The 112693-nt window shown below is 67.5% G+C and carries 105 protein-coding genes and 3 pseudogenes (2 of these 108 cut by a window edge); 49 read left to right on the top strand and 59 right to left on the bottom strand.

Annotated elements, in window-relative coordinates; genetic code table 11:
• Positions 1 to 143, top strand: the 3' end of a protein-coding gene (locus ACZ432_RS11460) for a sugar phosphate nucleotidyltransferase (RefSeq protein ID WP_426962289.1). It extends 883 nt beyond the left edge of the window; the window shows 143 of its 1026 coding nt (coding positions 884-1026); its start codon lies beyond the left edge, outside the window; its stop codon occupies positions 141 to 143.
• A gap of 49 nt (positions 144 to 192) precedes the next feature.
• Here ACZ432_RS11460 and ACZ432_RS11455 read toward each other — a convergent pair whose 3' ends face one another.
• Positions 193 to 1011 (bottom strand): hypothetical protein, encoded by an 819-nt coding sequence (locus ACZ432_RS11455; protein WP_426962290.1) that lies wholly within the window; start codon positions 1009 to 1011, stop codon positions 193 to 195.
• A gap of 400 nt (positions 1012 to 1411) precedes the next feature.
• On the opposite strand from ACZ432_RS11455, the gene ACZ432_RS11450 reads away from it, so the two are divergent.
• From ACZ432_RS11450 to ACZ432_RS11425, 6 genes and pseudogenes are all read left to right on the top strand, one after another.
• Complete coding sequence (locus ACZ432_RS11450) at positions 1412 to 1759, top strand: hypothetical protein (protein ID WP_426962291.1); 348 nt, start codon at positions 1412 to 1414, stop codon at positions 1757 to 1759.
• A complete protein-coding gene (locus tag ACZ432_RS11445) occupies positions 1752 to 2264 on the top strand; it encodes a metal-dependent hydrolase (RefSeq protein WP_426962292.1) in 513 nt (170 codons plus the stop codon). The genes ACZ432_RS11450 and ACZ432_RS11445 overlap by 8 nt, the downstream gene beginning before the upstream one ends.
• Before the next feature lie 796 nt (positions 2265 to 3060).
• Positions 3061 to 3542 (top strand): annotated as a pseudogene (locus ACZ432_RS11440) (NUDIX hydrolase).
• 88 nt (positions 3543 to 3630) lie between these two features.
• Complete coding sequence (locus ACZ432_RS11435) at positions 3631 to 3903, top strand: ribbon-helix-helix protein, CopG family (protein WP_426962293.1); 273 nt, start codon at positions 3631 to 3633, stop codon at positions 3901 to 3903.
• Positions 3904 to 3912: 9 nt separating this feature from the next.
• Positions 3913 to 4212, top strand: coding sequence for a type II toxin-antitoxin system RelE family toxin (locus tag ACZ432_RS11430; protein WP_426962294.1), 300 nt, complete (start codon positions 3913 to 3915; stop codon positions 4210 to 4212).
• A 172-nt stretch (positions 4213 to 4384) separates the two neighbouring features.
• Entirely contained in the window at positions 4385 to 4867 is a 483-nt protein-coding gene (locus ACZ432_RS11425; protein WP_426962295.1) for an NUDIX hydrolase, read from the top strand.
• Between the two features lie 154 nt (positions 4868 to 5021).
• Here ACZ432_RS11425 and ACZ432_RS11420 read toward each other — a convergent pair.
• From ACZ432_RS11420 to ACZ432_RS11405, 4 genes and pseudogenes are all read right to left on the bottom strand, one after another.
• Positions 5022 to 5363 (bottom strand): annotated as a pseudogene (locus tag ACZ432_RS11420) (type II toxin-antitoxin system PemK/MazF family toxin).
• Complete coding sequence (locus ACZ432_RS11415) at positions 5360 to 5719, bottom strand: MarR family transcriptional regulator (RefSeq protein ID WP_426962296.1); 360 nt, start codon at positions 5717 to 5719, stop codon at positions 5360 to 5362. The pseudogene ACZ432_RS11420 and the gene ACZ432_RS11415 overlap by 4 nt, the downstream one beginning before the upstream one ends.
• A 182-nt stretch (positions 5720 to 5901) precedes the next feature.
• Complete coding sequence (locus ACZ432_RS11410) at positions 5902 to 6831, bottom strand: transcription initiation factor IIB (RefSeq protein WP_426962297.1); 930 nt, start codon at positions 6829 to 6831, stop codon at positions 5902 to 5904.
• A gap of 549 nt (positions 6832 to 7380) precedes the next feature.
• Positions 7381 to 8181, bottom strand: a complete 801-nt coding sequence (locus tag ACZ432_RS11405) for a hypothetical protein (protein WP_426962298.1) — start codon at positions 8179 to 8181, stop codon at positions 7381 to 7383.
• A gap of 115 nt (positions 8182 to 8296) precedes the next feature.
• Here ACZ432_RS11405 and ACZ432_RS11400 point away from each other — a divergent pair, with 115 nt between their 5' ends.
• Entirely contained in the window at positions 8297 to 8773 is a 477-nt protein-coding gene (locus tag ACZ432_RS11400; protein WP_426962299.1) for an ArsR family transcriptional regulator, read from the top strand.
• Here the strand turns inward: ACZ432_RS11400 and ACZ432_RS11395 are convergent.
• Both ACZ432_RS11395 and ACZ432_RS11390 read right to left on the bottom strand, forming a co-directional pair.
• The gene (locus tag ACZ432_RS11395; protein ID WP_426962414.1) at positions 8770 to 9705 is read right to left on the bottom strand and encodes an ArdC-like ssDNA-binding domain-containing protein; all 936 of its coding nucleotides are present in this window, start codon (positions 9703 to 9705) and stop codon (positions 8770 to 8772) included. The genes ACZ432_RS11400 and ACZ432_RS11395 overlap by 4 nt on opposite strands.
• Before the next feature lie 83 nt (positions 9706 to 9788).
• Positions 9789 to 10136, bottom strand: coding sequence for a hypothetical protein (locus ACZ432_RS11390; protein WP_426962300.1), 348 nt, complete (start codon positions 10134 to 10136; stop codon positions 9789 to 9791).
• 314 nt (positions 10137 to 10450) lie between these two features.
• On the opposite strand from ACZ432_RS11390, the gene tnpA (ACZ432_RS11385) reads away from it, so the two are divergent.
• Together tnpA (ACZ432_RS11385) and ACZ432_RS11380 are read left to right on the top strand one after the other, a co-directional pair.
• Positions 10451 to 10840, top strand: coding sequence for an IS200/IS605 family transposase (gene tnpA, locus ACZ432_RS11385; RefSeq protein WP_426962301.1), 390 nt, complete (start codon positions 10451 to 10453; stop codon positions 10838 to 10840).
• Positions 10837 to 12072 carry an RNA-guided endonuclease InsQ/TnpB family protein gene (locus tag ACZ432_RS11380; protein WP_426962302.1) on the top strand — a complete coding sequence of 412 codons (1236 nt, stop codon included), beginning with the start codon at positions 10837 to 10839 and terminating at the stop codon, positions 12070 to 12072. Before tnpA (ACZ432_RS11385) ends, ACZ432_RS11380 begins: the two co-directional genes overlap by 4 nt.
• A 240-nt stretch (positions 12073 to 12312) precedes the next feature.
• Here the strand turns inward: ACZ432_RS11380 and ACZ432_RS11375 are convergent, their stop codons facing one another.
• From ACZ432_RS11375 to ACZ432_RS11355, 5 genes and pseudogenes are all read right to left on the bottom strand, one after another.
• Entirely contained in the window at positions 12313 to 14586 is a 2274-nt protein-coding gene (locus ACZ432_RS11375; RefSeq protein WP_426962303.1) for a phospholipase D-like domain-containing protein, read from the bottom strand.
• Between the two features lie 236 nt (positions 14587 to 14822).
• The gene (locus tag ACZ432_RS11370; RefSeq protein WP_426962304.1) at positions 14823 to 15218 is read right to left on the bottom strand and encodes a DUF7567 family protein; all 396 of its coding nucleotides are present in this window, start codon (positions 15216 to 15218) and stop codon (positions 14823 to 14825) included.
• A 67-nt stretch (positions 15219 to 15285) separates the two neighbouring features.
• Positions 15286 to 15450, bottom strand: a pseudogene (locus tag ACZ432_RS11365) (DUF7568 family protein); the annotation flags it as partial.
• A 152-nt stretch (positions 15451 to 15602) separates the two neighbouring features.
• Positions 15603 to 16547 carry a transcription initiation factor IIB gene (locus ACZ432_RS11360; protein ID WP_426962305.1) on the bottom strand — a complete coding sequence of 315 codons (945 nt, stop codon included), beginning with the start codon at positions 16545 to 16547 and terminating at the stop codon, positions 15603 to 15605.
• Positions 16548 to 16614: 67 nt separating this feature from the next.
• Positions 16615 to 17142: a hypothetical protein gene (locus ACZ432_RS11355; RefSeq protein WP_426962306.1), complete on the bottom strand. Its 528-nt coding sequence runs from the start codon at positions 17140 to 17142 to the stop codon at positions 16615 to 16617.
• A 195-nt stretch (positions 17143 to 17337) separates the two neighbouring features.
• Between ACZ432_RS11355 and ACZ432_RS11350 the strand changes: the two genes are divergently transcribed.
• Positions 17338 to 17574, top strand: coding sequence for a hypothetical protein (locus ACZ432_RS11350; protein ID WP_426962307.1), 237 nt, complete (start codon positions 17338 to 17340; stop codon positions 17572 to 17574).
• A 243-nt stretch (positions 17575 to 17817) separates the two neighbouring features.
• Here ACZ432_RS11350 and ACZ432_RS11345 read toward each other — a convergent pair whose 3' ends face one another.
• The 11 genes from ACZ432_RS11345 to ACZ432_RS11295 all read right to left on the bottom strand — a co-directional run bounded on the left by ACZ432_RS11345 (position 17818) and on the right by ACZ432_RS11295 (position 27862).
• Positions 17818 to 18498 (bottom strand): hypothetical protein, encoded by a 681-nt coding sequence (locus tag ACZ432_RS11345; protein ID WP_426962308.1) that lies wholly within the window; start codon positions 18496 to 18498, stop codon positions 17818 to 17820.
• A 193-nt stretch (positions 18499 to 18691) separates the two neighbouring features.
• Entirely contained in the window at positions 18692 to 21319 is a 2628-nt protein-coding gene (locus ACZ432_RS11340) for a BGTF surface domain-containing protein (protein WP_426962309.1), read from the bottom strand.
• A 470-nt stretch (positions 21320 to 21789) separates the two neighbouring features.
• Positions 21790 to 22521, bottom strand: coding sequence for a homing endonuclease associated repeat-containing protein (locus tag ACZ432_RS11335; protein ID WP_426962310.1), 732 nt, complete (start codon positions 22519 to 22521; stop codon positions 21790 to 21792).
• Between the two features lie 332 nt (positions 22522 to 22853).
• Positions 22854 to 23702: a DNA-binding protein gene (locus ACZ432_RS11330; protein ID WP_426962311.1), complete on the bottom strand. Its 849-nt coding sequence runs from the start codon at positions 23700 to 23702 to the stop codon at positions 22854 to 22856.
• Between the two features lie 678 nt (positions 23703 to 24380).
• Positions 24381 to 24608 (bottom strand): hypothetical protein, encoded by a 228-nt coding sequence (locus ACZ432_RS11325; RefSeq protein WP_426962312.1) that lies wholly within the window; start codon positions 24606 to 24608, stop codon positions 24381 to 24383.
• Positions 24605 to 24775: a hypothetical protein gene (locus ACZ432_RS11320; RefSeq protein ID WP_464378867.1), complete on the bottom strand. Its 171-nt coding sequence runs from the start codon at positions 24773 to 24775 to the stop codon at positions 24605 to 24607. The genes ACZ432_RS11325 and ACZ432_RS11320 overlap by 4 nt, the downstream gene beginning before the upstream one ends.
• A gap of 37 nt (positions 24776 to 24812) precedes the next feature.
• Positions 24813 to 25424 carry a hypothetical protein gene (locus tag ACZ432_RS11315; RefSeq protein WP_426962313.1) on the bottom strand — a complete coding sequence of 204 codons (612 nt, stop codon included), beginning with the start codon at positions 25422 to 25424 and terminating at the stop codon, positions 24813 to 24815.
• A gap of 69 nt (positions 25425 to 25493) precedes the next feature.
• The gene (locus ACZ432_RS11310; RefSeq protein ID WP_426962314.1) at positions 25494 to 26069 is read right to left on the bottom strand and encodes a DUF7437 domain-containing protein; all 576 of its coding nucleotides are present in this window, start codon (positions 26067 to 26069) and stop codon (positions 25494 to 25496) included.
• 48 nt (positions 26070 to 26117) lie between these two features.
• Positions 26118 to 26453, bottom strand: a complete 336-nt coding sequence (locus tag ACZ432_RS11305) for a DUF7558 family protein (RefSeq protein ID WP_426962315.1) — start codon at positions 26451 to 26453, stop codon at positions 26118 to 26120.
• Positions 26453 to 26743: a hypothetical protein gene (locus tag ACZ432_RS11300; protein ID WP_426962316.1), complete on the bottom strand. Its 291-nt coding sequence runs from the start codon at positions 26741 to 26743 to the stop codon at positions 26453 to 26455. Before ACZ432_RS11300 ends, ACZ432_RS11305 begins: the two co-directional genes overlap by 1 nt.
• Before the next feature lie 192 nt (positions 26744 to 26935).
• Positions 26936 to 27862 (bottom strand): DUF955 domain-containing protein, encoded by a 927-nt coding sequence (locus ACZ432_RS11295; RefSeq protein ID WP_426962317.1) that lies wholly within the window; start codon positions 27860 to 27862, stop codon positions 26936 to 26938.
• An 87-nt stretch (positions 27863 to 27949) separates the two neighbouring features.
• Between ACZ432_RS11295 and ACZ432_RS11290 the strand changes: the two genes are divergently transcribed.
• Positions 27950 to 28759: a transcriptional regulator TbsP domain-containing protein gene (locus ACZ432_RS11290; protein ID WP_426962318.1), complete on the top strand. Its 810-nt coding sequence runs from the start codon at positions 27950 to 27952 to the stop codon at positions 28757 to 28759.
• A 228-nt stretch (positions 28760 to 28987) separates the two neighbouring features.
• Here ACZ432_RS11290 and ACZ432_RS11285 read toward each other — a convergent pair whose 3' ends face one another.
• Entirely contained in the window at positions 28988 to 30268 is a 1281-nt protein-coding gene (locus tag ACZ432_RS11285; RefSeq protein ID WP_426962319.1) for a PD-(D/E)XK nuclease family protein, read from the bottom strand.
• A 796-nt stretch (positions 30269 to 31064) separates the two neighbouring features.
• On the opposite strand from ACZ432_RS11285, the gene ACZ432_RS11280 reads away from it, so the two are divergent.
• The 3 genes from ACZ432_RS11280 to ACZ432_RS11270 all read left to right on the top strand — a co-directional run bounded on the left by ACZ432_RS11280 (position 31065) and on the right by ACZ432_RS11270 (position 38063).
• Positions 31065 to 34550, top strand: coding sequence for a type IV secretory system conjugative DNA transfer family protein (locus tag ACZ432_RS11280; RefSeq protein ID WP_426962320.1), 3486 nt, complete (start codon positions 31065 to 31067; stop codon positions 34548 to 34550).
• Between the two features lie 918 nt (positions 34551 to 35468).
• Positions 35469 to 36737, top strand: coding sequence for an RNA-guided endonuclease InsQ/TnpB family protein (locus ACZ432_RS11275; protein WP_426962321.1), 1269 nt, complete (start codon positions 35469 to 35471; stop codon positions 36735 to 36737).
• A gap of 75 nt (positions 36738 to 36812) precedes the next feature.
• Positions 36813 to 38063 carry a hypothetical protein gene (locus ACZ432_RS11270; RefSeq protein ID WP_426962322.1) on the top strand — a complete coding sequence of 417 codons (1251 nt, stop codon included), beginning with the start codon at positions 36813 to 36815 and terminating at the stop codon, positions 38061 to 38063.
• An 18-nt stretch (positions 38064 to 38081) separates the two neighbouring features.
• On the opposite strand, the gene ACZ432_RS11265 is transcribed toward ACZ432_RS11270, so the two are convergent.
• Entirely contained in the window at positions 38082 to 39449 is a 1368-nt protein-coding gene (locus tag ACZ432_RS11265) for a response regulator (protein ID WP_426962323.1), read from the bottom strand.
• Positions 39450 to 39554: 105 nt separating this feature from the next.
• Between ACZ432_RS11265 and ACZ432_RS11260 the strand changes: the two genes are divergently transcribed.
• Together ACZ432_RS11260 and ACZ432_RS11255 are read left to right on the top strand one after the other, a co-directional pair.
• Entirely contained in the window at positions 39555 to 40226 is a 672-nt protein-coding gene (locus ACZ432_RS11260) for a winged helix-turn-helix domain-containing protein (protein WP_426962324.1), read from the top strand.
• A gap of 120 nt (positions 40227 to 40346) precedes the next feature.
• Positions 40347 to 40595, top strand: a complete 249-nt coding sequence (locus ACZ432_RS11255; RefSeq protein ID WP_426962325.1) for a hypothetical protein — start codon at positions 40347 to 40349, stop codon at positions 40593 to 40595.
• Positions 40596 to 40605: 10 nt separating this feature from the next.
• Here the strand turns inward: ACZ432_RS11255 and ACZ432_RS11250 are convergent, their stop codons facing one another.
• Positions 40606 to 41352, bottom strand: a complete 747-nt coding sequence (locus tag ACZ432_RS11250) for an SDR family NAD(P)-dependent oxidoreductase (RefSeq protein ID WP_426962326.1) — start codon at positions 41350 to 41352, stop codon at positions 40606 to 40608.
• Between the two features lie 444 nt (positions 41353 to 41796).
• Positions 41797 to 43350: a thermosome subunit alpha gene (gene thsA / locus ACZ432_RS11245; protein WP_426962415.1), complete on the bottom strand. Its 1554-nt coding sequence runs from the start codon at positions 43348 to 43350 to the stop codon at positions 41797 to 41799.
• Positions 43351 to 43547: 197 nt separating this feature from the next.
• Between thsA and ACZ432_RS11240 the strand changes: the two genes are divergently transcribed.
• Positions 43548 to 44378, top strand: coding sequence for an amidohydrolase family protein (locus tag ACZ432_RS11240; protein ID WP_426962327.1), 831 nt, complete (start codon positions 43548 to 43550; stop codon positions 44376 to 44378).
• 422 nt (positions 44379 to 44800) lie between these two features.
• Here the strand turns inward: ACZ432_RS11240 and ACZ432_RS11235 are convergent, their stop codons facing one another.
• The 3 genes from ACZ432_RS11235 to ACZ432_RS11225 all read right to left on the bottom strand — a co-directional run bounded on the left by ACZ432_RS11235 (position 44801) and on the right by ACZ432_RS11225 (position 47270).
• Positions 44801 to 46045 carry an RNA-guided endonuclease InsQ/TnpB family protein gene (locus ACZ432_RS11235; protein ID WP_058365539.1) on the bottom strand — a complete coding sequence of 415 codons (1245 nt, stop codon included), beginning with the start codon at positions 46043 to 46045 and terminating at the stop codon, positions 44801 to 44803.
• 6 nt (positions 46046 to 46051) lie between these two features.
• Positions 46052 to 46456, bottom strand: a complete 405-nt coding sequence (tnpA, locus tag ACZ432_RS11230; RefSeq protein ID WP_058365538.1) for an IS200/IS605 family transposase — start codon at positions 46454 to 46456, stop codon at positions 46052 to 46054.
• Between the two features lie 232 nt (positions 46457 to 46688).
• Positions 46689 to 47270 (bottom strand): TM2 domain-containing protein, encoded by a 582-nt coding sequence (locus ACZ432_RS11225; protein WP_058365537.1) that lies wholly within the window; start codon positions 47268 to 47270, stop codon positions 46689 to 46691.
• A gap of 94 nt (positions 47271 to 47364) precedes the next feature.
• Between ACZ432_RS11225 and aspS the strand changes: the two genes are divergently transcribed.
• A complete protein-coding gene (gene aspS / locus ACZ432_RS11220) occupies positions 47365 to 48678 on the top strand; it encodes an aspartate--tRNA(Asn) ligase (protein ID WP_426962328.1) in 1314 nt (437 codons plus the stop codon).
• A 106-nt stretch (positions 48679 to 48784) separates the two neighbouring features.
• The gene (locus tag ACZ432_RS11215; RefSeq protein ID WP_426962329.1) at positions 48785 to 49639 is read left to right on the top strand and encodes a pantoate kinase; all 855 of its coding nucleotides are present in this window, start codon (positions 48785 to 48787) and stop codon (positions 49637 to 49639) included.
• A gap of 35 nt (positions 49640 to 49674) precedes the next feature.
• Here ACZ432_RS11215 and ACZ432_RS11210 read toward each other — a convergent pair whose 3' ends face one another.
• The 5 genes from ACZ432_RS11210 to ACZ432_RS11190 all read right to left on the bottom strand — a co-directional run bounded on the left by ACZ432_RS11210 (position 49675) and on the right by ACZ432_RS11190 (position 53357).
• Positions 49675 to 49965: an amphi-Trp domain-containing protein gene (locus ACZ432_RS11210; RefSeq protein ID WP_426962330.1), complete on the bottom strand. Its 291-nt coding sequence runs from the start codon at positions 49963 to 49965 to the stop codon at positions 49675 to 49677.
• 117 nt (positions 49966 to 50082) lie between these two features.
• Positions 50083 to 50472 carry a type II toxin-antitoxin system VapC family toxin gene (locus ACZ432_RS11205; protein ID WP_426962331.1) on the bottom strand — a complete coding sequence of 130 codons (390 nt, stop codon included), beginning with the start codon at positions 50470 to 50472 and terminating at the stop codon, positions 50083 to 50085.
• Between the two features lies 1 nt (position 50473).
• Entirely contained in the window at positions 50474 to 50710 is a 237-nt protein-coding gene (locus ACZ432_RS11200; RefSeq protein WP_426962332.1) for an antitoxin VapB family protein, read from the bottom strand.
• A 72-nt stretch (positions 50711 to 50782) separates the two neighbouring features.
• The gene (locus ACZ432_RS11195) at positions 50783 to 51586 is read right to left on the bottom strand and encodes an MBL fold metallo-hydrolase (protein WP_426962333.1); all 804 of its coding nucleotides are present in this window, start codon (positions 51584 to 51586) and stop codon (positions 50783 to 50785) included.
• Entirely contained in the window at positions 51576 to 53357 is a 1782-nt protein-coding gene (locus tag ACZ432_RS11190) for a radical SAM protein (protein WP_426962334.1), read from the bottom strand. Before ACZ432_RS11190 ends, ACZ432_RS11195 begins: the two co-directional genes overlap by 11 nt.
• Before the next feature lie 122 nt (positions 53358 to 53479).
• Here ACZ432_RS11190 and ACZ432_RS11185 point away from each other — a divergent pair, with 122 nt between their 5' ends.
• The 3 genes from ACZ432_RS11185 to ACZ432_RS11175 all read left to right on the top strand — a co-directional run bounded on the left by ACZ432_RS11185 (position 53480) and on the right by ACZ432_RS11175 (position 54789).
• The gene (locus ACZ432_RS11185; protein ID WP_426962335.1) at positions 53480 to 53731 is read left to right on the top strand and encodes a PLD nuclease N-terminal domain-containing protein; all 252 of its coding nucleotides are present in this window, start codon (positions 53480 to 53482) and stop codon (positions 53729 to 53731) included.
• A 478-nt stretch (positions 53732 to 54209) separates the two neighbouring features.
• Complete coding sequence (locus ACZ432_RS11180) at positions 54210 to 54365, top strand: DUF7559 family protein (RefSeq protein WP_176696635.1); 156 nt, start codon at positions 54210 to 54212, stop codon at positions 54363 to 54365.
• Position 54366: 1 nt separating this feature from the next.
• Positions 54367 to 54789, top strand: a complete 423-nt coding sequence (locus ACZ432_RS11175) for an Hsp20/alpha crystallin family protein (protein WP_426962336.1) — start codon at positions 54367 to 54369, stop codon at positions 54787 to 54789.
• Between the two features lie 20 nt (positions 54790 to 54809).
• On the opposite strand, the gene ACZ432_RS11170 is transcribed toward ACZ432_RS11175, so the two are convergent.
• Genes ACZ432_RS11170 through ACZ432_RS11160 form a run of 3 tightly spaced genes read right to left on the bottom strand, consistent with a single transcriptional unit; the run spans position 54810 to position 57678 of the window.
• Positions 54810 to 55784 carry a metal ABC transporter permease gene (locus ACZ432_RS11170; protein WP_426962337.1) on the bottom strand — a complete coding sequence of 325 codons (975 nt, stop codon included), beginning with the start codon at positions 55782 to 55784 and terminating at the stop codon, positions 54810 to 54812.
• Positions 55781 to 56617 carry a metal ABC transporter ATP-binding protein gene (locus ACZ432_RS11165; RefSeq protein ID WP_426962338.1) on the bottom strand — a complete coding sequence of 279 codons (837 nt, stop codon included), beginning with the start codon at positions 56615 to 56617 and terminating at the stop codon, positions 55781 to 55783. Before ACZ432_RS11165 ends, ACZ432_RS11170 begins: the two co-directional genes overlap by 4 nt.
• Entirely contained in the window at positions 56614 to 57678 is a 1065-nt protein-coding gene (locus ACZ432_RS11160; protein WP_426962339.1) for a metal ABC transporter substrate-binding protein, read from the bottom strand. Before ACZ432_RS11160 ends, ACZ432_RS11165 begins: the two co-directional genes overlap by 4 nt.
• Positions 57679 to 57814: 136 nt before the next feature.
• Between ACZ432_RS11160 and ACZ432_RS11155 the strand changes: the two genes are divergently transcribed.
• The 4 genes from ACZ432_RS11155 to ACZ432_RS11140 are packed head-to-tail and all read left to right on the top strand — an operon-like array spanning position 57815 to position 61858.
• Positions 57815 to 58543 (top strand): cob(I)yrinic acid a,c-diamide adenosyltransferase, encoded by a 729-nt coding sequence (locus tag ACZ432_RS11155; protein WP_426962340.1) that lies wholly within the window; start codon positions 57815 to 57817, stop codon positions 58541 to 58543.
• Between the two features lie 3 nt (positions 58544 to 58546).
• The gene (locus ACZ432_RS11150; protein ID WP_426962341.1) at positions 58547 to 60286 is read left to right on the top strand and encodes a cobyric acid synthase; all 1740 of its coding nucleotides are present in this window, start codon (positions 58547 to 58549) and stop codon (positions 60284 to 60286) included.
• 22 nt (positions 60287 to 60308) lie between these two features.
• Complete coding sequence (locus tag ACZ432_RS11145) at positions 60309 to 61109, top strand: nucleotide-binding protein (protein ID WP_426962342.1); 801 nt, start codon at positions 60309 to 60311, stop codon at positions 61107 to 61109.
• Positions 61106 to 61858, top strand: coding sequence for a hypothetical protein (locus ACZ432_RS11140; RefSeq protein WP_426962343.1), 753 nt, complete (start codon positions 61106 to 61108; stop codon positions 61856 to 61858). Before ACZ432_RS11145 ends, ACZ432_RS11140 begins: the two co-directional genes overlap by 4 nt.
• Before the next feature lie 174 nt (positions 61859 to 62032).
• On the opposite strand, the gene ACZ432_RS11135 is transcribed toward ACZ432_RS11140, so the two are convergent.
• Positions 62033 to 62854 (bottom strand): helix-turn-helix transcriptional regulator, encoded by an 822-nt coding sequence (locus tag ACZ432_RS11135; RefSeq protein WP_426962344.1) that lies wholly within the window; start codon positions 62852 to 62854, stop codon positions 62033 to 62035.
• A gap of 87 nt (positions 62855 to 62941) precedes the next feature.
• On the opposite strand from ACZ432_RS11135, the gene ACZ432_RS11130 reads away from it, so the two are divergent.
• Complete coding sequence (locus tag ACZ432_RS11130; protein ID WP_426962345.1) at positions 62942 to 63445, top strand: universal stress protein; 504 nt, start codon at positions 62942 to 62944, stop codon at positions 63443 to 63445.
• A 63-nt stretch (positions 63446 to 63508) separates the two neighbouring features.
• On the opposite strand, the gene ACZ432_RS11125 is transcribed toward ACZ432_RS11130, so the two are convergent.
• Both ACZ432_RS11125 and ACZ432_RS11120 read right to left on the bottom strand, forming a co-directional pair.
• A complete protein-coding gene (locus ACZ432_RS11125) occupies positions 63509 to 64321 on the bottom strand; it encodes an SAM hydrolase/SAM-dependent halogenase family protein (protein WP_426962346.1) in 813 nt (270 codons plus the stop codon).
• A 2-nt stretch (positions 64322 to 64323) separates the two neighbouring features.
• Positions 64324 to 64839 carry a nicotinamide-nucleotide adenylyltransferase gene (locus tag ACZ432_RS11120; protein WP_058365518.1) on the bottom strand — a complete coding sequence of 172 codons (516 nt, stop codon included), beginning with the start codon at positions 64837 to 64839 and terminating at the stop codon, positions 64324 to 64326.
• A gap of 170 nt (positions 64840 to 65009) precedes the next feature.
• Here ACZ432_RS11120 and lonB point away from each other — a divergent pair, with 170 nt between their 5' ends.
• From lonB to ACZ432_RS11105, 3 genes are all read left to right on the top strand, one after another.
• On the top strand, positions 65010 to 67247 hold the full coding sequence (lonB, locus tag ACZ432_RS11115) for an ATP-dependent protease LonB (protein WP_426962347.1): 2238 nt from the start codon (positions 65010 to 65012) through the stop codon (positions 67245 to 67247).
• Between the two features lie 48 nt (positions 67248 to 67295).
• Complete coding sequence (locus tag ACZ432_RS11110) at positions 67296 to 68072, top strand: CPBP family intramembrane glutamic endopeptidase (protein ID WP_426962348.1); 777 nt, start codon at positions 67296 to 67298, stop codon at positions 68070 to 68072.
• Positions 68073 to 68257: 185 nt separating this feature from the next.
• A complete protein-coding gene (locus ACZ432_RS11105) occupies positions 68258 to 70861 on the top strand; it encodes a DNA topoisomerase I (RefSeq protein ID WP_426962349.1) in 2604 nt (867 codons plus the stop codon).
• A 60-nt stretch (positions 70862 to 70921) separates the two neighbouring features.
• Here the strand turns inward: ACZ432_RS11105 and ACZ432_RS11100 are convergent, their stop codons facing one another.
• From ACZ432_RS11100 to ACZ432_RS11085, 4 genes are all read right to left on the bottom strand, one after another.
• Positions 70922 to 71314 carry a permease gene (locus tag ACZ432_RS11100; protein ID WP_426962350.1) on the bottom strand — a complete coding sequence of 131 codons (393 nt, stop codon included), beginning with the start codon at positions 71312 to 71314 and terminating at the stop codon, positions 70922 to 70924.
• 103 nt (positions 71315 to 71417) lie between these two features.
• Positions 71418 to 72155 carry a hypothetical protein gene (locus ACZ432_RS11095; protein ID WP_426962351.1) on the bottom strand — a complete coding sequence of 246 codons (738 nt, stop codon included), beginning with the start codon at positions 72153 to 72155 and terminating at the stop codon, positions 71418 to 71420.
• Positions 72156 to 72243: 88 nt separating this feature from the next.
• Positions 72244 to 73101, bottom strand: coding sequence for an aldo/keto reductase (locus ACZ432_RS11090; RefSeq protein ID WP_426962352.1), 858 nt, complete (start codon positions 73099 to 73101; stop codon positions 72244 to 72246).
• A gap of 85 nt (positions 73102 to 73186) precedes the next feature.
• Positions 73187 to 74419, bottom strand: coding sequence for a digeranylgeranylglycerophospholipid reductase (locus ACZ432_RS11085; protein ID WP_426962353.1), 1233 nt, complete (start codon positions 74417 to 74419; stop codon positions 73187 to 73189).
• A gap of 186 nt (positions 74420 to 74605) precedes the next feature.
• Here ACZ432_RS11085 and ACZ432_RS11080 point away from each other — a divergent pair, with 186 nt between their 5' ends.
• Positions 74606 to 75220: a DUF6517 family protein gene (locus ACZ432_RS11080; RefSeq protein WP_426962354.1), complete on the top strand. Its 615-nt coding sequence runs from the start codon at positions 74606 to 74608 to the stop codon at positions 75218 to 75220.
• 92 nt (positions 75221 to 75312) lie between these two features.
• Here ACZ432_RS11080 and ACZ432_RS11075 read toward each other — a convergent pair whose 3' ends face one another.
• Positions 75313 to 76176 (bottom strand): 2-oxoacid:ferredoxin oxidoreductase subunit beta, encoded by an 864-nt coding sequence (locus tag ACZ432_RS11075; RefSeq protein ID WP_426962355.1) that lies wholly within the window; start codon positions 76174 to 76176, stop codon positions 75313 to 75315.
• Positions 76177 to 76179: 3 nt separating this feature from the next.
• Positions 76180 to 77937, bottom strand: coding sequence for a 2-oxoacid:acceptor oxidoreductase subunit alpha (locus ACZ432_RS11070; RefSeq protein WP_426962356.1), 1758 nt, complete (start codon positions 77935 to 77937; stop codon positions 76180 to 76182).
• A gap of 397 nt (positions 77938 to 78334) precedes the next feature.
• On the opposite strand from ACZ432_RS11070, the gene ACZ432_RS11065 reads away from it, so the two are divergent.
• The gene (locus ACZ432_RS11065) at positions 78335 to 78985 is read left to right on the top strand and encodes an FAD-dependent oxidoreductase (protein WP_426962357.1); all 651 of its coding nucleotides are present in this window, start codon (positions 78335 to 78337) and stop codon (positions 78983 to 78985) included.
• 489 nt (positions 78986 to 79474) lie between these two features.
• Here ACZ432_RS11065 and ACZ432_RS11060 read toward each other — a convergent pair whose 3' ends face one another.
• From ACZ432_RS11060 to ACZ432_RS11045, 4 genes are all read right to left on the bottom strand, one after another.
• The gene (locus ACZ432_RS11060; protein ID WP_058365507.1) at positions 79475 to 80074 is read right to left on the bottom strand and encodes an NUDIX hydrolase; all 600 of its coding nucleotides are present in this window, start codon (positions 80072 to 80074) and stop codon (positions 79475 to 79477) included.
• A gap of 117 nt (positions 80075 to 80191) precedes the next feature.
• Positions 80192 to 80770, bottom strand: a complete 579-nt coding sequence (locus ACZ432_RS11055) for a DUF7109 family protein (RefSeq protein ID WP_426962358.1) — start codon at positions 80768 to 80770, stop codon at positions 80192 to 80194.
• On the bottom strand, positions 80767 to 81864 hold the full coding sequence (locus ACZ432_RS11050; RefSeq protein ID WP_426962359.1) for a glycosyltransferase family protein: 1098 nt from the start codon (positions 81862 to 81864) through the stop codon (positions 80767 to 80769). Before ACZ432_RS11050 ends, ACZ432_RS11055 begins: the two co-directional genes overlap by 4 nt.
• A gap of 81 nt (positions 81865 to 81945) precedes the next feature.
• Positions 81946 to 83103 carry an MFS transporter gene (locus ACZ432_RS11045; protein WP_426962360.1) on the bottom strand — a complete coding sequence of 386 codons (1158 nt, stop codon included), beginning with the start codon at positions 83101 to 83103 and terminating at the stop codon, positions 81946 to 81948.
• A gap of 148 nt (positions 83104 to 83251) precedes the next feature.
• Here ACZ432_RS11045 and ACZ432_RS11040 point away from each other — a divergent pair, with 148 nt between their 5' ends.
• The gene (locus tag ACZ432_RS11040; RefSeq protein ID WP_426962361.1) at positions 83252 to 83422 is read left to right on the top strand and encodes an HVO_0758 family zinc finger protein; all 171 of its coding nucleotides are present in this window, start codon (positions 83252 to 83254) and stop codon (positions 83420 to 83422) included.
• A gap of 186 nt (positions 83423 to 83608) precedes the next feature.
• On the opposite strand, the gene ACZ432_RS11035 is transcribed toward ACZ432_RS11040, so the two are convergent.
• Positions 83609 to 84718, bottom strand: coding sequence for an aldo/keto reductase (locus tag ACZ432_RS11035; protein WP_426962362.1), 1110 nt, complete (start codon positions 84716 to 84718; stop codon positions 83609 to 83611).
• 617 nt (positions 84719 to 85335) lie between these two features.
• Here ACZ432_RS11035 and dapA point away from each other — a divergent pair.
• From dapA to ACZ432_RS11000, 7 genes are all read left to right on the top strand, one after another.
• The gene (gene dapA / locus ACZ432_RS11030) at positions 85336 to 86247 is read left to right on the top strand and encodes a 4-hydroxy-tetrahydrodipicolinate synthase (RefSeq protein ID WP_426962363.1); all 912 of its coding nucleotides are present in this window, start codon (positions 85336 to 85338) and stop codon (positions 86245 to 86247) included.
• Complete coding sequence (gene dapB / locus ACZ432_RS11025) at positions 86244 to 87077, top strand: 4-hydroxy-tetrahydrodipicolinate reductase (protein ID WP_426962364.1); 834 nt, start codon at positions 86244 to 86246, stop codon at positions 87075 to 87077. Before dapA ends, dapB begins: the two co-directional genes overlap by 4 nt.
• A 30-nt stretch (positions 87078 to 87107) precedes the next feature.
• Positions 87108 to 87947, top strand: coding sequence for a 2,3,4,5-tetrahydropyridine-2,6-dicarboxylate N-succinyltransferase (locus ACZ432_RS11020; RefSeq protein WP_426962365.1), 840 nt, complete (start codon positions 87108 to 87110; stop codon positions 87945 to 87947).
• Positions 87944 to 89356 (top strand): diaminopimelate decarboxylase, encoded by a 1413-nt coding sequence (gene lysA / locus ACZ432_RS11015; RefSeq protein WP_426962366.1) that lies wholly within the window; start codon positions 87944 to 87946, stop codon positions 89354 to 89356. Before ACZ432_RS11020 ends, lysA begins: the two co-directional genes overlap by 4 nt.
• Entirely contained in the window at positions 89353 to 90264 is a 912-nt protein-coding gene (dapF, locus tag ACZ432_RS11010; protein ID WP_426962367.1) for a diaminopimelate epimerase, read from the top strand. The genes lysA and dapF overlap by 4 nt, the downstream gene beginning before the upstream one ends.
• 113 nt (positions 90265 to 90377) lie before the next feature.
• On the top strand, positions 90378 to 91526 hold the full coding sequence (locus ACZ432_RS11005) for a M20/M25/M40 family metallo-hydrolase (RefSeq protein WP_464378866.1): 1149 nt from the start codon (positions 90378 to 90380) through the stop codon (positions 91524 to 91526).
• A 144-nt stretch (positions 91527 to 91670) separates the two neighbouring features.
• Positions 91671 to 92330, top strand: a complete 660-nt coding sequence (locus tag ACZ432_RS11000; protein WP_426962369.1) for a cyclase family protein — start codon at positions 91671 to 91673, stop codon at positions 92328 to 92330.
• Between the two features lie 39 nt (positions 92331 to 92369).
• On the opposite strand, the gene ACZ432_RS10995 is transcribed toward ACZ432_RS11000, so the two are convergent.
• Positions 92370 to 92999 carry a hypothetical protein gene (locus ACZ432_RS10995; protein ID WP_426962370.1) on the bottom strand — a complete coding sequence of 210 codons (630 nt, stop codon included), beginning with the start codon at positions 92997 to 92999 and terminating at the stop codon, positions 92370 to 92372.
• 320 nt (positions 93000 to 93319) lie between these two features.
• Entirely contained in the window at positions 93320 to 96409 is a 3090-nt protein-coding gene (locus ACZ432_RS10990) for a PKD domain-containing protein (RefSeq protein ID WP_426962371.1), read from the bottom strand.
• Positions 96410 to 96557: 148 nt separating this feature from the next.
• On the opposite strand from ACZ432_RS10990, the gene ACZ432_RS10985 reads away from it, so the two are divergent.
• Positions 96558 to 97430, top strand: coding sequence for an SDR family oxidoreductase (locus tag ACZ432_RS10985; RefSeq protein ID WP_426962372.1), 873 nt, complete (start codon positions 96558 to 96560; stop codon positions 97428 to 97430).
• A 47-nt stretch (positions 97431 to 97477) separates the two neighbouring features.
• Here ACZ432_RS10985 and nreA read toward each other — a convergent pair whose 3' ends face one another.
• A complete protein-coding gene (gene nreA, locus ACZ432_RS10980) occupies positions 97478 to 98737 on the bottom strand; it encodes a DNA repair protein NreA (RefSeq protein ID WP_426962373.1) in 1260 nt (419 codons plus the stop codon).
• Positions 98738 to 98895: 158 nt separating this feature from the next.
• Between nreA and metG the strand changes: the two genes are divergently transcribed.
• The gene (gene metG, locus ACZ432_RS10975; RefSeq protein ID WP_426962374.1) at positions 98896 to 101058 is read left to right on the top strand and encodes a methionine--tRNA ligase; all 2163 of its coding nucleotides are present in this window, start codon (positions 98896 to 98898) and stop codon (positions 101056 to 101058) included.
• Positions 101059 to 101128: 70 nt separating this feature from the next.
• Here the strand turns inward: metG and ACZ432_RS10970 are convergent, their stop codons facing one another.
• Together ACZ432_RS10970 and kynU are read right to left on the bottom strand one after the other, a co-directional pair.
• Positions 101129 to 102829, bottom strand: coding sequence for an acyl-CoA mutase large subunit family protein (locus ACZ432_RS10970; RefSeq protein ID WP_426962375.1), 1701 nt, complete (start codon positions 102827 to 102829; stop codon positions 101129 to 101131).
• A 237-nt stretch (positions 102830 to 103066) separates the two neighbouring features.
• Entirely contained in the window at positions 103067 to 104518 is a 1452-nt protein-coding gene (gene kynU, locus ACZ432_RS10965; RefSeq protein ID WP_426962376.1) for a kynureninase, read from the bottom strand.
• A gap of 138 nt (positions 104519 to 104656) precedes the next feature.
• Here kynU and ACZ432_RS10960 point away from each other — a divergent pair, with 138 nt between their 5' ends.
• The 3 genes from ACZ432_RS10960 to ACZ432_RS10950 all read left to right on the top strand — a co-directional run bounded on the left by ACZ432_RS10960 (position 104657) and on the right by ACZ432_RS10950 (position 108943).
• Complete coding sequence (locus ACZ432_RS10960; RefSeq protein WP_426962377.1) at positions 104657 to 104827, top strand: hypothetical protein; 171 nt, start codon at positions 104657 to 104659, stop codon at positions 104825 to 104827.
• Between the two features lie 114 nt (positions 104828 to 104941).
• On the top strand, positions 104942 to 105853 hold the full coding sequence (locus ACZ432_RS10955) for a 1,4-dihydroxy-2-naphthoyl-CoA synthase (RefSeq protein ID WP_426962378.1): 912 nt from the start codon (positions 104942 to 104944) through the stop codon (positions 105851 to 105853).
• Positions 105854 to 106141: 288 nt separating this feature from the next.
• Positions 106142 to 108943 carry a sensor histidine kinase gene (locus ACZ432_RS10950; RefSeq protein ID WP_426962379.1) on the top strand — a complete coding sequence of 934 codons (2802 nt, stop codon included), beginning with the start codon at positions 106142 to 106144 and terminating at the stop codon, positions 108941 to 108943.
• 99 nt (positions 108944 to 109042) lie between these two features.
• Here the strand turns inward: ACZ432_RS10950 and ACZ432_RS10945 are convergent, their stop codons facing one another.
• Positions 109043 to 109630, bottom strand: a complete 588-nt coding sequence (locus ACZ432_RS10945) for a carboxymuconolactone decarboxylase family protein (RefSeq protein ID WP_426962380.1) — start codon at positions 109628 to 109630, stop codon at positions 109043 to 109045.
• A gap of 60 nt (positions 109631 to 109690) precedes the next feature.
• On the opposite strand from ACZ432_RS10945, the gene ACZ432_RS10940 reads away from it, so the two are divergent.
• Positions 109691 to 110623, top strand: a complete 933-nt coding sequence (locus ACZ432_RS10940; RefSeq protein ID WP_426962381.1) for a 1,4-dihydroxy-2-naphthoate polyprenyltransferase — start codon at positions 109691 to 109693, stop codon at positions 110621 to 110623.
• A gap of 15 nt (positions 110624 to 110638) precedes the next feature.
• Entirely contained in the window at positions 110639 to 111748 is a 1110-nt protein-coding gene (locus ACZ432_RS10935) for a mandelate racemase/muconate lactonizing enzyme family protein (protein ID WP_426962382.1), read from the top strand.
• A 49-nt stretch (positions 111749 to 111797) separates the two neighbouring features.
• Here the strand turns inward: ACZ432_RS10935 and ACZ432_RS10930 are convergent, their stop codons facing one another.
• On the bottom strand, positions 111798 to 112262 hold the full coding sequence (locus ACZ432_RS10930; RefSeq protein WP_426962383.1) for a halocyanin domain-containing protein: 465 nt from the start codon (positions 112260 to 112262) through the stop codon (positions 111798 to 111800).
• A gap of 84 nt (positions 112263 to 112346) precedes the next feature.
• Between ACZ432_RS10930 and ACZ432_RS10925 the strand changes: the two genes are divergently transcribed.
• Positions 112347 to 112693 carry the 5' end (the start) of an enoyl-CoA hydratase/isomerase family protein gene (locus ACZ432_RS10925; protein WP_426962384.1) on the top strand. Its footprint extends 457 nt past the window's final position, so the window shows 347 of its 804 coding nt (coding positions 1-347); it begins with the start codon at positions 112347 to 112349; the stop codon falls past the right edge of the window.

Below are 112693 nucleotides of genomic sequence, written 5' to 3'. Positions count from 1 at the left end.
TCATTGACCGCAAGTCCACAGTCGACGGGGTCGATCTACACGAGAGTCTAATCGGCCAGCATTCACAGCTCGAGGACCCAGACACCGACACGGCTCCCGAGACGACTGCGAACGCGGACGAAACGGTCCAGGCGGACGACTGATCGGCGACAACCGGTTTGTCCTCGGAACCCTTGAGCGGCCATTTCACGTCTACGGCGTTTCGTTGCCCGGAACTACGATATCCGGATCCCGAAACGCCCCACGCACGACCGCGTAGAATGCGCCGAAGACGACGCCAAACACGAGCAGCGTGCCGAGACTCCCAACATGGAGGGACGGAAACGGCGCCGCACTCACGAGGGGGACACCGACGACCACGCCGCCGATCCAACTGACAAGTCCGACGCTCGCACCCACGAACGCACCGTGAGTCGGCTCGAAGCGTGCCCGCTCGACGACATCACTCTCCACGACCGCGGCCGTCCCCACACTCAGCAGTCCCCCACCGAGGGTCACAAGCAGGCCACCGACGAGGACGCTCGAACTGCCGACCAGTCCCGCCACGGCTGGAAAGGCCTCCTGAATGCTCACGCCGACGCCGAGAACGATCGTCGCGAGCGTTCCCGCAGCCGCGGTCGCGGCACAGACGACGAACGCGTGTTCAAGCGGGCGGCGCGCGACGAGGCCCCTGTTCCGCACGCGGACAGCAAGCCGGAAGCCGGCGACCGCGACGATGAACAGGAGGATCGACGCGAAAATGCTCCAGTGCTCCTGCGCGCGGACGGCCGGTCGGTCAAGCGTGTAGTGAAGGGCGAAGAGCTCCATCCAGGGAGAGTGGTGGAAGCCGTACAGTGTCTCCGCAGCTACGGGCGAGATGTGGTGCACGTCGGGCGCGATGCCCCACACGCCGCCGATCGGGAGCAGCCAGATGGCGAGTTCCCGATCGAGATCGTAGCGAAGCATGAGCGGAGTTGCCACCAGCAGAAGGAAGGCTGCACCGACGAGGAAGTGGGCGATCGCGGGGGCCATCTAGCCGGATGTTCACGGAGCAGCGCCTAATAGGCCGGGGCGACGTTCACACCCCGCCGAAATGCTCAATGCTCGCTCGCGGCGAGGGCACGACCTGCGCAGCCGTCCACGTGCCGACCAACACCGCGATCTCGACCGCGTTCTCCTACCTGATCAAAGGGAAGGACGGGTGCGACATCTCCCAAGGGCCAACCACTTAACCCACGGTCCACCAGACACGCCTACATGCCGACGGATCCCCGCCGCGTTCTCGCACTTGCTGCCTGTTGTCTCCTCTTGGGTAGCCTCTTCGTGCTTGGGGGGGATGGGCTGGCCCGCACCACCCGACCCCGGACTGGATCTCGCGGTCGCGGATGTCGACCCCGCAGACCATGCAGGCGACCGGATCCAGGCGGGTGGTGTGGTCGTCGACACGGATCCAGTGGTTATCGAGGTCGAGGCTGACGGGCCGGGTGAGGAGCCCCAGCTGCTCACGCTCGAGAACGCGCCGCCAGTCGCGGAGGGCCAGAACGTGATCGTCGCCGGCGAGCTGACCGATGACGGCACACTGCAGGTCGACCCTGACCGAGCCATCGTCCGCGAGCCGTGGGAAGTGCTCTATATGTACGGTATCTCGACGTTCGCGGCCCTCCTCATTGCCGGCCGCGGGATCAACGGGTGGACGGTCGACCGCGAGACGTGGTCGGTCGTTCCCAGAGACGTCCCGCTGCACGAACGACTCCGCACGAAGGAGGCGCGCGATGACTGATCTGTTTACCCACATGCTCGTCGGGTACTGTCTCGCGACCGTCCTCTCGTGGCACGTGGACTGGATCACGCCACCACTCGTCACGCTCGCGATGGGTGGAGCCATCCTCCCGGACTTGAACCGGATCGATCTCCTGGTCTCGGACGAGCTCATCGCTACGATGCTTGGCATCCCCTTCTCGTGGATGCCCCTCCACCGCGTGGGAGGAACGCTGCTCGTCGTCTGTCTGGGTGCGTTGCTCACGTCCGCGCGCCATCGACGAGCAGTGTTCGCACTGCTCGCGCTCGGTGCCAGCTCGCACTACACGCTCGACTTCCTGCTCTACAAGCCCTCGGGCGTGTCCAGTCCGCTGCTGTGGCCGTTCATCACTCACGGGTTCGCCATCGACGGCATCTTCGTCAGTACCGACCGCTGGCCGGCCGCGGTCGCGTTGCTCGCGGCCGCGACCGTGTGGCTGGTCGATCGGCGACGCGCCAGCTACCAAGCGACCCACAGGGACTCGTGACTCCCAAGATCGCGGATCGACCGTAGCGCATCCGGATGGCCGGCCTACGCCGCGCGAACCTAGCCGCCCGAACGCCTCGAACGCGGCCGCGTGATCGGTAAGCCACGAGGTGGAGAATAGACTGCTGAATATGTGACGAACTCTACGCGACGACTCTTTGCGGAAATCCCCACACCCATCAAGGAGAACACATGCGAGGATCTACGCACCGAACTGGATGCGATAACCGTCGATTGATGCGGCATGCTGGGGACTAGTATCGGGAAGTATTGCTGGTACATCAGCCACTATGATGCTCTTGGCTGAGAGCAATCTATGGTCTTGAAAAATGTCGCCTGCCCTGAATGTGGTAACGCTGTTTCATTCACGATCGAGAGTATTGAAGAGGTTTCGTCGATTTGGTCGGGCCCCGGCATTGCAGACTATGACGAACACTGTGGAAATTGCGGTGAGAAAGTCCACATTGACGTCGTATTGGAATAGCCTCTCAGAAAATCGGAAATCATGACACATTCCATCCTAGGCACCACCTGCACACTGATTCCACGCTGAATCACCGGGGTGTCCCAACCAAAGCAGTATGCCGGGGGACGATCGCGGGCTACTCCCTGTCGCGACATCTTGATCATGGAACGGGCGTGAGACAGCCTGCAGCCGTGGATGAACGGGTTTCTCATTTTCCGGGTACCAGGTTCTGCATCGCTTTCGCTCCTCCGACCGCTATCAGGTCTTCCTGAGCACACCCCGGGTGTCAATGGATGATCAATATATATTGACGGGCTTTGAGGGGGGCCACATGAATCGCCGATACGCCACGTACGTCGGGAAGGCGTGCGCGTACGTGACGCGGTCGACCGGCGAGGTGTTGGTGTTCAACGGGCCGGGCCACGAGGAGCTCCAAATCCCGAAGGGAACGATCGAGACCGAGGAACGGCCGCGGGACGCGGTCGGCCGCGAAGTTCGAGAGGGGACCGGCCTCACGAAGCTCGCGGCCGTCAGCCCGGTCGCGACCGATGTGTGGACGCGGCGCCAGTACCCACCGAAGCGGTACGTCCGCCACTTCTTCCACGCACGGGTTGAGGAACCCCGCGACAGCTGGTCCCACGACGTCCGCGATGGGGGCGCCGAACACGGCGCCACGTTCGAGTTGCAGTGGATGGACCCACAGCCATCGACAGCCTCGCGCTCGATCTCGATGCGTACCTCCACGCCCTGCCACTCGCGGAGTGTGCAGACCGCCCCGAAACTGCGGACGGCCCATCGACCGCATCGGACTAGTCAAGTCCCGAGGCGGTTCACCGATTCGTCGCCGACCCCGGGACGACTGAGCGACAGTTCTTTGAGTACCACCCGCGTACCACGCAGTATGAGCACGGACGCGGGCGACAACGGCGATGGGGACATGGTGAAGTTGAACGTGAAGGTCCCGAAGCGGCTTCTGGAGGAGATCGACGAACTGGCGGATGAACTGGAGTACACCACCCGCTCGGAGTTCATCCGTGAGGTTCTGCGCGACACCACAGAGCCGATTCTGACGCCTGGCGCGCAGGAGGGTGTCTCGGAGGGGTACGCGGATGTTGCAGCGGGGCGGACGATGTCCACGGACGAGGCCCGCGAACGTCTCGATATCGACCACTGAGGCTGACTAATGGCTCACGAAGTCGTTTTGACCGAGACGTTAGTCGAAACGCTGGAACAGTTCGAGACCGATGACGCCGAGCGGATCATCAGCAAGCTGGAGGACATCGGCGACTTCCCGGACCACTTTCTCGACCGGTTGAAGAACCATCCCGGCTACAAGCTTCGCGTCGGCGACTTTCGCGTACTGATCGATTGGGATAAGGACAACGAGGTGGTCTACGCCATCGACGCCTTCGAGCGGAAGAAGGAGTACCGCGAACTCGGCAAGTACCGAGAAGTGTGGGGGAGCTGGAGAGACGACCAGTAGGAGGTCAATGCCGTTGATGGTCGCGAGCGGTCTCGCAGCCGTCCTCACCCGCAGTGAGCAGACCCGGGCCACAGGTTCGCGTTCGCACCATCCCGCCATCGAGTCCTCCCACAAACACACCGATGTCAATGAATAATCAATATTTATGCCGGGCGGATTGGTGGTCTGTCCCATGAATCTCCGTGACGCCACGTACGTCGGGAAGGCGTGCGCGTACGTGACGCGGTCGACTGGGGAGGTGTTAGTGTTCGAGGGACCGGGCCACGAGACCCTTCAGATCCCCAAGGGCACGATCGAGTCCGGCGAACGACCGCGGGAGGCACTCCACCGCGAAGTGCGGGAGGAAACCGGGCTGACGGAGCTCGCGGCCATCACCCCGGTCGCAACCGACGTCTGGACACGCCGCCAGGACCCGCCGAAGCGCTACGTCCGCCACTTTTTCCACGCTCACGTTTCGGAACCCCGCGACGCCTGGAACCACGTCGTCCACGATGGGGGTGCCGAACACGGCGCCACGTTCGAGTTGCAGTGGATGGACCCCACAGCCATCGACACCCTTGCGCTCGATCTCGATGCGTACCTCCACGCGCTCCCGACCGCGGAGCCTGCAAACCGTACTGAAACCGCGGACGAACCGTCGGCCGCGTCGGACTAGCCACCTCCCCCAGCGTTGGTGACGCTACCGGGATCCTCGTCGACATGCGCCCGCCACTCCGGCCCATGAGTGGTGTGCTGCTCGTCGATGACTAGCCACACCCCTCACAGACTCTATGGACCGCGGTCGTCGCTATGAGGCCAGCCGAGCCTGTCTAGCTCGAGATATACTCGGTCACTTGAGTGGCTACATCGTTGGTGCGGTCGTCGACCAGAGCGGTCAGATAGCGGTCGACGTCAGCAGCACTGGTGAGAGTTACAAGCGGCCAGGGGAGAACGTGGCTTCGCTCTCAGAGTGGATCGCCCTCGTAGTCGTCATCACGAAGTGTGAGTGCCTCCTCGTGGTAGGTCTTCGTGGAGATCAGCGCAGTAATGAGTTGTACTCCGTGGTTCGGGAACTGCGGAGTTCCCAGAACGAGCAGCGGGCGGCCTTTCCCTGAGAGGGGATCACTCGCCCACACGATATCCCCGCGTTCCAAGTCCGCGAACGCAGTCACTGGACCTGCTCCATCTCGTCGGTCTGGAGTTCCTCGAGATGCTCCTCACCGTACTGGTCATCCGCAGTCTCGTGATGGTGGTGCAGTCGGTAGGCAGAGTGGAGCCGTTCCTCATCATCCGTGATCGCCCAATACGGGCGCTTGTGTCGCACGAGGCCGCGCTCCTTCAACCGCGAAAGGATCGCACTGACAGCATCCGTATCCAACCCGAGTCGCTCGGCAATCGTTGCGGCCTTCCACGCGCGGTCGTCGTGGTCGTCGAGGAACAGCACGATCCGCTCGGTATCGGTCCGCTCCTCGAACTCGTCGGCATCGGCTTCCTCGAACTCATCGATATCGATGGTCCCGCTTGACATAGACTAGTGTTGGTACTGTTGGAACATAGCTATTTGGTCTGTTTGGAAATTGGGTTGGGATTTTCACGTCTCATCTTGCACCAAAAACAAGGTCTGATCTCGCAAGTTGAACGTGTACGTTCCCGAGTGGAACCGCAGGATCTGCCTTCGCCTGCTGGAGTGGTCTCTGCTGCGGCTTGGGATCACCCAGAATGCTTCTGCAGTTCCTGATACCGCGCTCGAAGCGTGACGGGCGTCACGTTGGCTGCCGCCGCGATGTCCGCCTGAAACAACCCGCCACCGCGCTCCTCACTCGCGAGGTACAGACAGCCGGCCGCGACGCCCGAGGGCGACCGGCCGCTCAGGATCCCCGTCTCACGGGCGACGTCCGCGAGGGCGACTGCCCGCGACCGGACCGCGGGCGGCACGTCGAGCGCCGTGAACAGCCGCGGGAGAATGTCGCCCGGCGAGATCGGCCGACTCGCGATCTCGAGCTCCACGTTGAGCACGCGGTAGCCGAGCAGGACTTTCTCGCGGGGACACCGCGCCACGTCCGCGACCTCCTCGATCGTCCGCAGGACGCCGTCGGTCCGACACGCGCCGTACACGCTCCCGGCCGCAAACGCCTCGATGGAGCGCCCCGTGAGCAGGTCCGCACGCTGTGCCTGCCGGAAGAGCTGACTCGCACGCTCACGCAGCCCCTGTGAGAGATCGAGTGCGCTCACCAGGCGCGCGATCTCGACGCAGCCGATCGCGAGGTTTCGCTCCCGTTTTGACTGGTACCGCGCGCGACTGTGTCGCGTCCGCAACCGCGCCATCTGCCGCTGCTTCCGACCGGAGAGCGTGTTCCCGTTCGCGTCCCGGTCGATCCCGATCTCGGTCGACAGCCCGCGGTCGTGCCGCGCGGGCGTGACTGCCCCACCGGTTCGCGCCGCGCTCTCCGACCGCTCCTCGAACTCCCGCCACTCCGGTCCGTGGTCGATCGGTGACGCCTCGAGCACGAGCCCGCAGTCGTCACACACGGTTTCGTGGCCCGTCGTCGTGACGCGGCCGCCGCAGTCCGGACAGCCGGGCTGGTCATCGCGCTGTGGCTCCTCGTCGAACGTTCGGTCGTAGGGCTGTTTCGAGCGCATCGGGTGTACGTGGCGACCCTTCTGGATCGCCCCGCACCCTCTCAGGGGCCAACAACCCCCGCGCGGAGTACCGATCAGCGAGTGTCGCATGCTGCTGCTCACCGCTTGCGGGCTACGCGACTATAACTCAATCAGCCAAGTACAGAACATCTCGCGTTTCTGCCCGCAAACATCCATTTGAACCAAGTACTCACGGCCAACAACACTCCAAAGTTCGGCTGATTGCCGCACCGAAGGCCATCTGGGTCGCGGCCGGTCGCGGAGCACAACCGCGGGGCATGCCTGTGGCTCATCTCAAAAAAGGAGAGACACAGACGAAATGGATGGGGTACTTGGTTGAAACCGCAGCGAGGAGGAAGTCCTACTCCGTCGCGAGTTCGTCGTAGATCGCCTCGTGCTCGTCGAGGTCTTGGCGTCCGAGGAACCGGATGAGATACTGCCGTGCCTCCTCAGAGGACATTTCATCGGGAAACTCGGGCTGCTCACTTTCAGCGGCCATACTTATTGCTCACTATGGGTGTCAATACGTGACAGCCAAATGGAAATAGTTCATCGTTCTCCACTCGCTTCCCACTCCGGACGTGGTGTCGGGGATGGGAGTTCGTCAACCGCGGTTCGAAGTTCGTCCTCTGTCGTCCACGGGAAGCATCGATCGTGGAGTTCGAATTTACGGAACTTGTTGAGATGGACCCAACTGTACGTTGCTGGCTCTTCGCCCTCATCTGCCCGGTCGTCGATCACATCCCAAACCTCCTGTTCGTCGATGTCAAGACCGTTCTCTTGGGCGCGATCAACAAGCGAAGTAACCTTTGCTTGGACTCCATCCGCCGACACATCGTCTGCAAACGCGATTTCGAGGGCGGCCTGAATGACGTGCTGTGTCGAGTCAAGGTTATCGTCAGTCACCCAGGCGTAATCACGTGGGAACACGTACGACTTGGCGAAATACGGCGGGTCATCGATCTCGCCCAATTCAGGGGCCTCCCCACCACTTTCCTTCTCGAAGACGCCGACGATGTAGTCGCTGTATGTCGCGAGCAACGAAAACATGATATCGAACGTATTGAGCCGATCAGTGGGGAGTTCGAGAAGATCACCCATAATGAATGGATAGGCGCCGAGCTGCTTCGTGAGTTCGTTCTGGACGGCGCGAAGTCGGCGAAGATAGGGGTCACGATAACTCCCTAGGATAAAATACGATGTCCGCTGACTCCACAGATACGGCAGCTCCCGCTGCGTGAACCGCCAGATCTCGCGTTTCTCCGCTGGTTCAAGTTCGATGTCCCCAACCGCCTCGTGAACGACGGTCATAATGTCCCCAGCTTCCGGCGGAGGGCTTGGATCGGTCATGAGGTGCCGGTTCAAACCGTCGCACCTTATCTCTTCTGAACTACTTTGGTTTTTCTCGGATTAACCAACTTGGACTATCCTAACTATTATAGCGTCCCTCCTCGTACCATCGCATATGAGCGAAACCGACACTGGCACGGCCGATTCAGGGCCGTTCGCGGAACAGCAGCGGCTGTTCAAGCTGCTGTCCCAGGATACGCGCCATCTCATTATCCAGGAGCTGCTGGGCCATCCCACCCATCTGATGTCGCTCGCCGAATTCGAGTATATGACCGGAAAGAGTCAGGCAGCCATCAAAGATCAGCTGGAGACGTTGATCGATGCCGGGCTCCTCGCACGCTATACGTACGAACCGAGCGAAGGGAAACGTGATCTCCCCTCTCAGTTCTACGGGTTTACAGAGCGGGGTGTTGAGGTCCTTCACGACTATAAGTATCTCCGTGGGCTTCCGGTCGCGCGCGCCCTCTACGAGAACACGCGGAAGACCGAAAAAATCGAACGTCACGAATCGGCTCCCCGACCGGCACTTTCGGACGATATCGCGGACGCACTCGAATTTGACGAGCCCGATCTCGACGCCGTTGCTGATTAACTCTTCACGGTTTCGAGGAGGTCAATGACCTTCTCTGCCGTTCGACTGATTCGCTTAAGTCGGTCGCGAACGACGTCCGGATCGTCCGCCCCCCACGAGGCGAGGTAGAACGCTGACCCGCTCGTGTCGAGCCCGCAGTATCGCCCCCCAACGTACGCGACGGCCTCGGCCTCGACTTCGCGTTTCGACCGCTCGGTAGCGTCGTCGACATCGCAGTGGAGCAGCGCGTGCGCGTACTCGTGGATCACCGTCCGCGCAAGGTCGGCATCGTTCTCCCGATCGCGGACCTCGATACGCGGCCGCGTCTCGGCGAAACCCGACCGCTGGTAGATACCCCTCGCCTCACCGTGCGTCCACTCACCTTCCGGCACGATTCGAACCGTCACGTCAAGGTCGTCCGCGATCGCAGTGAGGTGGGCGACAAGGTCATCAGCTTCCCCCGTCGCTTCCGTGTCGAGTTCGGGAAGCGGCTCCCCATCGGTCTGAGAGACGTCAAACACCGGCGCCGGCGTGAACCCGACCAAACCCTCGGACCACTCTTCCGGTGGCGTCTCGTCGTACGCACAGTCGCTGTCCGCGTGGTAGCTCGGCGAGTTCTCGCACTCCGGGCACTGCTTCGTGATGATCGGCGCCCAGATCCAGATCGCCGACTCGCCCTCCCGGACGTGCCGGTCGAACTCCTCCTGCCACGTCCGGTAGCCCGCCACCCGGGTCGCCCCGGGACACTGCCGCTTGATCAGGAGCGTGTTCCGGTAGGAGTAGTCGTGGAAGCGACTCTGGATGTCGAGCCACTCTTGGAACTCTTCGCTGGCCTGCGCATCGTCGACGCCAGCGACGAGGTCGTCGATCCACTGTTCGATAGTGCTGTTCATCTCGTCGGATCGTGTGTCGGTCTGGTCGAAGGAGACCGACGAATCACTGGTCGTAGCCATTGTGTGCACCGAATCACGTTCACGGCGACTGCATCTGTTCAGACCGCGGCCGCACCCTTCGGGGGCGAAAAACACTCCGCGCGCTATCGGAGCTGATGTCGTTCGTCCTCGAAGCCGACCGTCACGAGATACTCGAGGAACGTGTCGAACAGCTCGCTGTCACTCGGTGTCCCGCTCGCGAGATGCTGCGTCCATTCGACGGCCCACTGGAAAGCGGGATCCGAGCCACCCTTGCCGTGGATGTACCACCAGCGGGCCGCTTTGAGAACTATCAGCGGGTTCGTTGGTGGCTGATCTTGTGCAAGATCGCGAGTGATCGACTCGATCTCCGGGGGCACGTCGCCCGGCTCAACGCTTGCTGTCTGTGCCTCCGCGATATCGACCGGAATGTCGTCGAGCGAGACATCGTTGGTTCGCTGTCGTTGACTCACGAAATTCACCTCTAGATGAGGACTCTCGATGAAGCCCTCGCCCTCTTCGGGGCACACAAACCCGGCTGCGGTGCGTTCACCAACGTATTTGGTCGTCTCAGGAAGCGGATCGAGTCTATCCGAATGGTACTGTGGAAACCGCCCAGCTTTCTCTCACGTATCGGGTCCGTGATATATCGTGCGAGCGCATACCCGCGTCTTTAGGCGCGGGTCAAGCGGACAATAGCGTACACTTCCACCGGCGATGGCATGGCTGGATTTTCTACCGTGTGCGGTAGTTTCAAGACACCACAGAATCATAGTGTGTCGTACGGATGAAGACCACACGGCACGCAACGTACAACCTCAACTACCACATAGTGTGGATACCGAAGTACCGCAAATCGGTACTCGTCGATGACGTTGCAACCCGTGTGCGAGACATCCTCCACGAAATAGCCGACGACAAGGGGTTGGAGATCATCGACCTCACTGTCCAACCCGACCACATCCACCTGTTCGTCAGTAGTCCACCGAAGCACGCTCCGTCGCTTCTTGCCAACTGGTTTAAGGGAATTAGCTCGCGGAAATACAACCACCGTCACGCCGACCACGACGGCGAGAAAATCAAGTGGGCACGCGGCTACTACGCAGGAACAGCGGGTCACGTTTCGAGTGAGACTGTCGAGAAATACATCCAGCGTCACGCGGAGGACGAACAGTGACCGAACTCACCGAGACGCTGGAACTGAAGCTCGTGGAGCCGAACGCCCACAAGCACCGCAAACTCTGTGGGACGAAACGAGCGTACCAAGACGCGCTCGAGGCCGCGTTCAACGCCAACTGTACCACACAGTCAACGGCCAACGACATAGTGGTCAACTATGACCTGAGTGGATACGCGAAGAATGCGATCAAGAAGTACGTCCCGCAACTCTGTGGCGGAAGCTACGACGCGAAAGAACTTCACAACGACCACCCTGTTCGGTTCACGAACGAAGGCCCGAAACTCGACCACAAGCCACAAAACGCAATTGAGTGGTACGTCAAAATCCCGCACCACGACGACTACCACCTCTGGTTGCCCGCACAACCGAACCCCGAACAACGGGAGTGGTTGGAAGCGTTGCAGGCGGGGGACGCGAAGATGGGTGAGTGTCGGCTATTCGACCGTGACGGCGAGTGGTACTTCCACATCGTCGCTACGCGAGACGTGGAGGAGCGAGAAACCAGTTCGGCGGAAACGCCGATTGGGGTAGATATCGGGGAAGCCTCTTTGGTAACGGTGTGTCACCGTGACAAGCGCGGCTCCCCGACTGCACCCAACCTCTGGAACGACGAAGGCAAGCGAGTCCGACAACTCCGTGAGACGTACTTCACGGCGACTCGACGCCTTCAGAAACGCGGAAGCGAACGTATCGCTGAGTCCTACGGCGACGAGTTGTGGCGACACATCGACCATATCCTTCACACAGTCACGTCGGAGGTCGTCACCTACGCCGAGCAATTCGAGAACCCCGTACTGGTTCTGGAAGACTTGACGCACATCCGTGAGAACATGGACTACGGCGCGTTCATGAATCGCCGCCTCCACGGATGGGGATTCGCCAAGATGCACGCGCAGATTCGCTACAAAGCGGCTGAGAAGGGGATTCGAGTGGAGACGGTGAATCCCGCCTACACCTCGAAGACGTGCCACTGTTGCGGAGAACAGGGCTACCGTCCGAAGCAGGCGACGTTCAAGTGTTCCAACTCGGGGTGTTGGGTTTCGGAGTACCAAGCAGACGTTAACGCCGCGCTCAATATTGCAGACCGCTACCTCAGCGGAGAGAGTCACTCAAGAGAATACACGAGTGGCGATGACTCGGCTGAGGAAGGGGGACGTTTGACCGTCCCACAAGACAGCCAAGCCGATGCTGACACCCAGGAAGAGACGCTTGGAACGAACGCGTCTTGAAACCTTAGGGCCGTGCTCGGCCTGAAATCCCATGGTGGGATTCCCGCGACTTTAGGCGCGGGAGGAGGTCAATCACGGGTACTTCACGACTCAGATCAGAGGACCTTCACCATGCACTGAACCAGCAGTGGGTGAGGGGACTGAGTGGATCCTCGCTACGCGTTCCGTCGGTGTGTCCGTCTCTTCCTCAACCTCAGCCCGGAGAGACGCCCACTAAGACCGCGGTCTGTCTCAAAGAGGCTAGTCTCCAAACAATCGGGAAAGGAATCCACCGGAGGCGTCCGTCTCTGACGTATCCTCCGTGGTGGCTGGCTGCTCGGTGTCTGTCTCGGTTTCGGCCGCTCCGTTCAGGAGGTCGGTGACAGAGTACCCGATCCACTCAGCGAATTCCTCAGGCGCACCGATGTAAACGCTCGTGGACGATTTCTCGGACATGAACCGCTTAGGCAGTCGCTTTTCGTAGTCGTACACCTCATACTCCTCGCGGTCGAAGTCAGCCGTGATAGCGTTCGGCTCGGATTCGAACGTAACACGGCCGCCTTGGATATCCCGCTGCCACTTCAACCGGCCCGTGTCGTATGTTTTCTCGGCAGGTTCAACAGCGGGGAAGTACTCGGGGTGCTCTCGACCCGCTTCGTTGTAGAAGTCGCGGACGATACGGCGGACGTCTTCGATAGTGCCGTTCCCGTCGGTCCACGGTTGCTCGGTAAGCATTCGACGAGCGACGTAGCTGAAGATCGGGTTCTGCCGTTCCAACACGTCTGATAGGTCTTCTTGTGCCTCGCGGAATCCTGGATCTTCCGGGTTCGAGGGGAAAGAGACATCCATACTCAAGATTTTCATTCGGTTCCGGAACTCGGACTTCGGGAGCGCATCGTTAGTTGTGAAGATGAGACACGGTTGATCGACGCTGGTGGGCGTCCAATCCCCCCAGTAGTTCCGGATCGGGCTCCATCGCTGGATCTTCTCCTTTTCCGCGTCGATGATGGCGTATGGGAAGCACGTGTCCCACTCGCGGACGCCACGGACTTCCTTGACACCGACATCGTCCGCATCCACACCGGAGATAACTGTGTTGTCGGACACGAGGCGCAGGATGTACTCGGTGAGTTTATCCTTTCCCGCGTCGCTTTTTCCCTCGATATACAGATGCTGCAGAACGTTGTCTAACGTCCGAGACGGCGATGACAACGCTTTCGCATATTGATTGGCGAACGGGGCCCAGAATCCATAGAGAAACGCCTCATACATCTGTGCCATCACCGCGGTCTCGGATTGGGTGTGACCGTGGTTCTCGACGGTTTCGATGTAATCTTCGATCGTTTCGAGACAGTGATCCAGGACTTCAGTGGTTGGCTCGTCGGTGGCCACGAGAATCATTTCGTCATCTTCGCCGATCACGACTTGCTCGGCTTCCGGAAGGACCGACATCGTCGGGATCGCTGTCGACTCCTTGACCTGGTTGTTGTACGCGCTCAATGGCGCAGTGATGCTGTGGTCCTCGACGGTCGCCCCGCGGTTCCGGAGTCCAGCTCCGAACTCATCGGCAGTATCCTTGTCAACTTTGCTGGTTCCCATCCGTATCTTTTCATCGGGGGCGCGAATTCGGGGACGGTCAAGCCCATCCGTGAGCCCCGTTTCATGCTCCGATTCAACGAGCCCAACATCCGGTGACTCGTCGTCGTCCGGATCGGCAGGTGATCCGTCTTCCTCTGTGGATCCGTTCGGTTTGATGACGTTGCGGTTGGCGTTCTCGGGTTCTTCGACGAACGCGACCGTCTCGTCAGCCTCCGCCGGGTCGTCGACGACGGTCGTGACTTGATCAGCGACATCTTTCAGGTCTTCAACGGCGTCCTGATTCAGCGCGGCCGTATCGCTCATCTCGAGGTCACCGGCACCGACCCAGTACTCGATACGGTTCTCCCGTTCCTCCGGTGAGTCAGCTTCTTCCAGCGCTTCGACAAGGCCTTCGAGGAGTGTCTGATCGCTGTATCCCTCTCGGTACTCATCGATGAAGCGTTCAAACTCCTCGTCCAATTCCGTCCCGAGATCGGTCGTGAAGACGGAGATCTGGTTCGTGTGATACTCCCAGGAGTTCCGCGAGAGGTTCGCCGACCCTTGGACGAGCTTTACCGTCTCGTCCGGCATGACGATGCGATAAATCTTCGAGTGAACGGTCTTCCGATTCTTCAGACGAACGGTGAGTCGGTTATCCTGTCGAAGTTGTACGAGAGACCTCGCCGTCGAGACCTCACTCACCTGATCGGCGTACTCTTCGGCGTTTCCAATGAGTACATCAAGCGAGCCGATATCGTATTCAGTCAACATCTTTACCATCAGCTCGGGTGTCTCTGAGTACGTCACGGCGTCCACGTGACGCGCACCCGCGAACAGATCGAGGAAATCCTCTCGCTCTTTCACCATCACCAGCCGGTATTTCGCAGCCCCTGACCCGTAGAACTCCGGCATATCCGCGAACCTATCGAACGAGATGTTCGCCGTCAGTTCATCCATAAACACGGCAACGGCTTGAAACGAATAAAACCGTGCCATGGAGCGGTAGTAGAATAACGGTAGGTGAGCGAGTGACATCGGCCGTGACGAGTATCGTTGTCGACTTCGCCGACACCCCTGTCGAGAATCGGGGAACTGACATGGAGTTCGCACATCTCCAGACGTTGCGATACGGGACGAGTTCTAGTCAGCTAAGTTTCGGAACCCAACGTCGGCTGAGTCTTTCAACAAGATCCCTACGCAAGGTGTGACACCTCTGATGGTTCCTCGATGTCGTCGAATTCGCCGCGTTCCACAGGTTTCCAGTCCTCACCTGGCTCCGGACTCCACCAGGCGACCTCGTAGGCGTCCGGTGCGCCGAAGAGCTTCACGCGTGCGGACCCATCAGGCAGGTCGCGACGCAGTTTTTCTTCGACGTGAAGATTCCAGGTTGTGGCTGTATCGAAGCAGGCGAGCACGGCCTCCTCGTAGCCGCGTGTCTCTAGGGGCTCTTGGAGTTCGACCTGAGTGTTGCAGTTCTTGCAGAACACCCCCTCGAAGGGGATGTGAGTGAAAACCTCCTGCCCGCAGACGGGGCACCAGAGGAACTCGAACAGTGCCTCATTGTGTCGTTCAAGTACTTCGAGGGTCATTGGTTGCCTAACCCGGCCGTACCGGGCCACCACCTCGTTCCCGGTCAAAAACAGCACTCACCGCTCACTACCGTTCAATGCCGTAGACGATGCCTGGGAGGGCTTCGCACCCACAGTCGTGGCAGTCCGATAACTTCGCCCGGTCTGCTGCCTTCTCGCCGATTCGGACATCGTCGTTCGGACACTCCGGACAGCGGAGGTCCGGTGCGGGCCGTTCACGGGGGTCATCACGGCTTTCGGCTACCCCGTGTGGGACAAAAATCTCCGCACGGAGGACAACACGTCACCTCACCCTGAAGTCGGGAACGCTGAACGTGAATGGCAGTTACTTGCCTGCCATCCAGTAGTATCAGCCAGAACGCGAGTCCACCGACAGCTCTCCCTTTAGATCGGAGAAGATGACTCAGACCGCTCCTGCAACTCCTGATACCGCGCCCGAAGCGTCACGGGCGTCACGTTGGCCACCTCCGCAATCGCTTCTTGGCGAAATCCGCCACCGTGCTCTTCGCTCGCGAGATAGAGGCACCCGGCCGCGACACCGGATGGGGATCGACCGCTTACCAACCCTTCCTCGCGGGCGCACTGTGCGAGGTCGGCTGCTCGCGAGCGGACCGCTGGTGATACGTCGAGTTCCGTGAACAGTCGCGGCAGGATGTCGCCCGGCGAGATGGGGCGACTCGCGATTCCGAGTTCCGTGTTGAGGACGCGGTAGCCGAGGAGGACCTTTCCGCGGTCGCAGCGGGCCACGTCCGCGATTTCCTCGATGGTGCGGAGGAGGCCGTCGGTCCGACACGCCCCATACACGCTGCCGGCCGCGAGCGCTTCGATGGAGCGTCCCTTGAGGAGATCTGCCTTCTGTGCCTTCCGGAAGAGGGTACTCGCGCGTTCACGAAGCTCCTGTGTGAGCTCGAGCGCGCTCACGAGGCGGGCGATCTCCGTGCAGGCGGTCGCGAGGTTTCGCTCGCGCTTCGAGCTGAACTGTGCCCGGCTGTGCCGCATCCGGAGCCGGGACATCTGCCGTTGCTTCCGTCCGGAGAGGGTGTTGCCGTTCGCGTCCCGTCTACTACCGATCTCCGTCGAGAGACCGCGGTCGTGTCGCGTCTGCGTGACCGGGGCGCCGGTTCGGGACTTGTTCTCCGTTCCGTCCTCGAAGTTCCGCCAGTCTGGACCGTGGTCGATCGGCGACGCATCGAGCACGAGTCCGCAGTCGTCACACACGGTTTCGTGTTCCGTCTTCGTGACGCGGCCGCCGCAATCTGGACAGTTTTGCTGATCGGATCCCTGTGCTTCCTCGTCGAACGTTCGGTCGGAGAGAGGTCTCGTCTGCATTGGGTATTCGCGGCGACCCGCGTGGGATCGCCCCGCACCCTCTCAGGGGCACACAAACCCACGCGGGTTAGCGGAGGAACCGCCCGTCCGGTGCCGGCACGGTCCCCGTTCGAACCTCGATGTCGACGCGTCGGAGGTGTTTGCAGCCGCCTTCGGGATCGCGGTGGCGTGCATCCGGACAGCTACACTGCTCGGCCGCGAGATCGACCTCGTAGGTGTTCCCGGTCGCACTCTCGACCAGGTAGCGTGGGCCCTGTTCGCCAAAGCGAACCTCGATCGCTTCCGACAGCGCACGTCGCGTTCGCGGCTCGTCGATCGAGTAGCCGCCATCCGTCACCGGATGTGGCCGCCGCTCGACCGGACAGGGCTCCCGGAACTCCTCGCGATGATTCCGCTCCTGGCCACACCGCCGACACCGCCAGTACGTCGTCGTGTAGGAGTACGGTGGCCCCTCGGTCAGCTCGATGTCGTAATCGGTCGGTTCGCGACCGGGGACCTGCTCCCTGACGCGGAGGAGCTCGTGATCGTTCTCGATGCACGGATCGGCCGTCGAGACCGCTTGCTGTCGCTCGCGGTCGGAGTGGTCTGTCGCCATGGGGTTGTTGCGGGCCGAGACGAGCGCGCCCGCACCCCTCAGGGCGGAAACAACCCCCCTCGTCGAGTGGCTGGCCGTCAGTCCCTCGATACAGGACTGTGGGGCACGTTCACGAGCAGTCTTGAGCAGCCGTCCGCGTACTCTCGCTAACTGACGGCCGAACAATTACATACACGCGATCGGAATGTGCTTTCGATGACAGACTACACCGAACTTTTCAAAATCACGTACAGCGGCACCGTTCGTGATCTCACCACACAGATCGCCGGCCTCACCGGCGTAACAAACGTATCCACCTCTGCAGGATCAAGCCAAACCGTCGACGAGACGCTTGCCTGCGACATCTCCTACGACACGTACGAAACCGACCGAGAGGAACTCTCCGCCCAAATCGAGACGATGGACGGCGTCACCGAAGTCGTCTTCGGCTAAACCACGCTGTCCTACTTCGGTGATGGAGGTGTTGCGTCGGAATGCAGGTTGCATCTTCGGTGACGGAGGTGTCTCCGTCAGCAGACCCAGCGATCGTGGTCTCCGCGGGCGTCAGTACGTTCGATATCGAGTCTCTGCTGGACCGACCTCGAATCGTCACTCTGAGGACGGCCGCGGATCGCCGCATAGTACAGCAGCTGGTGAGGGAAGCAGTACAAGGCTATTCTTCAGACGAGCCTCCAACTAACGCGAGGATGTCCCAAGATACGTCTCCGACGAGAGTGTCCGAACGGCAAGTTCACCGTCGTGAGTCGTCGGTTCGACGAGGAACTGTGGCACCTGCCGAAACGCATCGAGGATCTCACGGACATCGCCAGCCACGTCGTCACGACGACGAAGGGTGGATTCCGTGATAGTGCATCCGTCGTCCGGAGGACACAACGATCGGAACAGCGCCTCAAGCGTCCCCGAAGTACGAGCCGTGCCGCTGGCCTCAAGACTGTAGCGTTGCCCAGCCCTCGCTTCGAACTGGCGCCGGCCGATACACCAGGTCTCGTCGGCCTCCGGGCGGTACTCTACGACGACCGTCTCGTACGGTGATAGGACGCGTTCACCGAGTGCGTGGAGGATCCAGTCGTAGACCGCACGTGACACGCTCGTCGAGACCAGGTTCGAGCCACAGCCGGTGAGATTGATCGCTTCGAGCGCCTCCCGGTTCTCCGTGACGAACGTGGCCGCTCCCTCTCGCTCCTCACCAGCCACGTAGTAGACGGTTGTGAACGGACCCGTTGGAGTTGCGGGTGCCCTGCCGGGTGACCGGGACACGTCGATCGTCCGGACGTGCTGGCGCTCGTCCGGATCGAGGTTTCCGATCTTAACCCCCGTTTGGGGGCCCTCGGTGAGTACCTCGAACTCCTGCGTCATGGTCGAGGCGTTCACGGTGTATTCCTATGAAGGTAGTGACAGTGTCAGCGTCTACCGTGTATGGGTCTGGCTACATCTGTTTGTAACCGTGACCGGACCCAAACGCTGCCGCTACTCGGCTTGTGAGTGCGGTTGCGAAAAATGGGCTGCAAAGCGGGACCGACCCTCGCGGGTCAGTGGTTAGGCGTCCGTGTTAGGGACGGCGGCGAGTCGCGAGCAGCGCAGCGGCGACGAGCGCGACGAGCGCGACAACAGCGCCGAAGCCGGGCGTGTCGTCGGACGTCGTCGTCGTCTCCTCAGGCTCCTCGGTCGTCTCCTCGGTGGTTTCCTCGGTGGTCTCCTCGGTGGTTTCCTCGGTGGTCTCCTCCGTGGTTTCCTCCGTGGTGTCCTCTTCCGTAGTGTCCTCGCCGACCGACTCGACGACGACACCGTCAGCGGAGACGTCGTCGACGGAGCGCAGCGTCACGGTGAACGTGTCGTCCACGTTCGTGTCGCTGAAGTCGAACTGCGCGTCGAACGTGCCGTCAGCCTGCACGACCACGTCGTTCGTGGGTGAGAGGCGGAACCGCGGCGACACGTCGTCAGCCGAGCTGACACGCAGGCTGAGCTCCGTGCCCGGCGCCAGCGTCGTGGTACCAGTGATGGACTGGCTCTCGGCGGCTTCGACCTCGACCGGGTCAGAGTCGAACTCGCCCGTAGCCTCGACCAGCGTGAAGCTGTCGGAGGCGACGGTGTAGTCCTCTTCCTCAACCGTGTCGACGTCGAGCAGACGCGAGTCGTTCACGTGGAACTCCACGTTGAACGCGTCGTCAACGCTCGCTGCACGGTCGTTCTCCCACTCAAGATCCTCGGTCTCGATGGCGAGGTAGTAGGTGTCGTTCTCCGCGTCGGAGATGACCGTGAAGGCGTCAGCCGAGTTGACCACGTCGACCTCCTTGGGGTCCTGGTTGGTCCCCGTGGTGGCCTCGGTCTGCGTGATGCTCAGGCTGAGGTTCCCGTTCGCGATGGCGGTCGTGATCGACTCGTCGTTCGCGTCGATGAGACCGCTGATGCCGGAGGCACCAAGCTCGTGGACGATGACGTCACCGTTCGCGACCTCTTCGGTCTCGGTGATGCTACCGTCCTCGACGGCGGCCGTCACGTCGCTGACGTCCTCAATGTCGCTGAGGGAGCCGTCAGGCGCCGTCCAGATGTTCATCGTGTCGGTCGAGCGCTCCTCGATGAAGAGCTCGCCGACCTCGTCAGCGTTGTCATCCTCGATGTTCGAGTAGGACGTGTCCAGGTCGAGCGAGTAGTCGCCCTGACCCAGAATACCGCCGATCCCCGCGTTGGAGCTGTTCTCGACTGTGACAGACGGACTCGCGCCGTCTTCCTCAGTCGTCACGGAGACGACGTTGTCCTCGTTGAAGGTTGCCGAATTGTTCTGGCCGGCGGTGTACGTGTTGAAGTGAACCGTCACTTCCTCGGCACCGTCGGAGTCGATAGCGAGGTCGAGTTCGTAGTTGACGTCCTCTTCGTCACCGATGCGCAGGTAGGCCTGCTCCTGCCCGCCAGTGAACTCGATGTCGATCTGGGCGATGTCGCCCTGGTTCTCTTCGACGACACCCTCGGAGAAGGTGACGTCACCGGCCTGGCCCTCCGTAACGGAGAGCGACGCGGTGTCTTCGGCGTCCGTGTCGGTCACGGAGACGTCGAAGTCGTAGTCACCCGTCGAGGTGTCGGTGAAGTCGAACGTGTGCTCGTTGTTCTCGACATCATACAGGACGAACTCGTCGTCCGAGTTGATGTCGTAGTTCGAGCTGGAACCCGTGTAGAGGTCCTCGAGCTCGTCCTCGGAGAAGCTCTCCGACGAAATAGTCACGTCGTAGTCGTTACGCAGGTCGGACTCGAACGTGAGTTCCGTCTCCGTCTCGCCCTGGTTCGCGACCTCATCAGGATCGAACTCAGCGTTCACGTTCTGCTGAACGAGTTCGAATTCAGAGTTGGAACGCGTGAGGTCACCGTCACCATCTTCGAGGAAGTAGTCGCCAGTCTCGCGATTGGCCGTCTCGAAGATGATGTACTGCGTTCCGTTGATCGTCTGAACCTGGTTGTTGGCGACCGGCGTCGAACTGCTGTCACCGGTCACACGGCGAAGGGTGATCTCCTCACCGTCGGTCAGGCTCGTGCCACTTCCACCAGCGACCGAGAAGGACTGGCCCGCAAAGACCAGACTGTTGTTGAGGTCGCTCGCGTTCGTGAACTCACGGTCGACGTCCAGGCCACTGGAGTCAGTGTCCTGAACTGTGAGCGAAGTCGTGGCGGATGCGACGCCAGTGTTCGCATCATCGAACTCAACAGTGACGTCACCAGTAGCGTCCCCGTCAACAGCCGGGTGAACGACGGAAACGTTCGTGTCGACGGTGAAGTTCTGTTCGGGGTAGTCGCTCGTATCGAGCGAGACAATCAGCTGGTCCCGCTCGTTAGAGTTCGACGTGTCGGTAACGATGTCGTTAGAGACATCGGAACCGGTCTCGTTATAGATGGCAATGGCATCAACGCCGTTATTGCCATCGTTCTCGAACGTGGAATCCCCGGGGAGAGTCACCGTGATCTTGTGAGTCCCGGTCGAATTCACGTCGTTAGCTGTGAAATTGAGGTTATGCTCCACGGTCTGATCTTCGTCCACAGTGTCGGGAGCGAAGTTATTGACCGTAACGTCGCTTACCGCAGCCGCCGATCCCGCAAAGGAGATGGGGACGGCGAATACGGAAAGCACCATGATCGCAGCCAGGAACACTGCGCGTCCCTTCGTGCGATAGTTTGTGTTTTCGCTTGTCATGTTTAGTTGGTTGTTGCTTCGTGCATCAGTAGCTTTCTCCTGACCTGTGCCCGTCGCCCGTTCGTCGGGTACCAACATCGTCAGCGTGGTGCGGCCGGACTTGGCCTTGGATACTCATTACTGGTGCTTGGGTAGGGGTTGCGCTTGAAACATACAGCTATCCCTATAAGTGCTTTGTGCAAATTCTTCGCCCCTTGTGAACGCCCCACACAGCCGTCAGACGCTCGGAAACGCCCGTTTCGCGATCGGTACCTTAGGGTGAGTTTTTGAGTATTGAGCCCTCACCAGACTGGGGTCAGCAAATCGACCGCAACACCTACAACCGCGAGGGAACAAACGATTAACGGGCCCAACGGCGGCAGGCCATCAGAACCTTGGTAGGGGCTTTTTCGCCTGCCGTCGTCCGTCGCACGCTGAGCTGCGGCCGTCCCCATCGACCAGATGGCGCTCCCTCCGAAACGGATCACCGACTAATCCTCGTCGAACGCAACGTCGACAGCCGTGGACCACGATCCGAAGTGGCGCTGGTACGTCGCCAGGGAATGCTCGCCGTACTCAACGACATCGGTCGAGACGGGTTGCTCCCCGAGTTCGTCGGCCAGCCGATGCAGATCGGCGATGAGGGTCTCCTCAGAGAGCTTGGAGTCCTGCTCGGCGGGCTCGAATCCCGCCGCCTCAACCGCCTCGTTCCAGGACCCGAATCGTCGCACGTACGTCCGCGTCCCGTACTGGCCGTAATCCTCCATCGCCTGAAAACTCGGTGGGGCACCGTGCTCGTCCGCCACGCGCTCGAGCTCTGCAAGCAGTTCGTCGTCCGTCGCGGGGCGTCCTCGCGAGCCGCTCGCGGCCGACTCGAGTCCTGCGGCCTCAAGCGAGGCCGTCCACGTCCCGAACGCCCGGCGATAGGTCGACACCCAGTACTCGCCCTCGTCGTTCATCTCGCTCGCGGTCGGCGCGTGGCCGAGTTCCTCCGCGACTCTCGTTAGGTCGGCAAGGAGTTCCTCCTTCGAGACGCTCGTGGTCGGCTCGCGCGGCTCGAACCCTGCTTCCGCGAGCGTCGCCCGCCACGACCCGAAGCGGTCGTACAGGGTCGTCGCCGAGTGACTCCCATGGTCGCGATACTCCTGCAGTGTGGGCGCGCGCCCAAGATCGTCGCCGACTTCACGGACATCATCGAGGAGTTCGGCGTCGCTATAACGCATTGGCCTGCCGTTCGCCAAGCCGACCAATGAGTGTTTGGTCCGCGCCCGTGTGGGGGCCGCCCGAGGGACACTAACAGAGTTATCGCGAGAGCATCACGGCGATTCAGAGGGTATCTCCTGTGACGCAGGGGGCCATAGTTCACTCACGGGAAGCAGACATCCACCCCGATCGGTCGTGGCTGCGCGCGCAGCGACGAACGGAGCGAGCACGGAGCGGAGGGTGGGGCGGTGGGCGTGGGCTGGATGGTGCATCCTCGCCGGCTTCCGGGCCTGCACCGATGCCGATCAACCGCCTGCGGATCCACACGGCAAAAAAAGGGGGCCGCGATGGCCTACGGGGTCAACCAGTCGTCACGGTCAGGGAAGGTGACCCGCGACCGGCCCGTCAGCGCCACCGAGACGCGGCCCTCGTACCAGCTCGTCGCTGCGTCGTACAGCCGCACGCGCTCGCCTTCCTCGATGCGAGGTTGGTCGCTTTTGACCCAGCTGGTGACCTTGATGCGCCCCGTCTCGTCCTCCAGGAGTCCGACTTGTTGAATGGCCGCACTGGTCGGCTCCCACAACTCCACGACGCGCCCTTCGATGGACACCTCGCCGCGACCGACGTCCGCGACCGCGTCGATCGGGGTGAGCCGCCCGGGATCACGCTCGAGTTCCTCACTCGTCCGCATCACGGCCGTCGGCAGGTCCGTACCGTCCGCGACCCGCCGCGCCAGTCGTCGGCTCACGGCCGCCGCCGTCCAGCCGCCTTTCACGTCCGCGATCGTCCGCGCCTGCTCGTTCACGGCCGCCAGCTCGTCCCGGCTCAGCGTCTCCCGGGAATCCGGCTGCTCCGGCCCGGCCCACGCGTCCACGCTCGCGCGCCGTTCCGCGAACTCTTCTTGCCGCGCCTGACTGCCAGTCGCCGCTTGGCGCCGTGCCCGGGCTTCCCGGTCCGACGACTGCCGCCGGTCCCACCGCTCGCGCGTGCGCTCCTTCTCGAGCTCGCGTGCCAGCGCCTTCTCCTCCGCTTCCAGCGTCAGTCCGTGAAAGCCCGCATCCGGATGGTTCGCGTCCACCTTCGCGCGCACCTGCATGTCCACCGTCGGCCGCAACGGCTCCGCATCGTCGTCCGCCTCCGCTGCTTCCAAACCCTGTTCATCGACCGAAACTTCTTGACCGATAACGCGTTTACTACTCATTGGAGTTCACTGACTCCTGAAGGCGCTCCCGACGCGGTACCGCCCGCGCCCTTACGCGGGATTTTCTCCAACTCACCGACGGAACCTACTGCGCGCGCCGCTCGCGCCTTCGCCTCGCGCCCCCTGTTGGGGCGCGAGCGGCGCGCGCCTCAGAGGAGAGTCCCAACCAGCACCGCGCGCCGACCCGCCCGGAGCGAGCGGCCAGCGCATTCCCCGTTCGCCGCGACGCAACTACGTCCGTCGCGGTCGGCTCTGCCGAGGTCCGCAGGACCCGAACGGGTGAAGCGCTGGCGCCGAGGGCACATCCACTTTAGCCCGGCAGCCCGCCCGCTACTGCAGGCAGGCAGCCCGGAATGGTCGGTCGCGAGCGACGCGGAGGGCGGCACGCGGCGCGCGGGGCGGGCCGTCACACACTCATCAAAATCAGGCGTGTGTCGGTGCGCTTCGTACCAGAAATACTACCTCGTGCTGATTATTCGCGGCTGCGGCGTGGATATCCTGATACTGCGTGATATCGCGGAGTTCTGCGACCACTTCCGGAGAGACGACTACGTCACAGGAGGTGAGCAGGTACTGGAACGGCTCCGGAAGTCGGGTCCGACGGCTGCATCCGCACGGGCACTGCGCGGCTGACGAGGGCGCTGGTGTCAGCGACGACCGTTCGCAGTCGTCTACCGCTCAGCAATCGTCGTCGGTCCCGGTGTCGACTGTCGTCACGTCCCCCTCGTAGATGTCGACGTCGTTAGGGGCAGCGAGATCGAGTGGCTCGTCCTCGAAGTCAGCTTTGAGAAGTCGTAGTCGCTTGGCGGACTTAGCACCAACGAGGACTGTGAGCTGGTCAACGGTGAGACCAGCATTGTAGTACGTAGTTGCGATCGCCTTCGGAAGCGGGTCTCCGCCGCTCATCGGTCGCGCAGCCGATCGCGAGCGGCTGCAAACCGAACTGGATCCGTATCGCCAGCGGCAGCCATGTCGTTTGCCGACTGGAGCTGCGAGTCAATAAGCCGATTCTGTTGGCGTGACCACTCCCTGTCGTCGTGCGTCCGAACGTACTCAGCCCATTGTTTGATCATCGCTCGCCGTTGTTCCGTGTTTCGGCGGTGATCGTCCTCAAATTCCTGTGAGTTCAGCATAGTAGTCCTCAACCCCAAGCTCGTTGACGTACGTTTCGAACTGCTCCGTGTTAAATCGTTCCTCGAAGGTCAAGTACAGGTGGAGTGCATCCTCGAAGTCCTTCCCGCTGAGGCTGTCTGCAGCTTGTGCAAGTCGGAGTTTGTACGCGATTTGGAGTTCAAGCGGACTGATCTCGATCTGCCCCTCATCGAATGTCACCGTAAGGGGATTGGAGAGGGCTTCACGCTCAACGTCGTTTGAAACAAACCATGTTTCGAAGTTCGGGTACATCTCCCCTTCTTCGGCAATCCGGATGCGGCTCCCCTCACTTAGCATCGAATACATCTCATCAAGCGGCATCGCTATCCCCCAGTACCCCTGATTTTTGAGTTCGGTAACTAACTGCTCAGTCTCCGTTTCGGACAGGGATTCCAGAATGATGTCGATGTCCTCTGTCGATCGAGAGCGCCCAGTGAGGATGGCGACGTACCCACTAACGATGACGTAGTTGACATCGCAGGCGTCGAGGATCTGCGTGAATTCGAGTACATCTTTGTCGAGCTCTGAAAGCTCCCGTGAAACCGTGAGCGTGTCGTCACTGAGCTCCATCAGTTCTCTCCATGGAACGCCGATAAACTGACCACTGCGTCATTTGTGTCGGGACGTCCATTTCGATGCTCATACGTTAACTCCTTCTTCGGTATCATGACGTACATCCTCACTGATCTCGTAGTGCTCGTGGACGACGGGCCGGAGCGCCTGCAGAATCAGCTCCGCAGCTAGCGGCGAGATGTCCAGCTCCTCAGCCATCAGTCGGTGGGTCACCTCACCGCGTTCGCGGGCGACCGCGTAGGTGAGCGCGGTCGCGAGGCCGGCGACGCCGTGGCGGTCCATGTACGTGTCGATGTCGACGTCCGTCTTGCGCCGCCCAACGGCGTCGATCAGCGCCGGCGTGATCGTGTACTCGCGGTCGCCCGCGGTCGTCGTCACGGTCAGGTCGATCTCCCGGGCGGCGTACCGGCGTGGCTGCTCGTCGTCGGTGACGTCGACGACGCCAGCGTCGACGAGCCGGTTGACGTAGCTGTAGGCCGTTCCCTGGGCGAGATCGAGGTCGTCCATCACGTCCCGGACGGTCGCCTCCTCCCGGGCGAGATACGCGTACAGTTTGGCCAGCTGTGGCTCCTCGAGGAGGTCAGCGACCGAGAGGAAGTCTTGGACGATGTCACCGTCGGCGCGGTTTGAGGTGCGTGACACGGGCGTTATTGATTGCAGATTACAGCGAATCAGTAAAGAGTGTTTGGGTCACTCCCCCGGCATCGCGACGAGATGCTCCTCGAGATCACGCGTCCAGTACGTCGCGAGCCCGCCCGGACTGCAGCGAGGGCACAGCTGCAACGGGCCTTCCAGATGCCCCAGTTCGACTCGGAACCGGGTGAGCGCCGCGAGCGTGTCGACGACCAGTCCACAGTCATCACAGGCGACGTGATCGCGATCGTCGGGATCCGGCTCCGTCTGAATCGCGCAGTCGACGCAGATCGGGTGGGTGACCTGTTCGTCCTGTCCCCAGGTGTGTGTCTCGCCAGTCTCGGTACCGGGTGGGGCATCGCAGAACGCACAGCCAACGAGGGTCTGCTGCATCACTCGCCCTCCGCGTCGGCGTCGCGACCGACCGTCCAGCCACGGTGGAAGACAGCCAGCTGCGTCGATGAGTCGAACGCGGTACCGCTCGGCTCGTGAACCAGAACTTGGTCCTCGGGAACCGGAGTGACGATGTCCGCGTCGACGAGGTCGTTGATCAGGTTCTGCGCAGTCGCGTCGTCGACGTCCGCCGTGTCAACCCGGGAGGCGTCGCGGTCCTGAGCAAGCTGTTCTTTCTCGAACTGTTCGTAATCAGCACTCGTGTCGTCGTGGAGATCGGGCATCGCCATTATGAGTCACGCCGCGCACGCTATCGCGCGCTGCACGCCTTCCGGCGCGGACAAACTCCGTACACCTCCTCGCGAATGTCGAAGGGTTTCGTTCTCAGCTCTTGTTGTTGGATCTGTCGTTGTGGAGCAACACGGTTTGGTGGTCATGGTACCGGAGCCACAGAGCGGGACAAACCGGTCCTGACCACCGACTCAGGACCGGCTCTCAGCGACCGCCTCGATCACCCGCTCGCTCGTCCGGCTGATCCGTTCGAGGCGCTCCTCGATCACTTCCGTTTCATCACCGATCCACGCCACGAGGTAGAACGCGGAGCCGCTCATGTCGAGGCCGAAGTGGCGTCCCACCACGTACGCGACCGCCTCGGCTTCCACTTCTCGCTTTGCTCGTTCGGGTGCATCGTGGTCCCCGTGCAACAGGGCGTGTGCGAGCTCGTGAACGAGCACGCCCGCCATCGCGGCCGGCTCAGCCTCCTTGAGAGTGACCAGTGGTCCCTCAGCGGGGTACGCACACACGCCGTTCGCGTCTCCGTGTGACCAGTCGTCCGGGTCGCGGACACGGACCTCGATGCCGAGGTCGACGGCCGCGTTCAGCAGGGCAGGGAACAGGGCTGACGCCTCGCCGCTCGCGGTCGTCTCCAGCTCCGGAAGCGGTTCGCCCGCCGTCTGGGAGACGTCGAACACGGGAACAGGTTTGAAGCCGACAACACCTTCGTCCCACTCCTCAGGCGGCGTGTCGTCGTACGCACAATCGGCGTCGTCGTGGTAGGATGGGGAGTTCCCGCACGCAGGACATTGCGACGAGATGAGCGGGGCCCAGATCCAGATCGCCGATTCCCCCTCTTGGACGTGTCTGTCGAACTCCTCCTGCCAGGTCCGATAGCCGGCGACCTTCGACGCCTCCGGACACTGCAACGCGATGAGGAGGGTGTTGCGGTGGGAGTACTCGTGGAAGCGTTGGTGAACGTCGAGCCACGCTTGGAACCGGTCGCTGGCACGGGCGTCGTCGACGGCCGTCACCAACTCGTCGACCCAGTCACTGATCGTGCTGTGCATCCGGTCGGAACGGGAGTCGGCGTCGTCGAAGGCGACGCGCTCGTCCCGTGCGGGTTCGGCAGCCATACTGTCTCGCTCCGCACCCATCGCGGAGCGCGACAATCCCCCCGAGCGATCGGTACTGAAAAAGGGACGCTGTGAAAAGCCGACTGCATGGCTGACGGAGGCACACCACACGCCACGCACACGTTCGAGGAGACGCTGTCGGCCGCCCCGGAGGGTGACCCACTCCTCGCGGTTTGCCGGCAGTATCCCACGCTCAGGGACGTCATCACCACCACGCACGATGCCGGCGTCGACACCGGGCCGGACCTCCGTGTTGTGGCTCCGAAATCCGTTCTCCACGAGCTCAAGCGGGAGTTCGGCACCGCGTGGCTCGCGGGGGATCTGGTCGACGCCGGGCACCTCTCGTTCCACGAGACGACCACGGAGCTTCCGACCTCCGTGTTCGCGACCGACACACGCGTCGACAATCCGATCCCACTCGGGGACCGCGTGGCGAGTACGACGACCGCGGACGAAACGCTCGCGAACGAGGTCCACACGACGTACTGGGAGGACCTCGACACCACCGACTACGTGCTGCCGTTTGCGGGCCGCGAACGGCTGCTAGAGACGTTCGCCACGGAATGCGATGAGACGGTCGCAGAGGCGTTCGCGACGGGCGTCGAAGCGAACCGGGAGCAGGGAAGCCCGCTCACGGTCGGTGCGGTGGTGATCCTTGCTGGTGCCCACGGGGAGGAGCTCCACTACGACGTCGGCCGCTGGGCGGAGTATCAGGGTGTCCGCAGCAAGGCCAGTCTCAGCCGGATCAAACAGGACCTCGAGGATGCCGATTTGGTGACCACTTCGAAGGTCCAGCGGGATGTTGGCCGGCCACGTCAGCGGTTGCACCGCGGTGAAGCAGTTGCGAATGCCGACATGCCGACGCTCGTCGAGCGCACGGTCGACGCGCTCGACTGATCGGCCCTGCTCGGGGCATCCTCAGCACCTGCGACATTCCAACATGAGTGCGTTCAGTACTGTATAGCGATATCGAATGGCCCTGTTGGGCTCTGTTGGAGTATCATTCATCATATATATTCTCACCTGAAACAGCGGATCGATGAAAACTGCATATCAACCAGTTACTGCACAGATCACCAGTGTGGCTGTCCGGGATAGCGGTTCGTTATCCCCAGCTAGATACACCTACTGCGTCTCCTCCATCTCCACGAATTCGTCGATTGACGCTCGCGTATCCATCAGCGCCGCAACTGCGTCCCGTATGTCAGCAAAGACGCCTTTTCCATCCTGTTCACACACCGGGATTTCTCGTGAATACATGTGGTATCGACTCAGAGGCTGGTCCTCTGGCAACAGCGTCCGTGTTCGATGAAAACCAGCAGCCTGTAGAGACTCCCAGTGCCCATCCTGTTTGAGCTTTTCATGGAGTTTTTTTCGTTGCTGACTACCGGGTGTGGGATTTTCCTGAGATGACTCGGTATCTTGCTCGTCTATTATGTAACGAAGAGTAACTTCGATCAGAGAGTCCGTTGATCGATAGCCGTGCGAGTCATGATCTGTTCCCTGTTTCAGCCGTTTATCACGCGCCAACACTTCGAATCGAATCCTTGCATCTTCCCATCGATGCTTGCCAATACGATAAATATCCGACCCCCTCTCAAACCGCGACTGAAGTGTTCGTGATGTCCACTCATTGGACGATCCGGAAGACAATTCATACTGTTCTCGTAGCCACTCGCGCAGTCGTTTGAACAACTGAATGCGGTCATCGATATGCGCTTCTGAGTCGTACGGGATCCCCAAATGGTTCAGCTTCTCTCCATATTGGAGCGTCAGTATGGATTCTGGGCCAAAATCCCGCTGGTCAAGGAGATCTTTGTTGATTGCGTGCATCCAATCACGGATACGGAGTGCATCGATCTCTGACTCGACTTGACCCACGATATCTGTCAGGCAGCTATGGATATCGCTCCAGTACAGATGAGGATAGGAGTTTTTCGTATTTTGATGTTCCTGCGTGAGTAATATATAGTCCCACGAATTAACGGCGTTCTTCTCAACCTGCTTCTGAAGAAAGCGTGTCTGAGCGTCTATTTGTTTGTGTCTGAGAGAAGACTGGGTCTTTATTTCAAAAGCAAGCATACGCGTATCTGTCTCAATTAGAATATCCAACTCCGTCTCGTCCGGCTTCCGGCTGAACGTACTGATTGAATTAACCGTGTCTCCATCTACCCCTTCAATTGCGTACTGAGTCCCACCGGCCACGTCCAAGCAATGATTCAGAAAGGTCGCATCCAAGCCGTGGCTTCCTTCAGGATCACAGATCCATTTCAGGAATTTCGTGTGTGTCCTTTCATCCCCAGCTCTATCGATGATGTCGAACGTAGTTGTTCGCTCGGTAGTTGCCTGACGATAGAGACTCAATATCTCATCAATTTCGCCTTCAGTTAGCTCACTGGCTTCCATAGTCGGTACAAATAGTGGAAAATAATAGTTCTTTGGCGGTGGTCTGTAAAACAGTCCATGAGCCTGTATTTAGTCTCTATATTCAGCACGCAGTTCTTTCCGGGCGTCGAAAAAATATAGTCTCCATCGGTAAGTGAGTATCCTGTATTGACCAGTTTTATCGAGTACCTTCTTGCGGGCTAGTGCTGCAAAATAAGGACTCTGCATCTTGCATACACCTTCTGTAGAGTTGGCCCCGGGCGCGCGTGGTGACAGCCTTGCAACGACCGTGCGTCTGAATGATCGCTCGCGGGCGGTCATCGGGCACGAGTAGTGCCGTTCACTCGGTTTCGAACGACCGTGTATGAGGCCTAGTGAAGCGCACCTCGACAGCGCCACCGTGGTGAACCGCTCGACGCACGACCGCCCGATCGGCTTGAGTGATTCCGGCCAGCTGGACCCGATGACCGCGTCCACGGTTGGGACTACGTCTCGTCCACGGGCGTCCGCGAGAGGATCCGCCCACAGCGCTCGCAGGCTTCGATCCGGTCGCCAGTATCGACCGACACCGTTCGGTCCGGGGCCGCATGGATACAGGATCCCCACGCGGTTGTCTGGGACTGTTGCTGCTGGACATCGGCGAGTAGCCATCCGATGAATCGCACGAATTTGTCCTCCACCCGCTGGAGGACCCACAATCCCCCCGAGGCGACCGTTCAGTGAAGGGTCGTCCACCCGACTCGGGCGTTGAATTTAGGACCATTCAGAGAAATGTATCCCGCACGTAGACATGCCGGACCACGAAGCGACTGCGAACATGGGTACCCTCCAGCTCCAGCCGACGACGACCGCACTCGATCCGGACACGGTCGTAGCACAGTTTCGGCGTCTCCAGCGACTACTCACCGCTGACACGAGCGGCCTACGGGACCGACTGTTCGGTGCGCACGCCCATTCCGTCGTCGCGTTCACCCTCACAACCTCGGGTGCAAGCGACGATGGCCTCTCCGCGTACGTGAGTATCGACCCACCCGAGAAGCGAGATGCGGTCGAGCGCGTGCTCCGAACCCTCCTGCCGAACGACTACACGGTCGAGGAAGCCGAGACCGACCCTGCTGACGTCCTTCCGACGGGGACCGCGGACCCGACAGGGAACGACGAGCCCAACGACGCGACGCTCCCACATGCGGCCGTCGAGTACTACGGCGACGTCGAGCGGCGCGAGGACTGGCAGACGCAGCTCACCCCCCTCTCCGAGTTCACGGAGGATCGAGAGACGCGACTCCCGCTCGCGGCGATCGCCGAGCGACTCGCGACGGCGACGACGCCGATGGCGTATCAGGCCGTCTGCCGTCCCTATCGTGACTGGAGTGCGGCCGCAGCCGACCGTCGTCACCGACTCGAACGCGGCCGCGACACGCCTGCGCAGCGATTTGTCGACGACTGGATCGGGCCCACGGACGAGGAGATCGAACCCGGCGAGCGCTACGACGAACTCGCCGCGAAAGATGCTCGGCGCTCGTTCGTCGTGAACGCGCGCGTCGTCGCCGTTGGCTCCGACGCGGACGCCGCGATCGCGGACCTGGAGAGCGCGTTCGAACCCGTGAGCCACACCTGGTACAGCGTCCGCGGACGCCGAAAAACCGGGCACGACGCCCGCGCCGTCCGCGAGGCGATCGAGAACCGAACGGTCCACCCGCCGACGTACGACGACTGGCGCGGGAAGCTCCCGTGGACGGCCAACCGCAGCCGGGCGATTATCGCGGACGCCGCCGAAGCGCCGTCGTTCTGCCTGCTCGACGGCACCGCGCTCACGGCCGCGGGCGACCGCGGGATCGACACGACGCCCGGCGAGCGGACGACGATCCAGCGCCCACCCGACGCACGCCTGCAGCGCTATCGCGCACCGGGCCTCACAGTCGGCCACCCGCTCGACCAGGACGGGGCGCGTGACGACGACACCATCGCCATTCCGCCGTCACTCCAGCCGCTCCACGTCGCCTGGTTCGGAGCCACGGGAGCGGGAAAGTCGACGGCGCTAACGAACGCCATCCTGCAGAATCACGCGGTGACCGACGGCGCGGACATCCTCGTCGACCCCAAGGGTGACGGCATGGCGACCGACTATCTCCGCGCTCACTACGCCGAGTACGGTACGCTCGAGAACGTGATCTACTTCGACTGCGCGGACGTGCTCCCGGCGTTCTCCTTTTTCGATATCCGGGAGGCGGTCGCGGACGGCGTCGCTCGGGAGACGGCCGTCGAGGACATCGTCGACCACTACCTCGAGGTGCTTACCCAGATCATGGGACGGGATCGGTTCGAGCAGGCGGTCCGGTCGCCGGACATCATCCGCTATCTGGTAAAGGCGCTGTTCGACCCCGTCCACGGGGAGGACGCGTTCTCGCATCGCGCGCTCCATGGAGCGGCGCGACGGATGCACGAACGCCAGTCCGCACCCGCAGTGTCGGATCCGGACCTCGAGCGGATGCTCGCGGGCGTCGTCGCCAACCGCAAACGAACCTTCGACGAGCTGATGCAGGGGGTCGCCAACCGGCTCGAAAAGGTGCCCGTCGACCGCCGACTCGCCCGCGTGTTCAACCACGTGCCCGCGGAGGACGACCCACAGTTCGACCTGGCCGACTACCTCAACGAGGACGTGGTGATCGTGATCGACACCGGCCGCCTCCGCAGCGAGGCGCAGCGCACGCTCGCGGTCGTGCTGCTGTCGAACCTCTGGACCGCGCTCAAACGGCGCGCCGCCCGCGAAGAGGGGGACCAGCCACTCGTCAATCTCTACTTGGAGGAGGCCGCCAGCATCGCCGTCTCGGACGTGCTCAGCGAGCTGCTGGCGCAAGCGCGCGGGTTCGGCTGTTCGGTGACGCTTGCGATGCAGTATCCGGCACAGCTGCGGAGTCGCGACGAGGGCGCGTACGAGGAGGTGCTAAACAACGTCGGGTCGATCATCACCGGGCCGGTGCCGTCGGACAGGGGGCTCGCGGAGCGACTGGCGACCGACGAGATGGATGCCGACCGCGTCGCCACGCGGCTCCGCGCGCTCCAGCGCGGCGAGTGGGTCGTCTCGCTCCCGGCCGGCTTCGGCGAGACGCCGCCACGGCCGTTCCTCGTCGGCTCACCGTCGCCGCCACCCACGGACCCGACCGAGTCACGCCCGCTCGCGCCCGACGGCCACGCCACCTTCGAGGCGGCTCGCGACCGGCTGCGCGACCGCGTCCTCGCGGAATGTGGGCTGCAGCTGGCGTCGCCGTCAACGGTCGACGCGGAGGACCAGGAGGAGGCGTCGGACGCACCGGATCCCGAAACGGTCCGTGTCGACTCCGCGCTCCCGCACACCACCCGGCTTCCGCCCACCGTCGAGTATGATGCCGAGATCCACGCCTGTCGCTGTCGGGAGTGTGATGCGCGGTACGACCCGTCGATCGAGGGCGTTCGCCGGGCGACGAACTGCTGTGGCGATCTGGACGCGGTCGACCCCGCGGACATCCCCATCTGCGACCTCAACCTGAAGCTGACGCCCGCGGAGTGTCGCGATAGCGAGTTCTCGACGACGCAGCTCCTGTTCCTGCAGGCGGTGTACAACGCCCAGCAGCTGCGGTACGAGCCGCCCGCGTACGACCTGCTGCACGACTCGATGATCCGGTTACAGGAGTACGTCGGCATCGAGAGCGCAGCCGTCGACGACCTCTGTGAGGCGGGCGTGTTGACGCGGGATACGGACCACCCCCACCGGCTGTACACCGTCACGCCTGACGGCCGCAAGGCGATCGGCGAACACTATCGCGAGGGCGTCGACTACGGCCATGGCCAGGGCGACCTCGAGGAGACGAGCCAGCACGTCTTTGCCGTCGAGGTGGCGCGACGCTACCTCGAGGCGGACTATGTCGAGGACCCCGAGAGCGACGTGGCCGAGGTGATCCCCTACTACGACCTCGACGGGAACCGACGCTTGGACGTTGCCGGGGTGGACGAGCATGGGGAGTTCGAGGTCGTGGTCGAGGTGGAGCGCGTCAATCACGACCTGCGTCGGGCGGTCCCCGAGGACTTCGACAAACTCGCGAGCTGTGACCCCGCGGAGGCGATCTGGGTGGTGATGAGCCAGAGCGATGGCCACGAGGTGCTGACCGCGCTGAACGACCCGCTGGATGAGGATCCACGCGTCGAGAAGACGTACGCGTCGACGACGCCCCCGCAGCAGTTCCGGATCGACACGCCGGGGCTCACCGCGATGTTCCCGGTGACGTGGCTCCGCGACCGGGTGGATGATGAAGAACCCGCGGACTGAGCGGGCGGGCAGAGACACGGACTGGTCGCCTGTCGGCCGGAGCAGGTTCATCCCTCGCTTCCAGGTCGTGAACCGGAGCACGCGACGGGGAGGGGTCTCCCAGCGTGGAAACGGGCGTGTTCATACTCGGGGTTTTTGCCCGGGAGGACTGGGTGACGCTCCGATCGAGGGTGAGTATGAAGACGCCAGGGGTGCTGTGCATGCGGCCGCGGCCGGCTGTGGGGGTGGTCACAAACCGGCCGCGATGCGGGCTGTTCGCGTCGGCTTCGTGGGAGTGGAGCGTGCGAGACGACTCGCTGGTCGAGGATGTCGCAGGGAGTTGCGACCGACAGATCGAAAAATCGCCCGACGAAAGCCGATTATGAAGATTCGGCTGGTCTACCCGGACCGCGGTCGGCCCGTCACACCGACTCGTTCGTGGGTGGTGAGACGGCCGCGGCCCGGCCGCGAGCCGACCGCGATCGCGACAGCGATCGTGGCTGTCCGCGGCCGCGAACGGCCCCTCTCCCCTGTTCGCGGTCGCCTCCTCATCTCCCCGACCGCGGACCGCGACCGCAGTCAGCTGCCCCCGATCCGCGTAGGTCCCCGTCCCGAACCCTGCGCCACCACCGGTCATACTCCCCGTTGCGCTTTGTGAGACAGAGACCTCCCGGAGACCAAACCCGATTATGAACGCCTGGACCCGAAACGAGAGGGGGTTGAGACGCCCGATTTGGTACCCCAGAACCATCCACCCGGGTATGAATCGTGAGCACGCACGCAGGGTTATCGAAGTTACAAGGCTAAAGCCCCGCTTCAGGGCGGGGATACAGCCGAAAACGCTTCCACGGACCGCGCTCGATGGCATTGCTGGATATTCCATACCCAGCCGTTATTTTTAATATGCAATTTTCCATAATAGGTTATAGACGTAGGCCGATGCTGGAGACGACCCGCACCTATCGAGCGAAAATCGTCAATCACTCACAAGTAAATGACGACCTCGATCAGTGCGGGTTCTCCGCGTCGAAACTGTGGAACGTCGCCCGATACTACACGCAAGGCCGATGGGATGAAGACGGGGAGATCCCCGACGACGGCGAACTCAAATCCGAACTCAAGGAACACGAACGATACAGTGACCTCCATTCTCAGTCAAGTCAGCGAGTTCTCGAAGAGCTTGCTGAGTCGTTCACCAGTTGGTACAAAGCACGCCAACGAGGAGACGAGAACGCCAACCCACCCGGCTACCGCAAACACGGCGACGAGCACCCGCGCTCCACCGTGACGTGGAAGCAGAACGGCATCAAGCACGACTCCAAGCACACCCGACTTCGTCTGAGCAAGGGCTTCAACCTGAAAAACCATCGCTCGGACTTCATCCTCTGTGAGTACGAGACGCGACCAGACGTGACCGTGGAGAACATCCAGCAGGTTCAGGCCGTGTGGAACGGCGACCGTTGGGAACTCCACCTCGTCTGCAAGAAGGAGATCCCCGTCGAAGACGCACCGGGCGACAATACGGCGGGCATTGATCTCGGCATCAAAAACTATCTCGCCATAGCCTACGACGACGGTGACGCAGAGTTGTATCCGGGGAACGTGCTAAAAGAGGACAAGCACTACTTCACTCGTGACGAGTACGACACTGAAGGCGAGAACGGCCCGTCACGCCGTGCGCTTCGCGCCCGACAGAAACTCTCGCGTCGGAAAGACCACTTCCTACACGCGCTCGCCAAACACGTCGTAGAGCAGTGCATCGACCACGAAGTTGGTCACATCGCCATCGGTGACTTACGCGAGATTCGTGAAGACGAGAACGGTAGCTCGCGGAACTGGGGTCGATGTGGGAACAAGAAACTCCACGGCTGGGAGTTCGACCGCTTCACCACGTTACTCGAATACAAGGCCGAAGAGCACGGCATCCTCGTTGACCGCACAAGCGAGCGAGACACGTCGAAGACGTGTTCGTGCTGTGGTCGGAAGCGGGATTCGAATCGCGTGGAGCGTGGTCTGTACGTTTGTGAGTTGTGCGGTGCGACGATGAACGCGGACGTGAACGGCGCGGTGAACATTCGCAGAAAGATAACTCAGAATCCCCCAACTGGGGATATGAGTAACGGTCGTTTGGCACGGCCAGTAGCCTACCTGTTCAACCAAACCTCCGGGTCGTTCCACCCGAGAGAACAGGCAGGTTGCGAACCGTAATATCCCAATGCTCGGGAATCCTCGCTCTTCAGGGCGGGGAGGATGTCAACTGCGGGAACGAAGCGAATGCCCCGCATGACCGAGCGTAGCAGACTGCCAGAGTTGAACCAGCCCATTGAAACCGGACAGAGCCCTGCAGTTGCGGATCTTGCGGCCGGCGGCTTCGCGGCCGAAACGGAGATCCTGACGACCACCGGCCCGCGACGCGTCGGCCGTCTCACTCCGGAGGACCGCGTGTATGCACTCAACTTGGCAACGAGCGTGATGCAGCCGAAACGGGTGCTTGCTGTCGAGCCGGTCACACCCACCGATTCACTCGTCGAGATCCGGACGCGGCGCGGCCACTTGAAGCTCTTACAGGACCACCGCATTCCGTACCAGACGAAGTCGATCAGCCGGATCCGGACGCACCCTGCCGGTGAGCTCGCAACGCGACAGGAGTACAAGTTCGTCAACGACTGGCAAACGCGAGCCTACCCCCGGCTTGAACAAGTCGACATGACCGAGTTGGCAAAGGAGTACGAGGTCGGAGTCACACCGAACTGTCACGGGCACACGTTCCGAGCCCGCCTCCCCGACGGGTGTGAGCCGAGCCGATACGGGGGTGATGTCGGGTACTACTTCGATCCGGACACCTTCGAGACGTATCGCTCTTCGATCGAGGACACGGCCGCGGAGGTGACGATTCACGCCGGGCCGAACCACTGGCGGCGGCCGATCACGTTCGACGGCGACGACTTTCTCGAATTCCTCGGCTGGTTCATCACTGAAGGGTCCATCACCCACTCGTCCAACCGAGACACGTCGGAGATCGGCATCGCACAGAAGACGGCTTCCCACCGTGAGCGAATCGCGGAGCTCTTCGACCGAATGGAGATCGATGTGTGTGTCAGTGAAAACGGGTTCAGCTTCAGCTCAAAGCTGTTTGCTCGCGTGCTGACTCGGCTCTGTGGCGGATCGAGTCACGAGAAACGGCTTCCGGAGTTCGTGTTCACGCTCCCGCGTGAGCAACAGGAACTCCTGTTGGATACGCTCTTTGCGGGCGACGGGAACGACTGGGGCGTCTACTATACGGCAAGCGACCAGCTCGCTGCGGACATCCTACGATTGTTCGCGTACGTGGAGTACAAGCCACGGTATACGGTTCGTAACGGGAACTGGCAGCTGTATCTCGGAACCAGCCGCGATGGCTTCTCGTCGACCGCGCACGTTTCATCGACGACGGATACATCACCGTGCTACAGGCTCACGGTCGCCGACTACTCTGCGGTCATGGCGGGGATGGATGGGAAGTTTCAGTGGGTCGGTGTGAGCCAGGTTGGCTGACTCTGGTGGTTCCGTTCGTTACGCCACGTTCGTGGCCTCGAACCGCGCACCGCCATCCGCGCCCTCGGTCACGGCGATCTCCCAGTCGTGTATCTCCGCGATTCCTTGGACGATGGAGAGGCCGTAGCCGGGGCTGTCCTCCTGGGTCGAAAAGCCGGATTCGAACACGGCCTCGCGGTCCGCGGGCGGGATGCCGGTGCCGTCGTCCTCGACGTAGAAGCCGTCGCCGAGGGGACCGACGCGGATCTCGTCGGCGTCGCCGTGGTCGATCGCGTTCCAGAACAGGTTCTCGAAGAGCCGCCTGAGCTGGCTGTCGTACGCCTCGAAGTCGGCGTCACCCTCGACCGTGAGCTCGGCACCCTCGGACGAGACGGTCTCCCACGCCTCGGGAGCGGCCGTCGCGAGCGAGACCGACGAGAGGTCCAGCTCGTCGCCGCGAGCGACGTGGAGGAGCTCGTCGATGAGGTTGCGCATCCGGTTGTGCGCCTGGGCGACGGCTTCGAGGTGCTCGAAATCGCCCGTCTCCTTCGCCAGCTGGAGTCGCCCTTCCGCCACACTAAGCGGGTTCCTGAGGTCGTGGGAGACGGTGCTCGCGAACGACTCCAACAGCTCGTTGCGGTACTGGATCTCCTGTTGTCGGTCCTTGTCGTCGGTCACGTCGCGCGAGTGGATGAACAGCCCTTCATCGACGGGCTGGACGCTCACTTCGAGCCACATTCCCCGGGGCTCGAACTCCGTCTCGAACTCGACCGCCTCGTCGGCCGCCATCGCTCCCCGCAGGTGAGAGTGCAGCTCCGTCCCCTCCGCCTCGGGGAACACGTCCCACAGCGCTTCGCCTGTCGCTCGCGGCGCCGGACAGCCGGTTCGCCGCTCCATCTCCTCGTTCCAGTAGGTGATCGTCCAGTCCTCGTCGACCGTGTAGAAGCCGCCCGTCTGCTCGTACAGCGTCAGTAGTCGATCCTTTGCTATCTCGGCCTGATGTTCCGATCGGCGCCGTCCGACCAGCGTGTCGATCCGGTTCGCGAGCAGCTCGTACGCCTCCGTGCCGCCCTTCTGGAGGTAGGAGCTCGCGCCCGCGTTGATCGCCTTCGAGGCGATCTCCTCGCTCCCCTTGCCAGTGAAGAGCACGAACGGGAGGTTCGGGTACTCCCCGCGGACCGCTTCGAGGAACTCCAATCCGTCCATCCCCGGCATATCGTAGTCGCTCACGACGCAGTCGACGGTCGCCTCGCGGGTCCGGTCGAGCGCCTCCGCAGGATCGTGTTCCGTGATCACGGTGAAGCTCTCGTCGAGCTTGTTCAGGTACGTCCGAACTAGCCCCGAAAACTGCGGGTCGTCGTCCACGTGCAGCACGACGGTGGACTCGTCAGTCTCGATCTGACTCATTCTGGCCTCGAGTACGGACCCGACCGCGGAAAAATAAACTGGTACGTTCTTGGTACGTCCTGTCAGGTACAAGAGTCTCCGTCCGGTAGGGTGGCGGACGGACGAATGGGACAGGAATCGGACACGGCGGCGTACGTGCTGAACTCGAAGTATCGCCGCGGCGTGCTGCGGGAGCTCGGAGACACGGACCGAGCGACGCCGACGCAGCTGGCGGAGGCGGTCGACGAGCCGCGACCACACATCTCCCGAGCGCTGTCCGAACTCCGCGAGGAAGACGTGGTTGAACTCCGGGTGTCCGAGGGGCGCAGCGTCGGCCGGTACTACGGTCTGACCGACGACGGCGAGGGCGTCTGGACGGAGATCCGGGACCGGCTCCGCAAAGTGGAGTGGTCCGTGAGCGAGCCGTCGACGGACCGCCAGCGGCGGCTCGTGGATCGCGCCCGAGACGCGTTCGGCGACGAGCTCCGCTCGGTCGGGTGCTGCGAGGGCGACTCGGTGCGGTTCCTGTTCGCGGACGAAGCGGTACTATCGGACTACTCGACGGAGGCGTTCGAGGAGATGCTGCGGACGTTCCTCTTCGACCACTCGCTGAGCGAGGTGACGATTCCGACGGACAGCTGTCAGTCGGAGGTGACCCACTTCGAGGAGTTCTCCGTTCTCAGAGTCCCGACCGGCGAGGCGGCGGGCGTGTTCGTTTCGGTGGCCGGCGACGGGGGGTTGGACACGCCGGATTTCGCCGAGACGGTGGCGTCGATGTTCGACGATCGTCCGCCCTGATCTCCACTTCGGCGTCCGGTCCGTGCTGCGTCGTCGTCGCCGTCCGCACCGTCCAAGATCGGCGTCCGTCGCCGGACCGCGGCCGCGACGCCTTTTACCACGGAGCCCACACGGCCAGACATGAGCGACCGCTCCGAGAAGCTGACCGACGCCTTCGAGCACACCGACTACGACCTCGTGACCGCCAGCGAGAACCGCGACCGGGTGCGCGTCGCGGTGCTGCCCGCGGGGGCGGACCCGGACGCGCTCCGCGCGATCATCGAGGAGGCGCTGGACGCGGACGCGCTGCTCGGCTTCACCGTCACCACGGAGACGGTCGACGCCAACGACACCATCGGGACGGTCGCCTCGTTCCGTCGGCGGGACTGAGCCCGACGCCTCAGGCGTCGAGCCGCTCTTCCCACTCCTCGGCGGGCAAGGACTCGCGGGTCACGCCGTCCGGGCCCTGTGCGAGCAGCAGCGTGATGGCGTCGTCCATCACGTCCGGCGGGAGCACGCCGTCGCGTTCCGCCTCCGGCAGGTGGTCCCAGAAGCCGGTCGCGGCGCGGCCGCCGGGGTCCAGACAGTTCACGTTGACGCCGTCCGCTTCCACCTCGTCGGCCAGCGTTCGCGAGAAGCCCTCCAGGCCCCACTTGGAGGCGACGTAGGGGCCCCAGCCCGCGGCCGCGCGGCGGCCGAGTCCCGAGGAGACGTTGATCACGTTACCGCGGCCCGCCGCCACCATGTGCGGGACCGCGTGCTTGGCACAGAGGAACGCCCCGGTGAGGTTCACCTCGAGGATCAGTCGCCAGTCGTCGGCGTCGACGGTCACGGTGTCCCGCAGTTCGTCGTGGAGGCTCAGCATGCCGACGCCGGCGTTGTTGACGAGGCCGGTGGGTGCTCCGAACGCGTCGACGGTCGCGTCGACGAGCGCCTCGACGGCCGCCTCGTCGGTCACGTCCGCGGGCGCGACGAGCGTCTCGCCTGGGGCGTCCGCGACGTCGGCGGCGACGTCGTCGAGCGCCGCCTCGTCGCGGGCGGACAGCACTACGTTCGCACCCTCGCGAGTCAGTCGGCGGGCCATCGAGGCACCGAGGCCGCGGCTGGCCCCGGTGACGATCACGGTCTCGGCAGAGAGGTCGGTCATGGTCGCCGTCGGTGCCGGGAACGCAAAACGTGTGCGAAACGACGGGCGGTCGTCGCTGCGCACTGATGCGGCGCTGTATCCTCGCTTCCCTCGGTAGAATTAAATGCGATTACGCCGCCAGTTCGTGACGGAAGCCGCGTCGGCGCGGGGCGTACGGAAACGTCCCGGGTGCCCTACCACCCGAGACGTGGCTTCCACGCCCGCGAGGGCGTTCCCCGGAAGCCATGCAAACGAACACACACCGCGATATTGAGTGTTGCCCACCGACCGCCATCGGGAGCCGCGGGGGCGCCGTCTGGTCCCTCCAGACCCATGTGTCGGTATAACCCCGACTGCGACGAGGATCCCGCGGTCGTGGCCGTCCGCGAGCCCGGATGGGTCGTCCCGAGCTGTTGCGGTGCCAGGAGGCCGATAGACCTGCCACCGAGCGACTCCGGGTGAGCCCTACTCCGCGGCGATCACGTCGTCGATGCGGAGGATCTGCCCGGTCGCGTCCGTCGCGGACGCGACTGCCTCCCGCTTGACGGCCGCGGGGTCGACGATCCCGTACTCGACGGGGTCGGCGACGACGCCGGAGCGTCCGTCGCTCACGATCCCGGCGCGACCGGTCGACTCGTGGGCCGCGCGCAGGTCGACGAGCGCGTCGATGGGGTCGAGACCCGCGTTCTCGGCGAGCGTTCGGGGGAGCGCGTCGACCGCGTCCGCGAACGCCTCGATGGCGAGCTGCTTGCGACCCTCGACGCCCGCGGTCGCGCTCCGGACGCGGTCCGCGATCGCGATCTCCGTCGCGCCCGCGCCGGGGACGACGCCGCCAGTGAGGGCGGCGACGACCACGTCGACGGCGTCCTCCGTGGCGCGCTCCAGTTCGGCGAGGACGTGTTCGGTGCTGCCGCGGAGCAGCAGGGTAACGGGGCCGTCCGTATCGCCGCCGCGGACGAACGTCAGGTCGTCCTCGCCGTGGCGCTCGACGGTGAGGGACGCGGCCGTTCCGAGGTCGTCGGCGTCGAGATCCGCGAGGGTGCCGAGCCGCTTCGCGCCCGTGACCGACGCGACCGCGCCGGCGTCGGCGCTGCTCACGTTCGTGAACGCGAGGACGCCGGCGTCGGCGAGGTAGCCCGCGACGCGGTCGTCGATCCGCTTCGAGCAGACGAGCGCGTCGACGCCCGCGTCGGCGAGCGTCCGCGCGTAGCCGCGCAGTTCGTCGTCCTCGGCGCGGATCGCGGCGTCGAGCTGGTCGACGGAGCTGATCGCGTACTCGGCGCCGACCTCGCCGGTGCGGACCTCGAGCGCGGCGTCGAGGACGGCGACCGTCGCGTCGGTCACTTCGCGGGGCATGTCGTCGGTCGCCGGCTCCTCGTCGAGGAGGATCCCCTCGACCAGTTCGGAGCCCGAGGACGCGGCGCCGGCCCGCGCGTGGAGGCGCACGTCCTCGCGGTCGACGCCGTCGTCGGTCTCGACGCGGCGGACGGCCGCGACGACCAGGTCGGCGAGCGCCGCGGCCGTCACGTCGCCGGTCCCCTTGCCGGTCATCGAGGATTCCGCGACCTGCGCGAGCAGGTCGTCGTCGAGGTCAGCATCGAGCAGGCACTCGTCGATGGCCTCCTCGGCGATCCGTGCCGCCTCGTGGTACCCTTCCACGACGACGCTCGGGTGAACGTCGTCGTCGAGCAGGTCCTCGGCGCGGGCGAGCAGTTCGCCGGCGAGCACCGCGGCGGTGGTGGTGCCGTCGCCGACCGTCTCCTCCTGCGTCTCGCTCACCTCGACGAGCATCTGTGCGGCGGGGTGTTCGATGTCCATCTCCCGGAGGATGGTCGCGCCGTCGTTGGTGATCACCACCTCGCCGGCGGTGTCGACGAGCATCTTGTCCATCCCGCGGGGACCGAGCGTGGTTCGGACCGCGCTCGCCACCGCACGCCCGGCGCGGATGTTCGAGTCCTGCGCGGCCCGTCCGCGCGTTCGACTGCTGTCCTCGGACAGAACGTACATCGGTTGCTGCATGCGTGCGGCCATACTCAGTGCCCCTAGAGGCTAGCAGTTCTATATATCCGTTTCGGTGCGATTGGGAGGAAAACACCGGACTACGCCGGGGGCGACTCGGCGCGAGCCGTCAGCGCTCCGACCGGCGTCCGCGGTCGCGTCCCGCGGCGCCGCGGGTCGACCGACAGGCACATGTGGAGCGGACGAAAGGTTCTACCATGCTCGGGCTGGAACACGGGTTCCGGATCGTGGACGTGCACGCGCGTCTCGATCCCGACGCGGAGTCCGTGGAGACGCACGGCCGCGACATCTCGCCCGAACGCCTGGAGCGCGAGATGCATCAGGCCGGCGTGGTGCGCGCGGCGGTCTCTCCCGGCCAGCGCCCGCCGGGCGAGAGCTATCTCCGAGCGAACAACGCCGTCGCTCGGCTCAGCGTCGACCGGCCCTTCCTCGCGTTCGCGCGGCTCAACGGTCCCGTCGACCCGCGCGATAACCCGATCGCGCGGCTCAGGAACCTCCGCACCGAGCGCGCCGACCACCACACGCGCCCGGACGACGTGGAGCAGTACGCCTACGACGACCGGTTCCACGGGTTCACGATCGTCCCGGCTGCCGACGGCGTCCCGGGAGAAGACGTGCTCGAACAGCTCGCGGACGCGGACCTGCCGGTGCTGGTCCACGGCGGCGAGCGGTTCACCCCGTCGATGGTCGAACGCACCCTGCTCCCGTACGACTTCCCGGTGGTGCTGGCCGGCTTCGGTGGCTACCCGCTCGATGAGGGACTGATGACCGAGGCGCTCGACCTGCTCGACGACCACGACCGGCTCTACCTCGACACCAGGGCCGTCCGGTACCGCAACGTCCTCGAGCGGGGCGTGCTCGAACACCCCGACCGGATCCTGTTCGGGAGCGGCGTCCCCGAGGCCCACCCGAACGTCGGCGTGATGGAGGTGCTGACGCTGGACGTCTCCGAGGACCTGATGCAGCGCGTCTTCACGAAGAACCCCTCGCGAGTGATCCCGGGGCTGGCGGCCGGCGCCGATTTCTGAACCCTCCGCATCGCCGTCTCGTTCCTTCGGTGCCGTTGTGTGCGATGGGTGGTGTGCGGTCGCGGTGCTGTGCGGGGTGGTGCGGTGCTGTGCGGTCGGCGCGCGCCGCGGCGACCCTGTGTCGCCGCGACCGCGCGAGGTCGCCAGCGCGCTACTGCACGCTGGCTGCTCGAAAATCTCCGATTTTCGGTGGAGGGCGCGGGCCGGCCGCCTGCGGTGCTGTGCGGTTCGCGGCCGGCCCGCGGCCGAGGCTGGGGAGGCGTGAGGCTGCCGTGCGGTTGCGGGGCGGTCGCGGTGCGGGGTGGGACTGAAAGGGGCAGTCGGCTGGGGCTTTCGAGATGTTGCTGTCCCGATCAGCAGGATCTGCGACAGAAACAAAAAACGCGTCGGAGAGACAGCCGACTGGAACCTTGTGAACTACCCTACTCGCTCACGGCCGACGCCGTTCGCTCCTTGAGGGTAGGGCTTCCTGCTTCCACGACGCGCTTTGCAGACACCGAGTCGGTGTCCACAGGGAGCGCAGTCTCCACAGGCGTTGATTCGGAGCATCCCACTCCTACGTCTTCTAGGGCGCGAGAAAGAATGTTCCACGCTGCGTTCGCGTCCCTGTCCGCCTCAAACCCACACGCCGGACAGGAGTGTTCACGGACCCACAACGGCTTATCGGTCGAGACACCGCAGGACGCGCACTCCTTGGTCGTCCCTCTCGGGTTGACCGCGGCGAAGTGCGTTCCCTCGCGCTCGCACTTGTATTCGAGTAACGAGAGGAACGTCCGCCACGCAGCAGACGCCGTGTTGCGGCTGTTCGACGGCGATTCCATCATCCCCTTCACGTTCAGGTCTTCGACTGCTACGAGGTCGTACTCCCGTGCGTAATACGCTGAGAGTTTATGGAGGAAGTCGCGGCGTTTCCGTCGGAGGTCGGCGTGACACTCCGCAACGCGCCGCCGTTGCTTCTCGTAGTTGTTCGACCCGTGCTGTTTGCGCGAGAGCTTCCGTTGCTCGCGTTCCAAGCGTTCACGTTCGTCTGACAGGTCGAGGGACCCGACTGCCATGCCGTCGGTGTCGTGAGCGTACTTGAAAATTCCCACGTCGATCCCGACGCACTTCTCGGGGTTCTCAGGCGGTTCGGGCGGTTCTCGGTCCATTTGGACGCCGAAGGTGGCGAACCACTCGCCCGTCGGTTCCTTCTTGACCGTGACTTGCTTGAGCTTCGCGTCGTCGGGGATGGAGCGGTGGAGCCGTATCGGTATGTCCGCGAGTTTCGAGAGTGACAACACAGTCTGACCACCCTTCTTGTCGAGCTTGAAGCCAGACTGGCTGTACGTGAAACTGCGGAACTCCCGTGGCGGCTTCCACTTGAGCTGACCGACGCCGTAGCCGTTCTCTTTGAGCGCGGAGAGTCCTTTGAGGTTGTCGAACAACCGTTCAACGACGGTTTGGAGAACCTTCGAGTACACGTCGGAGAGGCCGTCCCACCACTTCTTGAGCTCGGGGAGTTCCGACCGTAGCGTGGTCATGGACGGCAGTTCGCCGTGTTCGTCTTGGTACTCGTTGAGTCGGTAGAGAGTGTGGTTGTAGAGTTGCCTACAAATGTCTCGGTGGCGGTCCAACTCCTCACAATGGGCGTCGGACGGCATGAGACGGTACTTGTAGGTGTAGTACATGACCCTCTACTCGCGTTGGTTCTCGACGTACTGTTTCAGCACATCCAGCGACACCTGCCCCGTCGAGATGAGGCAGTACGAGTCGTTCCAGAACGAGTCGCCCCACAGTTCGGTTTTCAGTTCGTCCGCGTACTCGTTACGGATACGGCGAGCGGTCGCGCCTTTGACCGTGTTGATGAACTTTACGAGGTCTGTGGTTGGTTTCGCTCGGAACAGGATGTGTACGTGGTCGTCCTCGCCGTCGAGGTTCGTCAGTTCGACACCGTAGTTTTCCGTGAACCCGCTGATGACCTCGCGAATGAATTGGGTTCGCTCCTCGGTGAGCACTCCGCGCCGATATTTCGTGGTGAGTATCAGGTGGTAGTGCAGGGAATACGTCGAGTGCGCTCCCGAGTCGAGGTCGTACTCCATTGGGTTCGGCCAATGCTATACTACCCTACTGTGAAAACATTGCGATTGCGTGGGCCTGTGGGCCTGCCATTGAATCGTGTATGAGAACTGTTCGGCGCTGTATCCCCTCCCTGCTCTCGCCTCCCATTCGGTCGGCGCTCGCTGAGGAAGGGGGCTTAGCGCCTACTTTCAGCTAAACGCTGCCGTCCCGTTCAGCAGGATCCACAACTGAGAGGATCGCCGACCCCTCGCGCTACTCCTCGTCGGCCCACGGCAGCGGCTCGGTACACCAGTGACAGAAGTCGATCTCGGCGTCGGTCTCCTTGCCGCAGTTCGGGCACTGGACGGTCTCGGGGGCGTCCGTCTCGCCGCCGCTCGGGACGGCGTCCGCGAGCGGGACCGAACTCGACTCGCCGCCGCGCCGCGCCGCGCGGTTCGCGGCCGCGCCGTTGCCCCGCTCGCTCCGCCCGGTTCGTTCTTCGTCCCGTTCCGGTGCGTCGCCGGCGCGGGCCTCCGCGACCGCGGCGGCCGCCCGCCGACTGCGCTTCTCCGCGTTTTGGCGACGGGCGACGAGGAAGGCGTCGAGCACCGACAGCAGGGTCAACAGGAGGATCGGGAGCACCACGTCCGCGGGCAGCGACTCGGAGTACTCGACGACCCCCACGTTCGGGTCCGCGGGGACGGTGCCGTACAGCACTTGGAGGAGGACGCCGCCGACGATGATGGTCGCGATCCACAGGAAGGCGCGGCCCCACTTCCGGAGGAACGCGTGACCGAGGCCGGGGAACAGGAACGCGAGCAGCGCCGCCAGCCACGGCCGATATCGGTCTCGCATTGGCGGCCGTTGTCGGGCGAACCCCCTGAAGGTTCTGAATCCCGCACGGTCCGGAATCAACGTCTTTTAAGCCTCGACCGCGGAAGCGATCGGTATGGAAGGACTCGAAGACCGCACCTACACCGCGGACGCCGAGCCGGGTGACCACGTCACGGTCGCCGGCTGGGTTCACGAGGTCCGCGACCTCGGCGGCATCGCGTTCCTGATCCTCCGGGACACGGACGGGAAGATCCAGGTCAAGTTCGAGAAGGACGAGATGGACGACGAGCTCGTCGAAACCGGGCTCGGCGTCGCCCGCGAGTCGGTCGTCTCCGTGACCGGCGACGTGGAGGAGGAACCCCGCGCGCCCACCGGCGTCGAGATCACGCCCGAGTCGGTCGAGGTCATCGCCGAGGCCGACACGGAACTGCCGCTGGACCCCTCCGGCAAGGTCGACGCGGAGCTGTCGACGCGGCTCGACAACCGCACCCTCGACCTGCGGAAAGACGAGGTGAAGGCGGTCTTCGAGATCCGCTCGGAGATCCTGCGCGCCGCACGCGAGGCGTTCCGCGACGCGGACGCGACCGAGATCACCACGCCGAAGATCGTCGCCACCGGCACCGAGGGCGGGACGGAGCTGTTCCCGATCACCTACTTCGGCGAGGAGGCGTTCATGAACCAGTCGCCGCAGCTGTTCAAGCAGCTGACCGCCGGCTCCGGGCTGGAGCGCGTCTTCGAGATCGGCCCGATCTTCCGCGCCGAGGAGCACAACACGCCGCGGCACCTCAACGAGGCGACCTCCATCGACTTCGAGGGCGCCTTCTGTGACCACCACGACGCGATGGACGTCTGCGAGTCCGTCGTGCGCTCGGCCTACGAGGCGGTCGCCGAGAACTGTCAGGAACAGCTCGAGGCGCTCGGCCTCGAGGGCGAGTTCGACGTGCCCGAGGAGGCGTTCCCGCGGCTCACCTACGAGGAGGCCATCGAGGAGATCAACGCCACGGGCGCGCTCGACGAGCAGCTCGTCTGGGGCGACGACCTCCCGACCGAGGGCGAGGTCGCGCTCGGCGAGGCGGTCGGCTCCCACTACTTCATCACCGACTGGCCCAGCGAGGTGAAGCCGTTCTACATCAAGGACTACGACGACGACGAGACCCTCTCGACCGGCTTCGACCTCATGCACCCGCGCATGGAGCTCGTCTCCGGGGGCCAGCGCGAGCACCGCTACGAGGAGCTCATCGCCGGCTTCGAGCAGCAGGGGCTCGACCCCGACGAGTTCGAGTACTACACGAAGATGTTCAAGTACGGCATGCCGCCCCACGCCGGCTGGGCCATCGGCGCCGAGCGCCTCGTGATGACGATGCTCGACCTCGACAACATCCGCGAGGCCGTGCTCTTCCCGCGGGACCGGCAGCGGCTGAGTCCCTGAGACGGCGCCTCCCCGACTGCGACCGCGGTCCGCGTTTTCCGTCCCCGCTTTTCTGTCCGCCGTCCGCGATGGCAACCGTTAATCGGCGCGTCCGTCACCTCCCGGTATGAGCGACGAGAGCGCGACCGCGTTCGTCCCCGGCCACGTCACGGGCTTCTTCAGCGCCCACCCGGCCGAGCGCGCGGCCGCCGCGGGCTCGCGCGGCGCGGGCCTGACGCTGACCGACGGCGTGGAGGTCCGGATCGACCCGACGGGTTCCGAGACGACGCTGAACGGCGAGTCCGCGGAGATCGAGGCGGTCGAGACGGTGCTGGCGGAACTCGGCATCGAGGAGGATCGGAGCGTCGGCGTCGCAGCGACCACGGACCTCCCGGTCGGCTCGGGCTTCGGCGTCTCGGGCGCGGCCGCGCTCGGAACCGCGCTCGCGGCCAACGAGGCGTTCGCCTGCGGGCGCTCGGAGAACGAGCTGGTCAGACTCGCGCACGTCGCGGAGGTGGAGGCGGGCACGGGCCTCGGCGACGTGGTCGCGCAGGCGCGCGGCGGCGTCCCCATCAGGCTGGAGCCGGGCGCGCCGGGCTACGGCGAACTGGACGGCGTCCCCGCGGGCGCCCGGGTCGAGTACGTCACCTTCGGCGAGCTCTCGACCGCCGAGGTGCTCGCGGGCGACACGACCGCGCTGACGGAGGCGGGCGAGCGCGCGCTGACGGCGGTCCGTCGGACCCCGGTCCTGCCGGCGCTCATGGCCGCCTCGCGGACGTTCGCGCGCGAGGCCGGCCTGCTGGTTCCCGAGGTCGCGGAGGCGGTCGAGGCGGTCGAGGAGGCGGGCGGCGAGGCCGCGATGGCGATGCTCGGCCGGACCGTCTTCGCGCTCGGCACCGGCCTCTCGGACGCCGGCTACGACCCGGCGGTCTGTCACACTCACGCCGCGGGCGCGCGGCTGGTGGACGGGGACGAGAAATAGGAAACGCCGCGGTCAGCGGTCTCAGAACTTCTCCGTCACTCGATCTCCAGCGTTCCGTCCGCACCGCCGGCCTCTCCCTCGACTCCCTCGTCCCACTCCAACTCGAACTCGACGCTCAACTCATCCGGGCCAGACGCCACGGTCTCGCGCTCGGCCTTGACCTCGAAGATCGGGCGCTCCGGGGGCGTCAGCGTCACGGACTCGGAGCCCGCCGTCAGGGTGATCGACTCTCCCCCGTCGAGCTTGTCCGCGACCGTCCGGAGGTATGCGGCGATCTCGGCTCCGCTCATGTCGTGCTCCGACTCGAACAGCACTTCTTCGGGCATGTGGAGAATTACGTCCGCGGGTCGGATAAGTCCACACGTCGGGGTGGGGGCGTGCGGTCGCGGGCCGAGCGGAGTCGGGCGTGGGTCGAAGCTCGACAGCGTCGGAGGCGACCGCGGTCAGTACGTTTCGACGGCGACGTCGAGGCGCTCGAAGTCCGAGACGTTTCGCGTCAGGACCGGTTCGTCGACGACCTCGGCCGTCGCCGCGATGATCACGTCGCCGTCGCCGACGGGAGTTCCGTCGGTTTGCAACTCGCCGGAGAGCCGGCCGGCCTTCCGCATGACCGCGGTGTCGGCCGGGTGAACGGGCTTTGACGAGAGGACTGCTTCGACCTTTTCCCGTTCCGACTCGGATCGCGTCGCGCGAGCGATCCCATAGGACAACTCGAACAGCGTCATCGACGAGAGCCGTTGCTGGACGAGATCGCGCTCCAGTTCGCGTGCTTTCTCGACTGCGGCCTCGTCGCCGTCCATCAGGTCGATGAGGAAGGACGTGTCGAGGAGCACGCTATCCCCCTCGCATCCGGTCCGCCATCTCCTCCAGTTCCTCCGCTCGTCGCTCGCGGCGCTCGTCGACCGCGTCCCGGAGCGCGTCCGCCTCCTCGTCGCTCAACACTCCTGCAAGTTCCGACAGCGACCGCTCCCCGGCCAACCGCAGCACGACCTCCGAAAACGTCTCGTCGTCGCGTTTGTGGGCCGCGAGCCGGTCATACGCCTCCTCGGAGAGGCGGATGCTCTTCGACATGTGCATACGGTCGTATGCAGATCCACAAAGAGCTTTTGCCGTCCGCGAGCGGATTACTGGCCGAGAGGCCGCCTATCCCGTCGCGCGCTCGCGCCACTCCCGCTCAATCCGCCCCTCGTCCGCGAGCTTGATCAGGTGCGCGGCGACGGTCGCCCGCGCCAGGTCGCGGACGCCGGTCAGGTCCTTCTCGTAGGCGGCGTCGAGGACCGCCTCGACCGTCTCGGCGCCGTGCTCGACGGCCGCGAGCACCGCCTCCTCGCGCGCCAGCCGGTGCTCGATAAGGCGGGTCGCGGTCGCCGCGGGGTCGGTGATCGTCGGGCCGTGACCCGGATGGATGGCCTCGAACCCGGCGTCGCGCACAGTTCGGAGGCTCTCCAGGTACGCGCGCAGGTCGCCCTCCGGCGCGCCGACGACGACGGAGCCGTCCGCGACCATGAGGTCGCCGCCGAGGAGGGACCGGCTTTCGGCATTTCTGTCGCCGGTCGCGAAGCAGACGTGGTCCGGCGCGTGGCCGGGCGTTTCGAGGACGCGAGCCGGCCCGACGCGGTCGCCGTCCGCGAAGGTGCGGTCGGGTTCGACGCCGGTCCGGGACAGAAAGCGCTCCGCGTGGTCCGCGTGGGCCCACACCGTCGCGTCGGCCTCCGCGGCGTAGTGGGCCACCCCACCGACGTGGTCCGGGTGCGTGTGGGTGACGGCGACGTGGTCGACGGCGGCAGGGTCGATCGCCGGGGAGACTCCCGCCGGGTCCACTAGCAGCGAGCCGACGAGGTAGGCGTTCGTCTCGCCCCCGGGCGCGCGCGTTTCGACCGGAAGCGGGACGCGGGTCGGCCCGTCGGAGGAAGGCGGCCCGTCGGAAGCGGGCGGATCAGGCGTCACGGCCGGGGATGGGCACGGAGGGCTCGCCGGCGTCCGCGGTCACGGCGGTCGCGAACAGCGAGAGGTCCGCGACGCCGTCGTCGACCGCCGCGACCGAGTCGTACGGGCGGCCGACGACGATGTCGCCGGCTTTGCTCCGGTTGATGCCGGGGATCGCGGTCAGCTCGTCCATCGAGGCCGCGTTCACGTCCAGCGGGTAGGGGACGCCCGTGATCGACCGGTAGCCGTGGTCGGTGATCGCCACGTCGAGCGTCGTGCCGAGTTCCCGCTCGCCCGGCACCGCGACGAGCAGGGGGTAGGTGCCGAGCTGGCGGCCGAACGTCTTGCCGTCCTGGTGGTACTCCAGGTGCACGTCCGGGAGGATCGTCCCGGGCGGGACGACGCGCTGGAGCATCGGGTTGTCGATGGTCTCGCGCACCTCCTTCTTGTACGCCTGGAACTGCTGCTTGTGGTCCCGGGCGATCTCCGCGCCCGTCTCGGCCATCTCGGTGCCCGCGAACGCCATCACCTGCCGGATGTTGATCCGGCGGAGCATCAGCCCCTCGTCGTACACCGACTGGAGGAACGCGCGGTTGTGCTCGAACGTCTCCGCGCGTTCGCCCTCCAGCCCGTGGACGAGGTTGATCCCCGGCAGGAGCTTCGGGAGCCGCGGGGAGGCGTCCGGGCCGGTGGAGGGGCCGGTCACGCGGTCGTCGCTCCCGGGCGTCGCCTCGGGGGTGTCGCCGGGGCGCCAGCCGCCCTCCTCGTTGACGACGCGGACCGCCTCCAGACACTCCTCCGCGGAGACGAGCAGGTTGTTCTTCTCCCGCACCACGGGGTCCGCGGACTCCAGCCCGAACGCGGCCGTGTCGCCGGGCGTGTTGTGCTCGGCGATGACCCGGATAGCCTCACGCGACTTCTCGGGGTAGTCCGTGATCGTCACGGGGTTCATGTTGTCGAGGTGGAGCGTGTCGAGGTCGGGCGCCACCTCGCGGATGCCGCCGTAGAGGTCGCGCAGGGCGTCCGGATTGGGGGCCTCGCCGTCGCCGCCGAACGCGAGGATGTCCGCCTGCCGGCCGAGCCGGAAGTGGCTCACGCCGCGGTTCGAGAGCGCGTCGACCTCGTCGACGACCGAGCGCGCCTCGCGGAACGCCGGGTTGCCGTACAGCGGTTCGGTACAGAACGAACAGCGGTAGGCACAGCCGCGGGAGGTCTCCAGTTCCGCGATCAGGTAGTCGGGGTGGTTGGGGTGCTGCTCGACGACGAACGCGCCCGCCGCGGCCCACCGGTCCACCTCCGCGTTGTCACGCATGCGGTTGTTGAACCCCTCCAGTCCGGAGTCGACGAGGTCGAAGGCGGCCGCCTCGACGTCGCCCTTCGCCACGAAGTCGTAGTCGAGGTCGTCGCGCTCCATCTCCTGTGCGCCGGCGTTCTCCTCGCCGACGCCGAAGCGGACGGGCCCCCCGAGCAGCGTCTCGCCCTCGGCGGTCCACGCGAGCTCGCGGACCTCGTCCGGCTCCGCCGGCGTGCCGCCGACGTACTTGCCGGGGACGGTCATGCCGCCGACGTAGACGAACAGGTCCGCCCGCTGCACGTCGGCCCACTTGTTGCGGTCCTCACGGAGTTCGTCGATGGTGTGGTAGGTGATCGCGGACTCGGGAACGCCCGCGTCCACGAGCGCGCCGGCCGTGTATCGGGGGTACGTCGAGACGTACGGCGGCACGCCGAAGTGCGCCGGCTCGTCGACGTACCCGTCGACGATGGTCACGGTGAGGTCGGCCGGGTCGGTCATGGACGCCGATACTCCGCGGAGACGCTAAAACCCCGCGAACCGGGGGTGGGCTCACGTCCGGGGGGTGCGGGCCGACGGCGCGGAGGGGGTGGACTTACGACCGCGGCGGCCGAAGGGGACGTATGGACGCGCTCGTCGGCGCCATCCTGATCGGCCTCCCCGCGCTGTGGCTCGTCGGGATGGCCGGGTACGCCTACCGCGACGCCGCCCGGCACGGGATGAACGCGCGGAAGTGGGCGGCGGTCAGCCTGTTCGTCCCCTTCTTCGGCTTCTTCGCCTACCTGTTCGAGCGCGACGAGCGCGACTACGACCCACGCGAGGACCCGTACGCCCGCGGCGCGTACAACGTCCACGAGTCGCGAGACGAGGAGTAAGCGTCCATCTCTGACCCGAAAGGTAGGGTCAACCCCGTCTCAAAAGTCCCCGCTGGCTCTCCGTACGACGTTTTTGAAACTACTGTCGATCCTGCTGATCTGGACAGCACCACCCAGAAAGCCCCAGCCGGCTCGACCGGCCGCGACACGCGCTGCGCACCTCGCTCTCCACACCGCCCGCTGCGGTGCTTGCGGTGCCGGGGCCGGACCGAGCCGACTGCCCCTTTCAGTCCCACCCACAGCACCGCACCGCGACCGCCCCGCAACCGCACCACAACCGCACCGCAGCCTCACACCTCCCCAGCCTCGCTGCAGCCGCGGTCGCGCGACCGCCCCGCTGCGCGACCGCGGCTGCGAGCTCCCTCGCGCGCGTTTCTCGCGCGCGCCGACAGCTCAGCTCCCCTATCATGAGTCCACCACTCATGAGTCTCGTGACCGCCCCACGGCACTTAAGCCGGCCGCGACCCAACCTTCGGGCATGCCCTCGACGAAGGAGATCAAGTGCGAGAACGCCGACTGCGAGCTCGACATGTTCGAGAACCACTACACCTACGACGTCCCCGAGGACCACTCCGTCGCGGACCTCTCGTGTCCCTACTGCGGCGGCTCGGAACTCGCCGAGATCGAGGTGTGAGATGGGGCGGCTCCTCGACACCGGGCGCGCGGCGGTCCGCGGCGCGCTCTCGAAGGTCGGCCGCGGCTGGAGCCACGTGCAGGAGCGCCGGCCGCTCGACTCCGACCTGCTGGAGAGCGACGACGCCTACCTCGTCGTCTTCGACGCGCCGGGCGTCCGCGGCGACGACGTGGAGGTCCGCTTCTCGGACCACACGATCGAGGTGACCATGGAGCGGTTCCGCGAACCGCGCGCGGGCTTCGAGACCGTCTTCCCCGGCCGCGGCACGACGCTGTCCGGGAGCGCCGACCTCCCCGCGGACGCGGACGTGAACCCCGACGGCGCGGCCGCGACGCTGAAACGGTCCGGCACGCTGCAGGTGGAGATCCCCAAGACCGGCGCGGCCGATGCGGTCCCCGTCACCGAGTCCGACGACGAGGACTGATCGGCCGACCGACGCTTCTCTCAGTCGTCCGCCGCCTCGCGGTCGGCCGCCATCGCGTCGAGTTCCGGCGCTTCGGCCTCCTCGGCGCGCCCCGCGCGGAGTTTGCCGGCCGCCACACAGCAGAGGTAGATGCCGACGGCGACCAGCACGATGACGCCGCCCGCGGTCGCCTCCGCGTAGTAGGAGACGCCGATGCCGAGGATCACCGCCAGCTCCGCGAGCACGACGGAGGAGAGGAGCGCGCCGGTGAAGCTCCGCGAGACCTGGGTGGCGGCGGCGACCGGCACGACGAGCATCGCGGCGACGAGGATGACGCCCATGATCTGCATCGCGCCGACGACCACCATCGCCGTGAGCACGACCGTTGCGCGGTTGTACCAGTTCACGCGGATCCCGGCGACGCGCGCGGCCGTCTCGTCGAAGGTGACGTACAGCAGCTGGTTGCGCGCGACCGCGACCGTGCCGACGATGACGGCGAACAGCACCACAAGCAGGGCCGCGTCGTCCGCGGCGACGGTCGCGAGGTTGCCGAAGAGGTACTGGTCGACGCTGACCGAGAGGCCGCCCGCGTTGAGGCTGATCAGGACGGTCCCGAGCGCGAACCCCGTCGAGAGCACGATGGCCATCGATACGTCGTTGTACGCGTCCGTCACCTCCGAGATGAGTTCGATGGCGAGCGCCGCGATCATCGCGACGATCACCGCGGTCAGGTACGGCGAGACGCCGAAGTCGAGGACGGCGTTCAGGAACAGCCCGACCGCGACGCCCGCGAACGCGGTGTGCGCGAGCGCGTCCCCGATCAGGGCCAGTTGCCGGTGGACGAGGAACGTCCCGATCAGCGGCGCCATCACGCCGATGCAGAGCCCGACGAGGAGCGCGCGGTGCATGAACGGGTAGTCGAGCAGGCCGAGCCCGGTGACCTCGGCGAGCCGGAACATGAGCCACGACCACGCCGAAAGCAGCCAGTAGAGCGGCGCGAGGAGGGCGTCAATCATCGGTCCTCACCCCTCGGCGGCGTCCCGAAGCCGGACGCGGTGCCGGCCCGTTCCCCGTCACTGGGCGGGGATCCCTCCGCGTCGGCCACGAGGCCCGCGGTCGCGCCGAACGCCCGCGCCAGCGCGTCGCTGTCGAGGAACGCCTCGGTCGGCCCGTCGAAGTAGACCTCGCGGTTCAGACACACCACGCGCTCGGCATGGTCGGTCACCGCGCCGAGGTCGTGCTCGATCAGGAGGACCGTGATGCCCCGGTCGTTGAGCGCGTCCAGCAGGTCGTAGAACGCCTCGACGGACTCGGCGTCGACGCCGACGGTCGGCTCGTCGAGGACCAGCAGCTCGGCGTCGCTCGCCAGCGCCCGGGCGATGAACGCCCGCTGGCGTTGCCCGCCCGAGAGCTTCGTTATCTGCCGATCAGCGAACGCCTCCATCCCCACCGTGGCGATGGCGTCGTCGACCGCGGCCCAGTCGTCCGGCGAGAGCCGCCCGAACCCGACGTGCGGGAACCGACCCATCTTCACGACCTCGCGGACGGTGATCGGCATCGAGGAGGCGTCGCGGGCGCCCTGTGCGACGTAGCCGACGCGCTCGCCGGCGTCGAAGCCGGCCGCGCGCTCGCCGAACAGCCGGGCGCTCCCGGCGTCGGGCTCTTCCAGTCCGAGGATCAGGCGCAGGAGCGTCGACTTGCCGGAGCCGTTCGGGCCGACGACCGCGACGTACTCGCCCGCCGCGACGCGCAGCGACACGTCCTCGATCACCGGCGTCGCGGCGTACGCGAACGAGACGTCCTCGAGGGCGACGAGTGGCGAAGAGGTGGGGGATCCCGCACCGCTCATTCGAAGTTCCTCCACTGTTCGGCCCACCCCTCCGGCCCGGCCTCTTCGGGCGGGACGTTGCCGAGCACCACGTCGAACGTAGGCAGGTTGACGTTGTCGGCGATCTCCTCGTACCCCCACCCCGCCTCGACCCAGTCCTCGCGGACCCCGGCGTAGGGCGTGACGGGGAAGTACGCCTCCACCCCGGTCTCGGCGATCAGCTGCTCGGCCGGCTTCCGGCTCTCGAAGACGCCGGCGCCCACGTACCGGATGTCGTTGGCGTCGATGACCTCCTTCGCGCGCCGGATGTCGGAGGGCTTCACGTCGCCGCTGGCCGCGAGGTTGACGACGAGCGGCCGGATCTCCACGTCGTAGCGGTCGGAGACGTAGCCGAACGCGTTGTGAGCCGCCAGCTGGACGACCCCGCGGTCGGCGCGGTCGAACGTCGCGGCGTAGCGCTCGTCGACGGCCGCGAGCACGTTCTCCGTGTAGGCGTCGCCGTTCGCGCGGAACGTCGCCTCGTGGTCCGGGAACGACTCGGCGAACCCCTCGACGATGTTGTCGACCGCGGTCGCCGCCCGCGTCGGGTCGAGCCAGAAATGCGGGTCGAGCGCGCGGTCGTCGCCGACGCCCTCCTCGTCGCGGTCGAGGCTCTCCGCGAGCGGGATCAGGTCGACGCCCTCCCGGACGTTGATCAGGTCCGTGTCCGCCCCGTCGTCGTGAACGGTCTCGATGGCGCGGTCGGCCCACGGCTGGAAGTCGGCGCCGACGTGAACGAACGCGTCCGCCTCGAGGATGTCGCGCGTCACGCTCGCGTCCGGCTCCCAGCCGTGGCCGTGGAGCCCGGTCGGGACGAGGTTCTCGACGGTCACGGGCGTGTCCGCGGCCACCTCCCGTGCGAAGTCGTAGAAGCTGAAGAAGGAGGCGACCGCGCGCGGCCCCTCGGTCTCCCCGGTCGACCCGAGGGCGGTGCCGTTCAGACACCCCGCCGCGCCGGCGGCGAGCCCGCTCGCGCCCGCCGCGAGCAGTCGTCGCCGGGTGAGGGTGTCCCCCCGGACGGCGGTCGTTTCTATCTTACTCATTATCGGACCGTGGGTAGTAGAGATACAAAAGGACTTCTATCGAATAGAAAAATTAGACATGTCTAAACTATTGTCTGAGGGTCGAGGTCCGACCCGTTCCGACCCATTCAAGTCCGCTTGTGTCGATCCAACTCGCATGGACAACGCGGACGGCACGCGCGAACGAGGCGGCGGGGACGACGGGGACAGACGCGACCGCGCCTGGGAGCGCGGGACCCCCGGCGGGGGTGTCACGCCGGAGGCGCGCGGCATCGAGGCGCGCGCGCCCGAGGAGTTCGGCCTGGTGCAGGCGTGGTGGGGCGACGGGAAGGGGAAGACGACCGCGGCGCTCGGGATGGGGTTCCGCGCGGCGGGCCACGGCTTCCGGGTCCACATGCTCCAGTTCATGAAGGGCGGCGCCGACTCCGTCGAGGCGGTCCGGGGCGAGTACGACGCCATCGCCGCGGTGCCGGGCTTCTCCTATGAGAACACGGGTCACTACGGCTGGCACGGCTTCCGCGACGGCTCCGCGGACGACGACCACGCCGCGAAGGCGCAGGGCGGACTGGCCCGCGCGCGAGACCTGATCGACGCGGCCGCCGACGCCGACCTCGACGCCCCCCTGCCGCTCGACGGCGAGGCCGAGGACGGCGTCCACCTCCTGATCCTCGACGAGGTGCTGTACGCGGTCGACAAGGGGCTGCTCGAGGAGTCGGACGTGCTCGACCTGATCGAGGCCAAGCCGCCGTCGCTCGAACTCGTGGTGACGGGCAGCCACGCGAAGCCCGAGTACCTCTACGAGGAGGCGGACCTGATCACCCGCGTCGCCAAGGAGAAACACCCCATCGACGAGGGCCAGCGCGCCCGCATGGGCACGGAGTTTTAGCGCATGGCCGGAGGGGACGAGCAGTCGGGCGGCCGACCGGCCCGCACGCTCCTCGTCGCCGGCACGGCCTCCCACGTCGGCAAGTCGACGGTCGCGGCCGGGCTCTGTCGGGTCCTCGCCGACCGCGGCGTCTCCGTCGCGCCGTTCAAGGCCCAGAACATGTCGAACAACGCGCGGGCGGTGCCGAAGTCGGCCGAGGTCGACGGAACGGACGAAGGCCGGGACGAGGCCGCGGCCGGCACGGGCTTCGGCGAGGTCGGCGTCTCCCAGTACGTGCAGGCCCGCGCCGCGCGCGTCCGCCCGGAGACGGACCACAACCCCGTCCTCCTGAAGCCCCGCGGCGGCGGGGAGTCGCAGTTGGTGCTGAACGGCGAGGCGGTCGCCCACTACGCGGCCGGCGACTACTACGACGAGCACTGGCACGACGCCCGCGCGGCGGCGGTCGCGGCCCACGCGCGCCTCGCGAGCGCCCACGACGTGGTCGTCGCGGAGGGCGCCGGCTCCATCGCCGAGATCAACCTCCAGCACCGCGACCTGGCGAACGTCGAGACGGCGCGGGTCGCGGACGCTCAGATCCTGCTCGTCGCGGACATCGAGCGGGGCGGCGTCTTCGCGTCGCTCGTGGGGACGCTGGAGCTCCTGCCCGACGACCTCCGCGAGCGCGTCATCGGGGCCGTGATCACCAAGTTCCGCGGGGACCGCTCGCTGCTCGCGCCCGGGATCGAGGAGTTCGAGGACCGGACCGGCGTGCCGGTGCTGGGCGTGGTTCCCCACGACGACCCCGGACTCCCCGAGGAGGACAGCGTCGCGCTCCCGGCGCGGGGCGAGCGCGCGGTCCGCGGCGCCGACGACGGCGTCCCGGCGGAGCTGGCGGTGACGGTCGCGGTCCCGCGGCTCCCGCGCGCCTCAAACGTGACGGACCTGGAACCGCTCGCCGCCGAACCGGGCGTCCGCGTGGCGTACGTTCCGGTCCGGGACACCGACCGGGAGGACGGGTCCGTGGCTGCCGACCCCTTCGCCGACGCCGACGCGGTCGTGGTGCCGGGCACCAAGAACACCGTCGACGACCTGATCGCGCTCCGCGAGGCCGGCCTCGTCGACGCGCTCCGGGGCGTCTCGGGGCCGGTCGTCGGCCTCTGCGGCGGCTACCAGATGCTCGGCGAGCGCATCCTGCGCGCGGACGTGGAGGGGACGGGCGACCGCGAGACGGTGGCGGGCATCGGCCTGCTCCCGGTCGAGACAGCCTTCAGCGCCGACAAGCGCGTCGTCGCGACGACGCTCGACCTCGACGGGGCCGGACCGCTCGCGGGCGCCTCGGGGCCGGTCGAGGGGTACGAGATCCACATGGGCGAGACGCGGCTCGCGCCGGACATCGACGAGGGCGCGGTCCGGTTCCCCTTTTCGCCGACGGAAAACGCGACCGGGCACGACGGACGTGCGGATGCGGTGCTCGGGACCGCGGTCGACCGCGGGGGCGACCGCGCCGGCGTCCTCGGCACCTACCTCCACGGGCTGTTCGAGAACGACACGCCCCGGGAGGCGTTCGTGGACGCCGTCTTCGCCGCCGCCGGACGGGACCGGGCCGAAGCGCTCGCGCGCGCGGACGCCGACGCGGCCGGGTCTCCGCACGACCGCGCCGCGGACCTGCTGCGTACCCACGTGGACCTCGGGGCGCTCGGCCTCCCCGACGGCCGTCGGTCGGCCGGCGACCTTTTCGACGGCGGCCGAGCGGATAATTTTTAACCGAGAAGGCGGGAGAGCCCCCATGGTCGAGGCGTTCGCGGTCGCCAGCGGCAAGGGCGGGACGGGCAAGACCACCAGCACGCTCGCGCTGGGGATGGCGCTCGCCGAGGCGTACGACGTGACGGTCGTCGACGCCGACACCGGGATGGCGAACCTGCTGTTCCACGCCGGGCTGGACGACGTGGAGGTGACGCTGCACGACCTGCTGGTCGAGGGGACCGGCACCGGCGTCGCGGAGGCGACCTACGAGCGGTTCGGGATGACGGTCGTCCCCTGCGGCACCTCGCTCACGGCCTTCGAGGCGGCGGACCCGGGGCGACTCCGCGACGTGGTCGCCGAGTTGGGTCGCGACGCCGACGTGGTGCTTCTGGACTCGCCGGCCGCGCTCGGCTCGAAGTCCGCGGTGCTGCCGGTCGTGCTGGCCGACCGGACCGTGGTCGTGGTCCAGCCCACCATCCCCGCGCTCTCGGACGGGCTGAAGGTGCAGGAGTACGCTCGCTCGTACGGCACGGGGACCGCGGGCGTGCTGTTCAACAAGGTCCGCGGGGACGCCGACCGCGTCGCCGAGCAGGCGGAGCGCCGCTTCGGCGGGCCGACGCTGGCGCAGGTCCCCGCCTCGGAGTCCGTCCGCGAGGCGCGCCGCGCGGGCGAGCCGCTGCTGGCGCACGCGCCCGACAGCGACGCCGCGGCCGCCTACCGCCGGGCCGCTGACCGGCTCGACGTGCGTCCCGACGGCCCGCCCGGGGTGGGGGAACCGGCCGACGACGGCGCGGGCGCGCTGGCGGACCGCTTCCGGAGCGCCGTCGTCCCCGACCGCCCATGAGGAAGGCGGGCGGGCCGACCGACGACGGGAGCGAGACCGCGGGCGGGAGCGATGCGCCCGAGGACGCCGGCGGGAGCGACGCGCCCGAGGCGGCGGACGAGCTCCACATCCCGCGCGGGGAGCTGCTCCGATCGCGCGTCGTCACCGACCCCGCGACGCTCCTCCGGACCGCGTTGGAGGACCGGCTCACCGGCTACGCGACCGTCGCGCCGGGGGAGACGCTGCTGCTCGACGGCGAGGCGCGCGGCGTTCTCACTTTCGCCGACGGCGTGCCGGTGCTCGCGTACGACCCGGCGACCGACGACGGCGGCGCCGACGCCCTCGCGGCGCTCGCGGGTCCCGGCCCCATCCGGATCGAGCTGTACCGGCTGCCGCCGTCTGCGCTGGCCGAGGCACACGAGACGCGGGCGTTGCGGGTCGCGCCGGGCGCGCCCGCCGCGGAGCTGGCCGGCGACCCAGACCTGGCCGACCGAACCCGCGAGGCCGCCCCGGCGGATCGACGCGAGGAGTCCCCCGACGGGGGCGACGCGGTCGCCGCGTTCCTGGCGGACGACGACCGCGTCGCCGCCATCCGCGAGCAGGCCCGCGAGGAGGCGGCCGAGCGCGCCGCCGAGTGGGGGCTCGAGGACGCGCTCGGGGACGTGAACGAGGACGCGCTGGCGGACGAGAGCGAGGACGGACGGGACGGCGACCCGGGTGTTACAGACCCTGTAACTGTATCGGATCCGAAGACGACCGACCGCAAGTAAGTATAGGTACGGCGGCCGGCGACCGTTCATCGCCAGTCGTCCGCGAAGCGGCGACCGGCCCGGCAGCGGTGCCGGTGCCCGCATTCGGCCCTCCGCAGGGCGCTCGGTCCCCACACCGACCCACCGTTCTCCGCGCTCACGTCGACCGCCAGCGGCGTCTCCGACGCCGTGCGGTCAGGGCGTCGGGTCGTCGGAGGTCGTCCCCTCGCCGTCGAGGACGTCCGCGAGCGGTCGCGAGCGCTCCAGCGCGTCGTCTATGCGGTCGCCGACCCAGTTCCGGACCACCGGGGCGTCGGACGACAGCAGCGCGCGCATGTTGCCGCCGTCGTCGTAGGCCGCGAGGCAGGCGGTGTCCCCGAACGCGCAGAGTCCGGTTTCGATCGGCTCCGGGTGGACGTACACGGAGACGGAGCCGTCCTCGATCGCCCGCCGCAGCGCCGGCTCGAAGTCGCTCTCGGAGGCCGCCAGCACCCCTCGGTCGATGACGAGGTCGATCGTCGTCCCCGCGTCCAGCAGTTCGACGGCCGACTCGTTGAACGCGCGGCTGACGATGGGGGAGACCGCCCGGACGTGACCGCCGGCGGCGCCCGCGAACACGTCGAGGAAGCGGTCGACCGGGGCGAACGGGTCCCGGTCGTCCGCGACGGTCACCTCGCCGGCCTCCAGCGCGGCCGGCGGAAGCCCCGCCTCGAAGGCGTCGACGTTCGCGACGAGGGGCCCGACCTCGCGGGCGCGGTCGGCCTCCGCGAGCAGGTCCTCGTAGGCGGCCCGCACGCGGTCCCCGGTCGCGGTGAGCCGGTACCGCGCGTCCGCCTTGCGGACCCAGTCGCGCTCGCGGAAGCCGGCGAGGATCCGCTGGACCGTCGTGCGCGTCGCGTCCACGCGCTCGGTCAGCGCCGCGGGGCGTCGCGGCTCCGCGTCGAGTTCGCGCAACACGGCGATCCGGACCGGCGACCCCGCGAGGTAGCGGGCGTCGCGGTGCGGGGCGTCGTCCATATCGACCGACAGTTGGACCACCGGGACGAAATACGTTGCCGTCGCCGCCATCCGGATCCATTTACGCCGGCGTCACGAAGAGCGGGTATGAGCCTCCAAACCCTCGTCGTCGCCATCGGCCCGACCGAGGAGTCGCGCATCCGCCAGCTGACCGAGACGGTGATCGACGTCGCCGAGCCGAGCGACGCGGACGTGGTGCTGTACCACGCCTTCTCCGAACGAGCGTTTCGGGAGGGCGTCACGGAGGCGGGCTACGACCCGGAGGACCCGCCCGAGCCCGATCAGGTGGCCGAGCGGCTGGAGAGCGTCGTCTGTCTCACCGACGCGCTCGAGGACGCCGGCGTGCGTCACGAGGTCGAGAGCACCGTCGAGCCGACGGTGGAGGGGATCCTCGGCGTCGTCGACGACCGGGACGCCGACATGCTGTTCGTCGGCGGCCGCAAGCGCTCCTCCACGGGCAAGGCCGTCTTCGGCAGCACCTCCCACCAGGTGATGATGAACGCCGAGTGTCCGGTCGTGTTCGTCCGCGAGGGCGCCGACGCGGACGAGGCGAAGCCCGCGGAGGGCACGGCTGCGGACGCCGAGCGGTAGCGGGGCGCTCGGCCCGCGGTCGCCGGGAGCGCGGGCTCCTGCGGCGCGGCCGACTGCGGCCGGTCAGAACACGAGCTGGATGGGGGACCGCGACCCGAGCCCGAAGCGCTCGTCGCCGCGGCCGTCGTTTACGTCACACTCCACGTAGCCGTGGCTCCCGACCGTGACGAGGCGCTCGCCGCGGTCGACGTCCGCGAACGTCTCGCCGACCGGGACGCGCTCGCCGTTCACCTCGACCGACTCGACGCCGTCCAACACCGCGCCCGGAACGTTGGTGATGACGTTGCCGAAGGTGTCGATGACCATCACCTCGCCGACCGCCGACACCGGTTCGCCCGCCGCGTTTCTGTCCACGGTCGCGGTCGGCAGCGAGAGGTCCACGTAGTCCTCGGCGGGGGCGATCCGGTCGACGGCCGCGAGATCGTCGACGCCGGCGTCGTGGACGTCCGCGGCCGCGGGCGCGAACACGTCCCGACCGTGGAACGTCGCGGAGTCCGGTTCGGGGGCGTCGATGGCGAACACCGCTATCCCCGGGTCGTCCTCGGTGGGAGCGTCGACGGGACCGCCCCGTCTACCGGCGGCGAGGCGTCGAGCCGCTGGGATCGCGAGCCCGTTGTCCGGCGCGACGACCGCGTGATCGCCGGCGCGGACGACGACGGCGGCGCGGTCGGTGCCGACGCCGGGGTCGACGACCGCACAGTGGACGGCCGGCGGGAACTCGGGGAGCAGGAAGCGGAGCCAGAAGGCGCCCGCGCGCACGTCGCCGCGCGGGAGGTCGTGGCTCACGTCGAGGAGCTCGGCGTCGGTGCGGCGCCGGACGACGCCGCGCATCGCGGCGGGGTACGGGGGACCGAAGTCGGAGGCGAGCGTGATCACGGTCACTCCCCGTTGGTGTCGGTCTCGGCGACGCGCTGGATGCGCGCGACGCCGCCGACTTCCTCGATCACGTTCACGACGGCCTCGGGGACGAGCGACTCCCAGTCGCGGCCGTGGATCATTCGCTCGCGGAGCTCGGTCCCCTCCAGCACGTCCCGGTTGAACATGGGGGAGCCGCGGACCTCCACGCCAGCCTCCTCGAACAGCCTGACGACGAGGGGGTTGTTGGAGTAGGCCACCTCGAACTTCGGGGTCATGCTCTCGACGTGGCTCACCCAGACGGAGTTGCGGTCGAGGTCCTCGATGGGGACGACGTAGGTGGTGAGGTCGAGCTCCTCGACTGCCTTGGTCACCATCATCACGCGCTCGCCGGCGGTGAAGGGGTTGCGCGTGGAGTGGGAGTCGCCCGCGGAGCCGATTCCAAGAACGAGCTCGTCGACCTCCGTGGCGATCTCCTCGACCATGTGGCGGTGGCCGTCGTGGAACGGCTGAAAGCGTCCGATGTAGAACCCCCGCATACGCGCCAGTTGGACGCGGGCGATTTATAAATACGGCGGGTCGCCCGCGATGGCGCGTTCGGCCGGTAGAAATGGTGACGAAGCCGTCTACGTCCCGGTAGCCCTCGCGCACTCGGGGAGAAAGTATATCAATCGCCGTCGCCACGTTTTCAGTAGCGACACTCGATTCTATGAGCAACGAAAAGGACACGACCGAGGGGGGCCGCGAGGGGGACGACGCGCCCGTGAGCGACGAGCACCCCGACTCGGACGCCGCCGACGGTCGGGACGGGGACGACGCCGTCCCGCCGGCGGAGGATCCGCCGGACACCGGCGAAGCGGACACCGGCGACGATCCGACCGCACCCGCGAGCCGGGACGGTTCGCTCGGGAGCGGCGGCGCGGCCGAGGATGGCGTCGACGAGGACCCGGTCGGTGAGGGTCCGGTCGACGAGAGCCCGGTCGACGACGACGGGGGTATCGACGAGCTCGGCAGCACCGTCGAGGTCGAGGGCGCCGAGATCGAGGACGACCCGGACGAGGACGACCTGCTGGGCGGGCTCAAGATCGACTCCACGTCGGAGATCGAGATCCCGGACCGGCTCGTCGACCAGGTCATCGGGCAGGAACACGCCCGCGACGTGATCATCAAGGCGGCCAAGCAGCGCCGCCACGTGATGATGATCGGCTCCCCGGGGACGGGGAAGTCGATGCTCGCGAAGGCGATGGCCGAGATGCTCCCGAAGGAGGAGCTTCAGGACGTCTTGGTCTACCACAATCCGGACGACGGCAACAAGCCGAAGGTCCGGACGGTCCCCGCCGGCAAGGGCGAACAGATCGTCGAGGCCCACAAGGAGGAGGCCCGCAAGCGCAACCAGATGCGGAGCTTCCTGATGTGGATCATCATCGCGGTGGTGCTCGGCTACGCGCTGATCATCACCAGCCAGATCCTGCTCGGCATCCTCGCGGCCGGGATCATCTACCTCGCGTTCCGCTACATGAACCGCGGCTCGGACGCGATGGTGCCGAACCTGCTGGTGAACAACGCCGACACCCAGACCGCGCCGTTCGAGGACGCCACCGGCGCCCACGCCGGCGCGCTGCTGGGCGACGTGCGCCACGACCCGTTCCAGTCCGGCGGGATGGAGACGCCGAGCCACGACCGCGTCGAGGCCGGCGCCATCCACCAGGCGAACAAGGGCGTGCTGTTCGTCGACGAGATCAACACGCTCGACATCCGCAGCCAGCAGCACCTCATGACGGCGATCCAGGAGGGCGAGTTCTCGATCACGGGCCAGTCCGAGCGCTCCTCGGGCGCGATGGTCCAGACCGAGCCCGTCCCGACGGACTTCGTCATGATCGCGGCCGGGAACCTCGACGCGATGGAGAACATGCACCCGGCGCTGCGCTCCCGGATCAAGGGGTACGGCTACGAGGTGTACATGGAGGACACCATCGAGGACACCCCGAAGATGCGCCGGCAGTACGTCCGGTTCATCGCCCAGGAGGTCGCGAAGGACGGCCGCCTGCCGGAGTTCACCGCGGAGGCCGTCGAGGAGGTCATCCTCGAGGCGAAGCGCCGCTCCGGCCGGAAGGGGCACCTCACGCTCCTGTTCCGGAACCTCGGCGGGCTGGTCCGCGTCGCCGGCGACATCGCCCGCGGCGAGGACGCCGACTACACCACCCGCGACCACGTGCTGTCGGCGAAGGGCCGCTCCCGCTCCATCGAGCAGCAGCTCGCGGACGACTACATCGAGCGCCGCAAGGACTACGAGCTGCAGGTCTCGGAGGGGTACGTCACCGGCCGCGTCAACGGGCTCGCCGTCATGGGCGAGGACTCGGGCATCATGCTCCCCGTGATGGCGGAGGTCACCCCCACGCAGAGCGGCGGCCAGGTGATCGCCACCGGGCAGCTGAAGGAGATGGCCGAGGAGTCCGTCCAGAACGTCTCGGCGATCATCAAGAAGTTCTCCGACGAGAACATCTCCGAGAAGGACATCCACATCCAGTTCATCCAGACGGGCCAGCAGGGCGTCGACGGCGACTCCGCGTCCATCACGGTCGCGACCGCCGTCATCTCCGCGCTGGAGGACATCGGCGTCGACCAGAGCCTCGCGATGACCGGCTCGCTGTCGGTCCGCGGCGACGTGCTCCCGGTCGGCGGCGTCACCCACAAGATCGAGGCGGCCGCGAAGGCCGGCTGTACCCGGGTGATCATCCCGAAGGCCAACGAGCAGGACGTGATGATCGAGGACGAGTACCGCGAGATGATCGAGATCATCCCGGTCTCGCACATCAGCGAGGTCCTCGACATCGCCCTGGAGGGCGAACCCGACAAGGACTCGCTGGTCGCCCGCCTCAAGTCGATCACCGGCTCCGCGCTGAAGGAGGGGGGCGTCGCCGGCTCCTCGAACCCCAGCCCGCAGTAGCGCCGGGTCCCGTTTTCCGACGTTTCTCACCGACTCATCACGCTACCCATGACCGACTGGACCGCCTTCGCCGTCGGGGTCGGCCTGCTGACCGCCGCCCTGCTGTTTCTGACGCACCGGTCGCGGCGAACGCTCGACCGCGTCCGGATCGTCGGCGTCGACGAACCGGCGGGAGCGGTCTCCGAACCCGCCGCCGCCGATCCACCGCGTCCGGTCCTCACCACGCGCGCGCTCCTGGCGAACGTGGCGGTCTCGCAGGCGCTCGCGCTCGCGGCGCTCGCGGCGCTCGCGTGGTGGACCGAGGTGCCCGCCGCGGCGTTCGGCCTCGCACCGGACGCCGCGACGCCCCGCCTCCTCGCGGTCGGCGCCGTCGCCGGCGTCCTTTTGTACCTCGGCAACGAGGCCGCGGCCGCGCTCGCGCGCCGGGCCGGGTACAGCCCGTCGACTCGGCTCCGCGAGGCGATGGCGCCGACGACTCGCGGCGAGTGGGGGCTCCTCCTCGGCGTCGTCGTCCCCGTCATCGCCGCGACCGAGGAGGCTGCGTTCCGGGGCGCGCTCGTGGGCGCGCTGGCCGTCGGCTTGGGGCTCGACCCGTGGCTCCTCGTCGCGGGCTCGTCAGTCGCGTTCGGGCTCGGACACGGCGCGCAGGGCCGGCTCGGCGTGGCGGTCGCCGCGCTACTCGGCGCCGCGCTCGGCGCGCTGTTCGTCGCGACCGGGAGCCTGCCCGCGGTCGTCGTCGCCCACTACGTCGTCGACGCGCTGGAGTTCGGCGTGCGTGAGGGGCTCGGGCGGGAGCCGTTCTCCGACGAGGCGGCGTCCCGGTAGGCGGGGCCGGTACGGCATCCACCGCGGCGGCGCCGACCTCCGCCATCCACCTCGCGCACGCGGGCCGGCGCGAGGCGAGTGCGCGGCTGCGTCGTGCCCGGACGCGCCCGTCCCCGCGTGTGCTTGCGGTTTTCGGCGGTTCCGGCACGAAAGGTTTAGGCGGGGGAGCGGCGTAGCGGGACGCAATGAGTCGGGGTCCGGAGCTGATCATCACGGAGAAGGACAACGCCGCGCGGCGCATCGCGGACATCCTGAGCGGGGAGTCCGCGGAGGCCGACCGGATGAACGGCGTCAACGTCTACAAGTGGGGCGGAAAGCGCTGTATCGGCCTGTCGGGCCACGTCGTCGGCGTCGACTTTCCCGCGGAGTACAACGACTGGCGCGACGTGGAGCCGGTCGAGCTGATCGACGCGCCGACGACCAAGGAGCCGACACAGGAGAGCATCGTCGCGGCCCTGCGGCGGCTCGCGCGCAACGCCTCCCGGGTCGTCATCGCGACGGACTACGACCGGGAGGGCGAACTGATCGGTAAGGAGGCCTACGAGCTGGTCCGCGAGGTGAACGAGGACGCGCCGGTCGACCGGGTTCGGTTCTCCTCGATCACCGACAACGAGGTGAAAAACGCCTTCGAGAACCCCGACGACCTCGACTTCGACCTGGCCGCGGCCGGCGAGGCCCGGCAGGTGATCGACCTCGTCTGGGGCGCGGCGCTGACCCGGTTCCTCTCGCTGTCGGCCCGCCAGCTCGGCGACGACTTCATCTCCGTCGGCCGGGTGCAGGGGCCGACGCTGAAGCTCATCGTCGACCGCGAGCGGGAGATACAGGCGTTCGACCCCGAGGACTACTGGGAGCTGTACGGCGACCTCACGAAGGACGGCGGGGACCCCTTCTCGGCGCAGTACTTCTACAAGAACGCGCACGGCAACGAGTCCGAGCGCGTCTGGGACGAGGCGACCGCCGGGACGCTCGACGAGGCGCTCCGGGCGGCCGAGGGCGCGACCGTCGACTCGGTCAGCCGCCGCACCCGGACCGACGACCCGCCGGCGCCGTTCAACACCACGCAGTTCATCCGCGCCGCGGGCTCGCTCGGCTACACCGCCCAGCGCGCGATGTCCATCGCGGAGGACCTGTACACCGCCGGCTACGTCACCTACCCGCGGACGGACAACACCGTCTACCCGGACGACCTCGACCCCCGCGAGCTGCTCGAGGCGTTCCTGAACTCGGGCTTCTCGGACGAGGCGAAGGGCCTGCTCGAACAGGAGGAGATCAAGCCCACCGAGGGCGACGAGGAGACCACCGACCACCCGCCGATCCACCCGACCGGCGAACTCCCGTCGGCCGCGGACCTCTCGGACGACGAGTGGGAGGTGTACGAGCTGATCGTCCGGCGCTTCTTCGCGACCGTCGCCGATTCGGCGGAGTGGGAGCACCTCCGCGTGGTCGCGCTCGCGAACGGCGCGGCGACCGAGATCGCCGCCGAGGCGGACCCGCGCGCGGCCCTCCGGGACCCCGCCCAGGCTGACGAGGCGGACGCGGTCGAACCCTCCCTCGCCGCGGACGGCGGCCTCCGCATGAAGGCGAACGGCAAGCGGCTCGTCGAACCGGGCTACCACGACGTGTATCCGTACCTGTCCTCCAGCGAGACGGTCGTCCCCGACGTCGAGGAGGGCGAGACGCTCGCGCTCGACGAGCGGACCCTCGAGGCGAAGGAGACCCAGCCGCCGCGGCGCTACGGCCAGTCGCGGCTCATCGAGAAGATGGAGGAGCTCGGCATCGGGACGAAGGCGACGCGCCACGGCACCCTCGAAAAGCTCTACGACCGCGGCTACATCGAGAACGACCCGCCGCGGCCGACGCGGCTCGCGGAGGCGGTCGTCGAGGCCGCCGAGCAGTTCGCGGACCGGGTCGTCTCCGAGGAGATGACCGCCCAGCTGGAGGCGGACATGCGCGCCATCGCGGACGGCGAGACCACCTACGAGGAGGTGACCGAGGAGTCCCGCGAGCTGCTGGAGACGGTGTTCGCTGAGCTGACCGAGTCCCGTGAGGAGGTCGGGGACCACCTCCGCGACTCGCTGAAGGCCGACAAGACGCTCGGCCCCTGCCCGGAGTGCGGCGAGGATCTGCTGGTCCGAAAGTCCCGGCACGGCTCCTACTTCGTCGGCTGTGACGGCTACCCCGACTGCGAGTACACACTCCCGCTCCCCTCCACGGGGAAGCCCCTGATCCTCGACGAGGAGTGCGAGGAGCACGGGCTCGCGCACGTGAAGATGCTCGCCGGGCGCAAGACGTTCGTCCACGGCTGCCCGCAGTGTAAGGCCGACGAGGCGGACGAGCAGGACGACGAGGTGATCGGCGTCTGTCCGGAGTGCGGCGAGGAAGAGGGCGGCGAGTTGGCGATCAAACAGCTCCGCTCCGGCTCCCGGCTGGTCGGCTGTACGCGCTACCCGGACTGCGACTACTCGCTCCCGCTCCCCCGGCGCGGCGAGATCGAGGTGACCGACGAGACCTGTGAGGAACACGACCTCCCGCACCTCCGGGTCCACTCCGGCGACGAGCCGTGGGAGCTCGGCTGTCCGATCTGCAACTACCGGGAGTACCAGGCCCGACAGAACGGGTCGGAACTGGAGGCCGTCGAGGGCATCGGCGAGAAGACCGCCGAGAAGCTCGAGGGCGCGGGCGTCGAGTCCGTCTCCGACCTCAAGGACGCGGACGCCGAGGACCTGGCCGCGGACGTGGACGGCGTGGGGCCGGATACGGTTCGGGACTGGCAAGCGAAGGCCGACTGAGACTCCGCGCGTGCGGGTCGGCAGTCGGCGGTCCCGCGAGGAGCACCGGTCCGGTACCGTTCAAGCGGCCGTGGTCCGCTCGGTGAGGCGCTCACGGGCGACTACTAGCCCGATCCCGATCGCGATCACGAGGCTCGCGCCGACGTGAACGGGAAACGTGAACACCGCGTCCGCAGACGGCACGTTGACGTATCGCAGTCCGGCGATCGCGAGGAAGGCGATCCCGAAGGCCGCGTACGCGTGGAGCGCCGACGCGGCGATTCCTGGAAGTCGGTCGGCGTAGACCCCGGTGATCCCGCCCGCCAGCAAGCCGGCGACGAAGCCGACAAACACGCCGATGATACCGATTCCCGGCGCTTCTCCGGCGCCCAACAGTTCGATCGTCGCGGCCCCGGCCAACAGGAAGGTCGTGATCGCAGTCCCGAGTCCGAGGACGATAGCGCGAGCGCTCATCCGTAAACGATCGTGTGGTGACACGATAAATGCGGTGGACGAACGACCCGTCGTGCCCGATATCCGTCGGAGACCGTCCTCGGCGTACGCGCTCGACGCCCTCTCAGCCGTCCGACTGCGGTCGGATCAGGTCCGCGAGCGCGACGAGCAGGCCGAGCAGCCAGCCGGCCGGCACGGACAGCGCGAGCCACATCAGGACGTAGCCGGTGCCCTCGAGCGTGAAGTTGGCGCGGAGCCACTCGTTTATCCCGCCGACCGCGAGCAGGGTGTCGAGGATCCAGATCGCCAGCTCGGTGCTGTTCGGGAAGATCACGTTCCCGAGCGAGGGGGTGAACAGCGCCGCGACGACCGGCGGCAGGAACAGCGCCGTCATCGCCGCGGGATACGCGAGCAGGACGCTGGTGATCCGGCCGCCGACCTTCGCGAACAGCGCCGCGAAGCCCGCCGCCGCGACCGCGACGACGCTCGCGGCCCCGACAGCGAGGAAGGCCTCGGTGGAGAGTTGGAACCGCGTGACGACCGTCAGGGCGCCCCAGACGAGCGTCGCGACGCCGACCACGCCGAGCACGCCGATCCGCGTGACCGCGGAGTCGAGCCGTCCCGCGTAGTGGCGCGTCGCGAACCCCACGAGCAGGAGCGGGTAGCCGACGAGCACCGGCAGGAGGCCGAGCGCCGCCCAGAGGTAGTAGCCGACCTTCTGCGGGGCCGTCTCGGGCTTCCACTTGCCGAGGACGTGGCTCGCGTCCAGCTGGCGGGGAAACAGCAGCTCCATCCACGTCTCGTGGAGCCGCAACACGTCGATCCGGATCGCGCCGAGCAGCCCCGGTGACCGTCGTTCCATCGCCCGCTACTCTCACCCGAGGCGACGTGAACTTTGTGCCTTCCCGCGCGGACTCGCCCGACTCGACCGGAGTCGTCTCACTCCGCCGTCAGTTCCACGGCGCGAAGCCGGGGTCGACCTGCCGCTCCGTGCGGTCGATGCTCGACAGCTTCGCCATATCGTCGTCGTCGAGCCGCACCGCGAGCGACCCCCAGTTGTCGCGGATGTGCCCCTCGCTGGCCGCCTTCGGGATGGCCGTCACGCCGCGCTGGCGGAGCCACGCGAGCGACACCTGCGCGGGCGTCGCCTCGTGTTTCGCCGCCACGTCCGCGACCTCGGGGACGTCCAGCACCGACCCGCGCGCGAGCGGGGAGTAGGCGACCGGGTGCACGTCGTGCTCCTCGCAGGCGTCGAGCAGGTGCTGTTGGGGAAGCAGGGGGTGACACTCGAACTGGTGGGCGAAGATGGGCGCGTCGGTCAGCTCGCAGGCCTCCGCGAGCTGGTCGGGCTCGAAGTTGGAGACGCCGATGCGGTCGGTGACCCCCTCGTCGACGAGGTCGTCGAAGGCCGCGAGCGTCTCCGCGGCGTCGTAGCTCCGGGACGGCCAGTGGACGTACAGCAGGTCGACGTGGTCGGTGCCGAGCTTCTCGAGGCTGTCGTAGGCGGTCTCGACGACGTCCTCGCCCGCGAGGTTGTCGATCCACACCTTCGTCGCGAGGAACACCTCCTCGCGGTCGACGTGCGAGTTCGCGATGGCGTCGCCGACCTCGCTCTCGTTGCCGTACGCCTGCGCCGTGTCGACGTGGCGATAGCCCATCTCGAGGGCGGTCTCGACCGCGTCGACGCACGCCGCCGGGTCCTCCAGCTTCCAGGTCCCGTAGCCGAGCATCGGCATCCCGCCGAGCGTCGGCACGTCGCCGGCGGTCGGAACGCCCTCCACCGTCGTGACCTCGATCTCGTCGGTCATGGTCGAACGGTCGGCGCGTCGGGTGAAAGAAATTGTGGCGGGGATCGAACGAGGTCGGGCCCCGAGGTGCCGGAGTGCGGGCGCCTCAGTTCCCCAGCCAGCGGTCCTTCGCGAACCCGACGAGCAGCGGCAGGTCGTCGAGGTGGATCAGCCGCCGCAGCGCGGCGGGGTTTCCGCCGTTGACGGCCGCGAGCACGTCCTCGTTCGTCTCCCCCAGGTCTGCCATCAGGCGGTCGTACCGGTCGTTGGGGGCGAGGTACAGAAGCTCCGTCATCAGCAGCCGCCTGCGGGCGTTCGGCGCGACCTTCGAGTGCCAGAGGTCGTCGTACGTCGCCATCGCGGCCGCGGAGGTGTCGACTTCGCCGGTCAGACAGCGGTCCGCCGTCGCGGCGGCCGCGCGGCCGGACTGCATCCCCTTGTGGATCCCCTCCCCCCAGAGCGGGTCGATAGTGGGGACCGTGTCGCCGACCGCCATGAACGAGTCCGTGCTCAGGCCGGTCGGCAGCTGGATGTGCGCGGAGCCCCGGTGAACCTTCCCGTCCATCTTCTCGGCGTTCCGGAACCGGGGGTCCCGGTCGAGCCACTTCTCGAGATAGCCGTCGATGGTCGTCCCCTCCTCGGCGAACTCGCGGTGGCGGTCGTTCTGGATGTAGCAGAGCCCGACCTTCGCGGTGTCGCCGCCGGTGTGGAAGATCCACGAGTAGCCGCCGGGTGCGATGTCGTGGTCGAGCCGGAGCATCATCGCGCCGCGGAGGTCCGCGTAGTCGGGATGATTCACGTCGACTCCCTCCATCTCCCACTCGATGCCGATCGCCTGGTTCTCCCGCTTCAGATCCACGACGTCGAGCTTTTTCGCCAGCGGCGCCGCGGGACCGGTCGCGTCGACCACGATCTCCGCGCGGACCTCCTCGTCGCCGCCGTAGCGGACGCCGACGACGTCGCCGTTCTCCGTGATCGGCGCGGAGACGCGGGCGTCGAAGCGGTACTCGGCGCCCTTCTCGCGGCCGTCCGAGACCAGCCACTGTTTGAACTCCGCGAACTCCAGGACCGCGCCCGGTTGGTGCTGGACGTAGTGACGGTTGGGCGACTCCAACACCACGTCGTCGGTGAACTGCATCACCACGTCGTCGGGCACGCCGAACGACGACATCATGGAGGGGAACGTCCCCGCGGTCGACTTGTTGCTCTGACGCGGGAACTCGGACTCCGGCTCCGTCTCGAGCACGAGGACGTCGTAGTCCCGCGCGGCGAGGTCGCGGGCACACTGTGCGCCCGCGGGGCCGGCTCCGGCGATGACCACGTCGAAACGGTCGCTCATAGCCGAAGGTGATGCCCGCGATTTATCAGTATTGCTGAAGCGTCGTGTCCTCCGCGAGTCGACGGGTTTCGCGACCGACGCCCCGACCGCCGCCGCCGACCGTCGACGCCGACCGCTGGACGGAAACGGCGACGCGCCGCCGCGGCCGCGCGGGGTTTATACCGCTTGACGCGATTACTGGTACCCATGCGAACCAAGATCGTCGCCGCACTCGCGGTCGTCGTGCTGCTCGCCGGCTGTACGGGCGGCGCGTACAGCTTCGAGTCCTCGCCCGCGAGCGTGCCCGACGGCGCGCTCTCCGAGGCGGGCTACGAGCCCATGGAGCCGGAACCGTTCACGATCAACGAATCCGTCGAGGTCGCCGGTGTGAGCGCCGACGTCACGGCCACCTCGTGGACCGCGACCTACCCCAGTAGCGAGCGGCAGGCCTCGCTCACGGTCGCGTCGACGCCCGACGCGACGATCGCCGGGCAGTCGGTCAACCCCGTCGTGCGGCTCTCGAACGAGGAGCTGGTCCAGCGCGTCCTCGACCGGGCCGGCGATTCGGCCAACCTCAACGCCAGCGACGTGGAGGTCGTCGGCTCCGAGACGCGGACCGTTCTCGGCACGGAGACCGAGGTGACGACCTTCGCGACGACCACGCAGGTGAACGGAGAGGACGTGCCGCTCCGCATCCACCTCGCGACCGTCGCCCACGAGGGCGACGTGGTGGTCCTCGTCGGCCTCCATCCGGCCGCGGTCGACGAGAAGGCGACGCTCCTGGACCTGATGGAGACCGTCGAGCATCAGGGCGCGGAGTGACGCGGCGGGGTTCGAGACGCCCGCTGCCGACGCGGAAACGCGCCGGTCGCTAACGAACTCTCGACGCCGCGGAAAAGGCTGCGGACGGCGGGTCAGTAGAACTCGCGGACGAGGTCGGTCGCGCCCTGGGGCGCGCCGTCGGGGATGATCGACATGTCCTCGTCGACGCCGTGCTGCTCGTGGTACGGCACCGAGTCCTCGTCCTTGTAGACGACGCCCTGATACTCCTTGTTCTGGTCGAGGATGACGTCCTTCGCCGCCTCGCGGTCGGTCGGGTCGTGGTCCTCCTCCTTGAGGTCCACGAGGTTGTCGCGGAAGTAGTCGTAGGTGTCCACGTCGTTGAACGTGACGCACGGCGAGTAGACGTTCACGAAGCCGAAGCCGTCGTGCTCGACGGCCTCCTGCACGATCTCCTGGTGGCGGAGCGCGTCCGAGGAGAACGACTGCGCGATGAACGTCGCGCCGGACGCCAGCGCCAGCGCGTGGGGATTAACCGGCGGCTGCTTCGGCCCCTCCGGCGTGGTGGCGGTCTCGAAGTCCTCGCGCGAGGTCGGCGAGGCCTGCCCCTTCGTCAGCCCGTAGATGCGGTTGTCCATCACGACGTACGTCATGTCGACGTTGCGCCGGACGGCGTGGACGAAGTGACCCGCGCCGATGGAGTAGCCGTCGCCGTCCCCGCCCGCGACCATCACCTCGATGTCGGGGCGGGCGATCTTCACGCCCGTGCCGACGGGTAGCGCGCGTCCGTGAACGCCGTGAAGCGCGTAGCTGTGCATGTACGTGCCGATCTTGCCGGAACAGCCGATGCCGGCCACGACGAAGGTGTTGTCGGGGTCGTTGCCCGTCTCGGCGAGGGCCTTCATCATGCCGTTCATGGTCCCGAAGTCGCCGCAACCCGGGCACCACGTCGGCTGCTTGTCGGACTTGAAGTCGGTGAATCGGATGTCTGAGCTCATTGGTTACGCCTCCACCCCCGTCGCGAGGGACTCCCTGATCTCCTCTGCGAGTTCGTCGGCCTTGAACCGCACGCCGGTGTACTTGTTGACGCGGTCGACGCGCTCGAGCACGTCGTGCTCGACGATGTCCGCGAACTGGCCCGTCTCGTTACACTCCACGACGATCGTCTGGTCGGCCGCCGCCACCGCGTCCGACAGGTCCGGCCGCGGGAAGATGTACGGCACCGAGAGCACGCGGATGTCGATCCCGCTCTCCTCGAGCAGGTCGAGCGCCTCCGCGAGCGCCCCCTCGTTCGACCCCCAGGTGATGACCAGGTTGTCGGCGTCCGGGTTCCCGAACTCGCGCGGGCTCCAGTCCTCGCGCGCCTCGGCCGTCTCGACCTTCCGGTTGCGCTTGTCGACCTGCTCGACGCGCATCTCGGTGTCCTCGGTCCGGCGGCCCTGCTCGTCGTGCTCCAGGCCGGTGGACATGTGCGCGCCGCCCGACGTGCCGGGGAACGCGCGCGGCGAGATGCCGTCCTCGGTGATCTCGTGCGGCTGGAACCCGCCCGACTCGGAGAGGTGCTCGTCGATGTCGGCCTCGTCGACGACGAAGCCGCGGTCGACCTCCACCTCGTCCATGTCGAAGGTGTCCGGCGTGAACGTCTGCTCGGTGACCGCCATCGAGAGGTCCGCGGTGAGGTACACCGGGATCTGGTACTTCTCGGCGAGGTTGAACGCCTCGACGGTCTTCCAGAAGCACTCCGCGATGGTCGTCGGTGCGAGGACGAACCGCGGCACCTCGCCGTGGCCGCCGTACAGCATGCCGTTGAGGTCACCCTGCTCCTGCTTCGTCGGCATCCCGGTCGAGGGACCCGAGCGCATCACGTTACAGATGACCAGCGGCGTCTCCGAGGTCGCGATCAGGCCGAACGTCTCCGTCATCAGGTCGATCCCGGGGCCGGAGGTGGCGGTCATCGAGCGCGCGCCCCCGCGGGCAGCCCCGAGCGCCATGTTGATCGCGGAGAGCTCGTCCTCCGCCTGGATGACGTGTCCGCCGAACTGCTCGATGCGGCCCTTCAGGTAGGTCATCACGTCCGTCGCGGGCGTGATGGGGTAGCCGGCGTAGAACCGGCAGCCGGCCGCGATGGCGCCCATGCCGATCGCCTGGTCGCCGTTGAGCAGGACGTAGTCCTCGTCGGTCGTCTCGAGGTCGTAGTCGAACTCGTGGTCGTACTCCTCGGCGACGTACTCCTGACCCGCGCGGGCCGCCTCCTTGTTGTTGTCGACGAGCTGCTGGCCCTTGTCCTTGAAGCGCTTCGTCAGCGCCGAGTCGAGGTTCTCGATCGGGAAGTTCGTCACCTCGCAGGCCGCCCCGAGCGCGACGACGTTGCGCATGATGGCCCCGCCGGCCTCCTCGGCCAGCCGCTTGAGCGGCACGTCGAGCCCCACCATCTCGCCGGGGATCTCGACGTCCTGCATCGTCGTCCGCTCGCCGTCGTAGATGATCACCGAACCGTCGTGGAGCTCGTCCAGGTTCTCCTCGATGGTCCGGGGCGTCAACGCGATCAGCACGTCCAGTCGGTCGACGACGCTCTGTACCTTGTCGACGGACGTGCGAACCTTATACGCGGTGTAGCCGCCGCGAATCCGGGACGCGAAGTCCTTCGACGTGAACACGTGTCGACCCGCTCGGGAGAGCGCTTGCGCGAAGATCTTCCCCGTCGAGTCGATGCCATCGCCGGCTTCCCCGCCGATGGCCCAGTTGAAGTCCGCAGCCATGCTGTCTCTGGCTTCATCCGGACCAATCAAAAGGCTTCTGAAAGCATGAACCGGGGCATTATCTAAAAGTTCGCCCGATAGCGGGCATATAGAAAACGAACGTTCATCATTTGTGTCTCTTAACGCCGATAATCTCGTGTATGTCCACCGAATTCGGAGAGTCGCCCCGCCGCTCCCCGTCGGTCATCGGCAACTGTCGTGAACGCGGCCCGGATCCGCGGTGCGTTTCGGCAATTTCTGTATCCGAATTCGTCATCCGTCGAATCTGGGCGGTGCGGGTGTGCCGCGGAACCGGAGCGCCGCGGAACCGGAGCGCCGCGAAGCAGGCCCCGTCCCAGTTCCGGGCTACCCTCGCCCGAAGCACAACCCTCATTCGGCGCACGGCCGAGAGGCCGGTATGGACACGACGGTCACAGTCACCGCGTCGGCGTCGGTCGGCCCGGACACGGTCGCGGTGCGGTTCGCGACCCCCGAGGGCTTCACCGCGGAGCCGGGGCAGTTCGTGAAGATCTCCGCGACGGTCGAGGGGGAGGGATACGCGCGCTTCTACACCCTCTCCTCCCCGGACGTGGACGAGGAGTTCGAGGTCACCATCGAGGTCGACCCCTCGGAGGGCGGCCCGTTCTCGGAGTACCTCGCCGGCCTGAGCGCGGGCGACGAGGTGGAGATCTCGGGCCCCTACGGCGACGACCACTACGAGGGCGAGGCGCGCGTCGTGGTCCTCGCGGGCGGGCCCGGCATCGGCCCCGCGGTCGCGATCGGCGAGCGCGCGCTCGCGGACGGCAACGAGGCCGCGGTCGTCTACCGCGACGACGCGCCGGCCCACGGCGCCCGCCTGAACGACCTGCGGGAGCACGGCGCGTCCGTCCACGTCGTGGGAACCGACGAGACCGAGGCGTTCGACGAGGCGGTCGAGGAGGCGGTCACCGGCGCCGACGACGAGCAGGTGTTCGTCTTCGGCTTCGCGCCGTTCGTGGCGGCCGCGGGCGACGCGATCGAGGCCGCCGGCGGCGACCCCGACGCCGCGAAGGTCGAGAACTTCGGCTAGGCGACGCTCGCCGCGGCGCCGCGTTCGCCGTTTTCGTCCCGGCCGGGGATCGAACCGCTGGGACTCGAGACTCCCGGTGCGTCCCGTTGGATATCTGTGCGGCGGTTTTTCTGTCTCCGCCGATCCTGCTGATCGGGACGGCACCACCAGAGCGCCTCGGCCACCGCCCCAGCCACCGCCCCAGCCACCGCCCCAGCCACCGCCCCAGCCACCGCCCCGCACCGCACAGCAGCCTCACACCTCCCCAGCCTCGGGTCGGCCGCGGCCGCGGAACCGCACAGCAACGCAGCGCGGCCGCGGCCGGCCCTCCCTCGCGCGGTCGCGGCGACACGCGTTGCGGTCGCCGCGGCGCGCGCCGACGGCACGGCACCGCCACCGCACTGCCCCGCACAGCACCGCCGCCGGCCGAGCGTTTTTCCGGGATCGCGCGGAATTCCCGCCGTGAGTGCAGCCCGACTGAGGCAGTCGCGCCGCATCGCCCGCGGGCACTCAGACCGGGAAGTCGGCGTCGGGGTCGACGACGCGGTCGACCTGCGGCGGCATGGTCCAGTCGGTCGTCAGCTCCAGCAGCTGGACGAGCATGCGGCCGGTGGCGCCCCAGACGGTGTAGCCGTCGACGCGGAAGAAGTGGACGCGGTGGTCGCCGTACTCCGGGTGGTCGCGGCGCTCCGATTCGTAGTTGGCGAGGTCGGTGAGCGCGGCGACCGGGAGGACCACCACCTCCGCGACCTCGCTCTCGTCGGGGACGTACTCGCGGTCGGGGACCGTCGCGACGAACGGGCGGACGGCGTAGTCGGTGACCGTGGTGATGTCGTCGAGGGCGCCGTGGATCTCGGTCTCCTCGGGGCGGAGGCCGATCTCCTCGTTGGCCTCCCGGAGCGCGGTCGCGCGGAGGTCAGCGTCGGAGGGCTCGCGACCGCCGCCGGGGAAGCTCATCTGCCCGGGATGCTCGCCGAGGTGGTCGGCGCGCTTTGTGAACAGCAGGTGGGGCTCGTCGTCCCGTCGGAGGAGGGGCGCGAGGACCGCCGCTTCGCGCGCGGCGTCGGTGACCGCGACCGGCGTGCGGTGCCGGAGCCCGGACAGGTCCATGCCCGGATCTGGGTCCCGGCCGGCGTTAGTCTTGTCCTCCGTGCAGTCCCGGCCGGGATCCTGCGACTGTGTCGGGCGGCCGCCCGGCCGCGGCGACCGGCGCCGCTCGCGTCGCCGTCACTCGGCGTCGACCAGCGCCTCGGTCAGCCGGTCGCGCACGTCGTCGGTCTCTACGGGCGCCCACACGTCGAGGTCGTAGCAGACATCGAGCAGGGTCTCGGCGCGGTCGCCCCCGCGGGACCCCGATGCGTCGAGGAGGGCGTCGGCCTCCGCGCGGAGCCGGCTCGCCACGGCGCGCCCGAGCGCCTCGCGGTCGGGGTCCCGCTCCTCGACGTCGAGGATGTGCGGCAGGTCCTCGGCGCGCTCGGGCAGCGTCGGGAACGCGGCCGGCCCGACCGCGAGGCGGTCGTCGTCGGTCACCGCCGGGACCCCCCCTGCGTCCGCGGGCGGACCGTCGTCCGCCGACTCGCCGTCGTCGACCGGAACCAGCGCGTACTCGCGGATCGCGGCGTCGACCGCCGCGTCGACCGCCGCGTCGTCCACGTCGGCGCCCCGCTTGAACGCCAGCTCCGAGAGGGCGGCCCGCAGCTCGGCGCGCGTGAGCGCGCCGAACAGGTCGACGACGCCGGCTATCTCGTCGCGGGCCGCGACGCTGGCGGCCGGGTTCTCCCCGGCGGGCACCTCGGGGTCGGTCACGCGTCGAGCACCTCCGAGAGGTCGGCCCGCGCCGCCTCGCGGACCGCGTCGGGCGAGAGCCCCGTCTCGGCCCACGCCGGGAGCCGGGTGTCCGTCCCGGGCGCGGCCACGGAGTCGGCGTACGTCTCGACCTGCGCCAACTCCGCCTCGCGGTCGTACTCGAACCCGTTGAACGCGGCGTCGGTGGCGTACCCGGTCACGATCCGCTCGGCTGCGTCCCGGTACCGCCCCGGAAGCGCGCCGAGGTCCGGGTCGACGCCGTGGTCCGCGAGCGTCCGGAGGACCGCCCCCGTGACCGCCTCGCTCATGTCGGCGAGCCCGGTCGGCCCGCGGACGGAGCGGTGGTCGTGCTCGTAGCGCCCGAGGTCGACCTGCGCCGAGCCGGAAAACCCGGCCTGCGCGAACGCGTCGCCGAGCGTTCCGACCTCCAGGCCCCAGCCGCGGGGGATCCGCATCCCGGCGACCAGGTCGCTCGTCGCCGCGAACTCCCCCGCGAGCGCGTACCGGAACGCGCCGAGATAGTCCAGGATGGGCGCGTCGTGCGCGTCCGCGAGCGCTCGCACGAGGGGACGATACAGCAGGCGGAACAGGCGTCCGTAGAGCTTCCCGTCCTCGACGCGGGCGTAGTAGCCCTTCGAGAAGGCGTGGCCGTGCGCGAGCGGGAACAGCAGGCGCGGGACGTACGCCGGCGTGTAGCTCCGCGTGTCCGCGTCGTGGACGACGACGAACTCCTCGGTGATCGCCCGGCCGAGCCCGAGCCACACGTCGCGGCCCTTCCCGCGCTCGCCGTCGAGGCCGTGCTCGGCGAGCAGCGTCGCCAGTCGCGGCCCGTCACACCAGAGCGTCTCCACGGGGAGGTCGAACTCGCCCAGCCACTCGTGGAACGACCCGGCGTGTTCGGGGGTCGCGCGCAGCGGCACGACCACGCGCGCCGGGTCGACAGCCTCCAGCGCGGTCAGCACGCGCTCGGCCGCCAGCCCGCCGTACTCGCGTTCCGTCATCGGCACCACCACCGCCGCGCGGTCGGTCGGCGCGTCCGGCGTCCGGTCCGTCAGCGCGTGGAGGGTCGTCACGCGCTCCTGGACGTACTCCATCGACCGAAGGGACGGCCGGACGCCTCAAAAGGTCGCGGGTCGCGGACGGTGCAGCCGGTCCGTCGCCGGCCCGAGCGAGCGCTATCCCGGGATCCGTCCGGCTCGGTCCAGCCCCGCGAAGACGGCGACGAGAACGGCGAGCCCGGCGGCGAAGGCCGTAAACACCGCGTCGTACGCGATGCCCCGCTCGACCAGCGCGCCGACCGCGGAGGAGCCGAGCGCCTGCGTGAGCATCATGCCGCCGGAGAAGACGGCGTACGCGGTCGCGCGCGTCGTGTCGGGGAGCGTGTCGAGGATGTACGCGTCCGCCGCGGGGAACATCGCGTGGATGGTGAAGCCCGCCAGCGTCGTAGCTGCCACGAGCGGCCAGAGGCCGGAGGCGGCGACGATCAGGAACACCGAGCAGACGAACGAGGCGATGACCGCGAGCAGGAACTGCACGCGCGGGAAGCGGTCGACGAGGGTGCCCGAGATGAAGAAGGCGGGGACGCCGGCGGCGAAGATGACCGTCAGGAGGTTTCTGGCCGTCGCCTGCGGCAGCCCCTTCGCGACCATGTAGAGCTCGTAGAAGTTGAACAGGCCCTGCCAGACGAAGCTCGTGATCCCCATCAGCGCGACGCCGGCGACGATGATGTGCCACTCCGAGCGCGCGGCGGCGAGGAAGCCGGTCGCGGCCACGTCCACGTCGGGGAGGTCCGCGCGGCGCGCGAGCACGTACGTCAGGGCGGTGAGAAGGGCCGCGAGGACGCCCAGCCCGAAGAACGCGTAGCGCCAGTCGTACCACAGCGCGACGGTGGCGACCGGCGCGACGACGACCGCCGCGACCTGGCTCGCCATCCCGTGGATCCCCATCACGCGGCCGACGCGGTCGGGGAACAGCTCCGAGATGAAGGGGTTCGCCGAGACGAAGTAGACGCCGGAGGCGGTGCCGACCGCGAACGCGCCGACCATCAGCCACGCGACGCCGTCGGTGAACCCCAGGAAGACGGCGCCGAGCGAGAGCATGGCGCCGGACGCGAGCACGACGTGGTGGCGCGGCACCTTCGTGAGCAGCCAGCCGGTCGGGAACCGCGGCGCCGCGGAGCCGACCCACGCCAGCGTGACGACGAGGCCGGCCGTCCCCTCCCGGATCGCGAACTCGTCGATGAACTCGCCGACCAGCGGGGCGAAGATCACCCGCGCGAAGTTGACGAGGAACACCAGCCCGCACAGCGAACCGAACAGCTTGGCGCGAGACACGTCGGCCGTAACACGCCCCCCGCTTCAAGCGTTCCGAAAGCAGACGGCGCATACGCGGTCGGCCGCGACGACGGTCGCGCTCCCGGCGGTCGGGTATCCGCGCGCCCGCGGCGGGGTCTTTAACACGCCCGGCGTCCAACTCCCGCGTATGAAGTCGACTCGGAAGGGGCTACGCGACGGGGACCTGTTCAAGGACACCTACGAGCGGCTCAACTGCGCGGCCTGCGAGAAGGTGCTCAAGAAGCAGAACGACCCCGACAAGGTGTACTCGGTGCGGATCTGTCCGGAGTGCGAGGCCGAGTTCAAGGAACTCCGCTGAGACGTCCCCGCTCCTCCCGGGCGCGCTTCTTCGGGCGCGCTTTTTCACGCGTACTTCTGTCGGGCTCGTTGTTTCTCGGGGTCACTGGTCGGGGCCATTTTTCTGCCCACGTTTCTCGGGCCACGCTCGCCGAACGGGCCGGGGTCCACGCGAGCCGCCCCCGTCCCCGACCCGGCCGCGTCCCCCTCACTCGAAGACCGCGTCGAAGGCGTTCGCGCCCAGCGGGTCGAACGTTCCCGCTGCGACGTTCTCGCGGACGTGCGCCGGGTCGCTCGCGCCCACCAGCGAGCAGGTGACGCCGGGCGCGCTCCGCGCGAAGTTGAGCGCGCGCTGGGCCGGCGTGTCGCCGGCCAGCCGGTCGGCGACGTAGTCGGGCAGCGAGGTGGACAGCTCCCCCTGCCCGATGCTCGCGCTCGTGAACACGCCGACCCCGGCCTCGTGGGCGCACTCCAGCGTCGAGACGCGTTCGTCCGCCTCGCCCGCGTGGTCGTCCGGTCGCGGCTGGTTCGCCCGCGTGAACGCGTCCGCCATCGCGACGTTGAACGGGAGCTGGACCGCCGCGAAGCCGCAGTCGTCGGCGCCCACCGCCTCCGCGGCCCGTTCCGCCCGCTCGATCACCGCCGGGAGCGAGAGGTGCGACTCGTGACCCTCCGGGACCCGGAACGCCTCCCACGTCGCCACGCCGTAGCTCCCGAGGTCGCCCGCGAGCCGCCGGCGCTCCAGCAGCTCGAAGGCCGCCTCCAGCGCGTCGTACACCTCGGCCCGCGACCGGACGGCGAGTTGCGTCTCGGGGTTGTGGACGTAGTAGCAGTCGACCGCGTCGAGCCGGAGCGCGGACAGCGACCGGTCCAGCATCGCGTCGAGAAAGCCGGGCGCGATCGCGTGGCTCCCGTGTGCGAGGTCCTCGCGGTCCACGACTCCCGTTTCGAGGAACTCCTCGCGGACGTACGCGCCCGGGTCCTCGGGCCGGGTACCGTCGAAGGGGACGAAGCCGCCCTTCGTGGCCACCAGCACCGCGTCGCGGTCGACGTCCGCGGCCGCGAGCGCGTCGCCGACCGCGCGCTCGGAGCGGCCGCAGCGGTAGTTGACCGCGGTGTCGACGACGTTGACGCCCGACTCCAGCGCGAGCCGGATCGCCTCTCGGTAGCGTTCGTCGACCGCGTCGGTCGGCTCGCCGAGGTACGTCCCGATCCCGACGCTGGAGACGACGCCGGGGCCGAACCGCCGGAAAAAGGTGCGCCCGAACGCGTCCCCGAACCGGTCGCGGTAGCGCCAGGTCGCCTCGCGTGTCGCCATACCCGGGGTTGGTGGGCGGCGTGTAAAAGGGACGCCGTCGCGGACGGGTCGTTCACCGGCGGAACCGTGATTCGGCCGGAGAGATCGAAAGCGCCCGAGGCGGCCCTCCGTCCTGCTGGTCTGGGCGGCGCCACCTCGCCACTGCCGGCTCGACTGCGCCGGGTTCCGACGGACGGTCCGGGCCGCCTGCGGTCGCGGGCGCCGGGCTGCGGCTCCCGTTGTCCCGCTCGTTCCTCGTGGGACCCTCGCCGCGCGCGCTGACGGGACCAAAACCGCACCCCACAGCACCGCGAGCGGTTTTGAAACGCACCGATCAACCTATCGCGGTAGTTCGGCCGCGGACGCAACGTATAAGGGCCTCTCGGCCGCAGGTTCGACCGTGATTCCGACCGCGTCCACGTCCGCATCGGCGGCGTCCGAAGCGGCGCGGCTCTTCTCGAAAAAACGCGCATGATGCGTCCACAGGCGGGAGTGGCGACCCCGTCCCGGACGACCCCCGGCACCGGGCAGCCCCCGGACGCGCTCGTGCGCGTGCTCCGTTCCGACTCACGACCGACACCCGACAGTCGACACCCACCCGCGGCACTATCCGCGGCACCCACACGACGACACACCCCATGACCGACATCACGCTCGACGGCGTCTTCCCCGCGATGACGACGCCGTTCACGGACGACGGTATCGACCACGACCAGCTCGCGGCCAACGCGCAGTACCTCGAAGCGGCCGGCGTCGACGGGCTCGTCCCCGTCGGCTCCACCGGCGAGTCGGCGACGATGACCCACGACGAACACGTAGAGGTGATCGAGACCGTCGCGGCCGCGGTCGAGGACGTGCCCGTCATCGCCGGCACCGGCTCGAACAACACCGCGGAGGCGCTCTCGCTCTCCCAGCGCGCGGCGGACGCCGGCGCTGACGGACTCCTGCTCATCTCGCCGTACTACAACAAGCCCGAACCCGCGGGCTTCCTCGAACACTACCGCACGGTCGCTGACGCGGTGGACCTCCCGCAGATCGTCTACAACGTCCCCTCGCGGACGGGGCAGTCCATCCCCGCGGACGTGACCGTCGAACTCGCCGACCACCCCAACGTCGCGGGCTACAAGGCGGCCTCCGGCGACCTCAACCTGATCTCCGAGGTCGTCGAGCGCACGCGAGAGAAGGAGTTCTCGGTCCTCTCGGGCGACGACGGGCTCACCCTCCCCATCCTCTCGGTCGGCGGCCGCGGCACCATCAGCGTCGTCGCCAACGTCGAACCGGAGCGCACCTGCGCGATGGTCGGCGCCGCGCTGGCGGGCGACTACGACCGCGCCCGCGAGCTCCACCACGAACTCGGGCCGCTGACGCGCGCGCTGTTCACGGAGACGAATCCCATTCCGGTGAAGGAGGCGATGCACATCCGCGGGATGGGCTCGCCGACGGTCCGCCCGCCGCTCACGCGGCTCTCGGAGGAGCACCGCGAGGAACTGGCCGACCTGCTCGCGGAGTACGAGGGCGGCGAGCCGGACGTCGCGGAGGCGACGCGATGACCGGGAACGGCTCGGAGGCGGACGCCGGCGGTGCCGAGGTCGGCGGCGACGACCCGGTCCGCATCGCCGTCACCGGCGCCGGCGGTCGGATGGGCGGCGAGGTGATCGGCGCGGCGGCCGACAGGGAGGACGTGCGCGTCGTCCTCGCGGTGAACCGCTCCGAGACGGAACCGGTCGCGGGCGTCGCGGTCGACCCCGCCGACAACCTCGACCGCCTGCTCGCGGACGCGGACCCGGACGTGCTGGTCGACTTCACCGGTCCCGCGTCCGCGGCCGACTACGCCGAGGCGGCCGCCGAGGCGGGCGTCGCGGTCGTCACCGGCACCACGGGCTTCGACTCCTCGGAGACGCGTCGGCTCCGCGAGGCGAGCGAGGCGGTGCCCCTGCTGAAGGCCGCGAACTTCTCGCGGGGCGTGCTGGCGCTCCGCCGGGCCGTTCGGGAGGCGGTGCGGGCGGTCCCGAGCTACGACGTGGAGTTGACCGAAACGCACCACAACGGCAAGCGCGACGCTCCCTCGGGCACCGCGAAGACGCTGCTCGACGACGTCGAGGCGGAGCGCGGCGACCTCGACGAGCGGACGCACGGCCGCGAGGGCGAGGCGCCCCGCGAGCCCTCTGAGATCGGCGTCCACGCCCGGCGCGCGGGCGACGTGACCGGCGAGCACGAGGTGCTGCTGGCGGGCAACCGCGAGACGCTGGAGCTGACCCACCGCGCGGGCGACCGGGCGGTGTTCGCCATCGGCGCGCTCGACGCGGCCGTCTGGCTCGCCGACCAGCCCCCCGGCCGCTACGACTTCGCGGACGCGGTCGATGCCGCAACCGACGAGTAAAAACGACCCACTCCCCTCACACGACACAACATGACGCTCGAAACCGACATCGAGGACCTCTGGCGGCGCTACGACCAGGGACTGACCGCGGCCGACACGACGACCGACGACGAGGCGACGCTCGACGCGTTCCTCGACGCGCTGGAGGCCGGCGAAGTCCGCGCGGCGGAGAAGACCGGCGACGACGTGACCTCCTGGACGGCCAACGAGTGGGTCAAGCGAGGCATCCTGCTCAACTTCGGCCTCCGCGAGACCGAGGCGCGCGAGTACGGCGACGTCACCTACCACGACGTGCTCCCGCTGCGAGACACCGCCGATCTGGCGGAGCGGGGAACGAGAAACACGCCGGACGGGACCGCGATCCGGCGCGGCGCGTACCTCGGCAGCGACTGCATCATGATGAGCCCCTCGTTCGTCAACATGGGCGCGTACGTCGGCGACGGCACGCTCGTCGACTCCTGTGACACGGTCGGATCCTGCGCCCAGCTCGGGGAGGGCGTCAAGCTCGGCGCGAACACGCTGATCGGCGGCGTGCTCGAGCCGGTCGAGGACGCGCCCGTGATCGTCGAGGACGGCGTCTCGCTCGGCGCGGGCTGTCGGGTCACCTCCGGCTTCCGCGTGGGCGAGAACTCGGTCGTCGGCGAGAACACCCTGCTCACGCCGCGCATCCCGGTGTACGACCTCGTCGAGGAGGAGGTCATCTACGGTCACCTGCCGTCGGATCGGCGGGCGTTCACCCGCATGGTGGAGTCCTCCGTCGGCGACCACGACCTCTTCGAGGGCGGCGCGTACAAGCCCGCGGTCGTCGCCACCGACGTGGAGGAGCGCACCCTCGAGGCGACCGCGCGGGAGGAGGCGCTTCGGGAATGAGCGACGCCGCCACCGGGGACGCCGCGGCGGACGCCGCCTCCGCGCCCGCCTCCGACCTCGGTCCCGACGTGCGTCGAGTCGCGGACTGGGACGCCGACCGGCTCCGCGACCTCGCCACGACCCACGACACGCCGCTGTACGCCATCGACCTCGACCGCGTGCGGGAGAACTGCGCGCGGCTCCGCGCCGCGTTCCCCGACGCGGACGTGCGCTACGCCGTGAAGGCCCACACGGGGCGGGCGGTCCTCGAGACGGTCCGCGAGGCGGGCCTCGACGCCGAGTGCGCCTCCGCGGGCGAACTCCACCGCGCGCTCGCCGCGGGCTTCGCGGGCGACCGACTCCACTACACCGCGGTCAACCCGCCGGCCCGCGACCTCGACTACGTCGTCGACGAGGCGTGGACCGACAACCCCGACCTGACGGTCACCGCGGGCGCGGTCGACACCCTCGACCGCCTCGCGGAGCGCGGGTACGACGGCCGCGTCTGCGTCCGCGTCAACCCTGGCGTCGGCGCGGGCCACCACGAGAAGGTCCGCACCGGCGCGAACGCGAAGTTCGGCGTCCCGTACGACCGCGCGGCCGAGGTCGTCCGCGACGCCGCCGAGCGGTTCGAGATCGTCGGGATCCACGCCCACGCCGGCTCCGGAATCGACCCGAGCCAACTCGACAGCCACCGCGAACTCGTCTCGCGGATGGGGGAGCTGGCGCGGACGCTGACCGCGCCGAGCGAGGACGACGCCGACGGGACCGGCGACGCGGCCGCCCCCGTCGACCTCGAGTACGTCGACGTGGGCGGCGGCTTCGGCGTCCCGTACGAGGAGGACGCGCCGGCGCTGGACCTGGACGCGGTGGCGGACGCGACCCGCGACGCGCTCGGCGAGGTGTCGCGGGGCGGCTCCGACGATGCCGAGCCCGCCGGTCTCGCGGTCGAGCCCGGGCGCTACGTGGTCGCGGACGCCGGCGTCCTGCTGACGCGCGTGAACACGGTGAAGCCGACGCCGGAGACGGTCGTCGCGGGGGTCGACGCCGGCATGACCGACCTGCTCCGCCCGGCGATGTACGACGCCTACCACCCGATCCGCAACCTCGGTGACGGCTCGTCGACCGCGACCGGCGCGGAGCCGACGAACCGCGAGACGGTCGGCGTCACCGTCGCCGGCCCGATCTGCGAGAGCGCGGACGTGTTCTGCGAGAACAGGCCCCTCCCCGACCCCGAGCGCGGCGACCTGCTGGCGGTCGGCATCGCCGGCGCGTACGGCTACGAGATGGCGAGCCAGTACAACTCCCGGCCGCGACCCGCGGAGGTCGCGGTCGCCGCAGGGGACGCGAGCGGGGGGGACGCGGACGGCGCAGCGCGCGTCGTCCGCCGCCGTGAAACGCTCGCGGACCTGACGGAGGTAGAGGGATGAGCCACGCGACGGGCGCCGTGGAGTTCACGAAGTACCACGGTACGGGCAACGACTTCCTCGTGGTCGACGCCACGGACCCGGTCCCGGACCGGGCCGCGTTCGCTCGCACGCACTGCGACCGCGAGACGGGCGTGAGCGTCGCGGAGTCGTCACGGAACGGCGGCACGAGCGCCGCGACCGGGAGGCGGGGCGCCGACGGCGTGCTGTTCCTGGACGTGACCGAGCGCTACTCGCCGGCCCGCGTCGTGATGACGCTGGTCCAGCCGGACGGCTCGACCGCCTCGATGTGCGGCAACGGCGCGCGCTGTGCGGCCGCGTGGGCCCACGAGCGCACCGGCGAGACGGAGTTCATGATCGACACGCAGGCGGGGACCAGACACGCCAACGTGAGCCCGGACGACGACTACGTGGAGATCGAGATGGGGACGCCCGCGTTCGACCCCGAGCGCGTCCCGGTCGAGAGCGACGGCCCGTTGGTCGAAACCGAGGTCGAGGGACTGACCGTCACCGCCGTGAACACGGGCGTCCCACACGCGGTCGCGTTCGTCGAGGACGTGGACGCACACGACCTCGCGGCGGTCGCGGAGCCGGTCCGACACGCCGACGTCTTCCCGGAGGGCGCGAACGTGAACCTCGCGTCGCCGGCCGGAACGACCGCCGACGGCGTCCCCGTGTTCGCCCAGCGCACCTTCGAGCGCGGCGTCGAGGACGAGACCCGCTCCTGCGGCACCGGCGGCGTGGCCATCGGCGCGGCCGCGGTCCGAACCGGCCGCGTCGAGGGCCCGGAGGTCCACACCACGCCGCCGGGCGGACGGCTGGAGGTGACGGTCCCGGACGACGGCCCGGCGTGGCTGGCCGGCCCCGTCGAGGTGGAGTACGAGGGGACGCTCCTCGCCGATCCGCGATGACCGGACCCGCGGACGGCGACTCTCCCGGCACGCGAGGCGTCGACGTGTCCGACCTCGACGCGTCCCCCCCGGCCGACCCCGAGACCTACGACCCCGTCTCCTTCCTCGCCGAGATGGTGCAGCTTCCGTGTCACGAGGACGTGACCGACGCGCGAGACCTGCTGGTCGCGACGCTGGCGGAGCACGGCGTCGACGCGGCGGTGGACGACGCCGGCAACGTCCTCGCCACGCGGACGGCCTCCGGGGAGTCGGCGGGCGCCGCCGGTCCCCACGTCGTCCTGAATACGCACCTCGACACGGTGTCGCCGGACGTGCCTTTCGAGCGCGACCGGGACGCGACCGTCGAGGGCGAGACGGGGGTGGACGTCATCCACGGGCGCGGCGCCTGCGACGCGAAGGGGCCGCTCGCGGCGCTCGTGGGCGGGTTTCTGTCCGCCGACGTCGGCCGCGGTCGGCTCACGCTCGCGATAACCCCCGACGAGGAGGTCCTCTCGCTCGGCGCCGCGGCGCTGACGGGCCGGCTTCCGGGGACGGAAGACGCGCTCGAGGGCGACCTGTTTCTGGTCGGCGAGCCCACGGGACTTGACGTCTGCACCGCCGCGAAGGGGCGCTTCGAGGGGACGGTCGAACTCGCGGGCGAGAACGCCCACGCGGCCGAGTTCGCCGGCGTCAACGCCGTCGCGGCCGCTGAGGACGCGCTCGCGGCGATCCGGACGTTCGACGCGGAGGCGGACGAACACCCACAGCTCGGCCCGCCGAAGCTCACGCCGACGGTGGTCGAGGGGGGCGGCGCGACGAACCAGGTGCCCGACCGGTGTGCGATCACCGTCGACCGCCGGAGCGTTCCCCCCGAATCCGCGGGCGGGTTCCGGGACGCGCTCGAAGCGGACGTGCGCGCGGCGGTCGACGACGCGGTCGGCGTCGCGGTCTCGCTGACGGAGCGCGACTCGCCGTTCCTGGAGGCGTTCGCGACCGACCCCGACCATCGGCTCCCGCGGACGCTTCGGGAAGCCATCGCCGGCACCCGACCCGAAGCGACCGACGCCGAGCGCGGCGCCGGCGCCCGGCCCTTCTCCGCGGCGACGGAGGCCTCGTACTTCGCGCCCGCGCCGACGGTCGTGTTCGGTCCCGGCGACCTCGCGGACGGCGACGGCGCCGTCGCGCACGCCGATCGCGAGTACGTCCGTGTCCGCGAGGTCGAGTGGGCGACCGCGGCGGTCGAGCGCGCGCTCTCGCGTCTGCTAAGCCCGGAAGGGGCGTAAGTCGGGTCCCGCAACCGGCCGTCGCCGGTCCGTTTCCCGTCTGCGGTCGTGATGTGGATTTTTCTGTAACCGGTCGCGGTGCGGCCCATTTCCGTCACCGCGACGCGTGACCGCACTTTTGAGACGCCGTGCCGATGGACGACTATGTACCGCGACCTCTCGCACCCACTCCGGACGGGCGCGCCGACTTACCCCGGCGACCCGGACGTCTCGGTCGAACCGGCCGCGACTCACGAGGCGGACGGCTACTCGGTTCACACGGTCGAACTCGGCAGCCACGCCGGCACCCACGTCGACGCGCCGCGGCACACGGAACCCGACGGCGCGACGCTCGACGACCGCGAGGTCGGCGAGTGGGCCTTCGACGCGCGCCTGCTCGACCTGACGCCGTGTGAGCCGCGGGAAGCGGTCGGGCCGGACGCGTTTCCGGACGACCTCGACCCCGCGATCGACCTGCTGGTCGTCCGCACCGGTTGGGCCGACAGGTGGGGAACCGACGCCTACCGCGATCATCCGTTCCTGACGCCCGAGTTCGCCGAGCGGTGCGTCGACGCGGGCGTCGGCGTGGGTCTGGACACGTTCGGTCCCGACCCGACCGCGCCCGCCGAGTCAGCAGACGACGACTCCGGTGACGAGCCGACCGGATTCCCTGCCCACCACGCGCTGCTGGGTGCCGGTCTGCCGGTCGTCGAGAACCTTCGGAACCTCGCGGGTCTACCCCGCCGGTTTGCGTGCTACGCCTTCCCGCTCCCGCTCGCGGAGAGCGACGGTGCGCCGGCAAGAGTGGTCGCGAAGACGCGGTAGGCGGGCGGGCTCCGGATCCGAACCACGCTCCCGGCGCGGTCAGTATCGCCGGCGTGCGCCGACCGCGAGGATGACGCCGATCGCGAGCGTCCCGGCCCCGAGGAACCCGGCGGCCAGCAGCGCGTCCCCGGAGAGGGACCCGCCGCCCGGGAGCCCCACACCGTCACCGTCGTCCGAGCCCGCCCCCGACGGTTCGTAGTGGTAGTTCGGGTGGATGGGCTCGTACGTCCGGTTCTCCACGGTGACGTTGCCCTCGGGCTCGCCCGCGAACTCGACCATGTCGAGGCTGTCGTTCATGTCCGAGTAGTCGTTCGTGTACAGTCGAACTTCCCCCCTGACGACCGCGTCCGGCGGCTCGTTCAACTCGATGACCGCGGTCCCCGTCTCGTTGGGCCTAGCCTCCGGCCGCCCGACCGCGTTCCCCGTCTCCTCGGTCGAGACGACGACGTGCTGGCGATGCGCGTGCGGAGTCGGGTTCTCGACCGTGACGTGGAGTTCCGTCCGCGGATCCGCGGGCGTCCCGTTCGCCACGAGGTCGACGTTCGTTATCTGCGGGAGCGGCATGTCGTCCGCGTCCGCGGCCGTGGGCGTGGCGTTGTAGGTGTGCTGGATGGTTGGGCCGTAGGCATGGATCTTGACTATTTGTTGATGGGCAGAGGGATCTTGCATGCCAGAGATATCAAAGGTCCAATATTCGGTTTCGCTTGGGTGGAGTGTCTCTCGTACGTCATGCACCGTCGTTCTGGCTACTTGAAGTGCAAATGATACTTCTTCAGACTCAGTGTTGAGATTGTGCGAAGAGATCTCTAGAGTCATATTCGCGTAGAAGTCGGCGGTGATCTGGAACCCATATTCTGTTTGTATCGTCTTCGAGTAGACTATTTCCTCCTGCTCGTCAGTATCGACCGTTGAGTCAGCCAGTCCGGGTCCTGCCATCATACCGGCCGCTACGACCACCAGCATCGCAACTAGCAGAAACCGACCGTGGATCATTTTACACCACATCCCGCACCTCGACAGTCATCTCCCCCTGTCGGCTCACGATTTCTTAATTGTTGTATTAATTCGGGTTCTGAGACGAATCCCTCTTCGACTGCCGTCTTCTTGAACACGCCCGTCTTTCGGATATTACTGTCTACCGCATCTGTGCCGGACGAGTAGTACACGATATCGCCTTCAACCGTCAGTTCCGATCGAGTAACTGCTGTTTTGTCGTCAACTTCATCTCGTATCTCAGAATTCGTTCCAACCTGCTTTCGGAGTATCCAGGTAGTCGACGTTGACGTTCGACCGATCCGATAGTTGTCACTCCTGACGTGGTTGTCCACCGTCCGACGGTCGGACGTCTCCATGTAGTCTCTCCACTCCGACACGCTTTGCTGAATGACGACTTCCTTGCTCGCTAGGTACGTGTAGTCTGTGACCGTTGTGGTCTTCGTCTCCCTGTGTTGGTACTCAGTCTCTGTGACTCGATCGCGGACCTTAACGGAACGAGAGGAGCCTGTTCGGCGGTCCCACAAACTGTAAGCATGCGATGACCAGTAAGTTCCCCCGTACCTGCTTTGGTACTGGTATTCCGTTCGGTACTCCGCGGACTGGATCGTCCTTGTCCGCTTCTGACCGGTGTACCCGGACGAAATTGAATGCCGCCACTCGTAGGATGTCGTCACTTTTTCGCGTTGAGTCGACGTGCGTCCGGATTTGTGCCACCCGTCAGATCGACGGATAAAGTGCCGGCGTCGAAGCGAGCTATCGAACTCCTTCTGCCTGGTTTCGATTATTGCGTCCTGCTCGTGAAGCCTCTGTATCGTGTAGGACGTGTCCTCTTCCATCTCCGCTACTGAGTATCCTCTATCCTGACTTGCCCGCATCAAGTGCTCAGACGAGACTGAGATCTCGTCATACACTGGAACTTCTACCTCATAGAGCGACTCAGTTACGTCGATATTGTAATAAAACTCTCCCGTTCTGGTGAATGTCGGGAGGGGTAACTCGAACGTTCGTTCCGTTTGCTCCGGGTTTTCTGCGTTATATACTTGTAAAGCAACAGGACCATCAAGATAGGCTCCCAGCGTAGTTTCGATATCCCCGACCCAGCGGTTCTCCTGTTCTGCCGGATCTTTCTTCGCTGTGACTTGGCCAGAACCACGGATCAATTCAAAGCGTATGTCAGAGCTTTCGAATGCTTCATCTTTCAAGTTAAACCGCTCTGTTCTGAAGCTCAGACTTAGAGTTTCGTATGGATCGTATCCCGTTTGACTGTACAAGAACACGTCAATTGTCGGCGAATAGTACTCATCCAGCGTCGTCGTCTTTCTAACCTCTCGGTTGTGTCCGTCGATAACTGAGAGGGTGATTTCGTTCTTGATGTTTTTCAAGCTGGACGACAGAACCGGGCTCTCCTCCACAAAGTCCGGTATCCAAGTAAACGAGAGCTTAGTTCCGTCTGGATCAAATGAATTACTGGCGTCAATCACGATTCTAGGAACGTGTAGGTTTTTGTCGTGGTTGACATGGACATCTAATCGAACCTCGGGGTCACTGTCTACGACTTTGATCGACGCAGGCTCCTTATCGACGACTAACGTTTGAGGCCGATCAAGTACTAGGAGATTCTCAGTTATCTCATACTTTCGTGGGGACGAATAAGCAAAGTCAACTATTTTGACTATTTTTTGATCTGATATATTTTGAGTGCGAGTTTCTAATTCCACATACTCATTTTCCCGAGCGCTTGTCTCCATCCCCACCCCCTCAACCGGGTAGCCGTTCAGGTCCACGGTCACCTTCATCGTCGCGGTGTAGCGTTCGGGGTCGATTCGCTCGTGGTAGGAGTCGACCGGCGTGTTCAGGACCTCGATCGACTCGATATAGGGGATCCCGGCGACTTCGACGGTCTCCGTGACGCGAACGGTCTGTCCGTAGGTGTCGGTCGCGACCGCGGTCACCTCGTATTCGGTGTTGTCTCGGAGTCCGTCCGCGCGGAACTCCGACTCGTGGCGCCGGACGCCCCGACGCGTTGCGCGTTCGACCAGTTCGCCGTCGATGAACACCTCCACGGACCGGAGCGCGTTCAGGTCGTCCTCCGCGACGACCGCGCCGCTGATGGTCCCGTCGTAGCCGTCGAGGTCCCGGAGCCGGAGGTCGACCGGCGGCTTCGCGACCACCTCGCGGGTCCCGTCCGCGAACGTCGCCACGCGCTTGCTCCCGTCGCGGTACTCGACGAGCGCGGAGAGCCGGTGGCGGCCGGGGTCCCACGTTCGTTGGAGCGTCCCGCCGGTCGCGACCGACTCGCCGTCGACGCGCCAGGTGACCGCGGCGACGGCCGCGCCGCCGGAGTCGACCGAATACGTCGCAGTGAGCGGTTCCTCCTCGAACACCTCCTGTGGACCGTGGATCGTCGGGTCCTCGCTCGCCGCGGTACCGCCGTACCAGCCGGGGCTTCCGCTCGCCTCCTCCGGCTCCGTAACCGAGACCGTCCGGTCGTCGCTCGCCGACTGGTCGGCAGTGTCGAGAACCGTCACGTCGACGGTTCGGGGATCGAGCGTGGTGATGGTGCGGTTCAGGGTGGCTTCGGCTCCCGGCCGGTGCTCGGTCTCGACGACCTCCCCGTCGACTCGCCAGACGACGCGGTCGATGGGCGCGTCACCCGGGTCGATCGCGGCCGTGAAGGCGGCGGTGTCGCCGACCGACACCGCCGACGGGCCCTCGAGTGCGACCGCGGGCGGGTCCCCCTCGGAGACGCGGACGTGGAGCGTGTCGCTGGCCGTCCGCCCCGCGTCGTCGGTCACGGTGAGCGTCACGTCGTAGGTCCCTAACGCGGCCGCCTCGAAGGTCGGCGTTCGGCCGGTCGGCGTCGCGGCCGTGCTACCGTCCGGAGCCAGGATTTCCCACTCGTAAGCGACGATCTCACCGTCCGGATCGTACGAGCCGCCGCCGTCGAGATGAACGGTCGTCCCCTGGGATACCGACTGGTCGAGACCGGCGTCGGCAAGCGGCGCTTCGGCGTCGGCCGCCCCCGCGAGCGGAGCGCCGAGGAACAGACACACGAACAGCAGTGCGAGCGCGTCTCGTCTCATTCAGGCGGAGAGTCATATCCTCTTTTTCTGACTTAAGTGTTCGTATCTTTTTATCGAATTATATTTTCCAACAGCTGTTTTAATCTGAGAGTTGCCGGATCGAGAGAGAAGCCCGACAGTTATACCCTCCGCGCCCGACGCCGGAAACGTGCAGAAGACCGTACTCATCACCGGCTGCTCCTCGGGTATCGGCCGCGCGACGGCGCGGGCGTTCAACGACGAGGGCTGGACGGTGTACGCGACCGCACGGAACCCCGCGGACGCACAGACGCTCGGGGACGAGGGCTGCGAGCTCGCGACGCTCGACGTGACGGACCAGGCGGACGTCGACCGCGTCGTGGACCGGATCCTCGACGAGGAGGGGGCCATCGACTGTCTGGTCAACAACGCCGGATACGGCCAGTTCGGCCCGCTGGAGGACGTGCCGACGGAGAAGGTCCACGAGCAGTTCGACGTGAACGTGTACGGTCCCCATCGGCTCATCAGGGCCGTCCTCCCGCACATGCGCCGCGAGCGCGAGGGGACGATCGTCAACCTCTCGTCGGTCGCCGGACGCGTCGCGTTCCCCGGCGGGGGCGTCTACAGCGGTTCGAAGTTCGCGGTCGAGGCGATGTCCGACGCGCTGCGCGGCGAGGTATCCGAGTACGGCATCGACGTGGTCGTCGTCGAGCCCGGGCCGGTCAAAACGGGATTCAGCGAGCGCGCCGAGCGGGAGGTGGCGGCGGACCGGGAGCCGGAGGATGACGAAGCGGGCGGTGAGGTCGGCGAGGGGATCGACCGCTCGGGCGCCTACGAGGACTTCTACCGCGTCTTCGACGACGCGAAGCTGATCGGAGGCGACGGCCCCGGGTCGGTCGGTCCGGAGCGGGTCGCGGCCGAGATCCTCAACGCGGCGAGCGCGACGCGGCCCCCGGCCCGCGTCCAGCCCGGGACGGCAGCCCGGGTCGGCGTCCTGGCGCGGTTCCTCCCCGACGCGGTGCGCGACAAGGGGTACGAGCTGCTCGCGAAGCTGACGCGGTAACGCCGGCTGGCCGTTCTCTCTTCCCCTGTTCTGGCCCGTTCGACCCTTCAGCCGAGGAAGTCCCCGATGTTCGTCTGGAGCCCCGCGGCCATCGTCGACTTGCGCCGGAGTCGCGAGAGGGGGACCGGGAGGTGGTCCGCGACGCCGCGGACGGCCTCGCCGAACGTCTCCGCTTCCCCGAGCTCGCCCTCGAAGGCGTTCCTGACCGCCTCGCGGACCTGCCAGACGCCGACGGGCCCCCAGTACGCGTCGGAGACGTGTCTGAGCACCAGGACCTTCGCCTGCCGGCCGCGGTCGGAGAGGTGCTCCAGCACGCCGAGCCGCGCGGCGTAGTACGCGCCCGCGGTCTCGTCGACGTAGCCCGTCCGCCCCTCGCGGCCCTCGTGGGCGGCCGCGAGGTAGATGCCGGCCTCGGGGTCGGGGTTCCAGACGGAGCCGGGCGCCTTCATCTCGACGAGCTCGTACTCCCAGTCGCCCGGGGCGAGGACCACCCAGAAGGCGTTGCCGAGGTACTCGTTGCGGTGGACCTCGACCGAGTCGACCGACGGCGCGTCCCTGATCGTCCCGCGGAGGTACTGGCCGACGGTGTCGTCGACCGCGGTGATCGACCAGCGCGTCGGGACGAGTCGGCGGTTCTCCCCCTGTCCGAGCGCGCCCGCCGAGAGGATCGAGTTGATCTCGTACACGTCGAACCCCCGGCGGTAGAGGTACGTCATCGCCCCCTGCGCGCGCCAGTCGTCGTCCTCCAGCGTCTTCTCGACCGGCCGCGGGACGTGCGGGTTCTCGCCGAGCGACGCGTCGCGGGCGCGGGCCCGCGGTCCGACCGGCGCGCCCACGTCGTCGATGTCCACGTCCAACTCCGGCTTCGAGTCGAGCCCGATCTCCACGTCGACGGGCCGGTCCGCGATGGCCACCTCGCGCTGGGTGCCGAGCCAGCCGTCCCACGCGTCGTGGACGTTGTCGACCTCGGCGGTCCGGTTGGAGTTGAGGAGGCCGGAGCGGCGTTCGAAGACGTCGCCGATCGAGACGCCCTCGTCGTACCAGTCGCCGGAGGTGCGGAACCGCTCGGCCTGCTCCTCGCGGCCGACCGGCGACAGGATGCCGGTCGAGACGTTCGGGTAGTTCGAGCGCCCGACGAAGATAGACGGCGAGACGGAGCCGACCAGCGAGTCGCCGGAGAGCGCGTCCTCGAAGCGGTCCTGAAACGTCTCGAGGTGGTCGAGCACGCCGTAGTCCTTCTCCTGGGCGAGGCGGCGGCGCTCGGCGCGCTCGTTCCGCTCGAACTCCACGAACTCGTCGAGCCGCATTCGGCCGTGGGTACGACGGGGACGGGTTTGAACGTTGCCCGCGCGGGTTCGCGTGTGGGTGCGTGCAGCGACCCGAGAAACGCCCGGTTTCGACCGCGGCGAGGGACGCGCGGAACCAGCGGGCTTTTGCCCCGCTTGCCCGAGAACACACACGAGCAATGAGCCACGAGGACTTCCCCACCGACGACCCCGCGGTGGTGACCTGCGGGCTGCCGTACGCCAACGGCGACCTGCACGTCGGTCACCTCCGCACCTACGTGGGCGGCGACGTGTACGCCCGCGCGCTGCGAACGCTGGGCCAGCAGACCGCGTTCGTCTCCGGCTCGGACATGCACGGCACGCCCGTCGCGGTCAACGCGGAGCAGGAGGGCGTCTCCCCCGAGGAGTTCGCGCTCGGCTGGCACGAGGAGTACGAGGCGACGTTCCCGAAGTTCAACGTCGACTTCGACAACTACGGCCACACCCACGACGAGACCAACACCGAGCTCACCCAGGAGCTGGTCCGCGACCTCGACGAGGCCGGCCACGTCTACGAGAAGGAGATCATGGTCGCGTACGATCCCGAGGACGACCAGTACCTCCCCGACCGCTACGTCGAGGGGACCTGCCCGTACTGCGGTGCCCACGCCCGCGGCGACGAGTGCGACGAGGGGTGCCAGCGCCACCTCGAGCCCGGCGAGATCGAGGACCCCGTCTCGACCATCTCGGGGAACCCGGCCGAGTACCACGAGCGCACGCACAAGTTCTTCGAGGTCTCCGCGTTCGCCGACTACCTCTCCGACTTCCTGGACCGGCTGGAGGGGACCGCGAACGCCCGGAACCAGCCCCGCGAGTGGATCGAGCAGGGGCTCCAGGACTGGTGTATCACCCGCGACATGGACTGGGGGATCGACTACCCCGACGCCGAGGGCGAGGAGTCCGACCTCGTGCTGTACGTCTGGGTCGACGCGCCGATCGAGTACATCGCCTCCACGAAGCAGTACTCCGAGCGCGTGGGCGCGGACGTCTTCGACTGGGAGGCGGTCTGGGGCGCCGGCGAGCACGCCGCGGCCGCCGCGGACGCCACCGACCCCGACGCGGTCGACCCCGACGACGTCGGCGGCGAGGTCGTCCACGTCATCGGCCGCGACATCATCCAGCACCACACGGTCTTCTGGCCCGCGATGTTGCGCGGCACGGGTCACGTCGAGCCGCGCGCCGTGATGGCCTCCGGCTTCGTGACGCTCGGCGGGAAGGGCTTCTCGACCAGCCGCGACCGCGCGGTCTGGGCCGACGAGTACATCGACGAGGGGTTCCACCCCGACCTGCTGCGGTACTACCTCGCGACCAACGGCGGGTTCCAGCAGGACGTGGACTTCTCGTGGGAGCGCTTCCGCGAGCGCGTCAACAACGAGCTGGTGGGGACGGTCGGCAACTTCCTCTACCGCTCGCTTTTGTTCGCGCACCGCAACTACGAGGGCGCCCCGACGGACGTCGCGGGGCCGAGCGACGAGGTCGAGAGCCGGATCGACGGCGCGGTCGCCGACTTCACCGACGCCGTCAACGACTACTCCGTCCGCGACGCGGGCGACGCGGTCACCCATCTGGCCGCGTTCGGCAACGAGTACATCCAGCGCAACGAGCCGTGGAGCCTCGTGGACAACGACCCCGAGCGCGCGAAGCAGGTCGTCTACGACTGCGTCCAGATCGCGAAGGCCATCGCCGTCCTCTTCGAGCCGGTCGCGCCCGAGAAATGCGAGCGCCTGTGGGCGCAGCTGGGCGAGGACGGGTCCGTCCACAACGCGACGCGCGCCGACGCGCTGGCACCGCCCGCTGGGGCGTTCCCCGAGCCGACCGAGCTGTTCGAGAAGATCGAGGCCGAGCGCGTCGAGGAGCTGAACGCGAAGCTCGACGAGCGCGTGGCCGAAGCGACCGCCGACGAGGCGAAGGAGAGCGAGGAGGCGGACGCGGAGGATACCGCGGACACGGACGACGCCATGACCGACTTCGACCCCATCACCGACGACCGCATCGACTTCGAGACGTTCGAGGAGCTCGACATCCGGGTGGGCCGGATCGAGAGCGCGGAGGGCATCGAGGGCGCGGACAAGCTCGCGAAGCTCACCGTCGACATCGGCGTGGAGACGCGCCAGATCGTCGCCGGGATCAAGCAGCTCCACGACCTCGACGCCATCGAGGGCGAGAAGGTGGTCGTCCTCGCGAACCTCGAGAAGGCGGAGCTGTTCGGCGTCGAGTCGAACGGCATGGTGCTGGCCGCGGGCGAGGAGGCCGACCTGCTGACGACTCACGGCGACGCCGCGCCAGGCGAGCGGATCCGGTAGGCCGAAGCCTGCGGTCGGCCGAGCAAACGCCGGCCGCGAGAGGAGACCGAACGGGCGCCGCTCCCGCTACTCAGGCCAGCCCGACGGTCTCCCGGTACTGGCCGTGCTGCGCCTCGAAGACCGCCATTATCTCGCCCATCGTGGCGTACGCTTTCACCGCGTCGACGATGTAGGGCATCACGTTCTCGCCGCTCTCGGCCGCGTCCGCGAGCGCGTCGAGGGTCGCCTCGACCGCCTCGTCGTCGCGGTCCTCCTTGACCGACTCCAGGCGGGCGAGCTGGCGCTCGCGGGTCGTCTCGTCGACGTGGAGCAGGTCCGGCTTGGTGTCCTGGTCGACCTCGTACTTGTTGACGCCGACGACCGTCTCCTCGCCCTCGTCGACGCGCTCCTGGTACTCGTAGGAGGCCTCCTGGATCTCGCCGTGGAAGTAGCCCTCCTCGATCCCCGCGAGCACGCCGTCGCGGACGGAGCCGTCGCCCATCTCGCGGATCTCCTCGATGTACGCCATCGCCTTCTCCTCGGTCTCGTCGGTGAGGCTCTCGACCGCGAACGAGCCCGCCAGCGGGTCGACGATGTCCGCGGCGCCCGACTCGTCGGCGATGATCTGCTGGGTCCGGAGCGCGACGCGGACCGCCTGCTCGGAGGGGAGCGCCAGCGCCTCGTCGTAGGAGTTGGTGTGGAGGCTCTGGGTGCCGCCGAGCACGCCCGCGAGCGCCTGAATCGTCACGCGGACGACGTTGTTGAGCGGCTGCTGGGCGGTCAGCGACTGGCCCGCGGTCTGGGTGTGGAACTTCAGCCGTTTGGCGTCGGGGTCCTCGGCGTCGTACCACTCGTCCATCACGCGGGCGTAGATGCGGCGGGCCGCGCGGAACTTCGCCACCTCCTCGAAGATGGAGTTGTGCGAGTTGAAGAAGAAGGAGAGCTGCGGCCCGAACTCGTCGACGTCCAGCCCGCGGTCCAGACAGTCCTCGACGTACGCGAAGCCGTCCGCGAGCGTGAACGCCAGTTCCTGAATCGCGGTCGAGCCCGCCTCGCGGATGTGGTAGCCGGAGACGGAGATGGGGTTGAACTTCGGCGTCTCGTCGACGGCGAACTCGATGGTGTCGGTGACCAGGTCGAGGGACGGCTCCGGCGGGATCACCCACTCCTTCTGCGCGATGAACTCCTTGAGCATGTCGTTCTGCAGGGTGCCGCGGACCTCCTCGCGCGGGACGCCCTGCTGGTCGGCGAGCGCGACGTACATCGCGTAGATGACCGGCGCGCTCGGGTTGATGGTGAAGGAGGTCGACACCTCGCCGACGTCGATGCCGTCGAACAGCACCTCCATGTCGCGGAGGGTGTCGACCGCGACGCCCTCCTTGCCGACCTCGCCGAGCGACATCGGGTCGTCGGAGTCGAGCCCCATCAGCGAGGGCATGTCGAACGCCGTCGAGAGGCCGGTCTGCCCGTTCTCGATCAGGTAGTGGAACCGCTCGTTCGTCTCCTCGGCGGTCCCGAACCCCGCGAACTGCCGCATCGTCCACGTCCGGCCGCGGTACATCGTCGGGTACGGGCCGCGGGTGAACGGCTCCTCGCCCGGGAAGCCCAGGTCCTCCTCGTAGTCCAGGTCCGCCACGTCCTCGGGGGTGTAGATCCGGTCGACCTCGAGGTTCGAGACGGTCGCGAAGCGGTCCTCGCGCTCCCCGAACCGCTCCAGCACGGGGTCGAGCGTCTCCGCCTCCCACTCCTCCCGTGCCTCTCGGATCGACGCGAGGTCCTCCTCGTCGTACATGCCCGGAGGTTTCGCCGGACAGTTCTTAAGCGTTTTTCACACATTTCGGTGACGGCGAGACTTGCGTCGATAGGTGGGGGCGAGTGAATGGTCGACCGTGCTGCCGTGCTCGTTGCGACCGGCCGTGAAGCCCTCAACCGCCGCTGTGCTCGGGGTTTCTGGACCAGTCGAGCGGCCTGCTGCGCTTGCCGCCACTACCCGGAAAGCCCTCGACCGCTCGCGGCTCTCCGGCCGGGCTCACGTCACGCCGTCGCCGGCCGGATCGAACGCCTCGTGGGCGCCGTCGGCGAGTATCGCTTCGAGAGTGGCGACCACCTCCACCACGTCGCCGAAGCTCGTGTAGAGCGGCGCCGGGCAGACCCGGACCACGTTCGGCGGCCGGAAGTCGACCACCACCCCGCGCTCCTTCAGGGCGAGGCTCAGCCGCTCCGCGTCGGGGTGTTCCAGCGCGAGGTGCCCGCCGCGGGCGTCGTGCTCGCGGGGCGTCCCGACGGACACCGCCGGCAGTCGCGCGTCGACGAGCGCGGCGAGGAAATCCGTCAGCGCCAGCGACTTCTGGCGGACGCGGTCGATCCCCGCCTTCCGAACGAGGTCGAGCGCGCCCTCCAGCGGCGCCGTCGCGAGGATCGGCGGCGTCCCGATCTGCCACGCGCCGGCCGAGCCGGCGGGCGTGTAGGTCATGTTCATCTCGAACTGCGTCGCCTTCTCGTGACCCCACCATCCGGCCAACGCCGGGGTGAGCCCGTGGTGGCGCTCGGCGACGTAGAGCCCCGCGATGGACCCCGGCCCCGCGTTGAGGTACTTGTAGGTGCACCACGTGGCGAAGTCGACGCCCGCCGCCGAGAACTCGTGCGGGACGACGCCCGCGGTGTGAGCCGCGTCGAAGCCGACGTAGGCCCCGTTGGCGTGGGCGGCCGCCGCGATCCGTGGCACGTCGAAGCGCTGTCCGGAGCGGTAGAGCGCGGTCGGCATGTAGACGATCCCCACGTCGTCGTGTCGCTCCAGTGCCGCCTCCACGTCCGCGGGGTCGACGGTGCGCCCGTCGCGGCTCTCCACGGCGCGGAGCTTCTCGTCGGGGTCGATCCCCCGCGTCCGCAGGGCCGCCCGGACCGCGTAGTGGTCCGAGGGGAAGTCGAGTTCGTTGACCAGGACCGCGGGACGGGCGGCGTCGCCCCCGCCGGCCGCGTCCCCGGAGCCCGACCCCCACGTCCCGTCCGCGGCCGCGTACCCCTCGACTTCGGGGCCGTTCCCAGCGAGCAACTCGTCCAGGAACGTCCCGACGAGCGTGTGGACGTTGACGGTGATCGAGTTGCCGACGACGACCTCCTCGGGCGCGGCGCCCACGAGCGGCGCCATCGCGTCGCCGACGCGCTCGGCGTACTCGAACCACGGCGGCTCGGCGTCGGTCCAGCCGCCGATCAACAGCTCCCGCCACTCGTCGACGACGCGGTCGAGGCTCGCCAGCGCGGCGTCGGAGGCCGGTCCCAGCGAGTTGCCATCCATGTACAGCGCGTCCTCGGGGAGCCGAAACCGGTCCGCGAACTCCGCGAGCGGGTCGGCGGCGTCCAACTCGCGCGCGGTCGCGGCCGGCTCCGGCCCCGGGTCCGAAGCGCCGGCGTACGGGTGGTCGGCCGCGCGGCCGTCCGCCCTCGTCTCCGACCCGCCCCCGGTCGCGTCCGAATCGTCCATGCGCGAGGGGACGGCCGCGGCACATTAGGGGTTCCGGAGGCGGTCGGCGTCGGTTCACGCCGGTCGGCGTCGGTCCACGCCGGTCGGCGCCGGCCCGCCGCCGGTCGGTATAAGGGCGCGGCGCTCCCAGACCGGTCCATGAGCGAGGACGACCTCGAGGACGCCGTCGAGACGTTCCTGACGGAGTACGAGCGCGCGAAGGGCGAGTACGAGCAGGGCTACGCCGACGCGGACGCCACGCTCGAACTGGTGGAGACCCACGTCGCGACGCTGCGCGACGCGGTCGAGGAGCGCGGGGACGGGGCGTAGCTCTCGGCGCCCGCGCGGACCGGTTCGTCGCCCCCCGCCGCGACCGCGCCGCGACCGCGCCGCGACCGCGGTCGTTTATCGGTCATTTATGAGCGCTCCCGCGCAAGCCCGGGTATGGTCTCGGAGCTGTTCGACCCCGACGCGTGGGAGGAGGTCACCGACGAGTTCGACGACGTCACCTACCACCGCGGGGTCGACGTCCCCGCCGTCCGCATCGCCTTCGACCGCCCGGACGTGCGCAACGCCTTCCGGCCCGGCACCGTCGACGAGCTGTACGCCGCGCTCGACCACGCCCGCAAGCAGGCGGACGTGGGCTGCGTCCTGCTGACCGGCAACGGCCCCTCGGAGAAGGACGGCGGCTGGGCCTTCTGCGCCGGTGGCGACCAGTCCGTCCGCGGCGGCTCCGGGTACGAGTACCGCGACGACGACGAGGCGGGCGTCGAGGACGACGACCTCGTCCGCGAGGCGCGCGCCGGCCGGCTCCACATCCTCGAGGTCCAGCGGCTGATCCGCTTCATGCCCAAGCCCGTGGTCGCGGTCGTCCCCGGCTGGGCGGTCGGCGGCGGCCACTCGCTGCACGTCGTCTGTGACCTCACGCTCGCGAGCGACGAGCACGCGAAGTTCCTCCAGACGGATCCCGACGTCGCCTCCTTCGACGGCGGCTTCGGCTCCGCGTACCTCGCCAAGCAGATCGGTCAGAAGAAGGCCCGCGAGGTGTTCTTCCGCGGCAAGACCTACTCCGCCCAGGAGGCGGTCGACATGGGCATGGCCAACGAGGCGATCCCCCACGAGGCGCTGGAGGACGTGGCCCTGGAGTGGGCCGACGAGATGACGAGCAAGTCGCCGACCGCGATGCGGATGCTGAAGTACGCCTTCAACATGACCGACGACGGCATGGTCGGCCAGCAGGTGTTCGCCGGCGAGGCCACGCGCCTCGCGTACATGACCGAGGAGGCCCAGGAGGGCCGCGACGCGTTCCTGGAGAAGCGGGACCCCGACTTCGACGACTACCCCTGGCACTACTAAACGACCTTTTTCTGCGGTCGGGTTCGCGCGGCGCAGGCGCCGCGCTCACCGCTCCCTTGAAAAATGTCGATCAAAAAGGGGCCGCGGTCGGCGCTGCGGGCGCTTCGCGCCCTCTCGCCGCCGCGGTCCCACGACCTCGACAGAAACAGCACCGCACCGCGACCGCATCAGCACCACACCGCATCAGCACGGAGATCGAGAACACCTCCCGCGACGGGAGGATGACGGACGCGACCCCGTGATGAGGTGTCACACACTTATGCTGACGCGCTCCGAAACGTCGGGTGAATGACCGATCAGGACGCGTCGATCCGCGTGCTCCACGTCGAGGACGACCCCGAGTTCGCGGAGATGGCGGGGGCGTTCCTCGAGCGCGAGGACGACCGGATCCAGGTGCGATCCGCGGCGGACGCCGAGGAGGCGCTGGAGCTGCTGTCCGCGTCCGCGTTCGACTGCGTCGTCTCGGACTACGAGATGCCCGGCCGGAACGGCATCGAGTTGCTTCGGACCGTCCGCGAGGACCACCCCGACCTGCCGTTCATCCTCTTCACCGGAAAAGGGTCCGAGGAGGTCGCCGGAGAGGCCATCTCCGCCGGCGTGACCGACTACCTCCAGAAGGGGACCGCGACCGAACAGTACGAACTCCTCGCGAACCGGATCGACAACGCCGTCGACGCCACGCAGGCGCGCCGTAAGCTGTCCGAGCGGACGCGCCGGCTGGAGACCCTGATCAGCAACCTCCCCGGGATGATCTACCGGTGCCGGAACGAGCCCGACTGGCCCATGATGACTGTGGAAGGCGAGGTGGAGGCGCTCACCGGCTACTCCGCGGCGACGCTGGAGCGGAACGAGGTCAAGTGGGGGACCGACGTGCTCCATCCGGACGACCGCGAGGAGATGTGGGCGGCGGTGCAGGACGCCCTCGACACGGACGGGAGCTTCGAGGTGACCTACCGGATCGTCACCGCCGATGGAGCGACCAGATGGGCCTGGGAGCGCGGCCGCGGCGTCTACGACGACGGCGAACTCGTCGCGCTGGAGGGGTTCATCACCGACATCACCGACCGCAAGCGGCGCGAGGAACGCCTCCAGCGGACGACCGCCCGGCTCGAGGCGCTGTTCGAGGACTCCCCGGACATGATCGACATCCACGACGTCGAGGGGAACATCCTCGACGCGAACCCCCGCCTCTGTCGGGAAACGGGGTACGACGAGGCGGAGCTCACCGAGATGACCGTCGGGGACCTCGACTGCGGGATGGATCCGACCGACGCCCGCGAGGTCTGGCGGGAGATGCCCGTCGGCGACCGGCTGGAGCTGGAGACCGCCTACGAGCGCCGCGACGGCTCGACGTTCCCGGTCGAGGTCCACGTTCGCCGGCTCGACCTCGACGGCGAGGAGCGGTTCATCGTGAACAGCCGGAACATCGCCGACCGGAAGCGGCGCGAGCGGAAACTGGAGCAGCTCCGCGAGCGGACGCGGGACCTCAACCACACGCAGTCCACGGGGGAAACGGCGCGGCTGGCCAACGCGGCCGCCGACGAGCTGATCGGCGCGCCGCTGAGCGGCGTGCACCTGCTGAACGACGCGGGGACGGCGCTCGAGCCGGTCGCCCTCGCCGACTCCGTCCCGGAGCTGTTCGACGACCCGCCCTCCTACGACCGGTCGGAGCCGGACGGGAGCCGCGCCGCGCTCGCCTGGGCGGCCTTCGAGGGCGAGGAACCGGTCTACCTGCCCGAGACCTCCGCCTCTCCCCGGCTCGTCGAGGAGACGCCCGCCGAGAGCGTCCTGTTGCACCCGATCGGCGACCGCGGCCTGTTCGTCATCTCCTCGCCCGAGGCGCACGCGTTCACCGAGACGGACCGCTTCCTGGTCGAGATCCTCGCGAACCACCTCGAGACCGCGCTCGAGCGCGTCGCGCGGGAGGAGACGCTCCGGACCCGCGAGGAGCGGCTCGGACAGCTCCACGACGCGACCAGAGACCTGATCCGGGCCGAGTCGCGGGACGCGATCGCGGACTGCGCCGTCACGGCCGCCGAGGAGATCCTCGAGTTCTCCGCGACGGTCGTCAGGCTCTACGATCCCGAGGCGAACGGCCTGGTCCCGATCGCGGAGTCGGACTCCGTGAGCGACACGCTCCCCGAGCGGGAGGTGTTCACGCCGGAGTCGGGCAGCCTCAACTGGAAGTGCTACGAAGCGGGCACGGTCGGCGTCTACGACGACATCGAGGACGGCGTGGGGGCGGTCGACCGCGGGACCGGCCTCCGGAGCCTGATGGTCCTCCCGATCGGTGACCACGGAACGATATCCGTGGGGGAGACGGAGCCGAACGCGTTCGACGCCACCGATGAGTTCCTCGCGCGCATCCTCGCGACCGCCACGGAGACGGCCTTCGACGAACTGGAGCGCGAGCACGAACTCCGACAGCACCGCGACGAGCTGAAGCGCCAGAACGAGCGGCTCGAGGAGTTCGCACACGTCGTCAGCCACGACCTCCGGAACCCCCTCACGGTTGCACAGGGGCGTCTCGACCTCGCGCTCGAGGAGACCGACAGCAGCGAACACCTCCCGCCCGTCTCGCGGGCGCTGGACCGGATGGGCGAGCTGATCGACGACCTCCTGACGCTCGCCCGGAACGGGGAAGCGGTCGGGGATCCGGAGTCGGTCGACCTCGCCGCGCTCGCCGCGGGCTGCTGGGAGAACGTCGGCGAGACGAATGCGGCCGCGTGTGTCGTCGAAACCGATCGGACGGTCCGGGCCGACCGGAGCCGGCTCCAGCAGCTCCTCGAGAACCTGATGGCCAACGCGGTCGAGCACGGGGGACCCGACGTGACGGTGACGGTCGGCGACCTGCCGGACGGCTTCTACGTCGAGGACGACGGCGCCGGCGTCCCGGAGGCGGACCGCGAGGCGGTCTTCGAGGCGGGCCACTCCACGAGTGCCGACGGCACCGGGTTCGGCCTCTCCATCGTCCAGGGGATCGCGGAGGCCCACGACTGGGGGGTCAGGCTGGTCGAGGGCGCGGCCGGCGGCGCGCGCGTCGAGGTGACCGGCGTCGAGGTGGTCGAGGCCGTGGACGACGCCGCGTAGGGCGCTCTCGCGCGAGGGTGTCCGCTCGTACGCGACCGTCCGACCCGACACTCACCGCGGGTCCCGATCACCGCGGGGCCCACTCACCGCGGGTCCCGATCACCGCGGGTCCCACTCGTGGAGCGGCTCCTCGTCCGCTTCCAGGTCCAGCTTCAACGCGTCAATGACGTGCGCGAGACCGGTGTACGTGCCAGCGATGACCGCGACGCCGACGACGGTGTCCGTTGGGTAGTGTTCCGCGAGCGCCGCGTGAAGCGCGTCGTCCGTCTCCCCGCGAACGACCGCGCGAACGTACGCCACCAGCGCGCGCTCGTCGGCGTCAAGCCCCGCGTCCGCGAGCGCGTCGGCGTCCGCGAGCGTCTCGGGGTCCTCGCACGCGAACGCGGTGACGGCGTAGATGGCCTCGTCGTCGATCCCCGCGTCGCGGGCGATGTTGACGTGCTGGTGCCACTCGTACCGGCTCCCGACCGCGGCCGCGCTCGCGAGGATGACGAGCTCGCGCTCGCGCTCGGTGAGTCCCGTCTCCGACCAGAGCGCCTCGAGATGGCCCCTGAAGCCCACGAGGACGGCGGGCGCGTTGCCCAGCGCGCGGTAGAGGTTCAGGGGCTTCCCCTGCAGGCGGGAGTTCAGCAGGTCGCGGTGCTCCGCCGGCACGTCCGCGGGGTCGACGTAGGGTACGCGAGCCATGTCCCCGCTACGACGCGCCCGATGGTAACCTTAAGGGGGCGCTCGGGCCAACCACCGCCAATGAGCACTGAGGTATCGCGGACGCGGGCGTGGGTCATGGCGGCCCGCCCGCAGACGCTCCCCGCGGCGGCCGCGCCGGTCGCGGTCGGCGTCGGCCTCGCGGTCGGTGACGGCGTGTTCGCCCCGCTGCCCGCGCTGTTCGCGTTCGTCGGGGCCGCGCTGATCCAGGTCGGGACGAACTTCGCGAACGACTACTACGACGCCGTGCAGGGCGCGGACACCGAGGACCGGGAGGGGTTCACCCGCGTCACGGCCGCGGGGATCATCGAGCCGCCGGCGGTGAAGCGGGCGATGTGGCTGACGTTCGCGGCCGCGATCCTCGTGGGGACATATCTCGTCTACGTGGGGGGCGTCCCCATCCTCGTGATCGGGCTGGTGTCCGTCGCCGCGGGCGTCGCGTACACCGGCGGCCCCTACCCCCTCGGCTACCACGGCCTCGGGGACGTGTTCGTCTTCGTCTTCTTCGGCGTCGTCGCGGTGACGGGCACCTACTACGTGCAGGCGGCAGCCCTCCTCGCGGGGCCGTTCCCCACCGGGATCCCCGAGGGGACGGTCACGCTCGCGGCCGTCGTCGCCAGCCTCCCGGTGGCGGCGATCTCCACGAACATCCTCGTGGTGAACAACGTCCGCGACCTGGAGGAGGACGCCGAGACCGGCAAGCGGACGCTCGCGGTCCGGTTCGGCTACCGCTTCTCCCGCGCCCAGTTCCTCGCCCTGCTCGCGCTCGCGTACCTGACGCCCGTCTGGTTCATACTCCGGGACGGCTACGACCTCCCGGTGCTCGCACCGCTTCTCACGCTCCCGCTCGCGGCGAGCGTGAGCCGGACGGTCCTGACCGAGACGGGCGGCGAGGCGCTCAACCCGGCGCTGGAGGCGACCGGGAAGCTGCTCGCCGCTTACGCCGGCCTGTTCGCGGTCGGGCTGGCGGTGTGAGGTGATCGCCTGATCATGCACGCACGGCGCTTCTCGCTTCCGCTCGCACGCCCGCTCGGGACCGCCCGGGGTGAGATCGCGGAGCGCGAGGGGTTCGTCGTCGGCGTCGATCCGGAGGCGGACGCGGTCCCGTCCCGCGGCGTGGGCGAGGCGACGCCGCTCCCGGGATGGACCGAGTCGCTCGCGGCGTGCGAGCGTGCGCTGGAGGCCGCGGCCGAGCGGGCGAGCCCGGACGCGAGCCCGCCCGACCTCGACGCCGAGCGCTTTTCGGACGCGCCCGCGGCGCGTCACGCGGTCTCGCTCGCACGCCTCGACGCCGACGCGCGGGCGGCAGGTGAGTCCCTCGCCGACCGCCTCGCCGCGAGTCAGGGCCTGTCCGCACCCACGGACGCGGTCCCGGTCAACGCCACCGTCGGTGACAGCGACCCGGCGACGACCGCGGCCGCGGCCCGCGAGGCGGTCGAGGCGGGGTTCCGAACGGTGAAGGTGAAAGTCGGCGCTCGCGACCTCGGTGCGGATCTCGAACGCCTGCGCGCCGTCAGAAAGACGGTCGACGACGCCGCGGAGACCGCGGGCGAGGCCGTTCCTCCTCGCGTCGCCCTCCGTGCCGACGCTAACGGCGCCTGGGACCGAGAGACGGCGGAACGCGCGCTCGCGGCGACCGCCGCTCCCGAGATCGACCTCGCGTCCGTCGAGCAACCCCTCCCGCCGGAAGACCTCGCCGGGCACGCTGCGCTCCGGGAGGGGTTCGACGTGGGCGTCGCGCTCGACGAGTCGCTGGCCGCGGCCGGTCTCGACGCGGTGCTGTCGGCGGGCGCCGCGGACGCGGTCGTGCTCAAGCCCATGGCGCTTGGGGGGCCGGACCGCGCGCTCGCGGCGGCGGTCCGCGCCCGGGACGCCGGTGTCGAACCGGTCGTCACCACGACCGTCGACGCGGTCGTCGCCCGGACCGCGGCGGTCCACGTCGCGGCGGCGATCCCCGACGTGTCCGCCTGCGGCCTCGCGACCGCGCCCCTGCTCGGCGAGGACCTGGCGCCGGACCCGGCGCCCGTGACTGACGGGGCGATCGGGGTTCCGGAGGACCCGGGCGTCGCCGGCGGCGCGTTCGACGACCTCGTGTTCTGATCGGCCGTCTCGGCCGTCCGACGGTCGCTACTCGGCCGTCCGACGGTCGCTACTCGGCCTCGTACTCCTCGTCGACGACGTGGACCGCGCCGCGCATCCCGCTCGCCTGATGGGGGGTACAGACGTAACGGTAGACGCCCGTCTCCTCGAAGGTGTGCTCGAAGGTGCTGCCGGACTCGCGGTGGGTGTCCGACTCGAAGACGCCGTTCTCCTCGGTCACGTCGTGGGTGCCGCCCTCGCCGGTCCACTCCCAGACGACCCGCGTCCCGGTCCGCACGCGGACCGCCGGGGGCGCGAAGGCCAACCCGCCGGCGGCGCCGACCGCGATGCGGATGGCGTCCTGTCCCAGCACGTTCTCGGTGCCGTCGAAGTTCCCGACGCCCGAGAACCAGTCGCCGTACAGCTCCTTGGCCTCGCCGTCTCCGCCGCCCGAACCGCCCAGACAGCCCGCGGTCGCGACCGTACCGAGACCGGCCGCGCCCGCGAGCACCCGCCGCCGCGTCGTCTCGTCCATGGGCGGCCTTGGCGGAGGGGACGGTAAAGCACCGCGCTCCGCCGGCGGGAAACGGCTATATGCCGGCCGCGAAAGGTCCGGACCATGACCGAACCCGACACCGACGCGGTGCGACTGGAGCGCGAGGGCGGGGTCGCGCGGATCGTGCTGACCGCGCCCGAGCGCCGGAACGCCCTGAGCGTGGACATGGCCCGCGGGATCGTCGACGCGGTGAACGCGGTGGAGGGGTCCGACGCGCGCGTCGTCGTGCTGGAGGGCGAGGGGCCGGCCTTCTGTGCCGGCGGCGACGTGTCGATGATGGTCGACCGGCACGAGGGCGACGAACCGCTGGCGGACGCGGTCCGCCACGTCGCCCGCGACACCGGCCGGGCGGTCCGGCGCGTCGCGGAGTGCGAGTTCCCCACCGTCGCGAAGGTCGACGGCCCCGCGTT

The sequence above is a fragment of the Haloparvum alkalitolerans genome, assembly GCF_055381565.1.
The sequence above is the reverse complement of the archived record's forward strand: the minus strand, read 5'-3'. Positions and strand labels throughout refer to the sequence as shown.

Bases quoted from the DNA above. Each gene is read 5' to 3' on its own strand.
- dapA (WP_426962363.1), top strand. From the start codon at position 85,336: ATGACCGACATCACGCTCGACGGCGTCTTCCCCGCGATGACGACGCCG.
- ACZ432_RS11065 (WP_426962357.1), top strand. From the start codon at position 78,335: ATGGACACGACGGTCACAGTCACCGCGTCGGCGTCGGTCGGCCCGGAC.
- ACZ432_RS11085 (WP_426962353.1), bottom strand. From the start codon at position 74,419: ATGAGCGACCGTTTCGACGTGGTCATCGCCGGAGCCGGCCCCGCGGGC.
- ACZ432_RS11145 (WP_426962342.1), top strand. From the start codon at position 60,309: ATGGTCGAGGCGTTCGCGGTCGCCAGCGGCAAGGGCGGGACGGGCAAG.
- ACZ432_RS11320 (WP_464378867.1), bottom strand. From the start codon at position 24,775: ATGATCAAACAATGGGCTGAGTACGTTCGGACGCACGACGACAGGGAG.
- kynU (WP_426962376.1), bottom strand. From the start codon at position 104,518: ATGGACGATTCGGACGCGACCGGGGGCGGGTCGGAGACGAGGGCGGAC.
- ACZ432_RS11285 (WP_426962319.1), bottom strand. From the start codon at position 30,268: ATGGAAGCCAGTGAGCTAACTGAAGGCGAAATTGATGAGATATTGAGT.
- ACZ432_RS11305 (WP_426962315.1), bottom strand. From the start codon at position 26,453: ATGCAGCAGACCCTCGTTGGCTGTGCGTTCTGCGATGCCCCACCCGGT.
- ACZ432_RS11150 (WP_426962341.1), top strand. From the start codon at position 58,547: ATGGCCGGAGGGGACGAGCAGTCGGGCGGCCGACCGGCCCGCACGCTC.
- ACZ432_RS11350 (WP_426962307.1), top strand. From the start codon at position 17,338: ATGACAGACTACACCGAACTTTTCAAAATCACGTACAGCGGCACCGTT.
- nreA (WP_426962373.1), bottom strand. From the start codon at position 98,737: ATGCGGCTCGACGAGTTCGTGGAGTTCGAGCGGAACGAGCGCGCCGAG.
- ACZ432_RS11425 (WP_426962295.1), top strand. From the start codon at position 4,385: ATGAATCTCCGTGACGCCACGTACGTCGGGAAGGCGTGCGCGTACGTG.
- ACZ432_RS11080 (WP_426962354.1), top strand. From the start codon at position 74,606: ATGCGAACCAAGATCGTCGCCGCACTCGCGGTCGTCGTGCTGCTCGCC.
- lysA (WP_426962366.1), top strand. From the start codon at position 87,944: ATGAGCGACGCCGCCACCGGGGACGCCGCGGCGGACGCCGCCTCCGCG.
- ACZ432_RS11405 (WP_426962298.1), bottom strand. From the start codon at position 8,181: ATGACCGATCCAAGCCCTCCGCCGGAAGCTGGGGACATTATGACCGTC.
- dapF (WP_426962367.1), top strand. From the start codon at position 89,353: ATGAGCCACGCGACGGGCGCCGTGGAGTTCACGAAGTACCACGGTACG.
- ACZ432_RS10990 (WP_426962371.1), bottom strand. From the start codon at position 96,409: ATGAGACGAGACGCGCTCGCACTGCTGTTCGTGTGTCTGTTCCTCGGC.
- ACZ432_RS10955 (WP_426962378.1), top strand. From the start codon at position 104,942: ATGGTCTCGGAGCTGTTCGACCCCGACGCGTGGGAGGAGGTCACCGAC.
- lonB (WP_426962347.1), top strand. From the start codon at position 65,010: ATGAGCAACGAAAAGGACACGACCGAGGGGGGCCGCGAGGGGGACGAC.
- ACZ432_RS11020 (WP_426962365.1), top strand. From the start codon at position 87,108: ATGACGCTCGAAACCGACATCGAGGACCTCTGGCGGCGCTACGACCAG.
- ACZ432_RS11355 (WP_426962306.1), bottom strand. From the start codon at position 17,142: ATGGCGACAGACCACTCCGACCGCGAGCGACAGCAAGCGGTCTCGACG.
- ACZ432_RS11090 (WP_426962352.1), bottom strand. From the start codon at position 73,101: ATGACCGACGAGATCGAGGTCACGACGGTGGAGGGCGTTCCGACCGCC.
- ACZ432_RS11100 (WP_426962350.1), bottom strand. From the start codon at position 71,314: ATGAGCGCTCGCGCTATCGTCCTCGGACTCGGGACTGCGATCACGACC.
- ACZ432_RS11075 (WP_426962355.1), bottom strand. From the start codon at position 76,176: ATGAGCTCAGACATCCGATTCACCGACTTCAAGTCCGACAAGCAGCCG.
- dapB (WP_426962364.1), top strand. From the start codon at position 86,244: ATGACCGGGAACGGCTCGGAGGCGGACGCCGGCGGTGCCGAGGTCGGC.
- ACZ432_RS11445 (WP_426962292.1), top strand. From the start codon at position 1,752: ATGACTGATCTGTTTACCCACATGCTCGTCGGGTACTGTCTCGCGACC.
- ACZ432_RS11430 (WP_426962294.1), top strand. From the start codon at position 3,913: ATGGCTCACGAAGTCGTTTTGACCGAGACGTTAGTCGAAACGCTGGAA.
- ACZ432_RS11095 (WP_426962351.1), bottom strand. From the start codon at position 72,155: ATGGAACGACGGTCACCGGGGCTGCTCGGCGCGATCCGGATCGACGTG.
- ACZ432_RS11105 (WP_426962349.1), top strand. From the start codon at position 68,258: ATGAGTCGGGGTCCGGAGCTGATCATCACGGAGAAGGACAACGCCGCG.
- ACZ432_RS11415 (WP_426962296.1), bottom strand. From the start codon at position 5,719: ATGTCAAGCGGGACCATCGATATCGATGAGTTCGAGGAAGCCGATGCC.
- ACZ432_RS11275 (WP_426962321.1), top strand. From the start codon at position 35,469: ATGCTGGAGACGACCCGCACCTATCGAGCGAAAATCGTCAATCACTCA.
- ACZ432_RS11345 (WP_426962308.1), bottom strand. From the start codon at position 18,498: ATGACGCAGGAGTTCGAGGTACTCACCGAGGGCCCCCAAACGGGGGTT.
- ACZ432_RS11175 (WP_426962336.1), top strand. From the start codon at position 54,367: ATGGGGCGGCTCCTCGACACCGGGCGCGCGGCGGTCCGCGGCGCGCTC.
- ACZ432_RS11070 (WP_426962356.1), bottom strand. From the start codon at position 77,937: ATGGCTGCGGACTTCAACTGGGCCATCGGCGGGGAAGCCGGCGATGGC.
- ACZ432_RS11335 (WP_426962310.1), bottom strand. From the start codon at position 22,521: ATGCGTTATAGCGACGCCGAACTCCTCGATGATGTCCGTGAAGTCGGC.
- ACZ432_RS11185 (WP_426962335.1), top strand. From the start codon at position 53,480: ATGGACGCGCTCGTCGGCGCCATCCTGATCGGCCTCCCCGCGCTGTGG.
- ACZ432_RS10940 (WP_426962381.1), top strand. From the start codon at position 109,691: ATGAGCACTGAGGTATCGCGGACGCGGGCGTGGGTCATGGCGGCCCGC.
- ACZ432_RS11170 (WP_426962337.1), bottom strand. From the start codon at position 55,784: ATGATTGACGCCCTCCTCGCGCCGCTCTACTGGCTGCTTTCGGCGTGG.
- ACZ432_RS11270 (WP_426962322.1), top strand. From the start codon at position 36,813: ATGACCGAGCGTAGCAGACTGCCAGAGTTGAACCAGCCCATTGAAACC.
- ACZ432_RS11260 (WP_426962324.1), top strand. From the start codon at position 39,555: ATGGGACAGGAATCGGACACGGCGGCGTACGTGCTGAACTCGAAGTAT.
- ACZ432_RS10930 (WP_426962383.1), bottom strand. From the start codon at position 112,262: ATGGACGAGACGACGCGGCGGCGGGTGCTCGCGGGCGCGGCCGGTCTC.
- ACZ432_RS11155 (WP_426962340.1), top strand. From the start codon at position 57,815: ATGGACAACGCGGACGGCACGCGCGAACGAGGCGGCGGGGACGACGGG.
- ACZ432_RS11210 (WP_426962330.1), bottom strand. From the start codon at position 49,965: ATGCCCGAAGAAGTGCTGTTCGAGTCGGAGCACGACATGAGCGGAGCC.
- ACZ432_RS10935 (WP_426962382.1), top strand. From the start codon at position 110,639: ATGCACGCACGGCGCTTCTCGCTTCCGCTCGCACGCCCGCTCGGGACC.
- ACZ432_RS11135 (WP_426962344.1), bottom strand. From the start codon at position 62,854: ATGGACGACGCCCCGCACCGCGACGCCCGCTACCTCGCGGGGTCGCCG.
- ACZ432_RS11240 (WP_426962327.1), top strand. From the start codon at position 43,548: ATGCTCGGGCTGGAACACGGGTTCCGGATCGTGGACGTGCACGCGCGT.
- ACZ432_RS11455 (WP_426962290.1), bottom strand. From the start codon at position 1,011: ATGGCCCCCGCGATCGCCCACTTCCTCGTCGGTGCAGCCTTCCTTCTG.
- ACZ432_RS11325 (WP_426962312.1), bottom strand. From the start codon at position 24,608: ATGAGCGGCGGAGACCCGCTTCCGAAGGCGATCGCAACTACGTACTAC.
- aspS (WP_426962328.1), top strand. From the start codon at position 47,365: ATGGAAGGACTCGAAGACCGCACCTACACCGCGGACGCCGAGCCGGGT.
- ACZ432_RS10950 (WP_426962379.1), top strand. From the start codon at position 106,142: ATGACCGATCAGGACGCGTCGATCCGCGTGCTCCACGTCGAGGACGAC.
- ACZ432_RS11290 (WP_426962318.1), top strand. From the start codon at position 27,950: ATGGCTGACGGAGGCACACCACACGCCACGCACACGTTCGAGGAGACG.
- ACZ432_RS11400 (WP_426962299.1), top strand. From the start codon at position 8,297: ATGAGCGAAACCGACACTGGCACGGCCGATTCAGGGCCGTTCGCGGAA.
- ACZ432_RS11435 (WP_426962293.1), top strand. From the start codon at position 3,631: ATGAGCACGGACGCGGGCGACAACGGCGATGGGGACATGGTGAAGTTG.
- ACZ432_RS11200 (WP_426962332.1), bottom strand. From the start codon at position 50,710: ATGTCGAAGAGCATCCGCCTCTCCGAGGAGGCGTATGACCGGCTCGCG.
- ACZ432_RS11265 (WP_426962323.1), bottom strand. From the start codon at position 39,449: ATGAGTCAGATCGAGACTGACGAGTCCACCGTCGTGCTGCACGTGGAC.
- ACZ432_RS11330 (WP_426962311.1), bottom strand. From the start codon at position 23,702: ATGAGTAGTAAACGCGTTATCGGTCAAGAAGTTTCGGTCGATGAACAG.
- ACZ432_RS11000 (WP_426962369.1), top strand. From the start codon at position 91,671: ATGTACCGCGACCTCTCGCACCCACTCCGGACGGGCGCGCCGACTTAC.
- ACZ432_RS11225 (WP_058365537.1), bottom strand. From the start codon at position 47,270: ATGCGAGACCGATATCGGCCGTGGCTGGCGGCGCTGCTCGCGTTCCTG.
- ACZ432_RS11370 (WP_426962304.1), bottom strand. From the start codon at position 15,218: ATGACCCTCGAAGTACTTGAACGACACAATGAGGCACTGTTCGAGTTC.
- ACZ432_RS10970 (WP_426962375.1), bottom strand. From the start codon at position 102,829: ATGTACGACGAGGAGGACCTCGCGTCGATCCGAGAGGCACGGGAGGAG.
- ACZ432_RS11110 (WP_426962348.1), top strand. From the start codon at position 67,296: ATGACCGACTGGACCGCCTTCGCCGTCGGGGTCGGCCTGCTGACCGCC.
- ACZ432_RS11050 (WP_426962359.1), bottom strand. From the start codon at position 81,864: ATGGAGTACGTCCAGGAGCGCGTGACGACCCTCCACGCGCTGACGGAC.
- ACZ432_RS11040 (WP_426962361.1), top strand. From the start codon at position 83,252: ATGAAGTCGACTCGGAAGGGGCTACGCGACGGGGACCTGTTCAAGGAC.
- ACZ432_RS11340 (WP_426962309.1), bottom strand. From the start codon at position 21,319: ATGACAAGCGAAAACACAAACTATCGCACGAAGGGACGCGCAGTGTTC.
- ACZ432_RS11395 (WP_426962414.1), bottom strand. From the start codon at position 9,705: ATGGCTACGACCAGTGATTCGTCGGTCTCCTTCGACCAGACCGACACA.
- ACZ432_RS11060 (WP_058365507.1), bottom strand. From the start codon at position 80,074: ATGGACCTGTCCGGGCTCCGGCACCGCACGCCGGTCGCGGTCACCGAC.
- ACZ432_RS11120 (WP_058365518.1), bottom strand. From the start codon at position 64,839: ATGCGGGGGTTCTACATCGGACGCTTTCAGCCGTTCCACGACGGCCAC.
- ACZ432_RS11215 (WP_426962329.1), top strand. From the start codon at position 48,785: ATGAGCGACGAGAGCGCGACCGCGTTCGTCCCCGGCCACGTCACGGGC.
- ACZ432_RS11005 (WP_464378866.1), top strand. From the start codon at position 90,378: ATGGTGCAGCTTCCGTGTCACGAGGACGTGACCGACGCGCGAGACCTG.
- ACZ432_RS10945 (WP_426962380.1), bottom strand. From the start codon at position 109,630: ATGGCTCGCGTACCCTACGTCGACCCCGCGGACGTGCCGGCGGAGCAC.
- ACZ432_RS11035 (WP_426962362.1), bottom strand. From the start codon at position 84,718: ATGGCGACACGCGAGGCGACCTGGCGCTACCGCGACCGGTTCGGGGAC.
- ACZ432_RS11280 (WP_426962320.1), top strand. From the start codon at position 31,065: ATGGGTACCCTCCAGCTCCAGCCGACGACGACCGCACTCGATCCGGAC.
- ACZ432_RS10960 (WP_426962377.1), top strand. From the start codon at position 104,657: ATGAGCGAGGACGACCTCGAGGACGCCGTCGAGACGTTCCTGACGGAG.
- ACZ432_RS11315 (WP_426962313.1), bottom strand. From the start codon at position 25,424: ATGGAGCTCAGTGACGACACGCTCACGGTTTCACGGGAGCTTTCAGAG.
- ACZ432_RS11375 (WP_426962303.1), bottom strand. From the start codon at position 14,586: ATGGATGAACTGACGGCGAACATCTCGTTCGATAGGTTCGCGGATATG.
- ACZ432_RS11160 (WP_426962339.1), bottom strand. From the start codon at position 57,678: ATGAGTAAGATAGAAACGACCGCCGTCCGGGGGGACACCCTCACCCGG.
- ACZ432_RS10995 (WP_426962370.1), bottom strand. From the start codon at position 92,999: ATGCAAGATCCCTCTGCCCATCAACAAATAGTCAAGATCCATGCCTAC.
- ACZ432_RS11410 (WP_426962297.1), bottom strand. From the start codon at position 6,831: ATGCGCTCGAAACAGCCCTACGACCGAACGTTCGACGAGGAGCCACAG.
- tnpA (WP_058365538.1), bottom strand. From the start codon at position 46,456: ATGGAGTACGACCTCGACTCGGGAGCGCACTCGACGTATTCCCTGCAC.
- ACZ432_RS11295 (WP_426962317.1), bottom strand. From the start codon at position 27,862: ATGGCTGCCGAACCCGCACGGGACGAGCGCGTCGCCTTCGACGACGCC.
- ACZ432_RS11130 (WP_426962345.1), top strand. From the start codon at position 62,942: ATGAGCCTCCAAACCCTCGTCGTCGCCATCGGCCCGACCGAGGAGTCG.
- ACZ432_RS11180 (WP_176696635.1), top strand. From the start codon at position 54,210: ATGCCCTCGACGAAGGAGATCAAGTGCGAGAACGCCGACTGCGAGCTC.
- ACZ432_RS11140 (WP_426962343.1), top strand. From the start codon at position 61,106: ATGAGGAAGGCGGGCGGGCCGACCGACGACGGGAGCGAGACCGCGGGC.
- ACZ432_RS11165 (WP_426962338.1), bottom strand. From the start codon at position 56,617: ATGAGCGGTGCGGGATCCCCCACCTCTTCGCCACTCGTCGCCCTCGAG.
- ACZ432_RS11360 (WP_426962305.1), bottom strand. From the start codon at position 16,547: ATGCAGACGAGACCTCTCTCCGACCGAACGTTCGACGAGGAAGCACAG.
- ACZ432_RS11235 (WP_058365539.1), bottom strand. From the start codon at position 46,045: ATGTACTACACCTACAAGTACCGTCTCATGCCGTCCGACGCCCATTGT.
- tnpA (WP_426962301.1), top strand. From the start codon at position 10,451: ATGAAGACCACACGGCACGCAACGTACAACCTCAACTACCACATAGTG.
- ACZ432_RS11255 (WP_426962325.1), top strand. From the start codon at position 40,347: ATGAGCGACCGCTCCGAGAAGCTGACCGACGCCTTCGAGCACACCGAC.
- ACZ432_RS11300 (WP_426962316.1), bottom strand. From the start codon at position 26,743: ATGGCGATGCCCGATCTCCACGACGACACGAGTGCTGATTACGAACAG.
- metG (WP_426962374.1), top strand. From the start codon at position 98,896: ATGAGCCACGAGGACTTCCCCACCGACGACCCCGCGGTGGTGACCTGC.
- thsA (WP_426962415.1), bottom strand. From the start codon at position 43,350: ATGCAGCAACCGATGTACGTTCTGTCCGAGGACAGCAGTCGAACGCGC.
- ACZ432_RS11250 (WP_426962326.1), bottom strand. From the start codon at position 41,352: ATGACCGACCTCTCTGCCGAGACCGTGATCGTCACCGGGGCCAGCCGC.
- ACZ432_RS11190 (WP_426962334.1), bottom strand. From the start codon at position 53,357: ATGACCGACCCGGCCGACCTCACCGTGACCATCGTCGACGGGTACGTC.